The sequence below is a fragment of the Corynebacterium incognita genome (assembly GCF_014217255.1).
Classification (GTDB): domain Bacteria; phylum Actinomycetota; class Actinomycetes; order Mycobacteriales; family Mycobacteriaceae; genus Corynebacterium; species Corynebacterium incognitum.
This window is the reverse complement of sequence record NZ_CP059404.1, coordinates 172,637-287,697: the sequence shown is the minus strand read 5'-3', so window position 1 is coordinate 287,697 and position 115,061 is coordinate 172,637. Positions and strand designations below refer to the sequence as shown.

The 115,061-nt window shown below is 61.3% G+C and carries 105 protein-coding genes and 6 tRNA genes (1 of these 111 cut by a window edge); 71 read left to right on the top strand and 40 right to left on the bottom strand.

Going from position 1 to position 115,061, the window contains the following annotated elements; translation table 11 throughout:
* Positions 1-9 precede the first annotated feature (9 nt).
* From dapA to H0194_RS01355, 5 genes are all read left to right on the top strand, one after another.
* On the top strand, positions 10-918 hold the full coding sequence (gene dapA, locus H0194_RS01375; protein WP_185176109.1) for a 4-hydroxy-tetrahydrodipicolinate synthase: 909 nt from the start codon (positions 10-12) through the stop codon (positions 916-918).
* Between the two features lie 3 nt (positions 919-921).
* Positions 922-3,015, top strand: a complete 2,094-nt coding sequence (locus H0194_RS01370; RefSeq protein ID WP_185176108.1) for a ribonuclease J — start codon at positions 922-924, stop codon at positions 3,013-3,015.
* Between the two features lie 81 nt (positions 3,016-3,096).
* Positions 3,097-3,723, top strand: a complete 627-nt coding sequence (locus H0194_RS01365; protein ID WP_246388989.1) for a TIGR03085 family metal-binding protein — start codon at positions 3,097-3,099, stop codon at positions 3,721-3,723.
* A 66-nt stretch (positions 3,724-3,789) separates the two neighbouring features.
* Entirely contained in the window at positions 3,790-6,978 is a 3,189-nt protein-coding gene (locus tag H0194_RS01360; protein ID WP_185176807.1) for an FtsK/SpoIIIE family DNA translocase, read from the top strand.
* 275 nt (positions 6,979-7,253) lie between these two features.
* On the top strand, positions 7,254-8,303 hold the full coding sequence (locus tag H0194_RS01355) for a TerC family protein (protein WP_185176106.1): 1,050 nt from the start codon (positions 7,254-7,256) through the stop codon (positions 8,301-8,303).
* A gap of 40 nt (positions 8,304-8,343) precedes the next feature.
* Here H0194_RS01355 and H0194_RS01350 read toward each other — a convergent pair whose 3' ends face one another.
* On the bottom strand, positions 8,344-8,640 hold the full coding sequence (locus H0194_RS01350) for a YciI family protein (protein ID WP_246388986.1): 297 nt from the start codon (positions 8,638-8,640) through the stop codon (positions 8,344-8,346).
* Between the two features lie 68 nt (positions 8,641-8,708).
* Here H0194_RS01350 and pgsA (H0194_RS01345) point away from each other — a divergent pair, with 68 nt between their 5' ends.
* From pgsA (H0194_RS01345) to H0194_RS01330, 4 genes are all read left to right on the top strand, one after another.
* Positions 8,709-9,305 carry a CDP-diacylglycerol--glycerol-3-phosphate 3-phosphatidyltransferase gene (gene pgsA / locus H0194_RS01345; protein WP_185176105.1) on the top strand — a complete coding sequence of 199 codons (597 nt, stop codon included), beginning with the start codon at positions 8,709-8,711 and terminating at the stop codon, positions 9,303-9,305.
* A complete protein-coding gene (locus tag H0194_RS01340) occupies positions 9,298-9,801 on the top strand; it encodes a CinA family protein (RefSeq protein ID WP_185176104.1) in 504 nt (167 codons plus the stop codon). The genes pgsA (H0194_RS01345) and H0194_RS01340 overlap by 8 nt, the downstream gene beginning before the upstream one ends.
* A gap of 48 nt (positions 9,802-9,849) precedes the next feature.
* Complete coding sequence (locus tag H0194_RS01335; RefSeq protein WP_185176103.1) at positions 9,850-10,227, top strand: helix-turn-helix domain-containing protein; 378 nt, start codon at positions 9,850-9,852, stop codon at positions 10,225-10,227.
* A 72-nt stretch (positions 10,228-10,299) separates the two neighbouring features.
* Entirely contained in the window at positions 10,300-11,172 is an 873-nt protein-coding gene (locus H0194_RS01330; RefSeq protein ID WP_185176102.1) for a PspA/IM30 family protein, read from the top strand.
* 21 nt (positions 11,173-11,193) lie between these two features.
* Here H0194_RS01330 and H0194_RS01325 read toward each other — a convergent pair whose 3' ends face one another.
* Genes H0194_RS01325 through H0194_RS01315 form a run of 3 tightly spaced genes read right to left on the bottom strand, consistent with a single transcriptional unit; the run spans position 11,194 to position 13,098 of the window.
* Positions 11,194-11,811 carry an energy-coupling factor transporter transmembrane component T family protein gene (locus H0194_RS01325; RefSeq protein ID WP_185176101.1) on the bottom strand — a complete coding sequence of 206 codons (618 nt, stop codon included), beginning with the start codon at positions 11,809-11,811 and terminating at the stop codon, positions 11,194-11,196.
* Between the two features lie 5 nt (positions 11,812-11,816).
* The gene (locus H0194_RS01320; RefSeq protein ID WP_185176100.1) at positions 11,817-12,515 is read right to left on the bottom strand and encodes an energy-coupling factor ABC transporter ATP-binding protein; all 699 of its coding nucleotides are present in this window, start codon (positions 12,513-12,515) and stop codon (positions 11,817-11,819) included.
* A complete protein-coding gene (locus H0194_RS01315) occupies positions 12,508-13,098 on the bottom strand; it encodes a biotin transporter BioY (protein WP_185176099.1) in 591 nt (196 codons plus the stop codon). The genes H0194_RS01320 and H0194_RS01315 overlap by 8 nt, the downstream gene beginning before the upstream one ends.
* A gap of 119 nt (positions 13,099-13,217) precedes the next feature.
* On the opposite strand from H0194_RS01315, the gene H0194_RS01310 reads away from it, so the two are divergent.
* The 5 genes from H0194_RS01310 (at position 13,218) to H0194_RS01290 (ending at position 17,652) form a co-directional block, all read left to right on the top strand.
* Positions 13,218-13,433 (top strand): DUF3046 domain-containing protein, encoded by a 216-nt coding sequence (locus H0194_RS01310; RefSeq protein ID WP_185176098.1) that lies wholly within the window; start codon positions 13,218-13,220, stop codon positions 13,431-13,433.
* Between the two features lie 166 nt (positions 13,434-13,599).
* Positions 13,600-14,742 (top strand): recombinase RecA, encoded by a 1,143-nt coding sequence (gene recA, locus H0194_RS01305; protein WP_185176097.1) that lies wholly within the window; start codon positions 13,600-13,602, stop codon positions 14,740-14,742.
* Positions 14,720-15,346 (top strand): recombination regulator RecX, encoded by a 627-nt coding sequence (gene recX, locus H0194_RS01300; protein WP_425486437.1) that lies wholly within the window; start codon positions 14,720-14,722, stop codon positions 15,344-15,346. Before recA ends, recX begins: the two co-directional genes overlap by 23 nt.
* Before the next feature lie 59 nt (positions 15,347-15,405).
* Positions 15,406-16,953, top strand: coding sequence for a tRNA (N6-isopentenyl adenosine(37)-C2)-methylthiotransferase MiaB (miaB, locus tag H0194_RS01295; protein WP_185176805.1), 1,548 nt, complete (start codon positions 15,406-15,408; stop codon positions 16,951-16,953).
* A gap of 18 nt (positions 16,954-16,971) precedes the next feature.
* A complete protein-coding gene (locus H0194_RS01290) occupies positions 16,972-17,652 on the top strand; it encodes an Rv2732c family membrane protein (protein ID WP_246388983.1) in 681 nt (226 codons plus the stop codon).
* 14 nt (positions 17,653-17,666) lie between these two features.
* On the opposite strand, the gene H0194_RS01285 is transcribed toward H0194_RS01290, so the two are convergent.
* From H0194_RS01285 to H0194_RS01275, 3 genes are read right to left on the bottom strand one after another with little or no spacing between them, the layout of a single operon-like run.
* Entirely contained in the window at positions 17,667-19,130 is a 1,464-nt protein-coding gene (locus tag H0194_RS01285) for an MFS transporter (RefSeq protein WP_246388981.1), read from the bottom strand.
* A gap of 19 nt (positions 19,131-19,149) precedes the next feature.
* On the bottom strand, positions 19,150-20,283 hold the full coding sequence (locus H0194_RS01280; RefSeq protein WP_185176095.1) for a GNAT family N-acetyltransferase: 1,134 nt from the start codon (positions 20,281-20,283) through the stop codon (positions 19,150-19,152).
* Between the two features lie 13 nt (positions 20,284-20,296).
* Positions 20,297-21,640 (bottom strand): DUF349 domain-containing protein, encoded by a 1,344-nt coding sequence (locus H0194_RS01275; RefSeq protein ID WP_185176094.1) that lies wholly within the window; start codon positions 21,638-21,640, stop codon positions 20,297-20,299.
* Positions 21,641-21,783: 143 nt separating this feature from the next.
* Here H0194_RS01275 and H0194_RS01270 point away from each other — a divergent pair, with 143 nt between their 5' ends.
* The 3 genes from H0194_RS01270 to dapF are packed head-to-tail and all read left to right on the top strand — an operon-like array spanning position 21,784 to position 24,361.
* Positions 21,784-22,512 carry a hypothetical protein gene (locus H0194_RS01270; RefSeq protein ID WP_246388978.1) on the top strand — a complete coding sequence of 243 codons (729 nt, stop codon included), beginning with the start codon at positions 21,784-21,786 and terminating at the stop codon, positions 22,510-22,512.
* The gene (gene miaA, locus H0194_RS01265; RefSeq protein ID WP_185176093.1) at positions 22,509-23,435 is read left to right on the top strand and encodes a tRNA (adenosine(37)-N6)-dimethylallyltransferase MiaA; all 927 of its coding nucleotides are present in this window, start codon (positions 22,509-22,511) and stop codon (positions 23,433-23,435) included. Before H0194_RS01270 ends, miaA begins: the two co-directional genes overlap by 4 nt.
* A gap of 29 nt (positions 23,436-23,464) precedes the next feature.
* The gene (dapF, locus tag H0194_RS01260) at positions 23,465-24,361 is read left to right on the top strand and encodes a diaminopimelate epimerase (protein WP_185176092.1); all 897 of its coding nucleotides are present in this window, start codon (positions 23,465-23,467) and stop codon (positions 24,359-24,361) included.
* Here the strand turns inward: dapF and H0194_RS01255 are convergent.
* Positions 24,358-24,915, bottom strand: coding sequence for a hypothetical protein (locus H0194_RS01255; RefSeq protein WP_246388976.1), 558 nt, complete (start codon positions 24,913-24,915; stop codon positions 24,358-24,360). The genes dapF and H0194_RS01255 overlap by 4 nt on opposite strands.
* A 21-nt stretch (positions 24,916-24,936) precedes the next feature.
* Positions 24,937-25,725 (bottom strand): hypothetical protein, encoded by a 789-nt coding sequence (locus tag H0194_RS01250; protein WP_185176091.1) that lies wholly within the window; start codon positions 25,723-25,725, stop codon positions 24,937-24,939.
* A 90-nt stretch (positions 25,726-25,815) separates the two neighbouring features.
* Here H0194_RS01250 and hflX point away from each other — a divergent pair, with 90 nt between their 5' ends.
* A complete protein-coding gene (gene hflX / locus H0194_RS01245; RefSeq protein ID WP_185176090.1) occupies positions 25,816-27,321 on the top strand; it encodes a GTPase HflX in 1,506 nt (501 codons plus the stop codon).
* A gap of 9 nt (positions 27,322-27,330) precedes the next feature.
* Complete coding sequence (locus H0194_RS01240; protein ID WP_185176089.1) at positions 27,331-28,620, top strand: uracil-xanthine permease family protein; 1,290 nt, start codon at positions 27,331-27,333, stop codon at positions 28,618-28,620.
* Positions 28,621-28,738: 118 nt separating this feature from the next.
* Here the strand turns inward: H0194_RS01240 and H0194_RS01235 are convergent, their stop codons facing one another.
* The 3 genes from H0194_RS01235 to H0194_RS01225 form a co-directional block, all read right to left on the bottom strand.
* Positions 28,739-29,008 (bottom strand): HPr family phosphocarrier protein, encoded by a 270-nt coding sequence (locus tag H0194_RS01235; protein WP_185176088.1) that lies wholly within the window; start codon positions 29,006-29,008, stop codon positions 28,739-28,741.
* Between the two features lie 44 nt (positions 29,009-29,052).
* Positions 29,053-31,182, bottom strand: coding sequence for a PTS fructose transporter subunit IIABC (locus H0194_RS01230; RefSeq protein ID WP_185176087.1), 2,130 nt, complete (start codon positions 31,180-31,182; stop codon positions 29,053-29,055).
* Positions 31,183-31,245: 63 nt separating this feature from the next.
* Positions 31,246-32,214, bottom strand: a complete 969-nt coding sequence (locus tag H0194_RS01225) for a 1-phosphofructokinase family hexose kinase (RefSeq protein WP_185176086.1) — start codon at positions 32,212-32,214, stop codon at positions 31,246-31,248.
* Between the two features lie 212 nt (positions 32,215-32,426).
* Between H0194_RS01225 and ptsP the strand changes: the two genes are divergently transcribed.
* A complete protein-coding gene (gene ptsP / locus H0194_RS01220; RefSeq protein WP_185176085.1) occupies positions 32,427-34,112 on the top strand; it encodes a phosphoenolpyruvate--protein phosphotransferase in 1,686 nt (561 codons plus the stop codon).
* An 87-nt stretch (positions 34,113-34,199) separates the two neighbouring features.
* Here the strand turns inward: ptsP and H0194_RS01215 are convergent, their stop codons facing one another.
* Both H0194_RS01215 and lexA read right to left on the bottom strand, forming a co-directional pair.
* A complete protein-coding gene (locus H0194_RS01215) occupies positions 34,200-35,054 on the bottom strand; it encodes a DeoR/GlpR family DNA-binding transcription regulator (RefSeq protein WP_185176084.1) in 855 nt (284 codons plus the stop codon).
* Between the two features lie 242 nt (positions 35,055-35,296).
* Complete coding sequence (gene lexA / locus H0194_RS01210; RefSeq protein WP_185176083.1) at positions 35,297-36,007, bottom strand: transcriptional repressor LexA; 711 nt, start codon at positions 36,005-36,007, stop codon at positions 35,297-35,299.
* Positions 36,008-36,790: 783 nt separating this feature from the next.
* On the opposite strand from lexA, the gene nrdR reads away from it, so the two are divergent.
* Complete coding sequence (gene nrdR / locus H0194_RS01205) at positions 36,791-37,249, top strand: transcriptional regulator NrdR (protein WP_185176082.1); 459 nt, start codon at positions 36,791-36,793, stop codon at positions 37,247-37,249.
* Here nrdR and hrpA read toward each other — a convergent pair.
* The gene (gene hrpA, locus H0194_RS01200; protein ID WP_185176081.1) at positions 37,246-41,184 is read right to left on the bottom strand and encodes an ATP-dependent RNA helicase HrpA; all 3,939 of its coding nucleotides are present in this window, start codon (positions 41,182-41,184) and stop codon (positions 37,246-37,248) included. The genes nrdR and hrpA overlap by 4 nt on opposite strands.
* A 554-nt stretch (positions 41,185-41,738) precedes the next feature.
* Here hrpA and H0194_RS01195 point away from each other — a divergent pair.
* Entirely contained in the window at positions 41,739-42,359 is a 621-nt protein-coding gene (locus H0194_RS01195) for a hypothetical protein (RefSeq protein WP_185176080.1), read from the top strand.
* Positions 42,360-42,420: 61 nt separating this feature from the next.
* On the top strand, positions 42,421-43,620 hold the full coding sequence (locus H0194_RS01190; protein ID WP_185176079.1) for a hypothetical protein: 1,200 nt from the start codon (positions 42,421-42,423) through the stop codon (positions 43,618-43,620).
* Positions 43,621-43,714: 94 nt separating this feature from the next.
* Here the strand turns inward: H0194_RS01190 and H0194_RS01185 are convergent, their stop codons facing one another.
* A complete protein-coding gene (locus H0194_RS01185) occupies positions 43,715-44,677 on the bottom strand; it encodes a hydrogen peroxide-inducible genes activator (protein WP_185176078.1) in 963 nt (320 codons plus the stop codon).
* A 159-nt stretch (positions 44,678-44,836) separates the two neighbouring features.
* Between H0194_RS01185 and H0194_RS01180 the strand changes: the two genes are divergently transcribed.
* Positions 44,837-45,433 (top strand): peroxiredoxin, encoded by a 597-nt coding sequence (locus H0194_RS01180; RefSeq protein ID WP_185176077.1) that lies wholly within the window; start codon positions 44,837-44,839, stop codon positions 45,431-45,433.
* A gap of 104 nt (positions 45,434-45,537) precedes the next feature.
* Positions 45,538-46,062 (top strand): alkylhydroperoxidase, AhpD family, encoded by a 525-nt coding sequence (gene ahpD / locus H0194_RS01175; protein ID WP_185176076.1) that lies wholly within the window; start codon positions 45,538-45,540, stop codon positions 46,060-46,062.
* Positions 46,063-46,138: 76 nt separating this feature from the next.
* Here the strand turns inward: ahpD and H0194_RS01170 are convergent, their stop codons facing one another.
* Genes H0194_RS01170 through H0194_RS01160 form a run of 3 tightly spaced genes read right to left on the bottom strand, consistent with a single transcriptional unit; the run spans position 46,139 to position 50,191 of the window.
* Complete coding sequence (locus H0194_RS01170; protein ID WP_185176075.1) at positions 46,139-46,657, bottom strand: hypothetical protein; 519 nt, start codon at positions 46,655-46,657, stop codon at positions 46,139-46,141.
* On the bottom strand, positions 46,657-49,200 hold the full coding sequence (locus H0194_RS01165) for a DEAD/DEAH box helicase (RefSeq protein WP_185176074.1): 2,544 nt from the start codon (positions 49,198-49,200) through the stop codon (positions 46,657-46,659). The genes H0194_RS01170 and H0194_RS01165 overlap by 1 nt, the downstream gene beginning before the upstream one ends.
* Positions 49,201-49,210: 10 nt before the next feature.
* A complete protein-coding gene (locus H0194_RS01160; protein WP_185176073.1) occupies positions 49,211-50,191 on the bottom strand; it encodes a PAC2 family protein in 981 nt (326 codons plus the stop codon).
* Between the two features lie 269 nt (positions 50,192-50,460).
* Here H0194_RS01160 and H0194_RS01155 point away from each other — a divergent pair, with 269 nt between their 5' ends.
* Complete coding sequence (locus H0194_RS01155) at positions 50,461-51,720, top strand: DUF4192 domain-containing protein (protein ID WP_185176072.1); 1,260 nt, start codon at positions 50,461-50,463, stop codon at positions 51,718-51,720.
* Here H0194_RS01155 and H0194_RS01150 read toward each other — a convergent pair.
* Positions 51,693-53,168, bottom strand: coding sequence for a peptide MFS transporter (locus H0194_RS01150; protein ID WP_281382575.1), 1,476 nt, complete (start codon positions 53,166-53,168; stop codon positions 51,693-51,695). The two genes, H0194_RS01155 and H0194_RS01150, sit on opposite strands and share 28 nt — an antisense overlap.
* A 160-nt stretch (positions 53,169-53,328) precedes the next feature.
* Between H0194_RS01150 and H0194_RS01145 the strand changes: the two genes are divergently transcribed.
* Positions 53,329-54,588 carry an adenosylmethionine--8-amino-7-oxononanoate transaminase gene (locus tag H0194_RS01145; protein WP_185176070.1) on the top strand — a complete coding sequence of 420 codons (1,260 nt, stop codon included), beginning with the start codon at positions 53,329-53,331 and terminating at the stop codon, positions 54,586-54,588.
* 50 nt (positions 54,589-54,638) lie between these two features.
* Positions 54,639-55,361: a dethiobiotin synthase gene (gene bioD, locus H0194_RS01140; protein WP_185176069.1), complete on the top strand. Its 723-nt coding sequence runs from the start codon at positions 54,639-54,641 to the stop codon at positions 55,359-55,361.
* A gap of 9 nt (positions 55,362-55,370) precedes the next feature.
* On the opposite strand, the gene galE is transcribed toward bioD, so the two are convergent.
* From galE to H0194_RS01110, 6 genes are all read right to left on the bottom strand, one after another.
* The gene (galE, locus tag H0194_RS01135; protein ID WP_185176068.1) at positions 55,371-56,354 is read right to left on the bottom strand and encodes a UDP-glucose 4-epimerase GalE; all 984 of its coding nucleotides are present in this window, start codon (positions 56,352-56,354) and stop codon (positions 55,371-55,373) included.
* On the bottom strand, positions 56,351-57,061 hold the full coding sequence (locus tag H0194_RS01130; RefSeq protein ID WP_185176067.1) for an iron-dependent transcriptional repressor DtxR: 711 nt from the start codon (positions 57,059-57,061) through the stop codon (positions 56,351-56,353). The genes galE and H0194_RS01130 overlap by 4 nt, the downstream gene beginning before the upstream one ends.
* A 143-nt stretch (positions 57,062-57,204) precedes the next feature.
* Positions 57,205-58,212 carry a sigma-70 family RNA polymerase sigma factor gene (locus H0194_RS01125; RefSeq protein WP_185176066.1) on the bottom strand — a complete coding sequence of 336 codons (1,008 nt, stop codon included), beginning with the start codon at positions 58,210-58,212 and terminating at the stop codon, positions 57,205-57,207.
* Positions 58,213-58,414: 202 nt separating this feature from the next.
* On the bottom strand, positions 58,415-58,855 hold the full coding sequence (dtd, locus tag H0194_RS01120; protein ID WP_185176065.1) for a D-aminoacyl-tRNA deacylase: 441 nt from the start codon (positions 58,853-58,855) through the stop codon (positions 58,415-58,417).
* The gene (locus tag H0194_RS01115; protein WP_185176064.1) at positions 58,852-60,435 is read right to left on the bottom strand and encodes a DUF7782 domain-containing protein; all 1,584 of its coding nucleotides are present in this window, start codon (positions 60,433-60,435) and stop codon (positions 58,852-58,854) included. The genes dtd and H0194_RS01115 overlap by 4 nt, the downstream gene beginning before the upstream one ends.
* On the bottom strand, positions 60,432-60,923 hold the full coding sequence (locus H0194_RS01110; protein ID WP_185176063.1) for a DUF3099 domain-containing protein: 492 nt from the start codon (positions 60,921-60,923) through the stop codon (positions 60,432-60,434). The genes H0194_RS01115 and H0194_RS01110 overlap by 4 nt, the downstream gene beginning before the upstream one ends.
* Before the next feature lie 203 nt (positions 60,924-61,126).
* On the opposite strand from H0194_RS01110, the gene H0194_RS01105 reads away from it, so the two are divergent.
* From H0194_RS01105 to H0194_RS01095, 3 genes are all read left to right on the top strand, one after another.
* A complete protein-coding gene (locus H0194_RS01105; RefSeq protein ID WP_185176800.1) occupies positions 61,127-61,366 on the top strand; it encodes a DUF3039 domain-containing protein in 240 nt (79 codons plus the stop codon).
* On the top strand, positions 61,363-63,171 hold the full coding sequence (locus H0194_RS01100) for a DEAD/DEAH box helicase (RefSeq protein ID WP_185176062.1): 1,809 nt from the start codon (positions 61,363-61,365) through the stop codon (positions 63,169-63,171). Before H0194_RS01105 ends, H0194_RS01100 begins: the two co-directional genes overlap by 4 nt.
* A 232-nt stretch (positions 63,172-63,403) precedes the next feature.
* On the top strand, positions 63,404-64,120 hold the full coding sequence (locus H0194_RS01095; protein WP_185176061.1) for a DUF4190 domain-containing protein: 717 nt from the start codon (positions 63,404-63,406) through the stop codon (positions 64,118-64,120).
* A gap of 116 nt (positions 64,121-64,236) precedes the next feature.
* Here H0194_RS01095 and H0194_RS01090 read toward each other — a convergent pair whose 3' ends face one another.
* Together H0194_RS01090 and ppgK are read right to left on the bottom strand one after the other, a co-directional pair.
* Positions 64,237-65,691: an RNA polymerase sigma factor gene (locus H0194_RS01090; RefSeq protein WP_185176060.1), complete on the bottom strand. Its 1,455-nt coding sequence runs from the start codon at positions 65,689-65,691 to the stop codon at positions 64,237-64,239.
* A gap of 216 nt (positions 65,692-65,907) precedes the next feature.
* A complete protein-coding gene (ppgK, locus tag H0194_RS01085) occupies positions 65,908-66,672 on the bottom strand; it encodes a polyphosphate--glucose phosphotransferase (protein WP_185176059.1) in 765 nt (254 codons plus the stop codon).
* Positions 66,673-66,962: 290 nt separating this feature from the next.
* Here ppgK and H0194_RS01080 point away from each other — a divergent pair, with 290 nt between their 5' ends.
* Complete coding sequence (locus tag H0194_RS01080) at positions 66,963-67,256, top strand: DUF4193 domain-containing protein (RefSeq protein WP_185176058.1); 294 nt, start codon at positions 66,963-66,965, stop codon at positions 67,254-67,256.
* Positions 67,257-67,390: 134 nt separating this feature from the next.
* On the opposite strand, the gene H0194_RS01075 is transcribed toward H0194_RS01080, so the two are convergent.
* The gene (locus H0194_RS01075; RefSeq protein ID WP_246388973.1) at positions 67,391-67,930 is read right to left on the bottom strand and encodes a DUF3093 domain-containing protein; all 540 of its coding nucleotides are present in this window, start codon (positions 67,928-67,930) and stop codon (positions 67,391-67,393) included.
* A 168-nt stretch (positions 67,931-68,098) separates the two neighbouring features.
* Here H0194_RS01075 and dut point away from each other — a divergent pair, with 168 nt between their 5' ends.
* The 5 genes from dut (at position 68,099) to dxs (ending at position 73,913) form a co-directional block, all read left to right on the top strand.
* A complete protein-coding gene (gene dut / locus H0194_RS01070; RefSeq protein WP_246388971.1) occupies positions 68,099-68,566 on the top strand; it encodes a dUTP diphosphatase in 468 nt (155 codons plus the stop codon).
* Positions 68,567-68,699: 133 nt separating this feature from the next.
* Positions 68,700-69,581, top strand: a complete 882-nt coding sequence (locus H0194_RS01065; RefSeq protein ID WP_185176057.1) for a DUF3710 domain-containing protein — start codon at positions 68,700-68,702, stop codon at positions 69,579-69,581.
* A gap of 224 nt (positions 69,582-69,805) precedes the next feature.
* Positions 69,806-70,453: a DUF3159 domain-containing protein gene (locus tag H0194_RS01060; RefSeq protein WP_185176797.1), complete on the top strand. Its 648-nt coding sequence runs from the start codon at positions 69,806-69,808 to the stop codon at positions 70,451-70,453.
* A 61-nt stretch (positions 70,454-70,514) separates the two neighbouring features.
* Positions 70,515-71,822, top strand: a complete 1,308-nt coding sequence (locus H0194_RS01055; RefSeq protein WP_185176056.1) for a class I SAM-dependent RNA methyltransferase — start codon at positions 70,515-70,517, stop codon at positions 71,820-71,822.
* Positions 71,823-71,969: 147 nt separating this feature from the next.
* Positions 71,970-73,913 carry a 1-deoxy-D-xylulose-5-phosphate synthase gene (gene dxs, locus H0194_RS01050; RefSeq protein ID WP_185176055.1) on the top strand — a complete coding sequence of 648 codons (1,944 nt, stop codon included), beginning with the start codon at positions 71,970-71,972 and terminating at the stop codon, positions 73,911-73,913.
* Here dxs and H0194_RS01045 read toward each other — a convergent pair.
* Positions 73,910-75,172 carry an HRDC domain-containing protein gene (locus H0194_RS01045; RefSeq protein ID WP_185176054.1) on the bottom strand — a complete coding sequence of 421 codons (1,263 nt, stop codon included), beginning with the start codon at positions 75,170-75,172 and terminating at the stop codon, positions 73,910-73,912. The genes dxs and H0194_RS01045 overlap by 4 nt on opposite strands.
* A 5-nt stretch (positions 75,173-75,177) precedes the next feature.
* Positions 75,178-75,900, bottom strand: coding sequence for a DUF3000 domain-containing protein (locus tag H0194_RS01040; protein WP_185176053.1), 723 nt, complete (start codon positions 75,898-75,900; stop codon positions 75,178-75,180).
* Between the two features lie 191 nt (positions 75,901-76,091).
* On the opposite strand from H0194_RS01040, the gene hemQ reads away from it, so the two are divergent.
* Entirely contained in the window at positions 76,092-76,814 is a 723-nt protein-coding gene (gene hemQ / locus H0194_RS01035) for a hydrogen peroxide-dependent heme synthase (protein WP_185176052.1), read from the top strand.
* A gap of 12 nt (positions 76,815-76,826) precedes the next feature.
* Here hemQ and msrB read toward each other — a convergent pair whose 3' ends face one another.
* The 3 genes from msrB to H0194_RS01020 are packed head-to-tail and all read right to left on the bottom strand — an operon-like array spanning position 76,827 to position 79,298.
* A complete protein-coding gene (gene msrB, locus H0194_RS01030) occupies positions 76,827-77,276 on the bottom strand; it encodes a peptide-methionine (R)-S-oxide reductase MsrB (protein ID WP_185176051.1) in 450 nt (149 codons plus the stop codon).
* Positions 77,266-78,540 (bottom strand): glycosyltransferase family 87 protein, encoded by a 1,275-nt coding sequence (locus H0194_RS01025; protein ID WP_246388969.1) that lies wholly within the window; start codon positions 78,538-78,540, stop codon positions 77,266-77,268. The genes msrB and H0194_RS01025 overlap by 11 nt, the downstream gene beginning before the upstream one ends.
* Positions 78,541-78,551: 11 nt before the next feature.
* The gene (locus H0194_RS01020; RefSeq protein ID WP_185176050.1) at positions 78,552-79,298 is read right to left on the bottom strand and encodes a dihydrofolate reductase family protein; all 747 of its coding nucleotides are present in this window, start codon (positions 79,296-79,298) and stop codon (positions 78,552-78,554) included.
* A gap of 87 nt (positions 79,299-79,385) precedes the next feature.
* Here H0194_RS01020 and H0194_RS01015 point away from each other — a divergent pair, with 87 nt between their 5' ends.
* From H0194_RS01015 to H0194_RS00935, 17 genes are all read left to right on the top strand, one after another.
* Positions 79,386-80,618 (top strand): hypothetical protein, encoded by a 1,233-nt coding sequence (locus H0194_RS01015; RefSeq protein ID WP_185176049.1) that lies wholly within the window; start codon positions 79,386-79,388, stop codon positions 80,616-80,618.
* A gap of 19 nt (positions 80,619-80,637) precedes the next feature.
* A complete protein-coding gene (locus tag H0194_RS01010) occupies positions 80,638-81,693 on the top strand; it encodes an asparagine synthase-related protein (RefSeq protein WP_185176048.1) in 1,056 nt (351 codons plus the stop codon).
* Between the two features lie 100 nt (positions 81,694-81,793).
* Positions 81,794-81,869: transfer RNA gene (locus H0194_RS01005), tRNA-Gly, on the top strand.
* Positions 81,870-81,894: 25 nt separating this feature from the next.
* Positions 81,895-81,966: transfer RNA gene (locus tag H0194_RS01000), tRNA-Val, on the top strand.
* Between the two features lie 43 nt (positions 81,967-82,009).
* A tRNA-Gly gene (locus H0194_RS00995) sits at positions 82,010-82,082 on the top strand.
* A 44-nt stretch (positions 82,083-82,126) separates the two neighbouring features.
* Positions 82,127-82,197 (top strand) — tRNA-Cys (locus H0194_RS00990).
* A gap of 25 nt (positions 82,198-82,222) precedes the next feature.
* Positions 82,223-82,294: transfer RNA gene (locus H0194_RS00985), tRNA-Val, on the top strand.
* A gap of 23 nt (positions 82,295-82,317) precedes the next feature.
* Positions 82,318-82,393, top strand: a tRNA-Gly gene (locus tag H0194_RS00980).
* Positions 82,394-82,635: 242 nt separating this feature from the next.
* Positions 82,636-83,259 carry a copper resistance CopC family protein gene (locus H0194_RS00975; protein WP_246388967.1) on the top strand — a complete coding sequence of 208 codons (624 nt, stop codon included), beginning with the start codon at positions 82,636-82,638 and terminating at the stop codon, positions 83,257-83,259.
* A gap of 44 nt (positions 83,260-83,303) precedes the next feature.
* On the top strand, positions 83,304-83,972 hold the full coding sequence (locus H0194_RS00970) for a copper chaperone PCu(A)C (protein WP_185176047.1): 669 nt from the start codon (positions 83,304-83,306) through the stop codon (positions 83,970-83,972).
* Between the two features lie 20 nt (positions 83,973-83,992).
* Complete coding sequence (locus H0194_RS00965) at positions 83,993-85,315, top strand: Dyp-type peroxidase (protein ID WP_185176046.1); 1,323 nt, start codon at positions 83,993-83,995, stop codon at positions 85,313-85,315.
* 79 nt (positions 85,316-85,394) lie between these two features.
* Entirely contained in the window at positions 85,395-87,458 is a 2,064-nt protein-coding gene (gene thrS / locus H0194_RS00960) for a threonine--tRNA ligase (protein ID WP_185176045.1), read from the top strand.
* A 40-nt stretch (positions 87,459-87,498) separates the two neighbouring features.
* The gene (locus tag H0194_RS00955) at positions 87,499-88,017 is read left to right on the top strand and encodes an HIT family protein (protein ID WP_185176794.1); all 519 of its coding nucleotides are present in this window, start codon (positions 87,499-87,501) and stop codon (positions 88,015-88,017) included.
* Positions 88,011-88,709, top strand: a complete 699-nt coding sequence (pgsA, locus tag H0194_RS00950; RefSeq protein WP_185176044.1) for a phosphatidylinositol phosphate synthase — start codon at positions 88,011-88,013, stop codon at positions 88,707-88,709. Before H0194_RS00955 ends, pgsA (H0194_RS00950) begins: the two co-directional genes overlap by 7 nt.
* Positions 88,710-88,761: 52 nt before the next feature.
* The gene (locus tag H0194_RS00945) at positions 88,762-89,712 is read left to right on the top strand and encodes a phosphatidylinositol mannoside acyltransferase (protein WP_185176043.1); all 951 of its coding nucleotides are present in this window, start codon (positions 88,762-88,764) and stop codon (positions 89,710-89,712) included.
* A gap of 1 nt (position 89,713) precedes the next feature.
* On the top strand, positions 89,714-90,847 hold the full coding sequence (locus tag H0194_RS00940; protein ID WP_185176042.1) for a glycosyltransferase family 4 protein: 1,134 nt from the start codon (positions 89,714-89,716) through the stop codon (positions 90,845-90,847).
* Between the two features lie 2 nt (positions 90,848-90,849).
* Positions 90,850-91,311: a hypothetical protein gene (locus tag H0194_RS00935; RefSeq protein WP_185176041.1), complete on the top strand. Its 462-nt coding sequence runs from the start codon at positions 90,850-90,852 to the stop codon at positions 91,309-91,311.
* Here the strand turns inward: H0194_RS00935 and H0194_RS00930 are convergent.
* On the bottom strand, positions 91,252-92,388 hold the full coding sequence (locus tag H0194_RS00930; protein WP_185176040.1) for a glycosyltransferase family 87 protein: 1,137 nt from the start codon (positions 92,386-92,388) through the stop codon (positions 91,252-91,254). The genes H0194_RS00935 and H0194_RS00930 overlap by 60 nt on opposite strands.
* A gap of 130 nt (positions 92,389-92,518) precedes the next feature.
* Positions 92,519-92,998, bottom strand: coding sequence for a DUF3817 domain-containing protein (locus H0194_RS00925; RefSeq protein WP_185176039.1), 480 nt, complete (start codon positions 92,996-92,998; stop codon positions 92,519-92,521).
* Positions 92,999-93,135: 137 nt separating this feature from the next.
* On the opposite strand from H0194_RS00925, the gene H0194_RS00920 reads away from it, so the two are divergent.
* The 13 genes from H0194_RS00920 to H0194_RS00860 all read left to right on the top strand — a co-directional run bounded on the left by H0194_RS00920 (position 93,136) and on the right by H0194_RS00860 (position 108,796).
* Positions 93,136-94,083, top strand: a complete 948-nt coding sequence (locus tag H0194_RS00920) for an acyl-CoA thioesterase (protein WP_185176038.1) — start codon at positions 93,136-93,138, stop codon at positions 94,081-94,083.
* Between the two features lie 98 nt (positions 94,084-94,181).
* Positions 94,182-94,934 (top strand): YebC/PmpR family DNA-binding transcriptional regulator, encoded by a 753-nt coding sequence (locus tag H0194_RS00915; RefSeq protein WP_185176037.1) that lies wholly within the window; start codon positions 94,182-94,184, stop codon positions 94,932-94,934.
* A 102-nt stretch (positions 94,935-95,036) separates the two neighbouring features.
* Complete coding sequence (gene ruvC, locus H0194_RS00910) at positions 95,037-95,672, top strand: crossover junction endodeoxyribonuclease RuvC (protein WP_185176036.1); 636 nt, start codon at positions 95,037-95,039, stop codon at positions 95,670-95,672.
* A gap of 12 nt (positions 95,673-95,684) precedes the next feature.
* Positions 95,685-96,320 carry a Holliday junction branch migration protein RuvA gene (gene ruvA / locus H0194_RS00905; RefSeq protein WP_185176035.1) on the top strand — a complete coding sequence of 212 codons (636 nt, stop codon included), beginning with the start codon at positions 95,685-95,687 and terminating at the stop codon, positions 96,318-96,320.
* A gap of 12 nt (positions 96,321-96,332) precedes the next feature.
* Positions 96,333-97,409: a Holliday junction branch migration DNA helicase RuvB gene (ruvB, locus tag H0194_RS00900; protein ID WP_185176034.1), complete on the top strand. Its 1,077-nt coding sequence runs from the start codon at positions 96,333-96,335 to the stop codon at positions 97,407-97,409.
* A gap of 64 nt (positions 97,410-97,473) precedes the next feature.
* A complete protein-coding gene (yajC, locus tag H0194_RS00895; RefSeq protein WP_185176033.1) occupies positions 97,474-97,740 on the top strand; it encodes a preprotein translocase subunit YajC in 267 nt (88 codons plus the stop codon).
* A gap of 176 nt (positions 97,741-97,916) precedes the next feature.
* Positions 97,917-99,788 carry a protein translocase subunit SecD gene (gene secD / locus H0194_RS00890; RefSeq protein WP_246388963.1) on the top strand — a complete coding sequence of 624 codons (1,872 nt, stop codon included), beginning with the start codon at positions 97,917-97,919 and terminating at the stop codon, positions 99,786-99,788.
* A gap of 2 nt (positions 99,789-99,790) precedes the next feature.
* Entirely contained in the window at positions 99,791-101,047 is a 1,257-nt protein-coding gene (secF, locus tag H0194_RS00885; RefSeq protein WP_185176032.1) for a protein translocase subunit SecF, read from the top strand.
* A gap of 103 nt (positions 101,048-101,150) precedes the next feature.
* Positions 101,151-102,707 (top strand): ABC transporter substrate-binding protein, encoded by a 1,557-nt coding sequence (locus tag H0194_RS00880; RefSeq protein WP_185176031.1) that lies wholly within the window; start codon positions 101,151-101,153, stop codon positions 102,705-102,707.
* Positions 102,708-102,767: 60 nt separating this feature from the next.
* On the top strand, positions 102,768-103,319 hold the full coding sequence (locus tag H0194_RS00875) for an adenine phosphoribosyltransferase (RefSeq protein WP_185176030.1): 552 nt from the start codon (positions 102,768-102,770) through the stop codon (positions 103,317-103,319).
* A 123-nt stretch (positions 103,320-103,442) separates the two neighbouring features.
* Positions 103,443-105,686: a RelA/SpoT family protein gene (locus tag H0194_RS00870; RefSeq protein ID WP_425486436.1), complete on the top strand. Its 2,244-nt coding sequence runs from the start codon at positions 103,443-103,445 to the stop codon at positions 105,684-105,686.
* Positions 105,687-105,964: 278 nt separating this feature from the next.
* Complete coding sequence (locus H0194_RS00865; protein ID WP_343061310.1) at positions 105,965-108,019, top strand: bifunctional metallophosphatase/5'-nucleotidase; 2,055 nt, start codon at positions 105,965-105,967, stop codon at positions 108,017-108,019.
* 168 nt (positions 108,020-108,187) lie between these two features.
* Positions 108,188-108,796, top strand: a complete 609-nt coding sequence (locus H0194_RS00860) for a DUF421 domain-containing protein (RefSeq protein ID WP_246388961.1) — start codon at positions 108,188-108,190, stop codon at positions 108,794-108,796.
* A 95-nt stretch (positions 108,797-108,891) separates the two neighbouring features.
* Here H0194_RS00860 and H0194_RS00855 read toward each other — a convergent pair whose 3' ends face one another.
* Both H0194_RS00855 and H0194_RS00850 read right to left on the bottom strand, forming a co-directional pair.
* Positions 108,892-109,161: a hypothetical protein gene (locus H0194_RS00855; protein ID WP_185176028.1), complete on the bottom strand. Its 270-nt coding sequence runs from the start codon at positions 109,159-109,161 to the stop codon at positions 108,892-108,894.
* Positions 109,162-109,263: 102 nt separating this feature from the next.
* Complete coding sequence (locus tag H0194_RS00850) at positions 109,264-110,148, bottom strand: peptidylprolyl isomerase (RefSeq protein WP_185176027.1); 885 nt, start codon at positions 110,146-110,148, stop codon at positions 109,264-109,266.
* Between the two features lie 122 nt (positions 110,149-110,270).
* Between H0194_RS00850 and tpx the strand changes: the two genes are divergently transcribed.
* The 3 genes from tpx to hisS all read left to right on the top strand — a co-directional run bounded on the left by tpx (position 110,271) and on the right by hisS (position 112,860).
* Positions 110,271-110,768: a thiol peroxidase gene (gene tpx, locus H0194_RS00845; RefSeq protein ID WP_185176026.1), complete on the top strand. Its 498-nt coding sequence runs from the start codon at positions 110,271-110,273 to the stop codon at positions 110,766-110,768.
* A gap of 130 nt (positions 110,769-110,898) precedes the next feature.
* Positions 110,899-111,543 carry an MBL fold metallo-hydrolase gene (locus H0194_RS00840; protein WP_185176025.1) on the top strand — a complete coding sequence of 215 codons (645 nt, stop codon included), beginning with the start codon at positions 110,899-110,901 and terminating at the stop codon, positions 111,541-111,543.
* 27 nt (positions 111,544-111,570) lie between these two features.
* Positions 111,571-112,860, top strand: a complete 1,290-nt coding sequence (gene hisS, locus H0194_RS00835) for a histidine--tRNA ligase (RefSeq protein WP_185176024.1) — start codon at positions 111,571-111,573, stop codon at positions 112,858-112,860.
* Between the two features lie 70 nt (positions 112,861-112,930).
* On the opposite strand, the gene H0194_RS00830 is transcribed toward hisS, so the two are convergent.
* On the bottom strand, positions 112,931-114,340 hold the full coding sequence (locus H0194_RS00830; RefSeq protein WP_185176023.1) for an L-serine ammonia-lyase: 1,410 nt from the start codon (positions 114,338-114,340) through the stop codon (positions 112,931-112,933).
* 112 nt (positions 114,341-114,452) lie between these two features.
* Positions 114,453-115,061, bottom strand: partial view of a CE1759 family FMN reductase gene (locus H0194_RS00825; RefSeq protein ID WP_185176022.1) — the 3' portion only. The gene runs 78 nt beyond the window's last position; the window shows 609 of its 687 coding nt (coding positions 79-687); its start codon lies off the right edge, out of view; the stop codon is at positions 114,453-114,455.

The window sequence follows — 115,061 nt, the reverse complement described above, 5'->3', positions numbered from 1 at the left end:
TTAGGCGTCATGAGCACAGGTCTAGTAGCGAAAACCGGAGTCGAAACTTTTGGCACCGTCGGTGTCGCCATGATCACCCCGTTTGATCGTGACGGCGCAGTAGACATCGCCAAAGGCGTTGAACTAGCGACCCGCCTGGTGGACAACGGTTGCGACAGCCTCGTTCTTGCAGGAACGACTGGCGAATCGCCGACCACGACCACGAGCGAAAAGCTTGACCTGCTCAAAGAAGTGAAAAAAGAGGTTGGTTCTCGCGCCCGCATTATGGCTGGCGCAGGGACTAATAATACGGCGAGCACCATTGAGCTGGCGCGCGCTTCCGCGGAAGCGGGGGCTGACTCCTTGCTCGTGGTGACCCCGTATTACTCGAAGCCGAGCCAAGAGGGGCTCGTGCAGCACTTCACCGCTGTAGCCGGCGCCACCGATCTTCCGGTGTGCCTCTACGACATTCCGGGCCGCTCCGGAATCCCGCTTACCGCAGACACTCTGCGCACCCTTTCTGAACTGCCTACCGTGACCGCGGTGAAGGACGCCAAGGGCGACCTCGCGGAAGCGGGGCAGCTGATCAGTGAAACGGGCATGGCTTGGTTGTCGGGCGAAGATTCGCTCAACCTGGCCTGGCTGGCTTTGGGTGCTACGGGTGTCATTTCCGTCATCGGGCACCTAGCGCCTCGCGCGCTGCGTGAGATGCACGATGCGGTAGACCGCGGGGATTTGGAGCGTGCACGTGAGATTAATTCAACAACTGTTTTGCCTTTGACCCGGGCGCAAGCGCGCCTGGGCGGTGCCACCCTGGCTAAGGCCGGCCTGCATTTGCAGGGCATCGAGGTAGGCGCTCCTCGTCTTCCTGTCACAGCTGCAACTGACGCACAGCTAGAGGAGCTCCGCGACGATATGACACAAGCTGGAGTCCTTTAACACATGACTGAACCCCGTAATCGCGCACGGAAGGTGACCCGCAAGGCGGGCCCTCCGGCGGAGAACCACGCATCCGATAACGCTTCCAACCAGGCGGCAAGCCCGGTATTCCAGGCCCCTGAAACCGCTAAGGAGCCGCAGTCTTCTCAGTCTGCGGAGAAGTCCAACAACAGTTCCGGTGAGGGCAAGCGTTCCTCGAATCGCGACAACAATCGTGACAACAATGGCCGCCGCGGCGACCGCGGCAACCGCGGTGGACGCGGTCGTGGCCGTGGCGGAAACGGCAACAATAACCGTGGCGGTAATAACAACAACCGCGGTCGCCGCAACGTTCCAAAGTCAATGCAGGGCGCTGACCTGACTAAGCGCCTCCCGGAGCCGCCGAAGGCGCCGAAGAACGGCCTGCGCATCTACGCGCTGGGCGGTATCTCCGAAATCGGCCGCAACATGACCGTCTTCGAGTACGACGGTCGGCTGCTCATCATCGACTGTGGCGTGCTGTTCCCGTCCTCCGACGAGCCCGGTGTGGACCTCATCCTTCCGGACTTCGGCCCTATTGAGAAGAAGCTGGACAAGATCGAGGCCCTCGTGGTCACCCACGCTCACGAGGACCACATCGGTGCAATCCCGTGGCTGCTCAAGCTGCGCCCGGACATCCCCATCGTGGCCTCCCGCTTCACCATCGCGCTCATTGCCGCGAAGTGCAAGGAGCACCACCAGCGTCCGAAGTTCGTGGAGGTCAACGAGCAGTCCGACGTCACTTATGGCCCGTTCCGCGCCCGCTTCTGGGCCGTGAACCACTCCATCCCGGACGCGCTGGGCATCATGCTCAACACCCCGGCTGGCTCCGTGGTGCACACCGGCGACATCAAGCTTGACCAGACCCCGCTGGATAACCGACCCACGGACCTGCCGGCGCTGTCGCGCTACGGCGACGAGGGTGTGGACTTGCTGCTGTGCGATTCCACCAACGCCACCGTTCCGGGTGTCTCCGGCTCTGAGGCAGACATCCCGGCGACCTTCAAGCGTCTGGTGCACAACGCCCGTCAGCGCGTGATTATCGCGACCTTCGCTTCCAACGTATACCGCGTCCAGGCGGCTCTGGACGCCGCTCACGCCGCGGGCCGCAAGGTGGCCTTCAATGGTCGGTCAATGATGCGCAACATGGAGATCGCGGAGAAGATGGGCTTCCTCAAGGCTCCGCGTGGACTCATCATCCCGATCGACGAGGCAGCCAAGATGGCCCCGCACAAGGTCGTACTGATCACCACCGGTACCCAGGGCGAGCCGATGGCCGCGCTGTCCCGCATGGCGCGCCGCGAGCACCGCCAGATTACCGTCCGCGACGGCGACACCATCATCTTCTCCTCCTCGCTCATCCCGGGTAACGAGGAAGCTGTCTTCGGTGTCATGAACATGCTGTCCCAGATCGGTGCCGAGGTCATCACTGGCTCCGACGCCAAGGTGCACTCTTCCGGCCACGGCTACGCGGGCGAGCTCCTGTTCGTCTACAACGCCGCCCGCCCGAAGAACGCGATGCCGGTTCACGGCGAGTGGCGCCACCTGCGCGCGAACAAGGAGCTGGCTATTTCCACCGGCGTCAACCGCGACCGCGTGGTGCTGGCCCAGAACGGCGTCGTGGTGGACATGGTCAACGGTCGCGCCGAGGTCGTCGGCCAGCTGGCCGTGGGTAACCTGTACGTCGACGGCACCACCATGGGCGAGGTGGACGCGGATACCCTGAGCGACCGCACGAACCTCGGTTCCGGCGGCGTCATCAGCGTCACCTGCGTCATCGACAACCGTACCTCCCGTTTGCTGGAGAAGCCGAAAGTGGAGACCACGGGATTCAAGGACGATGACCGCGCCATCGTGCCGGAAATCATCACCCTCGTGGACAACACCATGGTGGACCTAGCAGCGGAGGGTGAGAACGACACCTACCGCATGGTGCAGAAGCTGCGCCGCAAGGTATCGCGCTTCGTGGAAAACAAGTACAAGCGCGAGCCCGTTATCCTGCCGACCATCATTCCGATGTCCTCGGACAGTGTTGTCGCACACGACGACGAAGTGCACTCTGCTCGCGAGTCGCTCTAGTTAAGCCGCGCTGCTGCAGCGCCGCATAACGGACTGTGCCCCCCCCCGGCAAGCGTGGATGTACACGCTATGCTGGGGGCTATGTCTTTTTCTGCCAGTGAGCGCCGCCGACTGTCCGAACTCATGCTGCGTCTAGGCCCCGACGCACCCACTCTGTGCGAGGGGTGGCAGGTCCGCGATCTCGCGTCTCACCTGTGGGTGCGGGAAAATCAGCCCCTGGCTGCTGCGGGGATGTTCGTCCCGGCGTTGGCGCAGCGCTTGGATCAGGCGATGGACTCGGCTACCCAGCGCGACTTTCAGGAGCTAGTGGGGGCGTGGGCGCAGGGGCCGTCGCCACGCAGCCCATTTAAGCTTATTGACGCCCAGGCGAACCTTACCGAGCATTTCATCCACCACGAGGACGTGCGGCGCGCCAACGGTCTAGTCCAGTCTCGTGACTTGTCTCTTGTGGTGCAGGGGTCCCTCTATCGCAGCCTCAAGATGCTCGCTCCGCGCTTGTTGGGGAAGTCGAAGCAGCCGGTGGTGTTGCATCCGGGCGGCTTCGATCGCATCGTTTGCGCGGACAAGCGCCAGGTCGCACGCCAGGGCGATGCGGTGGTGACGGTAACGGGCGCCGTGGGTGAGTTGCTCCTGTGGGTCTATGGCCGCGACGTTGTGGAAATAGACTTCAGTGGCGATGTGGGGCAGGTGACCCGCTCCGGGATGTAGAAAAACTCTCCCGCAACCGGTGTGGCAGATGTGAATAGTGGGGGAGGAGCTACTAGTGTGGCTTCTATGTTTGTCAAGAACACCCCGCCGCGTTCCTCACGTCGCCACCGCAGCACCCCGCGCGGTGGCAGTAGTTATGCTGCCAACCGTTCGCGCCCCGGTGGTCGCAACACGGCGACGCGAGACACTATCGCGGTGACGTCATCGCAGCGCGCTGCCGAGTCCTCCCATGAGCGGACCGGTAGCGCTTTTCGCGCTGTCGGTAACGGCCTGGGTGCGATGTTCGGTGCCACCGCAAAGGGTGTGGGAGGCTTGACGCGTAGTCTGACCAGCCTGCACAAGGGTGGGGAGACAGATTATGCAGATTTCGACGGTTACGAAGACGACGACAGCGGTGCGGAACGCAGCGCTCCACGCAATGATGATAGGGAGAGTAAAAACATTTCTGGTCGCAAGCCGCGCAACACACGTGATGCAGAGCGGGAACTAGAGGACCAGGCGCCAAGCGTTGACGCTCGCGTGGGCGATGACTTCAATGCCGACGGCCTCGGATTGGCATTGCTGGGATTGGCCGCAGTGCTGGGTGCCAGCGTCTGGCTGGATATCGCCGGCCCCGTCGGTGCCGCCATCGCGCGCGCTGCGCACCTCGTGGTGGGTGCGGGTGCTCTCGTTGTGCCGGTCGCATTGGTTGCGCTGGCCATCGTATTGATGATGGGCCTGCGTCCGGAGACCCGCGGCGCCATGACTGGTAACACTCGGATGACGGTGGGCATTTCCCTCATTGTCGTTTCCATGCTCGGCCTGATTCACCTGTTCGCCGGCAACCCGGAGGCGTGGACGGACCGTATGTTCGCCGGTGGCGCCGTGGGCGCGTGGACCGGTGGCGTCCTCGCCCTCGGCTTTAGCTCCTATGTGGCTATCCCACTGCTCATCCTGGTCATCGTGTACGGCGCGCTCATGGTCACTGGTATTACCACCCGGGAGGCTATCGACATCGTCGCGGAGTGGATCCGCGGCGTCGGAGCGTCCGCTGCGGGCGACGCCGACTCCGACGAAGACGCCGATGACATGTACGGCAGTGTCACCGACGATATTGACGCTATCGCCGAGGATCGGCCGCGCTCCCGACCGGCGCGCCCGGCCCGTTCCACCCGCGCCAGCGAGCGGAAGCGTTCGCGCGCCGCACGCCGCGACGAAGATCTGTATGGGGACGAGGAATCGACCCCGGCGCCCACGCCGGCGGCAGGGCGGCGTAAGTCCACGCCGATGGAAAATTACCCCGTGGATGAGCCCTCTCCGCAGCCGGAATTGCCCTTCAACCAAGCTGTCAGCGATGACACTGACGAGTTCCCGGCCGTGCCCGAAGCGGACGAGGAATCTCCACGTGGTAGCAAAGCCGATGCCGTGGCCAGCGCGCACCAGTCGATGATCAACCGCACCAAGCGTGGCGTGGCCGCAGGAGCAGCGGGTGCCGCGGCTGGCGCAGCCGCGGCGGCGTCGGCAAGCAAGGTAGCCAAGCCCGCGCCTACCTCGGCCGCGACCAAGGGGAAGGCCGCACACTCGCCAACGCAGCAGCCAGAGGTTGCGGCCGCTCCGGTCAACGCCGGACCGACGCCTGCCGAGCAGCGCGCGGCCGCCTACGAGGTGCCAACCACCGATCTCCTCGTTGCCGGCGCACCCGCCAAGGAACGCACCGAGGTCAACGATCGCATCATTGAGGCCATCACCGATGTCTTTGACGAGTTCAAGGTCGATGCCACCGTGACCGGCTTTAGCCGCGGCCCAACAGTAACCCGTTACGAGGTCGAGCTGGGTCCAGGCGTGAAGGTGTCGAAGATTACTAACCTGCAGTCCAACCTGGCCTACGCCGTGGCTACGGATAACGTGCGCTTGCTCGCTCCGATTCCCGGCAAGTCCGCCGTGGGTATCGAGGTCCCGAACCCGGACCGTGAAATGGTGCGCCTCCGCGAGGTGCTCGAGAGCCCGGAGACCCTCGCCAACGAGGACCCAATGCTCATCGGCCTGGGCAAGGACATCGAGGGCGAATTCGTCTCCCACTCGGTGCAGAAGATGCCGCACCTGCTCGTCGCCGGTGCCACCGGTTCTGGTAAGTCGGCGTTCGTAAACTCCATGCTCGTGTCTTTGCTGACCCGTGCGACGCCGGAGGAGGTCCGCCTCATCCTGGTGGACCCGAAGATGGTGGAGCTCACGCCGTACGAGGGCATCCCGCACCTCATCACTCCAATCATTACCCAGCCGAAGAAGGCCGCCGCGGCCCTGCAGTGGCTGGTGGAGGAGATGGAGCAGCGCTACATGGACATGAAGTCCGCGCGCGTGCGCCACATCAAGGACTTCAACCGCAAGGTCAAGTCCGGTGAGCTGACCGCGCCTCCGGGCTCCGAACGGGAGATGAAGCCCTACCCGTTCATCGTCTGTGTGGTGGACGAGCTGGCGGACCTCATGATGACTGCTCCGAAGGAAATCGAGGATTCGATCGTGCGCATCACTCAGAAGGCGCGTGCGGCGGGCATCCACCTGGTGCTGGCCACCCAGCGCCCGTCTGTCGACGTCGTCACCGGCCTCATCAAGACCAACGTGCCGTCCCGACTGGCGTTTGCCACCTCCTCGCTCACCGACTCCCGCGTCATCCTGGACCAGGCCGGTGCGGAGAAGCTCATCGGTATGGGTGACGCCCTGTTCATTCCGCAGGGCGGCCGCCCGATGCGTATGCAGGGTGCCTTTGTGTCCGACGAAGAGGTCCAGGCTGTGGTGGACTCCGCCAAGGCTCAGGCCGACCCGGATTACACCGAGGGCGTGACCGAGGATAAGCAATCTGAGGCGAAGAAGGAGATCGACGAGGAGATCGGCAAGGACATGGACGACCTGCTCCAGGCTGTGGAGCTCGTGGTCAACTCCCAGCTGGGCTCCACGTCCATGCTGCAGCGTAAGCTGCGCATCGGCTTTGCCAAGGCCGGCCGCCTCATGGATCTCATGGAAACCCGCGGCGTCGTCGGCCCCTCCGAGGGGTCCAAGGCCCGCGAGGTCTTGGTCAAGCCTGAGGAACTAGACACCACTATCTGGATGATCAAGGGCGCCGACCCTGCCGAGGCGCCGAAGGAAGTCCTGGACGAGATGGAGGCCGAAGAAGCTGGCGAGGCTGACGCAGCAGCGTCTGGGGAGCCTTCCGACGCCCCGTCCGACCAACCCGAACCTACCCGGACGGTCACCTACAACCCGACCAACTCGGCGTTCTAACTCTCTGCGCGGTCCAGATGAGGCGCGCGGTGTGGTGGGTGATGTGTACGCCAGCTGCTCGTGTATAGTGTGGGAAGTCTTGGAGGGGAGTACCCCACGCACCCGAGCGCGACACTGATCGTCAACACGGCAGCGGGGGCGTCGGCAGGCATAATTGCTGGTCGGCGCGCTTGCTCCCGGTCGTGTCGGCCGGCGCCGACATTGCTTTTCGGTGCTAGGCGGGGGAGACCTCCGGCGAAGTTCAATCTCAACCATGCTTTGACCGGAGGATTTATATGCATGTCCCTCTATGGATCTGGCTGATTACCGGCGCGGTAATCCTCGGATTCTTCATCTTTGATTTCTATTCTCACGTGCGCACCCCGCACGAGCCGACGCTCAAGGAGTCTGGTTTCTGGACTGCCTTCTACGTCGCCATCGCCTTAATCTTCGGCCTCTTGGTGTGGGGGCTGTGGGACCACGAACACGCGATCCAGTACTACACGGGCTACGTCACCGAAAAGGCGTTGAGCGTGGACAACCTGTTCGTGTTCGCGCTTATTATGGGTAGCTTCAAGATCCCGCGCAAGTACCAGCAGAAGGTTCTGCTCATCGGCATTGTGCTGGCACTGGTGTTCCGCCTCGTATTTATCTTGCTGGGTGCGGCGGTTATTTCCGCGTGGTCGGATATCTTCTACCTCTTCGCCGCGTTTCTGATCTACACCGCAGTGAAGCTCATCTGGGACGAACTGAACGACACCCCGGAGACCGACCCCAACGACATGCTCATCATTAAGTGGTTGCGCAAGGTCATCCACGTGACCCCGCGCTACCACGGCGACAAGCTCACCCACAAGGTCGACGGCAAGAAGGCGCTGACACCGCTCTTCGTGGCGCTGGTGGCTATTGGCTTCATCGACGTTATGTTCGCGTTCGACTCCATCCCGGCCATCTACGGCATCACGCCGGAGGCTTACCTGGTGTTCACCACCAACGCGTTCTCCCTCATGGGTCTGCGGCAGATGTACTTCCTTCTCGATGGCCTGATGGACCGCTTGGTTTTCCTGTCTTACGGACTGGGCATCATCCTGGCCTTCATTGGTGGCAAGCTGCTGCTCCACGCCCTGCACGAGAACAACCTGCCATTTATCAACGGCGGCGAGAATGTAGCGGTGCCGGAAATCCCGACTATCACCTCGCTCATCGTGATCGTTGGCGTGCTCACGTTTACCGTTGTTGCCTCGCTCATTAAGTCCAAGCGCGACCAGAACCTGGGCGCGATCGATACCCGCGCCACCCGTTATGACTGGGATGACGAGGGCAACAAGATCGAAGTAGCCAAGTAGTTTACTCAGCTAGCGCTACGTAAGGGTGCTACGTGAGGGCTTAGAACCCGGTGATGACCGGGTTCCACTCGCGCACCGCACGTTTGGTGACGACGCCGGCCTGCACGAAGGGATCAGCGTCGGTGAGCGCCAAGGCATCGGCGACCGTGGCGGTGTCGTCAAGCGAAAACACAATGAGTGCACCGCCATAGGAATCCGTGAAGGGGCCGGAGCCGTGTATCTTGCCCTCAGCATGGAGTGAAGCGATGTACTCGCGGTGCTGTGGGCGGGTGTCGGCCACCACGGGGTTGCCGGGGCGGTAGTCGTAAATCGCTGCGAAGTATTTCATGGTTCCCATGGTATTCCTTCGTCGTCGGAGGGGCGGGCGGTAGGATGAATCGCGTGAACCACAAGGAGCCCAGGAATATGCAGCAGGAGACGTCCGGATCGCAGGCGGCCGGTACGCCTCCCGCGACGCAGCCTTCCAATTGGAACCTGCCCAACGTCCTGACCACCTTGCGGATCCTGTTTATTCCGCCGTTCGCTTACTTGGTGCTCACCGAGCGCATGTGGTGGGCTTTCGGCCTGTTCGCGCTGTTGATGTTCACCGACAAGCTTGATGGCGACATCGCCCGCTCCCGCGGGCTGGTGACTAACTTCGGCAAGATCGCGGATCCGATCGCGGACAAGGCGCTGATGATTACGGCGTTGATCTGCCTCAACGTGGTCACTTCACTGCCGTGGTGGGTCACGGTGGTCATCGTGGTGCGGGAGCTCGGTATTACTGTGTGGCGCATGGTGTTGCTGCGCGGTGGCAAGGTGGTGCCGGCGTCTAAGGGTGGCAAGCTGAAAACCGTGCTGCAGACCCTGGCGGTGGCGATGTACCTGTGTCCGCTGCCGGGGTGGATGGATACCCCGACGTTTATCGTGATGCTCGTAGCAGTGGCTGTCACCGTGGTGACGGGGCTTCAGTACCTGTGGGACGGCTACAAGGAAAACAAGGCGGAGGCAGGGCGTGTCTAGCGGTGCGCATTCCGCGCCAACGCTAGCGGAGCGGTTGGTGCAGGGCCTTCGTGCGCGCGGGGAGACCGTCGCCACGTGTGAGTCTCTGACCGCCGGGTTGGCGGCGGCATCCATTGCTGAGGTGCCGGGCGCCTCCTTGGTGTTGCGCGGGGGCTTGATCACTTATGCCACGGAGCTCAAGACCGTGCTTGCCGACGTCCCGTCCGAGCTCATCGAGCAGCATTCCGTCATCTCACCGGAGGTCGCCGGAGCGATGGCCGCAGGGGCGCGTCAGGCTTGCGGGGCGGACTGGGGGATTGGCCTCACCGGGGTGGCAGGGCCTAGTGAACAAGACGGCCATCCGGTTGGGGAGGTGTATGTTGCGATCTTTGGGCCTACCGGCGACGCGACGCCGCATGTGTGCCGGGTGGCGGACGCGGGGGACTGCCGGGCCCAGATTCGCGCGGCGGCGGTCGAGACCGCTTTCGCGCAGCTGATCCAGCTGATCGAAAATTAAGGAACTAAGGCGGGAACAAAACGCTCGCCTGTGACGTTAAACAGGGTAATGAACACGACTACTGCTCTATTAGACAAACCACTGGTCCATACGCCAGCACAGCGAGAGGTCCTGGCGCCGCACCGTGCCCCACGCCGTCATCCAGAGCCTTTGCTGCGCGAGGCGCTGGGAATGACGCTGCGTGGCTTCCGCGCTGATAAGGGCGTGACGCTGCGCGAGCTAGCAACGATGGCCCGCGTTTCTCCTGGGTACCTATCGGAGCTTGAGCGCGGTCGCAAAGAAGTGTCCTCTGAGCTTCTGGCCGCCATCTGTCACGGCCTCGGTGCCACCGTCTCCGAGGTTCTGCTTGAGGCGGTGGGCAACATGGCAATGCAGTCGATGGATGAAGAGCTTGCATCTACTACTCCTGCAGCAAGCGAAGCCTAGATTCGCTACCATTTAGGTAGTAATTTATTTCGATTCTCGCGAGAGCTTTAAAGAAAGGCGGCTTGACCCCTTATGGCTAACCCATTCGTCAAGGCATGGAAGTACCTGATGGCATTGTTCGACTCCAAGATTGAGGAGAACGCTGATCCGAAGGTCCAGATCGAGCAGGCCATCGAGGAAGCACAGCGCCAGCACCAGGAGCTTTCTCAGCAGGCGGCGGCGGTCATTGGTAACCAGCGCCAGCTGGAGATGCAGCTGAACCGCCGCCTCTCCGAGATTGAGAAGCTGCAGGCCAACACCAAGCAGGCGCTCAACCTCGCGGATCAGGCACGTAACAACGGCGACGAGTCCAAGGCCGTGGAATACGAAAACGCCGCCGAGGCCTTCGCTGCGCAGCTGGTTACCGCTGAGCAGTCTGTGGAGGACACCAAGGCACTGCACGATCAGGCTTTGCAGCAGGCAGAAAAGGCCAAGAAGGCCGTCGAGCGCAACGCCATGACGCTGCAGCAGAAGGCGGCGGAGCGTACGAAGCTGCTCTCCCAGCTGGAGCAGGCCAAGATGCAGGAGAAGGTGTCCGAGTCCCTGCAGTCCATGAACGAGTCCATCTCCGGCGGCAACACCCCGAGCCTGGACGGCGTGCGCGAGAAGATCGAGCGCCGCTACTCCAAGGCACTGGGCCAGGCGGAGCTTGCAGAAAACTCCGTCCAGGGCCGCATGGCTGAGGTTGAGAGCGCGTCGGTGCAGATGGCCGGCCACTCCCGTTTGGAGCAGATTCGCGCCGAGATGCGCGGTGACCAGCTGGAGTCGGGGCAGTCCCAGAGCAGCCCGGCAATCGATTCCGGCGCGGCTAACGCAGCGCAGGACACCGCCGCGCAAGCACAGCCGAACACTGCTTCCGATGATGCGGTTGCCGAGCGCATGCGCCAGCTGCGCGGCGAGCAGTAGTAGTTCGCAGTAAGTAAGTTCTTAGTCTCCCACGCCGCGCGCCTGTAGGGCTTCGCCCATCGCGCGGGCGCGGCGGAGGGAGCGAATTATCACCCGGGTGCCGAACGCCAACATGGACGTTCCGGCACCCCGGGCTTTTCTTGCGTCCAAGACCTCGTTGATGGTGGTAAACATGAGCGGCAGGAGTCGAATGGTCAGCGACATCGCCAGGCTGACGTTCTGAGCTGGGAAGCCGAAACGCTCCAGGGGAGCCATGGCCTTTTCTAGCGCATCCATCATCTCGGCCACGGGGGTGGTCAGAGTCAATACGACGGCAGCGATGATGCAAGCGTAGACGGTGAGAAAAACGACGGCGGCTTCGTGGAAGCCCTTTTGCCACCACTGGAACGCGGCCAAAGGGATCAAGATCGGCAGGGGAGGCCATAGCTGGTTCCACATGTTTTTGGCGGGCACCCGCGTCGCCGCCAGGACTAGCGCGGCAGTAACCAGGGCCGCGGACGCGGTGGGGATCGTCTTCGCCAGCACCGTGGTGGCGATGATAAAGACCAACAACACGAGGAACTTTGCCCCCGCGGGTAAGCGGTGGACTATTGAGTTCCCCGGCACGTAGTCGCCGAGGGGGACGGCTTCCATGCGCATCGTGCCTAGTCCTCCTTGGCAGCCATCAGGCTCTTGTAGTACTGAATAACCTCGCCGGGGGCGCCGTCGGCAACTACGCGGTGGCTGTCTATGCACAGCACGCGTTCAAAGTCCGTGAGAAAGTCAAGGTCGTGAGTCACGACGATGAGCTGTTGCTCCAGTGCCGCGAATTCCCTGCGGATGCGGTCCCGGTTACGCAGATCCAGCAGGGTGGTGGGCTCATCGGCAATAACCAACACAGGGTCGATCACCAACACTGCTGCCAGTGCAAGCAACTGCTTCTGTCCGCCCGAGAGAGTATGCGGTGAGTTATCGGCGAGGTCCTCTAGGCCGAAACGTCGGAGGGCCGCGTCCACGCGGGCATCGCGCTCAGACTTCGGCAACTTGAACCGGCGCAGCGAGAAGGCGATGTCATCGCGCACGTTAGGCATGACGATCTGGTTCTCCGCGTCTGAGAACACAAAGCCGACCTTTTTGCGGATCTCCTTGCCATTGGAGCCTTCGGAGACGTCGGCGCCGTCGACAAGCACCTGCCCGGAAGTAGGCTCGCCGAGGCCGTTGATGAGGCGAGTGAGCGTAGATTTTCCGCCGCCGTTGGCCCCAATGATGCCGATGCGTGCCTCGGTGAGGGTGAGGTTAATGTCGCTGAGGACCTCGGTGCCATCGAAATCGACGCTGACCCCGCGAAACTCGACCTTAGGCACGGGCGGCCTTCGCGGCAGTGCGTTTCCGGGCGCCCATGAGGTCAGGGAACGCCGCGTGAACAGCGAGCGCGATGACGACGGCGACGGCGATCTTGGCGGCGTCGACAGGCATGAACGTCAACTGAGCCGCGGCGGCCGCGCCGAGTTCCAGGCCGGAACGCACCATCAGGCCGATCGCACCGCAGGTGTACTGGAGCAGAAGACCAACGATGCCCGCGATGGCCAGCACCATTGCCATGCCGGCTTTGTTGCGCGGGCTACGGTAGGCGATGAGGCCAGCAATCCACGGGGAGATGAGGTAGCCCACGATGTAGCCCACCGACGGTCCCGCGAGCGCTGGGAGTACTGGACGTCCGCCCGCCAGGACTGGGAGTCCGACGAGGCCCAATAGCAGGAACAGAGCGCCGGTCATGAGGCCGCGGCGCCCGCCAAGTACGAGGCCGGCGAGTATGAGGACGGCATTCTGCATCACGATGGGCACACCAGCGGTGCCAACGGGGATGGATACGAAAGCCATGACGATGACGAGGGCGGTGAATACGGCGACATACGCGATGTCGGTGGCGACGGAGTTTTTCTTCATGGCCCAGTAGTTTATAGATAGCTAAGAAAATACTGCAATTGGCATGTTTTGAACACTATTCAACCAGTGGATTTAGTGTGGCTGTGGTGCGTGCACGCCGTGGCTGTAGTCTTGAGGGCATGCGATTAACGGAGTTTGACCGGCTCATGGAAGATGAGTTTGGGGCCACCGAGGGGAAGTGGCTCGCGCACTCGCACCACATTGCCGCGCTGGGCGGAACCCCAGACGAACTGCTGGAAGGGGGCCATTCGCCCAAGAAGGTCTGGGAGGCTTTGTGTGACGAGCTGGATATCCCCGAAGAGCGCCGCCTCGGGGTGGATCGCCCCGGGGTTTAGGTAGCACAGCCGTGTTCGAATATAGTATTTTCGAACAGGCGTGCGTGTCGTGTCGGTGAGTGTCTTGGTTCCCGATAGTCTTGGGGGCGATGCGGAACCGTGACTGTGGCGAACGAGTCCAATCACAATGAAACTACTTTGAACCAAGAATTAGAACGGAGTCACAATGGCAGCTAAGAAGAAGTCCACCGGCGCTGCGGCTACGGGGGCGGACCGCCAAAAGGCGCTAGACGCCGCCATGGCGATGATTGAGAAGGATTACGGCAAGGGCGCGGTCATGCGCCTGGGAGACGACAATCGTCCGCCCATTAAGGCCATCTCCTCCGGCAACACGGCTATCGACGTCGCCTTGGGTATCGGCGGTTTCCCGCGCGGTCGCGTCGTGGAGATCTACGGACCGGAATCCTCCGGTAAGACCACCGTCGCACTCCACGCCATCGCCTCCGCGCAGAAAAACGGGGGCATCGCCGCGTTCATTGACGCCGAGCACGCGCTGGATCCGGAGTACGCCCGCCTAGTGGGCGTGGACACGGATAACCTGTTGGTGTCCCAGCCAGACACCGGTGAGCAGGCGTTGGAGATCGCTGACATGCTTGTGCGCTCCGGTGCGATTGACATCATCGTTATCGACTCCGTGGCGGCTCTGACGCCGAAGGCGGAAATCGAGGGCGAGATGGGTGACAGCCACGTCGGTTTGCAGGCTCGTTTGATGTCCCAGGCACTGCGTAAGATGACTGGCGCGTTGTATAACTCTGGTACGACCGCCATCTTCATTAACCAGCTGCGTGAGAAGATCGGCGTTATGTTCGGTTCACCCGAAACCACGACCGGTGGTAAGGCGCTGAAATTCTATGCCTCCGTCCGTTGCGATATCCGCCGTATTCAGACCCTCAAGGACGGCCAGGACGCCATCGGTAACCGCACCAAGCTCAAGGTGGTGAAGAATAAGGTCTCCCCGCCGTTCAAGATCGCGGAGTTTGACATCATCTATGGCGAGGGTATTTCGCGCGAGTCTTCCATCATTGACCTGGGCGTGGAAAACGGTCTGGTGAAGAAGTCTGGCTCCTGGTTCACTTACGACGGCGACCAGCTCGGCCAAGGCAAGGAGAAGGCGCGCCTGTTCCTCAAGGAGAACAAGGACCTCGCCAACGAGATTGAGCAGAAGATCTTTGCCAAGCTCGGCGTGGGCGAATTCGCCGCCACTGAAGAATCCGCAGCTATGGACGTGCCGGGCGCCGAGGACCCACTGACCGACGATCCGGTGGACATGGTACCGAACGTGGATTTTGACGATTCGGATGACGAGTAGCCAACACTCGAACACATCGGACACAGTGGAGCGGCTCCGCCAGGCCATGGTGGAGTACGCCGAGCGTTCCGCCGCGGGGGAGGCGAACGAACTCTTTGACGCCGAGGCGGAAAAGAACAAGGCCCAGGTCCGCAAGCGCGCGTTGGGTCTGCTCGATCAACGCGCTCGCTCGGCGCATGAATTGCGCACCCGGCTTGTCGACGCCGAGTTCCCACCCGCGGTGGTGGACGAAGTCATCGATGACCTGGAGCGCGTCGGACTCATCGATGACGCGGTGTTCGCCCGCGAGTGGGTGCGTCAACGCCACCAGCGCCGGGGGAAGTCGTCCCGAGTACTGGACCGCGAACTGCAAGACAAGGGTGTGGCCAGCTCGATTCGAAGCGACGCCCTAGCCACCATTTCCGACGATGATGAGCGCGCACTCGCGGAGTCGCTCGCGGAGAAGAAGGCACGCTCCATCAAGGCGGTGCCCGCGGACCGTGCGGAGCGCGACAAGGCGCTGCGCCGCATCGTCGGCGTACTCGCACGTCGCGGTTTCCCACAAGGCATGGCCATGTCGGTGTCCATTGCCGCGCTGGAAGGAAGAATTGAAGAACTTAGGTAGTTATGAGTTGTGCCCGCCGAGAACTACAATCACCTTCCGTGGCTGAGCAGACAACGCAGATGAAGCAAACCGGTGTAGACGGCGCCCCGCGGACCTATGAGGTGCGTACTTTTGGGTGTCAGATGAACGTCCATGACTCCGAACGCATTTCGGGTCTGTTGGAGGACGCGGGGTACGTGGCAGCACCACCGGCCGCGGAGCCGGACCTCATCGTGTTTAACACGTGCGCGGTGCGTGAGAACGCGGACAAACGTCTCTATGGCACGCTGGGTTCGCTGCGCAAGACCAAGGACAACCACCCCGGCATGCAGATTGCCGTGGGCGGCTGCCTGGCGCAGAAAGACAAGGACACGGTCTTAGAAAAAGCGCCGTGGGTCGACGCGGTCTTCGGCACGCACAACATGGGTGCGCTGCCCACCTTGCTCGAGCGGGCCCGGCACAACAACGAGGCACAGGTGGAAATCGTCGATGCCCTCGAAGAGTTCCCTTCCGTGCTGCCCGCGAAGCGCGAATCCGCCTATGCCGGCTGGGTGTCCATCTCCGTGGGATGCAATAACACCTGTACGTTCTGCATCGTTCCCTCGCTGCGTGGCAAGGAGGAAGACCGCCGTCCCGGAGACATCCTCGCCGAGGTCCAGGCCCTAGTCGACCAAGGCGTGTCCGAAGTGACGCTGCTGGGACAGAACGTCAACGCCTACGGCGTACACTTCTCGGACCCGGATCTGCCGCGCGACAAGTCCGCCTTTTCTAAGCTGCTCCGTGCCTGCGGCGAGATCGAGGGTCTCGAGCGCCTGCGCTTTACCTCTCCGCACCCGGCGGAATTCACTTCTGACGTCATCGATGCCATGGCCGAGACCTCGAACATTTGCCCGCAGCTGCACATGCCGCTGCAGTCGGGCTCGGGCAAGGTGCTCAAGGATATGCGGCGTTCGTACCGCACCAAAAAGTTTTTGGGGATTCTGGACGAGGTGCGCGCGAAAATCCCCCACGCCGCCATCACCACCGACATTATCGTCGGCTTCCCTGGGGAGACCGAAGAAGACTTCCAAGCCACCATGGACGTCGTGCGCCAGGCGCGGTTTAGCTCGGCATTCACGTTCCAGTATTCCCCGCGCCCCGGGACCCCGGCCGCGGAGATGGACAACCAGGTGCCCAAGCACGTGGTGCAGGAGCGCTTCGAGCGGCTCGTCGCACTGCAGGACGAGATCGCAGCGGAGGAAAACGCCAAGCTCGTCGGTGCCGAGGTGGAGCTGCTCGTGCAGGCTGTAGGCGGGCGTAAGAACGAGGAGACCCAGCGCCTGACCGGTAGGGCTCGCGACGGCCGTTTGGTCCACTTCAATCCGGAACCGGCCGTTGCTGGCGCGGTGGACGGGGAGATCCGCCCGGGCGACGTCGTCACTGCCACAGTGACCTCCTCCGGGTCTTTCTTCCTCATCGCGGATTCCGGGGTGCTCACCCACCGCCGCACCAAGGCGGGCGACATGTTTGCGGCTGGGCAGACGCCGACAACCGCACCGATTGGGGTGGGCCTGGGCCTGCCGTCCATCGGCAAGCCCACGGCCCCGGCACCTGGTGCTGGAGCCTCCGGCGATGCCTGCGGCTGCTAGGCGGGTAGGCTAGCCAGCGTGTCTACCAGGAATGAACAGCAGCAGAACTTCGCAGAAAGTGAGCGCCTTGCCGCGCGCACCATGGACCTAGGCGGGCAGGTGTGGCCCCTGGCTGTGGCCGTCCTACTTTTCGTGGTGTACCTCTTCCTGCCTCATGCGGGTGCCGCAAGCGGCTGGGAGGTCGTGTTCCACCAGCCTGCGGCCGCTGCGGCGGACGTGAAAATCACCGAACGGGTGTTTTCTGACTTGCTCGCGCTGGGTGTTGGCGTGTTCACCGTCTTACTCCTTGCCACCCGCCGCGCGGCGTTCGGCCTCATCGCGTGGATGCTGGTCGCGGTGGCCTTCTTCGGCTCGATTTTCGCGTTCTGGATGCGCGGCGCCGCACAGGTCCCGGCCGGCATCGGCATGTACATCGGTGTGCTCAGTGCCGGCGTTGCCTTCGTGGCGTATTCGCTCGTTGCCCTCCGTAAGTCGCCAGAACAGCTGGCGGCAGAAGCGGCCCGCAAGCGCGCTGCGGGGCAGCTTGATGAGGTAGGCGAGCTGCAGTCTCAGTTGCGTTCGGGGAGCGAGCCGAAGACTCAACTGCGCTCGGACGCCAGGCGCAACCCATTGCTGGTCGACGACCGTCGGAAGCGCGCGGCCGCGCGACACAAGCGCGGCGACACTGGCTCCAGCAACGGCCCCGGAGCCGACGCCTAAGCCTGCAGTGACGCCTAAGCCTGCAGCGAGCCAGAGCGTGGGTTGTTGCGGAAACACCAGGCTGTTATCGCTGCAAACCCGATCAAGACCGCTGCAATACCGCCCAAGACCGTGAGATAGCCGTCGTTGTACGCCGCTGCTGCCGCATCGTGTAACTCAGGTATCCGCAACGCTTCCACACCGAGAGCGTTGATGCTGTCGGGGAGTGCCGCAGACATCAACAGCGGCACCAGGGACCCGGTAATGGCGATAGACAGCAAAGTGCCGAATTCATACGATACCTCTTCGACGCCCGCGGCCATCCCGGCGCGATGTACCGGGGCTGCGCCAATGATGGCGGTGGAGGACACAGACATTGCCAAGCCCGCCCCAGTACCGGCGAAGACCATGCTGGTGACGAACAGCCACAGGGTGTCGTGACGCCCCGCCCACCATGCGAGGCCGATGCCCATCGCCATCACGATGAATCCGCCGCTGATAAGCGGCAGGAAACCGACCCGGTGGAGGACAGCGCCGCCCAGGGATGATGCGGGGATGGCAGCTATTGCCATGGCGGAAATGACGAGACCCGCGTGCAGCGGGCTAAAGCCATCAACGAGCTGGAGTTTTTGAGTGGTCATCATTTCCACGCCGGCCATGCCAAACATCGCACCACCTGCCGTGAGGACGCCACCGTTGAACATCTTGGACTGGAAAATATCGAAGGTAAGCAGAGGATCAGTGAGTCGCCGCTGCTGTACAGTAAACGCCACCGCCGCACCCACGGTGGCGAGTATGGTAGCAACCAGCACCGACCAGGAAGGCTCCGGGCTGGCTGCGGTTTTGATCGCGAGCGTCAGCCCGGACAGCGCGATGAGCGCGAGGAGGGACGACGCGGCGTCCCAGTGCTTGTTTGGGTTCGTGACGTTCGGCGGGGCCAGCGTCTTCGTGGCTATCCATGCCAGTGCCACGATGGGGACGTTGATGAGAAAAACGGAACCCCACCAGAAGTGCTCAAGCAGCACGCCACCCACGGTGGGGCCCAGAGCCGCGCCCACCACGGCTACCGAGCCCCACATGCCGATGGCGGTATTACGTTCGACTTCGTCGTCGAAGGTCAGCCGGATGAGCGCGAGCGTCGCAGGCATCATGGCCGCCGCACCAACGCCCAGCGCGCCGCGTGCCGCCACCAACGCCCACGCGGACGGGGCGAAGGCTGCCGCGAGAGAAGCAATACCGAAAATGACCAAGCCGCTCAGGAACATTCGGCGGTGACCGATGCGATCGCCGAGGGTACCGGCACCTAATAGTAGGCCTGACAAAACCAGAGCATAGGCGTTAATGATCCAGAGCTGCTGGGTGGCGGAAGCTTCCAACTGGGAGCTCAAGGCAGGAAGGGCGGTGTAGAGGATTGAATTGTCCAGCCCAATCATGAGCAGACCGAGTGAAATAACGGCAAAGAAAATCCAGCGTTGGGCCCGCGGCGGCAGGGTGTGCATGAAGCGCGATTATACGTTCTTACAGCGCTTTCTCCCACACGGTGGAGGTGGATAGCTCGATGGGGTGAAAATGGGCATATAACCGGCACATCGCCTCGTCGCTGGTGACACGGTTGGTATAGATCCTCTCCACCTTGGGCCACAGGTGCGGCAGCGCCTCGAGCGCGTGCAGCTTCGCGATGCGCGCCAATCCCTGGCGACGGCGGTCCCGCGCGGTGACCGTCAAACTCCATTCCGCAACGCTCGGATCGGAACCGGCATGGCGAGACAGCTCGGCCAGGGCCACGGGGCGCTGCGTGGCGGTCTCGTGGAGGATCACCAAAATCGTGTGGGCGTTGCGGTCGCGCTGTCGCGCCGCGGCCTCATGCAAGCGGGTGCGATCCCACGACAGTGGTTCGAAGCTCAAACCTTCGCGAGGTGCGTCGGCACTCGCTATCTCCAGCAGCTCCAGCACTCCGTCGACGAGGGCATCCGGGATGGCATAGTCCGTGGCCACAGTGGCCTTGAGGCCCATGACGGAGGGCGGCTGGGGGAGAGCGTCGGGTACAGGGTGCCACAGCTGGGTCTCCGAAAGAACTTGGCGGTAGCCGCGCTCGCTCAGGATCCGGCCTGTAGGGTCGGCGTCGATATCCGTTCCCGCTGCATGCAGCAGGCCGGTCTGCAGGCACGTCCGTCCCTGGTTGCGAGCGAGCCACTCCGCGGCGTCGTACAGCTCCGTGACGGCGGCCGCGCCCGCAGGGCTGAGAGGTTCTCCGGGCAAGGGCAAGTAATCGACGTCGAGTACCAACTCGCACTCCGCGATGTGCTTATCCTCGCGAAGATTGAAACCCACGTGGATAAATCCAAGATAGTCCAAGTCCGGTTCGTGCGCGGAGGCGCTTGACGGCACCAATGCGAGGCCGACGGGGGAGAGTTCCGCGACCGCCGGGGCCTCGGCGACGAGCCCGAGCAACACCGTATCGGATTCGTTAGAGCCCTTCATGCGGTTGAGTACGCGCTCGACGGAGGTAGAGGCCGCGGGATCGCCGGTAGCCTCCTGAGCGGCCAGGTTGGCCATGAAGACGAAGGTGCGCAGGGCGTCGGAAGGCTCCAGCGGAGAGCTTGGCGACGCCGCGCTCGGTCGTTGCGGCCGATCAAACTGGACGCAGGGCATACAGCGGATGAGCCTAATCGTCGATGGCTGCCTGGGCGGCGTCAGCCCACTCTTGCCACTGGGACGCCTGCGCGCGTAGGGTCTCGGCCTTCTTGGCGTTGCCCTTCTTCTCCGCCTCGTCTGCCTGGGCATGGAAGTCGTTTACCTTGGCCTGGAACTGGGCCACGCGGGCCTGCGCCTCTGGGTCTGTGCGGCGCCACTGGGCTTCCTCTGCGTCGGCGACGCGCTTTTCCACTGCAGCAATCTTGTCTTCGTATTCGCGAATTTGGTTGCGGGGGACAAAGCCGATTTCTTCCCACTTTTCCTGCAGCTCGCGCAGCTTGGCCTTGGCGGCGTCAAGGTTGTCCTCAGGCGTGATCTGCGGGTCATATTCCGCGAGCAGTGCGTCCTTCGCCGCGGCGTTGTCCGCAAACTCCTGGTCGCGGGCGGCGTTATCCGCGTCGCGGGCGCCGAAGAAGTGATCCTGAGCCGCCCGGAAACGGGCCCACAACTTGTCGTCGACCTCGCGCGGCGCGCGGCCCGCGGCCTTCCACTCGGTCATCAAATCCTTGTAGGCGCGGCCGGTTTCCTTCCAATCGGTCGAGTCCTGCAGAGCCTCGGCGCGAGCGACGAGGTCCTCCTTCTTTGCCTTGGCGGTTGCGCGCTGCTTATCCAGCTCTGCGAAGTGGGCGCCGCGGCGGCGGTTGAAGGCATCTCGGGCGCGCGAGTAGCGCTTCCACAGCTTGTCATCGGTGGCGCGGTCCACGCCCTTGATGGCGCGCCACTCGTCCAGAATCGCGCGGATGCGGTCGCCGGCCGCCTTCCAGTCGGTGGAGGTCTCCGCAAGCTCCTCGGCCTCGGCGGCAAGCTTTTCCTTGGCAGCGATGCCCTCCTTGCGGCGGCGTGCCTTCTCCTGGGCGACCTCTTCGCCGGTGTTCAGCGCGTTGTCGATGATGGCGCCTAAGCGCTTGTCGAGGCCATCGATGTCACCGAGGACGGTGGCCTCCGGCAGCGTGGTGCGGACCTCCTGTGCGGCGAGGGTAATCTTCGCGGCTTCCTCCGGGTGCGCCTTCAGGCGTGCTTCCAAGACTTCGACCTCGGTGGCCAGGTCGTCGAAACGCTTTCCGAAGTGGCGCAGCCCCTCCTCCTTGGTGCCTGCCTGCCAGTTACCAATGGTGCGTTCGCCAGTGGCTGTCACCAGAATGACGGTACCGTCATCCTCGATACGCCCGTGCTGGGAGGGATCGTTGGCGGGAGGAGCGTTGACAGGGACTGGTGCTGCGGGCCGTGGGGCACTCGCTCCACCGGGGCGGGGTCCCGGCCGGGGACCTGGCTTGGGCATGTTGCCGGGAGTTGGTTTGCCGGTGGCATCAGTCATGGGTGAGTCCTTACTTGTCGATTCTGCCGCGCGTCACGGCTGCCATTGTGCTCAGTTAGTATTACTTTACCGCGTTTGTAAAGGGCGTGAGCGATGTGGAGGTCTCATTTTGACAAAACTCCGGGGCGTTTACAGTAGAAGTCGTGAACGATAGCGGAACTCAGACAACCCCGGCACCCCGCGGCTATGTGGTGGTGATTCCTGGATCGCCGGCACTCATCCCGCAGCTAGCCCCGGCACATGAGCCCTCACGCCAATTGCTGGTGGCGGCACGTCAGGTGATCCAGCGTGCGCTGGCGGTAACAGGCGGTGCAGGGCTCGATCTGCGCATCGTGGGCAGCCGGGCGGCGCGCTGGCATACGGCGCATACGGGTAGCTTTCGGGCCTGGGGCGACGGTCCCGGCCCAGTGGGGATGCCGCGTCTTAAGGGTGGAAACTACCTTCCCGAGCTCATCGCTCGCTTCGTTGCCGAGGACCGCGAGCCGCGCTGGGTGGACGAGCACCTTGGCGTGACGGTGGCTGGTGGGGAGCTCACCATCGTGGTGGCGGAGGGCTCCGCAGGCCTGGACGACAAAGCTCCGTTGGCACTGCTTCCCGACGCCGGAGCGGCCGACGCTTCACTGCGCGCCCTGCTGGGCGGAGACGCGGCTAGCTGGTCGCAGCACTGGAACGCTGACGCGCTGGCACACGCCGGCGTCGTTGAGCCCTACCTGTGGCCGGAGCTGGCGGCGTGGTTGGCCGCGCAGGAAGCCGCCGGCCACGTGGTCCACCGCGAGCTCGTGGCCGCGGACACTTCGCTGGGAGTGGGACGCTACGTGGCGCTGTGGGAGTGGACACCAAAGGATAGAACACCGAGGGAGGCAGCATCATGAGTGGCATAACCTTGGGCGCAGAATCCATCCGCCCCATCGCGGTGGTCGGTCCCACCGCCAGCGGCAAGTCGGCGCTTGGCGTCGCCTTAGCCCACGAGCTCGATGGCGAGGTAGTCAACGTTGATTCCATGCAGCTCTATCGCGGCATGGACATCGGGACAGCGAAACTGACAGTGGAGGAGCGGGAGGGCATCCCGCACCACCAGTTGGACGTGTGGGACGTGACTGAGACGGCCTCCGTGGCGCGTTATCAAAGCGCCGCGGTGCGCGACGTGGAGGCCATCATGCAGCGGGGCAACGTTCCCATCCTGGTCGGCGGCTCAATGCTGTACGTCCAATCGCTCATCGACGATTGGCAATTTCCGCCCACTGATCCCGTCGTCCGCGCCAAGTGGGAGGGGGAGCTTCGCGAGCGCGGCGTCGACGTGCTGCACGCCCTGCTGGCTGAAAAGGACCCGGCAGCCGCCGCGATTATTGAGGACAAGGACCCCCGTCGAACCGTTCGCGCACTCGAGGTGATCGAGCTGACCGGTAAGCCCTTCCAGGCCAGCCAGCCGCCCAAGAACGCGCCGCCGCGCTGGGGGACGCGCATTCTTGGGTTGCGCACCCAGGCGGAGTGGCTCAACCCCCGCATCGCCACCCGCACCAAGCTTATGTTTGAGCGTGGCTTCGTGGCGGAGGTCGAAGACTTGGTTGGACACGGGTTGGTGGCAGATTCCACTGCCGGCCGGGCCATCGGCTACGCCCAGGTGTTGCAGTATTTATCCGGGGAGCTAACCCTCGAGGAAGCACAGGAGAAGACGACCACCGGGACCCGCCGTTACGTGCGCCGCCAACGCTCCTGGTTCCACCGAGATCCCCGCATCACCTGGCTGGATGCCGCAGGGGATACCGTCTCTCAGGCGTGGGCGGCGTTGACATAGGTGCGACACGGCTGAGCTAGACTAGCCCCATGATTGCGACGCAGGAGAACTTCGCGCTCGAATTCGGCCGCGGCCACGGCACGGAAAATGATTTCGTCATCGTGCCCGACGAGTACGCCCAATTGGGCATCTCCCCGGACCGGGTACGCGCGCTGTGTGATCGTCGCACGGGTATCGGCGGTGACGGCCTATTGCGCGTCGCGCGCGCCGGTGCACTTGTGGAGGCCGGAGAAGTGAGCGTGCTCGCACCTGGGATCGCAGACCACGACTGGTTCATGGACTATCGCAACGCCGATGGCTCGGTGGCGCAGATGTGTGGCAATGGCATGCGAGTCTTCGCCCACTGGCTCGTCGCGCAGAAACTCATCGACGTCCCGGCTGGGCAGCCCTGGACGGTCGGTACCCGTGCCGGTGCCAAGCAGGTGGTGGTCCACGAGGCCACGTCTGACGCCGCCACTGTTTCGGTGCACATGGGCTTGCCGCGCGTCACGGGCCTATCGACGGTGCGGATGGCAGGGCGTCGCTACGCCGGCCTGGGCGTGGACATGGGTAACCCGCACCTTGCAGCCGTGGTGCCTGGGCTGGACGCAGCGGGTCTGCATGAGCTGGAGCTGGCACCGCCAGCCTACGACCCGGAGTTCTTCCCCGAAGGCGTCAACGTAGAGATTGTGACCCCACTGCGCAGCGATGACGATGGGCGCAACGCGGTGTCCATGCGCGTGTACGAGCGCGGGGTCGGGGAGACCAAATCCTGCGGTACCGGTACCGTCGCCGCGGCGTGCGCCGCGCTTGCCGACGCCGGGGCCGGCGAAGGTGAGGTCATCGTTCACGTTCCCGGCGGTCGTGTACAAGTCGCCATCACCGCGGGGGACGCGGTGCTCACCGGGCCATCGGCGATCGTGGCTACGGGAAAAACAGTGCTTTAAGTGGCGTTTCCTGCCGAGCCGTTGTGCCCCGAGGGGCCGATGCGCTGTGCGGCCTGGCGGGCGCGCAGCCAAGCGGCACGCAGCGCGGCGGCGCGCTTATCGGTGACACTCAGTAGGGTTTCCAGTTGCTGGGTTTCCAGTGCGGGATCCGCCAGACGGGCATTGAGCCGACGAAGGAAGCGCCGTGAGCTTGTGCGCTGGTAATGAAAATCGGAAATATCGGCGTCGGTGCAGTCTTGGTCCATGAGGGCGGGCCGGTGAATGGTCCGGTCTGCCAAGCAATCTGTGTCTGGACTGCAGCTAAAACGCTCGTATTCGGCGAGGACGTCCTCGACGTCTTCTGCCGACAGCGCGATGGAGGTGCGCAAAGCCTTGTGCTCGAAAGCGTCGGGGCGCTGGCGCAGGAGCAAAAAGGTAAGAACTAAGAGGACGAGAGATAGCAAAGCCCCCGGCACGAGCAGCCGCCACACCAGGCCGATGCAGCACAGCGCCACGATGGCCAGTGTGAGCCACCGCTGCCAGAGATTGGAAAAGGGGCTCGCTGGAATGATCATCGTCTCACAGTTTAGGACATCCTAGTGACCACCGCAGCCACCGGATCCGCAGCTACACCCGCCGGATCCACAGCCGCCGGTGGGGGCCGCGACGGCGGCGGTCAGCAAACCGCTGCCGGAAAGCACGGTATCCTTCGCGGGAAGCTCGCCGATAGACGTCGGCAGGCACAGATCGAAGGGGAAGGCCCCGTCCATGACAACGTGGTAAAACTCCTGGCCGGTGAGCTCATTGGTCTTCAGCGTGGATTCCATGACACGGCCGGAGAATGTACAACCAGCGTCCGGGATACCGGCGCCGTTGCCGGATTCGATCAGCTCCGCGCCAGGGGAATGGAAGGTAGCCGGGTACTCGTCGCGGGCGGCCTCGTAAGCCTCCGCGGACTTGAAGGATTCCACGTTCAGCCCCAGGATGACCAGCCCGATTTCCTGCCACTGCTGCTCCGGCTCGTCCACGAGCAACGGTCCTTGAGCCAGGTTGGCCGTGGCCTTGGTCATCGTGTTGCCGAAGGGATCGATGATGTCTAGGTGCGCCACTACGTCGTTGACCATGGCCACGTTGGCGAAGCCCTTGGTCACCGAATCGAAGCCGACGAAGGTGGCGAACGGTTCCACAGCCAGGATGTTGAGCTGGGCGCCCGAGGCGTCCGTGTACTGGATGAGCTGGCCGCCGCGCACCTCGCCGGTGACAACGAGGCGGTCGGTGGCAATCGCGGCCTCGACCGCGTCCTGCCACTTGTCAAAGCGCATGCCCAGCGATGCGAGTTCCTGCAGTGGCTGGCCCGTGGAAGTTGGAGTAGTCATGGTGATCATCTTAAACCCGAAAGCAGGTGGAGAAAAACCCTTTTGCAGGCGCGGAGAATTTCGTTGGTTTCTGCCCTGGTATGGAACAATGGAGTGTTAATGAATTCAAACTCCGCTGACCGTAACGATGACCTTCTCGCCCGCGCCTTCAAAGACAACGCCCCGCAGGGCGCGGCCCCGGACGAGGGCGGTCCATTGACACCCACTGTGGGAGAGCTCGACCTTGCGGAGCGTAACGCGTTTCGGCGGGTGAGCAAAGAGACGTCGATACGCTCAGAGGACACCCAAGACGGCTACGAGGTTGAGTACCGAAAGCTGCGCCTGGAGCGCGTCATCCTTGTCGGCGTGTGGACGGAAGGCACCGTCGCCGAGGTCGAAGCCACCATGGACGAGCTCGCCGCGCTGGCCGAGACTGCGGGCGCCGAGGTCGTCGAGATGCTCTACCAAAAGCGCGACAAGCCGGATTCCGGCACCTATATCGGCTCCGGCAAAGTCAAAGAACTCAAGGACATCGTGGCCGCGACGGGCGCGGATACGGTGGTCTGCGACGGCGAGCTCAACCCCGGCCAGCTCGTGGCGTTAGAACGCGCGCTGGATACCAAGGTGATTGACCGCACCATGCTCATTTTGGATATTTTCGCCCAACACGCGAAGTCCAAAGAGGGCAAAGCCCAGGTCTCGCTGGCGCAGATGGAATACCTCTACACCCGCGTACGTGGCTGGGGCGGCAACCTCTCGCGCCAGGCCGGTGGTCGCGCGGGTTCTAACGGCGGCGTGGGCCTTCGTGGTCCGGGTGAGACGAAGATTGAGGCCGATCGTCGCCGCCTGCGTACGGACATGGCCAAACTGCGCAAGGAACTCGCCGGGATGAAGACCGCGCGTGAGATCAAGCGCTCGCGCCGTCAGAACTCCGCGATTCCCAAGATTGCTATCGCTGGGTACACCAATGCGGGCAAGTCCTCGCTCATTAACGCCATGACCGGTGCGGGCGTGCTGGTGGAAGACGCGCTGTTTGCCACCTTGGACCCCACGACTCGCCGCGCGGAGCTGGCTGACGGCCGCCAGGTGGTATTCACCGACACCGTCGGTTTCGTTCGCCACCTGCCCACGCAGCTCGTGGAGGCGTTCAAGTCCACCCTCGAGGAAGTGCTCGGAGCGGACCTCATGTTGCACGTGGTCGACGGTTCGGATCCGTTCCCGATCAAACAGATTGAGGCAGTGAACAAGGTCATCTACGACATCGTTAAGGAGACCGGTGAGGAAGCACCCCCAGAAATCTTGGTGATCAACAAGATAGACAAGGCTGATCCGCTGGTGTTGGCAGAGGTGCGCCACGTGCTCGATCGCGACAACGTGGTGTTTGTTTCGGCACACACGGGGGAGGGAATCCCTGAGCTCACCTCACGCGTGGAGCTGTTCCTCAACTCCCTTGATGCGCACGTCACCATGGATATTCCATACGGTCGCGGGGACGTCGTCGCGCGCCTCCATGAGGAGGGCACCGTGCGCAGTGAGGAATACACGGACACAGGGACGCTTATCGACGTCCGCCTGCCGCAAGCAGTGGCCGATGAGTTACGCGAATTCGTGGTCGGTGCGCAATAATGTGCATTTGTGACTAATTCATTTGGCTGGACCGTCCACGGAGACGGTAAGAAAATCGCCCCAGGCGCGGTGGTCGCACCAGAAGAGCGACTGAGCTGGGGACGCACCATCGGCATTGGTATGCAGCACGTGGTGGCCATGTTCGGTGCCACGCTGTTGGTTCCCACACTGACCGGCTTCCCGGTGAACACCACGTTGTTGTTCTCGGGCGTGGGCACGATGATTTTCCTCCTGCTCACCCGCAACCGGCTGCCGTCCTACCTCGGCTCCTCTTTCGCCTTCATCGCGCCGCTCACTGCGAGCCAATCGCAGGGCATTGGTGTGCAGGCGGGGTCTGTATTGGTGACCGGCCTGGCCTTAGTTCTCATTGGCTTCGCGGTGCAGGCCGCGGGGCGCAAGGTCATCGACGCTGTGATGCCGCCAGCGGTGACCGGCGCGATCGTGGCACTCATCGGTCTGAACCTGGCGCCGACTGCCGCGACGAGCTACCAGTCGCAGCCGCTGGTGGCCACGGTGACGCTGCTGACCATCATTCTGGCAACCGTTGCTGGTCGCGGCATGGTTTCGCGCCTGTCCATCCTCATCGGTGTGGTCGTGGGTTGGGTCTTCGCCGCTGTTACGGGCAACCTTGCAGAGGGCACCAAGGAAGCTATCGACGCCGCGCCGTGGATCGGCCTGCCGCAGTTCCACACCCCGGAGTTCGAGCTGTCTGCGATTGCCATCGCGCTGCCGGTGCTGGTCGTGCTCATCGCGGAAAACGTCGGCCATGTGAAGGCGGTCTCGGAAATGACCGGCCGCGACCTGGACGATGTGGCGGGCACCGCTCTCATTGCTGACGGTGTGGCGACCTCGTTGGCCGGTGGGTTCGGCGGCTCCGGTACTACCACCTACGCGGAGAACATCGGTGTCATGGCCGCCACGCGCGTGTATTCGACCGCCGCCTACTGGGTGGCGGCATTGACGGCGGTGGCTCTGGCGTTCGTCCCGAAGTTTGGAGCGCTCATCTTCACGATTCCCACCGGCGTGCTCGGTGGCGCAACGCTCGTGCTCTACGGCCTCATTGGCATGCTGGGCGTGCGCATCTGGCAGGACAACAAGGTGAACTTCAACAACCCGGTCAACCTGACGGCTGCCGCCATCGCGCTCGTAGCGGGCATCGGCAACCTGACGCTCTCGGTCTTCGGCGTGTCCCTCGAAGGCATCGCCTGGGGTTCTGTGGGCATCATCGTGGCCTACCCGGTGATGAAGTACCTGTACGACACGTTTGGCGAGGGCAAGGGTGCGAAGTACTACCACTGACGCACACCTCTGAGACAAGACCACGTCACATAAAAGACCACCTGATTCGCCGCAGCGAATGGCAGGTGGTCTTGGTGTTTTCTCGCAGGCTAAGCCGAGGAAGCCCAGGGGATAAGGCTTAGGCTTCGTCGAGATTCTTTTCGATGAGTGCAGCGATGGCCTCGACGGCCTCGGCGTTCTCGGAGGTGACCGTAACCTCGTCGCCGTGCTCGGCGCCCAGAGCCATGATCATTAGGGACGACGACGCATCGGTCTCTTCGTCCTCGTCCTCGCCTACGAGGTTCAGGAAGATGTCTTCGTCATACTCAGCCGCGGCGTCAGAAATGATAGAGGCGGGGCGAGCGTGCAGGCCAACGGTGGAACCCACCTTGACAGTTTTGGAAGCCATAGTGTTCACACGGTCCTTTCTTTCGGAATTTCTTGCGCGCCAGTTTACGCGACTTCAGCCGGTTCGGTGACGGGGGCTACCGCGGGTTGTGGCCAGAACTTCTTCAGTGCCAGCACGCACAGCAAAGACACCGCGGTACCAGCGAGCAATGCAAGGATGAAGCCCCACAGGGGGTCGATGGCGAAGAGCACGAAGATGCCGCCATGTGGTGCACGCGAACCAACTCCAAGGCCCATCGACACCGCGCCGGTAACGGCGCCGCCAGCCATCATTGACGGGATCACGCGGAGTGGGTCGGCCGCGGCGAATGGGATGGCGCCCTCAGAAACGAAGGAGAGACCGAGCAGCCACGCGGACTTGCCGTTCTCCCGTTCAGCCGGGGTAAACAGGTTCGCGCGAACCATGGTGGCCAGTGACAATGCAATAGGCGGGACCATACCGGCGGCCATGACGGCGGCCATGATCATCATGGAAGCTTCGTCGCCAGTGGACAGCCCTGCGGTGGCAAACAGGTACGCTGCCTTGTTCACGGGACCGCCAAGGTCGAAGCACATCATGAGGCCCAAGATGATTCCAAGCAGCACAGCGGAGGAACCGCTCATGGAGCTCAGCCAGTTTTGCAGCCCTTCCATGATCCCGGCGAGCGGGCGGCCCAGCAGGAAGAACATCAGCAGACCCACCACGAGCGAGGTGAGCAGTGGGATCACCACCACCGGCATGAGGGAGCGCAGCCAGTTGGGGACCTTCCAGCTACCAATCCAGGCAGCGATGAGGCCCGCGAGAAGGCCGGTAATGAGGCCGCCGATAAAGCCCGCGCCCAGCAGAACGGAGATAGCGCCACCAACGAAGCCCGGTGCGATGCCCGGGCGGTCAGCCAGAGCGTAGGCGATATAGCCAGACAGTGCGGCCACGATAAAGCTCATCGCCTGCTGGCCGATGGCGAACAACACTGCGCCTACGTATAAGAGCAAGCCCGAGCGTTTGAAGGTCATCTCCGCTCCGTCGACCACGATGGTGTTGCCCGGGAGGTTGTTGAGTGAGTACTCAGTGGCGATGGCCTGCCAGCCGTCGGCCATGTCGTAGCCGCCGAACAAGAATCCCAGGGCCAGCAACAGACCGCCGGCTGCGACAAACGGCACCATGTAAGAGACACCGGTCATGATGGCCTGTTGAATCTTCTTGCCCCAGCTCAGCCCGCCCTTGGCGCTGGTGCCACCTGCAGCGGCCGCGGAGGCGGAGGGCTCGTCACCGCTAGCCGCGGCGACCTTGCGAGCGTTGGGATTTGATGCGGCGGCGATGGCCTCGTCGATCATGACGCCGGGTTCGTTGATAGCGCGCTTGACTCCGGACTCGATGACTGGCTTGCCAGCAAAACGGTGCCGGTCGCGGACTCCGACGTCGGTGGCAAAGATGACGGCGTCGGCAGCAGCAATGTCACGAGCCTCAAGGGGAGTGTTCGACGACGACCCTTGGGTTTCGACCAGCAGTTGGACGTCGGAACGGCCCTCGGCGGTCTGGGTCAGGGCGTCGGCGGCCATATAGGTATGCGCGATGCCTGTGGGGCAAGCAGTGATGGCCACGATGCGGACGGGGCCTCCTCCCGAACTCTCCGGGGCGCCGCCTTCCGCGTTCGCGCCCTCGTGGCTGTTTGCAGCCGTTGTAGCCGTTGCGGCTGTTGCGGCGGCAGCGCCAGTGGGGGTGGTGGCGGACTTCTTCTTGGTGGTGGTGAGTACCTCGTTGATGGCGGACACTGCATCCTCGGGTGTGTCAGCGGTACGCAGTTGCTCGAGGAAGTCCTTGCGCACCAAAGCGCGCGCGAGTTTCGACAAAATCTTGAGGTGTTCCTTGCCGCCACCTTCCGGGGCAGCGATGAGGAATACGAGCTTCGCATCACCGTCGGGCCCAGAGAAATCGACGCCGCGAGACAATCGGGCGAACGCGAGGGTAGGAGCCTCTACCGCTGCAGTACGAGCGTGCGGGATGGCTACGCCGCTTGGCACTCCTGTGCCGGCCTTCTCTTCGCGGTCAATTGCGGCTTGAGCGAGCGCGGCGGGATCGTCGGTGCGACCAGCTGTCGCGACTGTGTGGGCCAGATTATTGATGACGTCGGGGATGGTTGCGCCAAAGTCGACGTCAAGGGCTACCAATTCTGGGGTGATGACTGGATGAGTCATGGTAGGTCCCTCCTTCGTGTGTTACGTGGGTTTCCCTGGTGGCCAGGGGTGTTATGAAAAATGCTACATATCGAGTTGTTGGAGAGTGATGCCGTCGTAGACAACTTCGTGTGCTGCGGGGAACGTCGTGCCCGGGAGGGAGGCGGCGGCGGAGCCGTAGCCCACCGCTTGTTGCAGCGCTTCTTGGTGGGGCTCTTCAAAACGTCGCGCCATGATGTATCCCGCTAGCGAAGCATCGCCAGCGCCTACGGTGGATTGCACGGTCACGTCCGGGGTGGAGGCCCACCACGCTGCGTCCGCTGTCACCAACAGCGCGCCGTCTCCTCCTAAAGTGATGAGCAGTTCCTCCACGCCGCGGGCAATGACTTTCCGTGCGGCTTCAGCGAGAGGGGCAAAATCCTTTCGTGACGCCGCTGCCTCCAGCTCTTCTCGGTGTAGTCCGGTCAGCTGCGCGAGTTCTTCGGTATTTGGTTTCATGACGTTGGGGGCTACGTCGTCCAAGTGCTGAGCCACCGCCTGCAACGGGGCGTCGGAAGTATCGAGCGCAATCTTGACTCCCGGTAGTTCTTCCCGCAGCGCCTTCATGATGGTGACGTACCAGTCAGTTGGGACATCGGCAGGAAGGGAACCCGCCAACACCACCCAGGACGCGTCGTGGGCCAACACGCACAGTGTTGCCTCAAGACGAAGCAGTAGCGAATCCTTGAGCGGTGAACCTGGGCCATTGACCTTGGTCGTTTCCCCGGAAGGATCGGTGATGGTGGTGTTGATCCGAATGATGTTGTCCATCGGCACAATTTCGTAAGGAATGCGTGCCTGGTTCATCAAAGCCACAAAGGAATCATCCTGGCGTGCGGGTACAAGCGCGAGTGACGCATTGCCCGCCTTATGGATGGCATGGGTGACATTCACTCCCTTGCCACCTGCGACGCGCTGTACCTCGACGGCGCGATTGACCTCACCCGGCAACAACGGGGAGGGCAGACGCAGTGTGACGTCAACGCTGGGGTTCGGGGTAAAGGTTAAGATCATAGACGTTGCTCACCAAGTCTGTTGTTGGGATTTTTAGCGGGTAAAGTGGTACGAAACCAACGGGCTAGTATGCACCGCGTGCGCCCTACTAGGGTCGGTTTAGTTCACTGAGTTTTAGTCTACGCTGCCGTCGAAGAGATTCTATAAGCGCAGATAACCTCGAGTGTTGTCATATTTGTCACCCAAGTTTTGCAAGGTCAGGACATACAACAATGAGCATTACAGGCACCCAAGAAATCCTCGGAACCGGCGTAGTGGCGGGTTATGCGTTTGCCGACGCCGTGTGGGTACGACCACGCCCTGAACTCCCGCAGGCTGGCGGTGTCATCGCAGAGGAACTCCGTGAGGCGGAGTACGAACGCTTTACTGCCGCGGCCCAGGAGGTCGCGGATCGGCTGAAACGGCGGGCCGCGGGTGCTGAAGGCGATGCCGCTCAGGTGCTGGAGGCGACTGCAAAGATGGCTACAGACCGCGGCTGGCTCAAGCAGGCGAAGAAGAATATCAATTCCGGACACCCTGCGGACTTTGCTGCGGTACGGGCGACGGAAAAGTTTGTCGCCATGTTCGAGGCCGCGGGCGGTCTGATGGCAGAACGCACCACCGACCTCAAGGACGTTCGCGACCGCGTCATTGCTGAGCTCAATGGCACCCCAGAACCCGGCCTGCCACAGGTGGACGGCACCGCGGTGTTGTTGGCGGATGACCTGGCGCCTGCCGATACGGCGACGTTGGACAAGGACCATATCGTGGCCTTGGTCACCGTTTTGGGTGGGCCTACCAGCCATACCGCTATCATCGCCCGCCAGCTAGACATTCCGTGCGTTGTAGCCGCCGGGTTGGAGCTTGAGGAACTGCAGGCAGGCACGCCCCTTTTCGTTGATGGTGCCACGGGGCAGATCGTGGTCGGGGCGGATGAGGCCGCCGCAGAAGCAAAGGTCGCCGAATACCGCGAGACGTCGGCACGCATCGCTCAGTGGCGTGGCCCTGCGCAGACAAAGGATGGGCACCGCGTCCAGTTGCTCGCAAACGTCGCCGATGGCAAGGCCGCGCGTACCGCCGCAGAATCACAGGCTGAGGGCATCGGCCTTTACCGCACAGAAATGTCCTTCCTGTCGGCATCGCAAGAGCCCACAGTGGAGGAGCAGGCCGCGGTATACTCCGAGGTATTTGATGCTTTCCCGGAATCCAAGGTGGTCATTCGCACGCTCGACGCGGGGTCTGACAAGCCGATTAGCTACGCGACCCTGGAGGAAGAAGATAACCCGGCACTCGGCGTGCGCGGACTTCGCATTGCTCGCGACAACGAGGAGCTGCTTGCTCGCCAGCTCGACGCGATCGCGGCCGCTGCACAGAAGCGGGGCGCAGACGCTCAGACATGGGTCATGGCTCCTATGGTGGCTACAGCCCATGAGGCACAGTGGTTCGCGGGCTTGTGTCGCGAGCGCGGACTAACTGCTGGTGCGATGGTGGAAGTGCCCGCCGTGGCGCTGATGGCGGAGAAGATCTTGCCACACCTTGACTTCGTATCTATCGGCACTAATGACCTCACGCAGTACACCATGGCTGCGGACCGGTTGTCCCCGCACCTGGCTTACCTCACTGACCCGTGGCAGCCCGCGGTCCTTCGACTCATCCAGCGGACCTGTGAGGTAGCCCGTGAACACAATGTGCCTGTGGGCGTGTGCGGTGAGGCCGCGGCCGATCCGCAGCTCGCGGCTGTGCTCACCGGACTGGGGGTAAACTCTTTGTCCGCTGCCTCGTCCGCCGTAGCGGCGGCGGGTGCGCAGCTTTCTGAGCTTACACTTGAGCAGTGCCAAGAAGCCGCACGCGTCGCCTGCGACGCTGCTGGCGCCGTGGAAGGCCGAACTGCTGTTCGCGAACTGCTCGCGAACGCTTAATAGCAGCGCGAGAAGCACATCATTTACGGTAAGTGCGGGACAGAATAGGGCCGGGGACCACGTCCCCGGCCTCGTGTCTTTCCCGGGCTAGCGGGGGAGCCGTCGGGCCTCGATGGTGTGAACAGATATTGGATCCGACAAAATCGTGTAGCTGGCCGCTCGGGGATCAGCTACGACGACCTCGATGCCCTTATCGCGCAGCTCCTGCACGAAGGACGTAGGTGCGGTGGAGTCGGTGATGATGACGTCAACATCATCAAGGGACGCGAAATTGACTAGGAAATCATTGCCTAGTTTGGTGGCGTCACATAGCACCACGACTTTGCGGGCGTTGGTCACCATCGTCGTCTTGATAGCTGCCTCTTGGGGATCGGCCGTGGACAGCCCGTTGTCCAAAGTGATGGCGTTGGTACCCAAGAAAGCAACATCTGCCCGCAGTAGTGCCATCGTCCGCAGTGCGATGTCGCCCACAACAGCCTGGGTCAACGCTCGCACGGTACCGCCGAGCAGCTGCACGGTGGTGTCCGGCACGTTGGCCAGGCTCAGGGCGATCGGTAGGGAATTAGAGACCACCGACAAACCAGAGGCCGCGTTGTTGAGCCGGATTAGGCTGGCAAAAGAGTGGACTGTGGAGCCCGCGTCGAGGAAGATGCTGCCGCCAGCCTCCGGAAGGAATGATAGCGCGGCTTCCGCGATGGCGGCCTTGGCCTGCGGTGCGGAGCGGAGGCGGGCGTCCAGGGCTTCCTCGGCTGTGTGGAAATTTTGTGCCGCCACGGCGCCGCCGTGCACGCGGTGCAGCATGCCGGAGTCATCCAACGCAGCGAGGTCGCGACGGATCGTCTCCGGAGTGACGTCGAAGTGCCGGGCCAATTCGGAGACATTGACGCGCCCCTCAACTGCAGTCAACGAAGCAATCTGGCGCCTCCGCTCATCGGCGTACATCAGCAACTCCTTAGGTAATGGGAAACTTCAATATTTATAGTTTCTCAGAAACTTTGCCTGGCGGCACTGGTAACTTCCTTCGGCTACAAAGTTCACACGCGCCGTGTGATGTTCACACGGCGGAAGTGGCCTGCTTCGGCAACATTGTCGCAGCTCACAAGGCGCCCGCTTCCATGAAGTGGGAAGTCGGGCGCCTCACTGGTGGGACGAGTGCTAGCCACACTCGGGGGTGTAGGCCGAAGCTAAAGCTTGCGCATTACCGAAACAACCTTGCCCATGATTTCGGCTTCGTCGCCCTTGATGGGGGCAAAGGCCTCGTTGTGTGGAAGCAGCCATACCCCGGAGGAGTCCTTGTGGAATTCCTTTACGGTAGCTTCGGAGCCCTCCAGCAGGGCGGCCACGAACTCGCCTTCTTCGGCCACCGGTTGGGAGCGCACGATAACCCAGTCGCCGTCAAGGATGCCGGCATCTCGCATCGATTCGCCGACGACCTGCAGCATGAACAGCTCCCCGTCGCCCACAATTTCCGCGGGGAGCGGGTAGTAAGAGTCGACGTTTTCCTCGGCCGTGATGGGGGAGCCCGCGGCAATGCGGCCCACCACCGGAATGAGCGTTGCCGAGCTTGCTTCCTCAGGCATCGCAGCTTCTATTTCTCGCTTGCTCTGCGGTCCGGGCTTGCGGCGTGCGCCCTCGTCTGGATTGAAATCGCGCACATCCACGGCGCGGGGCTTATTGGGATCTCGGCGCAGGAAGCCCTTTTCCTCCAGCTGCTTGAGCTGGTACGCCACTGATGAGGTGGACTGCAGGCCGGCGGCGTCGCCGATCTCGCGGATGCTCGGCGGATAGCCGCGTAACACCACGGCGTCTCGGATGACTTCAAGGATTCGGCGCTGGCGCGCGGACAGTGACTTGACGTCAGGCTTGCCTTCGCGCGGTTGAGTAGGTGGGGTCATTGCATTCTCCAAAGCTTCAGTATTTCAACAATGTTGGTTGCTGGTGTGGCTGGTTGTCGCGTAGGTGAGGTTCGACCAAGCGGATTCGAACACTTAACTACTTTTTAGCATAGTGCGCCTGTTTGTTCGAGTGGGCGCGCGGAAAACTGGACAAATGTTCGAGGGGTTGCTATAAATCGAACGTAGAAACGAAATCGAACATGTGCTCTACAGATTCGAACGATGTGGAATTCTTTGTCTTACACCGACGTTATTATGAGCACACATTCAATGAAAGGACTAACAATGACCATCGCCATCAATCCAGTTCGTAACCGCAACTATGCAGCTTCCAACGCTGCCAACGTAGTGCCAGCTGCAGCAGTCTGGGACTACGAGGAGCCTAGTGTTCCACGCGTGCGGCGTAGCTATCTGGCCGCTTCCATTCGGACGGTCCCGCTGGAACGAGCCACGCCTTTCGAACGGTCGGACGGTGCTGTGAGGGGCCTGCGGCCCACAGATCGGGCGAACGAAGTCGAATCCCGAGGCTCTCGTCGCCAGGACATCGCACTAGGTGCTGTGTTCGGTTTCGCTGTGTTCGTAGGTACGCTCATCGCCGGACAGAGCGTCTCGGATTCACCTGCTCCGCAGTCTCAGGTGAGCCGCGATACTGCCGCCGTAGTTGAGTACTCGTCTTCAGTGCGTTAAACCGTTCGACTAGCCTGGTGGGTCGTTAATGCCCTTCCAGGGCGCGGGCTAGAATAAAGGTCATAATGGACTCCACGAGTTGAGGAAGGCCCTGGATTGTATTGCCCGTTTTGTCACCACCAGCAGTCGCGAGTAATTGACTCCCGCATGGCGGACGGCGGTGCGGCCATTCGGCGCCGACGCGAATGCTCGTCGTGCAAAGGCCGGTTTACCACCGTGGAGAAGGCCGTCTTGTTGGTTGTGAAGCGTAACGGGCTTGCTGAGCCATTTAGCCGGGACAAACTGATCCGAGGCGTACGTCGCGCGTGCCAAGGGCGCGAGGTCAGTGATGACGCGTTGAAGCGTCTTGCCCAAGAGGTCGAGGAGACAGTGCGAAGCCACGGCAGCTCCCAGGTCAATGCGAATGAGATCGGGTTAGCCATTTTGGAGCCGCTGCGCGAGCTCGACGAGGTGGCTTATCTGCGCTTCGCGTCGGTGTACAAGTCCTTCGACAGCGCGGAGGATTTCGAGTCAGAGATTCGTCTCATGCGTCGCCGCGCCCGCGAAGGGGCCTAACGGCCCAGCTTCGCTACGGCCTTGTCGATGCGTCGCAGGGACACCGGGTGTGCTGTGCCCAGCCGTTGTGCGAAGAGGCTGACGCGCAATTCCTCTATCATCCATCTAATGTCTTTGACCTCACGTGACTGCTCCGCCCCGGCGGGCAGTTGGCGCAGGCGGTTGTTGAGGAGCGCGTAGGCTTCGCCCACCATGTCCTGGCGGTCCGCGTCCTTATCCGGGTCGTGGTTCATCTCCTGAAGGCGGATCTCCATCGCCTGCAGATAGCGCGGAAGATGCTTGAGGTGTCGTACACCGTGGACAGTGACAGCGTTCTTAGGCAGCAGGAACTCTAGTTGGCGCTGCATGTCCTCAATGGCTGGCCCTTCCCATGAGGCCAGCTCTTTGTGCAAGTTGGCGTAGGTGACGAGGGCAGGTGCCAAAGTCACCACCGTGTTGCGTACCTGGGTTGGGACTGTGGGCTTGACCTTCGCTTTGAGGAGTTCGAAGTCCTCCGGGCTGCGGGCCGGCCCGCCTGCGCCGACCATCTCATCGCGGATGGCGGCCACCTTGGCATCAGTGACTAACCCGGCAGCCCCGCCGTGCGGATAATGGTCCACCGCGACGCGCTGCTGCAGGGGCAAGCCATTGGTCATCTGTTTTGCGGAGACAGATGTGTCCTTGAGCAGCAAGGTGAGGTTAGCGCTAAACAAAGAGGCGTCAGCGGCCGCCTTGGTCGGGAAGATCCGTTTTGCGATTCCTTGCGGCGTCACTTCGAGGCCGGGATAGGCGGTGATGGCGTGGCCATCCACCTTGGTTGTGACAGTCTCCTCGACGGAGCCAAGCGTGTCCTGCGTCCATTCGGTGGCAGTCGCAGTGGTGGTGGCGCCGCTGGAGCGGCGCACGGCTTTGGACACCGAGGACGAGATCGACCCGGCCTGGCGCGCTCGTAGCTGAGCGATGTCGCGGTCGGCGTCGACGATCTTGCCCTTTTTATTGATAGCCGCGAAATTCATGCGGAGATGGGGAGGCAGTTTTGCCAGATCAAAATCTGAGGCATTGACGCCGCTGCCGCCGAGCGAACGCAGGACGTCAGCAAGCTGCTGCGTGATGGAACCAGAATAGGGAATCAGCTTGGGCAAAGCCGCCTGCGCAAACTGTGGCGCCGGTACCAGGGAACGGCGCAAGTGTTTGGGCAAAGTGCGGATCAGTTCAGTGACCAGTTCTTCGCGCAGACCCGGTACGAGCCAATCCCAGCCTTCCTCATCAAAGCCAGCCAACATCGGCAGTGGGATGAGGACCGTAACACCGTCGTGTGGGTCGCCAGGGGAAAACGCATACTGCAGCTCGTAGCGCATTGAACCGCGAGTCACCGCGTCGGGGAAGGCCTCGCCGGCTTCGGTGGCAGAGGAATCCTCCACCAGGGCGGCGGGGTCGAAGTCGAGGAAGTCTGGTGCGTCGCGGTGTTTTTTCTTCCACCACCGGTCGAAGTTGCGCGAGGTCGTGACGCTGTCAGGCAGTCGCTGGTCGTAGAAGTCAAACAGGGCGTCCTCATCCACGATGACGCCACGGCGCCGGATTTTGTCCTCAATCTCCGCGGCTTCCTCTAGCTTGCGCACGTTGTTGTGGAAGAACTTGTGGTGGGTCGTCCACTCGCCGCCAATCAGGGCGTGGCGGATGAACATGTCACGAGCCAACACGGGATCCACGCGGTGGTAGGGGACCTGGCGGTCTGCCACCACGGTCACCCCGTACAGCGTGGAGCGCTGCGTGGCCATCGCGGCGCCGCGCTTTGTGGACCATACTGGGTCCGAGTAGTTGTGCTTGAGCAGCCCGGCCGCGAGCTTTTCCACCCACGCCGGATCGATCGCGGCAACGTCGCGCGCCCACAGCCGGGAGGTTTCCACGAGCTCCGCGGCCATGACAAATTCCGGCGGCTTCTTCGCCAGCGCGGATCCGGGAAAAATCAGGAACTTGGTGCCGCGCGCTCCGTAGAACTCCTTGGAATTGCCGTCGCGAGCGCCAATGTTGGACAGCAAGCCAGCGAGCAGTGACTGATGGATCGCGTCCGGGGCGCGTGCGGTGACCTCGTCCTTGGCAGTCACCCAACCCAGCTGCTTGGATACGTCTTGCAATTGGCGCACGAGATCAAACCATTCCCGGATGCGCATGTAGTGTAGGAATTCCTTCTTCATGCGCTTGCGGAAGGCGTTGCCGGACAGCTCGTTGCGCGAATCCTGGATGTAGTCCCAGAGGTTGAGGAGGGCGACAAAGTCACTGGCCTTGTCCTTGAAGCGTGCGTGTGCCTGGTCGGCCTGGGCCTGCATGTCCTGGGGGCGCTCGCGCACGTCTTGGATGGTCATGGCCGCCACGATCACCATGACGTCGCCCAGACAGCCGTTACGCGCGCCTTCCACCAGCATGCGCGCCATTCGAGGATCCACGGGGATGCGGGCTAGTTGCTTGCCGACGTCCGTGAGACGCGGCGTCGCAGGTTCCTTGGCGGCGGGCGTGGGGGAGTCCAAGGCACCCAGCTCGCTGAGTAGGGCGAGGCCGTCGCGGATGGACTTGTGGTCCGGGGACTGGATGAAGGGGAACTCTTCAATGGCCCCTAAGCGCAGCGAGATCATTTGCAGGATGACGCTAGCGAGGTTGGTGCGCAGGATTTCCGGGTCGGTGAACTCGGGGCGGGAGGCGAAGTCTTCTTCCGAGTACAAACGAATCGCAATGCCGTCTGCCACACGGCCACAGCGGCCAGAGCGCTGATTCGCGCTGGCCTGAGAGATGGGCTCGATGGGCAGGCGCTGGACCTTTGTGCGCGTGGAATAGCGGGAAATGCGGGCAGTGCCGGTGTCCACCACGTACCGAATACCGGGCACGGTCAGTGATGTCTCGGCGATATTGGTGGCCAACACGATGCGGCGCCCGGAGTGCGGGGAAAACACGCGGTGCTGTTCTTGGTTGGACAGCCGGCCGTACAGTGGGGTGACCTCGACGCCTTTCCACCTGCGGCCCTCGATGGCTTCCTGCGCATCGCGGATATCCCTTTCGCCGGCAAAGAAACACAGGATGTCGCCGGGACCTTCGTTCATGAGTTCCGCGATGGCGTCGCACAGCCCGTCCAACGGGTCCTGATCGACGATCTTTCCCTCGCGTTCGAATTCCAGTGGCCGGTAGCGGATCTCCACGGGGTAGGTGCGCCCAGAGACCTCAATGATGGGCGCGGGTTCGCCAGTTGCTGTGGCGAAGTGTTCTGCGAAGCGTTCCGGGTCAATGGTCGCAGAGGTGATGATGACTTTAAGATCCGGGCGTTGCGGCAGCAGCCGCTTGAGGTAACCCAGCAGGAAGTCAATGTTGAGGGAGCGCTCGTGTGCCTCATCGATGATGATGGTGTCGTAGTTGTTGAGGAAACGGTCGCGCTGCATCTCTGCGAGCAAAATACCGTCGGTCATTAGCTTGACCGCGGTGGTGTCGCTGACCCGGTCGTCGAAGCGGATGGCGTAGCCGACGGTCTCGCCGATTTTCTGGTCGAGTTCATCGGCGATGCGTTCGGCGACGGTGCGCGCCGCGATACGCCGGGGCTGGGTGTGCCCGATGAGTCCGCGCCGTCCTCGGCCCAGCTCCAGACAAATCTTCGGAATCTGGGTGGTTTTACCGGATCCGGTCTCGCCAGCGATGATGACCACTTGGTTTTCCGCGATGGCTGCAGCGATGTCGTCCTTCCGGGCGCTGACTGGGAGCTGTTCCGGGTACTCGATGGTGGGCACCGCGGCGTCGACAAGCGCTACTCGACGCCGCGCCTTGGCGATGTCCCCAGCAATCGCCTGCAATGCCTGCGGCGAGCGCGCCTTCTTGAGTCGTCGCCGGAACAGGCGGGCGTCGACAAGGCTGACGTGCTCAAGTTCCGCGAAGAGTGTGTCGCGGGTCGGGGCGGTGGCGGGGTTGTCAGAAGTCATAGTCAACGTCTGATCCTACTCATCCCTGGCGGGGGAGAGGTGTCTGCCCCGTCCGGGGAAGCAGATGGTGTTGAGATAGTCGCCGCGGGTATTTCCAATGCGCCCAAGGATTTTTGCATCCCGGGAACAAAACACCGGCAGCTGGCATCTTATGTGTGACATTCACATATACAAGAAAGGTAAGTTGACCGCGATGCCCACCCCGCTTCCTCCCCACAATTCGCCCTATGGTTCGCCCTTCCATTCCTCGGATGGCGCGACCCCTGAAGCGATGCCACTGTCCGGCCCGATGTATGGACCCGGGCCGATGAACAACGGGCAGCAGCAGTACCCAGCCGCGGCGTCGGCAGGCGCCCCGCAAGCCGGTGGGCCGGTCAGGGCTGACGGCAACTTCGAATTCGGACGAGCATTCATGTGGGCGCTGCGCACAGTGCTGCGTTCCTGGCAGGTTTTTATCCTGCCCAGTATCGCGTTGTGGTTGCTGCAAATGCTGGTCTTCTTCGGTGCTACAGCTGCGAACTTCAATAGTGCGGCGACAGGGACGTCGGAGGGGGGTGGAGACCTTCGCTGCGGTGAGGTTGCTGCTTCAGATGGTCATCATGGTTGTGGTGTTTCCGCTCATCATCCACTTGTGCGTTCAGCAATTGAATAAGGAACGAGTCACCTGGACGGATGTAAAGGGAATACACTACGGCCCGCTGCTCGTGGGTGCATTGATGGTGCAGCTGCCTTCCCTCATCGTGCAGTTGGCGGCTCACACCAGCGTGGTTCTGGCGATGTTCCTCAACCTCATTCATCTGTTGATTGCTATTGGTATTCTTCCGCGCCTCATGTTTGGCCTATTCCTCATTGCGGAGCGCAGAGTGCCTCCGGTCGATGCGATGAAGCAAGCCTGGACCCTGACCGGCCGCAACCTTGGCGGAGTCTATGGCTATGTCATCCCCGCAGCCTTGAGTGTTGTGGGCATCGGAATTGTAACTCTATCTCTGGGGTTCATCGTCGCGATGCCAGCGATGTACCTGGGTATGTCATTCATCTACCGCCAGCTGATTGGTGGGGAAGCCAACGGCGGCGTGTTAGCCGATAACGGCGGTGTCGCTGGCGGTGCCAACAACTTTGCACCTGGGCCGTACGGCGGCACGTCATACCCCGACTTTGGTAGCACCGGTAAATAAAACCTGCCATAGTAAGAAAGTCGGCTTAGCCGAGACCACCACTTGAAGAAGAAGGTTGACAATGACTTACCCCAATGACCCTTACGGATCGCCTTTTGACGGCAACGGCCGCGACCCACGCAGCGAGCAAGGCGGAGGGCACAACCCATTCGGAACAAATGGTGCCTCGGACGGGCAACAGCCCTATGGCTCCGGCGCAGACAAAGCGGAACAGGGTTTCCCGTACCCCGGTGCCCAGAACCCTCAGCCGCAGCAGCACTCTGGGGATGTTGGAGGCAGTTCCTATGGATCCTATGGTGCGCAGGACCCCGGGTATGGCAATCAGTCCGCTTATGGAGGCGGGCAGCCAGGTTACGGCGCTCCGCAGGGAAGTTACGGGGGTCCGCAACAGCCTTACGGCACCTATGATCCCCACGGCATCGCCGGCGTTGGCCCTGGAGAGCAGTTCGGCGACGTCGTGGCGCCCATGCGCGACTTCGACATCATGAACGCCTTCAAGTGGGGCATCAAGCGCACCCTGAACAACTGGATGTTATGGATTCTGGTTCCTCTACTCTTGGGCATCAGTTTCTTCGCGGTGTTCTTTGGTGTGATGGTGACTTCGCCAGCCATGCAAGCAAGTAGTACCGAGACGTACCAATCGTTTGATGAAGCGATGGCGGAACTCGGGACGCTACTTATCGTCTATGGATTGTTCTTCGTCGCAATGCTATTTCTTGGTCCCATCGCTTATAACGCCATGGTCAAACAGCTCAATCAGGCGAAGATGGGCGTAGGTGACGCAGTACGTGGGGTCCGTTGGCTGAGCATCTTTGGAACGATGATTGGCGTCGTGCTCATCGTTGTCCTCGTGGAGCTTCTCGTTGTCCTTCCCGCGGCTTTTGCCATCGGCTTTGGTGCGGCCGAGGAAAATGCTGCGCTCACGGTGTTGGGAATTGTTCTTTTCATCGCTGTTTATGTGGCGATAGTGTTTGTATCCACCAAGCTGTCCCTCGCGATTTACTTCGCCGCTGAGGGCGGGGCGGGTAACCCAATCTCGGCGTCGTGGAAGGCTACAAAGGGGCACTTCTGGCACCTGTTTGGTTATATGTTGCTGGCTGGCCTGTTGCTCTTCGTCGGAATAATGGTCACTTTGGGACTTGGCGCGGTGGTGTTGTACCCGGCGTACTACCTTGGCCTTGCCTATCTGTATCGCCAGATTCGCGGCGACTACGAAGGACGCAGCATGGGCGCGCCCGCACCGCAGGTGGTGGGCTACTAGCCCGATAAGCCTTGTCTTTATGGCTTAAATCTCCACAGCGAAAGCCGCTGACAACCTCTTAGGGCGTCAGCGGCTCTCGCGTGTGAAGAAGGCGCTACTCAGCGACGACGTCGTGTGCCTTGTTCGCTGCGATGGCGGTGTTGAAGGCCTGGGTGACGAGGTCACCGAGCTTTTCAAAAGCCTCGGAGCGCGAGGCCGAGGAACGGAATACGATACCGATTTCGCGTTCGGCGGTCACGCTCTTGGCGAAGTGGGACACCGCAAGGTTCGGGCGGCCGCAGCCGAGACTGATCGCGGACTCGGGCACGAGCGTGGAGCCGAGCCCGGCGGCCACTAATTGCACGATTGTGGTGAGAGAAGCGGCGCGCGTCACGGAGTTTGTGGACTTCGAAGGATTAACTTGTGCCGCTCGGCACAGGTCGATGATTTGGTCGCGGAGGCAGTGGCCGTCGTCGAGCAACAGCAGGTCCAGATCCTCGAGGTCCTTGAGCTTCACATTGTTGCGATTGGCCAAAGGGTGGTCGGAATGCACCACGACGGAGAAACGCTCCTTGTACAGTGGCCTTTCCACGAGCCCAGGCGCTTCGGAGGGCAAAGCGATGATGGCAAGGTCCAAGCGGCCGTCCCGAAGCTGCTGGATAAGGTGGTGCGTTTGCTCCTCCACGATCAGTGGCTCGAGGTCGGGGTAGGTCTCGTTCACCAAAGTGAGGAACTCAGGGAGGATGTACGGGGCGACCGTGGGGATAATGCCGATGGCCAGCTGGCCGCTGAGTGGGCCGCTGGCGCCGCGGGACTGATTGAGGAAAGAATCCGCGGCGTCGAGTGTCGCTTTGGCGTAGGGGAGGAGCTGCTCACCCGCAGCTGTCACAATGACGCGACGGGTGGAGCGCTCGATGAGTTGAATATTAAGACCTTGTTCTAAGGCGACGAGAGCCTGCGACAGTGATGGCTGGGATATCTGCAGCTTGTTGGCTGCGGTGCCAAAATGTTTGTGCTCCGCAATCGTGACGAAGGTGCGCAGCTGGGCGAGAGTTGGCCGGTAGTCTTTATTGCTCATGCCTATCACTATAGCTTAAATAGATAAGTTTAACTATTGACACCGGCCACGAATGTGGGCATAATGGTCTGTGACGAACGGTTATGCCGTTCTGCCGGTGTGGATATAAATCACATTGGAACGATTGCACTTTCAGTGTACCGAGATTGGGGAGATAATATGCCTATTTTGACCGTTGGTGAGCAGTTTCCAGAGTTCGAACTGACCGCACTCAAGGGTGGCGACCTCCACGAGGTGAACGCCAACCAGCCAGAGGACTACTTTGAGCAGGTTTCCCTGGACAAGTACCAGGGTAAGTGGAAGGTCGTCTTCTTCTACCCGAAGGACTTCACCTTCGTCTGCCCGACCGAGATCGCTGCATTCGGCAAGCTGGATGAGGAATTCCAGGATCGCGACACCCAGATCCTGGGCGGCTCCACCGACAACGAGTTTGCACACTTCAACTGGCGTGCTACTCACCCGGAGCTCAAGGGTGTTCCGTTCCCGATGTTTGCTGATGTTAAGCACGAGCTGATTCGTGCTCTGGGTGTCGAGAACAACGACGGCGTTGCTGACCGTGCCACCTTCATCGTTGACCCAGATGGCGTCATTCAGTTCGTGTCTGTGACCCCGGATGCTGTGGGCCGCAACGTGGATGAGGTGCTGCGTGTCCTGGATGCTCTGCAGTCCGAAGAGGTTTGCGCTTGCAACTGGGAGAAGAACGACCCCACCAAGAACATCAACAAAATGGACGTCGTTCAGGAGTCCCTGAAGTAAACCGCGACAAGGTTTGACTCGATGTGCCCCGTCCGCGCCGCGAACGGGGCATTTCACGAACACTTTCTGAAATTTACCTATCTAAATCTGGAGGAAGGAAGATTATGTCTATTGATAACTTGAAGAGTGCCCTGCCGGAGTACGCCAAGGATCAGAAGCTGAACCTGGGCACCCTGACCCGTTCCACCGAGCTCAACGAAGAGCAGCTGTGGGGCACCCTGCTGGCTTCCGCCGCGGCGACCCGCAATGACAAGGTCCTGGCTGAAATCGCTGAAGAAGCCAAGGAGCACCTGTCCGAGGAGGCCATCGAGGCAGCTTACGGCGCCGCCACCGTCATGGCCATGAACAACGTTGCCTACCGTGCCAAGGGGTGGCTGGGCGATGACTACGCGCAGGTCAAGTTCGGCCTTCGCATGAACATCATCTCCAAGCCGGGCGTGGAGAAGGTCAACTTCGAGCTGTGGTCTGCTGCCGTCTCCGCAATCAACGGCTGCGAGCACTGCCTGGTGGCTCACGCTAAGACTGTCCAGGAAGAAGGCATCACCAAGGAGCAGGTCTGGGAGGTCGTCAAGATTGCCGGCGTCGTCCAGGCCGTCGCGCAGGCCGTACAGGTGGAGGCTGCCCGCTAAAGCCACTGCGCTAACGCTGGCGGAGTAACGCCACAATTCATTCAAGGACCGTTCCTACCGGAAGGTGGGACGGTCCTTAGTCGTCGGCTAGTTCGGCCTCCAGCAGCCGCGTGTCTTTGGCGCGGTTGCGCCGCGAGCGTTCGAAAGCGATGACACCTCCTATGACGGCCCCGATGATCATTCCGATGAGGCCCCCGTTGAGCGAGTCCGCGAAGACCGCGAGTGAGTTGTTGCCAGCGCCAGGGCCAACGACGTTGTACAACAGCCCGGCGAGCATCACCACCGACGGAATCATGGTGACGATCATCAGTGGGAGCGGGAAAGAGGCCTCCGGCCGTGGGGCGTAATTGCGCATCCAGGTCTCGCCGACGGCGACAAAGATCAATGACGGTATGAAAGTGACCAGGCTCCACAAGGCAAGAGTGCCGGGGAGGACCCACGACAACAGCGCCCCGGTAGCCAGTAGTATTGGCTTGAGCGCAGCCACAATGACGCTGTTCGCGCGGTGCGCGATGTCTGCCTGGTACTCGTCATCTGCGGCCTCGTCGGTCAGCCGCACGGCGTAGTCGCCGAAGCGCTTGATATAGCCCTGCACTATGCCCCCTCGATCGTGAGGACTTTCAGGCGCACCTCACCGACCTCATCCGAAGCGTCGAGGTCGACGGTTCCTACGACTTGGTAGGCGTTATCGCCGTCGGGATCCTTGATGATTTGGCGGACCTGCCACGTACGCCCGGTGGTGTCCAGCAGCCGGAAATACTCGGGGCCGCGGGCATCGGGGCCGGCGTCGATGTCGTCGTAGTCCTCGAAATAATCGTCAAGGTGTGCGCCCCAATCGGGCTGTTCGTCGAGGTAAGAGAACATCTCCTCCAGGGTGTCTTCCTTCTCGAGGGCGAAGAGATCCACGATGCGGAAGAAGAGGTTGCGCACCATGATTGTGAACGCACGGCGGTTGGCGGTGAGCGCGTTCGGGTCCTCCACGCCAAAGGCAAGTTCGCGCTTGACGACGTCTTCGGACACCGGGGAGTCTTCGCCCGCCATCTGAGCCCACTCGTCGACCAGAGAGGAGTCCACCTGGCGCACCATCTCACCGAGCCAGGCGACGACGTCGGAAAGCTCCTCCGTCAGGTACTCCGTGGGTACCGAATGTGCAAGGGTGCGCCACGCATCGGTGAGGTAACGCAGAACGACGCCCTCGGAGCGCGCGAGGCCGTAGGTGGCGATGAGATCGCTAAACGTCATCGCGTGTTCGATCATGTCGCGTACGACGGACTTCGGCGAGATGTCGAATTCCTTGACCCACGGGCTGCCCTGAGCGAAGGTCTCGTAGGCGTCCTCCAGCAGCTCCTGCAGCGGCATCGGCCACGTGACATCCTCGACGATCGCCATGCGCTCGGTATAGTCCACGCCGTCGGCCTTGAGAGCGGCGATTTCTTCGCCCCGGGCCTGTTTCTGCTGAGCGATGAGCACCTGCCGCGGATCGTCGAGGATGGCTTCGAAGACGCTGATGACGTCCAAGGTATAGGTCGGCGATTCCTTGTCCAAGAGTTCGAGGCACGCGAGCGCGAAGGGTGATAGCGGCTGGTTGAGCGCAAAGTCACGCTGCAACTCGCGCACGAGGTGATAGGGGCGACCGTAGATGTCCAAGCCCTTGGTAGATTTCTGCACGATGCCGGCGTTGACGAGGCCGCGGAACAGATCAAGCGCGGTGAGGATGTGCTGGTTTTGTTGTGCGCGCGAATCGTGGTTGGTGCGCAGCAGGTGCTTCATGTGCTCATAGGTGTCGCCGTGGCGAGATAGCACGTTGATGAGCATGGAATTGGACACCCGGAACTGGCTCGTGAGCTGCTCCGGCTCGGCGTCAGTCAGCCGATTAAAGGTATTTTCGGACCACGACACCTGGCCATCGCGTGGGGCCTTCTTGCGGATTTTCTTTAGCTTTTTCGGATCGTCGCCGGCCTTGCGGCGGAGCTTGACGTTTTCGATCTCGTGCTCCGGCGCTTGAACCACGACGGTGCCCTCCGTGTCGTAACCAGCACGCCCCGCGCGTCCGGCAATCTGGTGGAACTCACGTGATTTAACGATGCGTTGTTTCGTGCCGTCAAACTTGGCCAAACCCGTCATCAATACGGTGCGGATGGGAACGTTGATGCCCACGCCCAGGGTATCGGTGCCGCAGATGACCTTGAGCAATCCGGTTTGGGAGAGCTTTTCGACGAGGCGGCGGTACTTCGGCAGCATACCCGCGTGGTGGATGCCGATGCCCTGGCGCAGGAGTGTGGAGAGAACTTTGCCGAAGGTGGTGGTGAAGCGGAAGGAACCGATTTCCTCGGCGATGCGGGCCTTGTCCTCCTTGCTCAGGAAGTTCAATGAAGTCAGCGCCTGGGCGCGTTCGGTGGCCTCACGTTGGGAGAAATGCACCACGTAGATGGGAGCCTTGCCATCCGAGAGTAGCTCCTCGATGGTTTCGTGCACCGGGGTAAAAACGTAGGAAAAACTTAGCGGCACTGGGCGGGTGCTGCCAGCCACTAAGTTCGTGTCGCGGCCGGTGCGGGCGGAGAGGTCTTCTTCCAGCCACTGCGTATCACCCAAGGTGGCGGACATGAGCAGGAACTGCGCTTTAGGAAGCTCCAGAAGGGGTACCTGCCACGCCCAGCCACGGTCGGGCTCGGAGTAGTAGTGGAACTCGTCCATGACGACCTGGTCGATGTTGGCCTCCGCGCCGTCGCGTAGCGCGATATTGGCCACGATCTCCGCGGTGGCGGCGATGATTGGCGCGCCGCCGTTGACGGTCGCATCGCCCGTCATCATGCCGACGTTTTCTGGGCCAAAGATGTCGCAGAGCGCGAAGAACTTCTCCGAGACCAGCGCCTTGATAGGCGCGGTATAGAAACTGCGCTGGCCGCGGGCCAACGCGATGAAATGCGCCGCGTTGGCCACCATGGACTTACCAGAACCGGTTGGGGTAGCGAGGATGACGTTGTCGCCCGCGAGGATGCCTAGGCTGGCCTCCTCCTGCGCGGGGTACAACGAGATGCCACGATGGGTGGTCCAGGAAATAAACGAGTCCCAGATCGCTTCATCAACGAGCGCTTCTGGAACTTCGTTCAGGTCGGGGATCAGCTCGGAAAGTTTCACGCCCTAAAGCTTAGGCGATATCCGGTCCGTTACCGCCCGTTTCTGTCCCCGGAGTGCCGGGGTTTTCCTCGAGAGAGGCGAGGAATTTCTCAAACTCCGCGCTGAGCTCATCGCCAGTCGGGGCATGCTCCTCGCCGGGCATGATCGCCTGCGGGTGCTCAAGACGGTAGCGATCCCATGCGTCATCGAACTGGCGCTCTAGGCCGTGCACAACAGTGGCGACCTCGTCCGAGTCGGACAGTTGCTGCTCCAGCTGTGCATCCACGTTAGCCACGTCGTACTCCAGCGCCTGCAGCGGAAGTTGCAGATCTGCCGACTGCGCGACCGCATCCAGCAAGTTTAACGTAGCTTTCGGGTACGCGGAGGCGGCAAGGTAGTGCGGGACGTGGGCAGTATATCCCGCCACGTTGCGCCCGCGCTTCGTCAGCTCCTTTTCGATAAACATCGTGGCGCTTCCGGGCACCATCATTTTAGCGTCCATCTTGATCATTCGGCTTACCAGCTCGTGGGAAATACCGTGCGCTGTCACAATCAACGGGCGAGTGTGCGGCACGGGCATGGGCGCGGCGTAAAGGAAGATAACGTTGTCTACGTCGTACTTGTCCACCAAGTCCGCGACGGCAGTGGTAAACGCCTCCCAGCGCAGGTCAGGCTCAGGGCCCGACAAGAGGAGAAAAGGTTTACCGCGAAGATCGCGTAAGACCTTAATCGAGAGCTCTAATTCTTCAATCTCCACCGGGGCAGCCCCATCTAGAGTGACGGCCGGGCGCCGCGAGCGGTAATCGATCAGCTCATCGTTGTTGAAGGAGGCTAAAGGGTGGTTTTCCAAGGCCGCCTGTAGGTGGTCGGCGCTCGACTCGACGGCTAGGCCAGCATCAGCGTAACCCTTGAGTGCAACCACCATGGTGGTGTCTTGTTCCTTGGCGTAGTCATCCCGAATGGCAGGGGATGGGTACTCCAACTCGTACATGCGGCGCTGCGCGTCGTTCATCGTTGATACCTCCTATGTTTCACCCTGGCACAACCACACCGGGTTGCTAAGTATTCCGGTTTACTTTCACTAGCTGTTAAACCTCACATTCTAGCGCAGTTTCCCGCAGCCTTTTTGCATTCCTTTAGACGTGAATTCGCTCTCTTGGGTTCCGGCACAACCAAGATTGCTTGGCCTGTGGAAAAAATCGCGGCCTTGCGACGGCGTTATCCACAGCCACCAGCGATGCCGTCTAGTTAACCTTTGCGCGGTTGCCCATACTCAGCGTCATGACACACTTACACACTGACCACTGGAACGACGACCACCCAAAATCCCTCAACCACCAATCCGTGCCCCTCTCTGACAATGCGATGCACACGCTGACCACGCCCGGGCAACTCATCGCCAACATCCCGGGCACGCTTGGCTTCTTCCCCACAGAATCCCTGGTTCTCATCGGGGCATCTGCAGAGCATTGCGATGATTGCGACGGTGACGACGCCGTCGTTCTCGCTGAGCATGGCCCTATCCTGCGCGTCGACATAGGCGACTTGCGCGGTTACACTGAGGCGCAGCGCATCTTGTCCACGCTTCACTGCACTGTAGTTTTTGCAGTCATCATTTCTAAGGCGCCACAGCGTGTTATTGATGAACTCGCGGAGGTTCTCTACCAGTCTGGCGCTCCGGGAAGTGTCTGCGGCGCTCACTCGTTGGTTATCGATGCGTGCTGGCACGTTCCCGACATTGCGGAGGGGGAACTCTACGAGCAGTGGTTCGGGCCCCGGGTGGCTAATCACGGACAGCTACATGATGGGTGGTGGTCCGCGGTGGGACGCGTGCCCGCGCTGGAAACGACCCCGAGTTTCGAGGCGCTTAAGGAAGCGGGCTCTATTCCTGCGAGCTCCCGCGAGGCATACATCAATCAATTCCGGGACAGCAATCGTTTCCTCGGCGAAGAGGAATGCGCCCGCCTTCACGAACAGGCGATGCGAATTGGCGCTGACCTGGGCAACGAGGGCTTCCTGGCGATCGTCAGCCCGGAGGGGACTGAGAAGTATGATTTGCACGACATCGTCTGTGACTCTGCGCTGGTGTGCGCGGAGATTGCGCAAGAGCATGCTGCTGCCCTCGCCGGCGACTTCATGGACCGTGCCAGTGTAGTGGACGCACTGCTGGCTGACGAGGAGCTGTTGTTCACGATCGGCATGTGGCTTGCGCACGTACGCTCACGCGACGTCGCCCTTGCCCAGTTCCTCGCCGCGCCGGATGCCGCTGCGCTTATTATGGAAGCAGTCGTGGCGACTTTCAAGGGCGACATCCGCGCCAACGCGCTGGTGATTTTGGGTGTGTGCAGCACCCTCGCTGGACACCCCAATCGCTTCAACGCGGCGCTCAATCTCGCCACGAACGCGTACCCTCACCACACTTTGTCGCGTTGGGTTATGGAGTACTACCAGATTGCCGGCTTTGATTCAGTGGCGAGACTACTCAAACGGGGAAGCGAGGATTCCCTCACCACTTACATGGAGGAGCTGGGGTGGACGTAGCCGCGCCTGCCGAGGGCCCACAACGTCATGCCGACCACTATCGGCACGGCAGCGACTACGCCTAGGTACCAACTCTCCGCGGTGGCAGACTCCGGGTTGTACAACGGAGACACTGCTCCGGCAAGGGACGAGCCGACGGCGATGGACAAGAAAAATAGCGCTGAGAATCGAGTGCGGAAGGCAGCTGGGGCGTACTCCCCGGTCGAAGCCATGCCAGTTGGGCCAATGAGCATCTCTCCAGTGGTCAGCAGCAAGATAGCCAAGGCAAAGATGACGAAAGGGGTGCTCGCCTCGGCCTGTCCGACGTAAAACAACAGTGGAAGGGGAGTGAGCCCGGCGATGATAAGACCAAGAGGCATCAGCGTCGTCACCCGCGGGGCTTTGTCGCCCAGCCTATTGAGTAACGCTGCGAATGGGCCGACGAGGATCAAAACCCAAAAAGAATTCAAAGACTGTGTCCATGAAGGTGGGATCTCAAAACCGCCCACAATACGATCCAGTCGGAGGTCGGAATAAACCGCAAGCACGCCCGAGACCTGACCAAACAGGAACCAATACAGCGTGGAAGCGATAAACAACGGGACGAACAAGACCACGCGGCGACGTTCAGCTGCGCTTACGTGTGTCGACGTCAGCATGGTGGCGAATAGGCCGATGGTCGTCAAGACCGTTGCGGTGAGCATGCCGTTCGCTAGCGCGCCGGGCGACAGAATCCGGGTATACAGCAAGAGGCCCACAGCGATGACGCCGATGGTCATAAGACACACCGCCATGATTTTGGGCAAGGTAACTTGTGGCGGCTGATCCCCGTAGAGCCGCGGATTAAGCTCGGCCAGGACGGTGTTGGGGAGAGCAGACAACATGCGGCTGCGCAAAGCAAGGTAGCCGCACAGCCCCAGCCCCATCAGGACAGCAGCAGCCACGAATCCGGCGTGGAAGCCATAGCGAGCAGCTAACCACCCGCAGAGCAATGGGCCGAGTACTCCGCCTATATTGATGCCGGAATAAAACACCTGGAATACGCCGGTGACTTTCCCCTCCGGTGTGCCGGTGCCGCGGAGTACCGCATTGAGCATTGTGATGGCCGCGGTTTTTAGAAAGCCGGACCCGACCGCAATGGGTATGAGGCCGAGTATGGCTCCACCCAGCCCTGTGCTGGTGGACAACGCAAGGTGCCCTGCCATCAATGCGCCCGCGCCGGTGAGCAAGGTCCGCTCCGGGCCTAGGACGTGGTCGCCTATCCAGCCGCCGACGAAGGTGCATAAGTAGAGGAACGCGCCGTAGCTGCCGACCAGGGCCGTGGCCTCGCCACGCTCAAGGCCAATGCCACCATCGGCCAGCTGTCCATAGAGGTAGTAGGCCAGGATTGACTGCATTCCGTAGAAGCTAAAGCGTTCCCACATTTCGACGGAGACAACTGCGGGAACCGCTAACGGAAGCCGTGTCACGCCGGGGCTCAATGGGGGCTTAGTGTCCGGAGCTTTCTTCGCGGAGTTTGATGAACAGTGTTCAAGATGCGTCATGAAAAGCAATTATGGCAAATCGACTTGCGGTAGGGTGGCCTTTTGGAAGAAAAATTAAACACCGTTCAGTAAGGAGCATGGTCCTGTGGACCCACAGCGCATCGCTGAGATCGATTCCCAACACATCTGGCATCCCTACGCCCCCATCGGCGAGACAAACCGAGTGGTCTTGTCTGCGTGCGGCACAACACTGACCCTCGGCGACGGCAGCACCGTCCTCGATGCCATGAGCTCCTGGTGGGCAGCGGCTCACGGACATAACCACCCGCGTCTCGTCGCCGCCGCGACGCGTCAGCTTGAGTCCATGAGCCACGTCATGTTTGGGGGCCTTACTCACGAGCCAGCAGCTCGACTAACGGAGAATCTTTTGGAGCTGACGGACTGGCAGCTCCCGCGCGTCTTCTACGCGGATTCTGGATCCGTATCCGTCGAGGTCGCTATCAAGATGGCACTTCAATTCGCTCGCGGCCAAGGTCATCCTGAGCGCACGCGGTTGCTGACTTGGCGCCACGGTTACCACGGTGACACCTTCGCAGCGATGAGCGCCTGTGATCCGGACACAGGGATGCACAGCCTATGGGATGGCGTCGTCGCGAAACAACAATTCGCCCCGGCCCCGCCACCACGCGGAGCAACGCCCGCAGAACGAGAGACCTACCTGGCGGAGTTTGCTTCGCACATCACCGCGGAGACGGCAGCCGTCATTATCGAACCGGTGGTGCAGGGAGCAGGGGGAATGCGCTTCCATGACCACGAATTGGTCACCGGTATTCGCGCATTATGTGACGAGTACGGGCTCGTCATGATCGCAGACGAGATCGCCACCGGATTCGGGCGCACGGGAGATCTCTTCACGTCCTTCGCTGCCGATGCCGTACCGGACATCATGTGCGTGGGTAAGGCACTGACTGGAGGAATGATGACGCTCGCGGCGACCCTGGCCAAAGAACACATTGCACAGGGGCTTGAACCCGCGGCCGTCATGCACGGACCCACTTTCATGGCCAATCCTCTTGCAACCGCGGCGGCGGCAGAGGCGACGCAACTCATTAGGGAAGGCGCGTGGAAGGAGCAGGTACCGCGCGTCGAGGACGAACTGAAAACAGGGTTGCGTTCGTTGGCGGAGCACCAGAAAGTCGCGGACGTTAGGGTTCTTGGTGCAATTGGCGTCGTGGAGTTGCACGAACCCGCGCATATGGCCGCAGCGACAACGGCAGCCTTACGCGAAGGAGTGTGGATTCGCCCGTTCGGAAAGCTGCTCTACATCATGCCGCCGTTTATCAGCACTAAGGCAGAAGTGGCCACAATGTGCCGAGGCTTGAGAGCAGCAGTGGATGCGGCATAAAACGAAAGCTCACCACGGATAAAGAAGAGGCGCAGAAAGGAAGCTAAAACATGTTTATTGTCATGACTGGAACGGGCACCGATGTCGGCAAAACTATCGCTACCGCAGTCCTCGCACGGTCTATCAAGGAGGCCGGCCACGTGGTGGGCGTGGCCAAGCCGGTGCAAACTGGAGAGCCGGTGGGGCATGGGGATATCGCCACGGTACAACGGCTCACTGGCATCGCAGGAGTCGAGATGGTGCGCTATCCGGAGCCTCTGGCGCCGAATCTGGCAGCGCGCCGCGCAGGGCTGCCGGGGATTAGCCTCCACGACGTCGTGCAGTGGCTCCGTGATGTGGAACGCCGCGCCCCGGCGGAATGCGCCCAAGGCGAAGAGCCGGTAATCCTTGTAGAAGGCGCGGGCGGTATCACGGTACGCCTTGCAGACGACGTGACGATCCTCGACATCGCCTGCGCACTGGGGGCTCCCTTGGTAGTCGTCACGGCTATGGGACTGGGTAGCCTCAACCTAGCCGAACTCACCGTCACTCACGCCCGACGAAAAGGCGCACACGTAGCTGCACTGGTGGGCGGATCGATGCCCGCGGCGCCGGACTTGGCAACGCGTCTCAACGCCCAAGAACTACCCCGCGTAACGGAAGCTCCACTGATTGGACTCATTCCAGAACAGGTCGGGCAGCTCAGCGCAAAGGAATTCGAGGCATTGTACGTGCCGATCGACCTCGAACCGCTGGGCCTGGGTGCTTCGGGCCAAGCAGACCATAGAATCTAACGCCGGGGGCTAGCGCCGCGCGGAATGCGCGCGGTCACCGAGCTCGCGGGTGAACGCCCAGGCGTCGGAGACGATCGTTTCCAGGTCCGTGCGTTCGGGGTTCCATCCGAGTTCGGCCTTAATCTTGTCCGAGGACGCGATGAGGGTCGGCGGATCACCGGCGCGTCGCGGAGCCACCTCGGCGGGAATTGGGTGCCCGGTGACCTTGCGGCACATCTCCACGACTTCCCTCACCGAGTAGCCGTCGCCTGAGCCTAGGTTGTAGATGCGGTGAACGCCCGGCTCGTTGGTGTCCAATGCCAGCGCATGGGCCTCGGCCAGATCGCGGATATGAATGTAGTCCCGGACTGGGGTTCCGTCAGGGGTGTCCCAGTCGTCGCCGAACATGTAGATCTTGTCGCGGTGACCGAGGGCGACCTGTAAAATGATGGGAATGAGGTGGGTTTCCACCTCGCGATTCTCGCCGATTGCGCCATACGCACCGGCCACGTTGAAGTAGCGCAGCGACGTCGCAGCGATGTCGTAAGCCTTGGCGTACGACGTAATCGCGTGGTCGATGGCTAGTTTGGTGGCGCCGTACGGGTTGGTCGGTGCCGCGGGCATGTCCTCCGTAATGGGGACGGTCTCCGGTTCTCCGTACGTCGCGGCCGTGGAGGAGAAAACCAAGTTATTGACCTTGTGGGCGCGCATTGCATCGAGCAGCGCTAGGGTAGTCACGACGTTTGCTTGCCAGTACTCATCGGGCTTGTCGACTGATTCGCCAACCAGCGAGCGGGCCGCACAGTGAACGACTGCATCGAAACCGCCCTGGCTCAACACCGCGTCAATGCGTTCGCGGAGCTCGCCTTCCACCAGTGTTGCCTTCGCAGGCACGGCGTCGCGATTGCCGGTGGAGAAGTTGTCGAGGATGGTAACGTCATGCCCCTTCTCCAACAAGACGGCGGCACAGACGCTACCGACATATCCGGCGCCCCCGGTGACAAGCAGTTTCATGATGAGAAAGATCCTTTCGCTTGGTTGTCGAGCAGAGTGACGCGGACCGCATGTGCGAGGTCGTCGGAAAGCTCGACGCTCGCGCCGTCAGAGGTTGTGACCGTTGCGGTAGCGCCATCGTTGCGGACGGTGACGGTCTCACCCAAACGGATACCGGCGTCGTACAATTTGTGGAAAGTATCAACGTCCACCTGGAGGATCTCGTTGACCTGAACGATGGAAGCGGAGATTTCCTCGCCGCGCGGAAGGTCCACCAACCGGGTGGCGGTCGCCGGCTTAGGCGCCTTGACCCCCAGCTCGTCAAGGGCGGGAATGGGGTTACCGAAGGGGGAGTGAGTGGGGTCTTCAAGGACCTTGACCATGCGCTTTTCTACATCCACGCTCATAACGTGCTCCCAGCGGCACGCCTCATCATGTACCTGGTGAATATCGAGACCGAGGATGTCCACCAATAGGCGCTCGGCGAGGCGGTGTTTACGCATCACGGCGGTGGCTGTCTTACGACCGCTGTCCGTCAGCTCCAGGCTGCGGTCCGGGCGCACGTAAAGCAGTCCGTCGCGCTCCATGCGGGCAACCGTCTGGGAGACCGTGGGCCCCGATTGGTCAAGGCGCTCCGCGATGCGGGCGCGGAGGGGGACGATTCCTTCTTCCTCAAGCTCGTAAATCGTGCGGAGATACATTTCGGTGGTGTCAACCAGATCCCTCAACGTCCCACTAACCTTTCTTGTGCCCTACACGTGCGAAGTGTTTTAGTACCTAACACAATAGCGCACCGCAGGGGCGTGCTGCCCGCGCGGTGCGCCGATGTTGGCCACGCCAACACTTTGAGAAACTGCAGGTATTGCAGTAATTAGAGGGAATAATCGCGGAGGCGGTCCGCGCGTTCACCCTCGCGGAGCTTGGCCATGACCTCACGCTCAATCTGGCGGACCCGCTCGCGAGACAGGCCGAACCGGCGACCAATCTGATCGAGGGTGCGGGGTACGCCGTCGTCAAGCCCGTAGCGCATGCGGATGACGTCCTGCTCGCGTTGCTCTAGGCCACCAATGACGCTTTGGATGTCATAGTGGCGCATAGATGCCACGACCGCGGTCTCCGCATCGGTCGCCTCTGCGTCCTCGATGAAGTCACCCAGAGGTGCCTCCTCATCGGCGCCAACTGGCATATCCAGCGACACCGGGTCGCGGGACTGGCGCAGCAGCATCTCGATCTTGGATTCTTCGATGCCCGACTCTTCAGCCAATTCCTCGTTGGTAGCCTCGCGTCCTAAGGACTGGTACATCTCGCGCTTGATGCGGGAGAGCTTGTTCACCTGCTCCACGAGATGGACCGGAAGGCGGATGGTGCGAGACTGATCAGCCATGCCGCGGGTAATCGCCTGGCGAATCCACCACGTGGCGTAGGTGGAGAACTTAAAGCCCTTGGAGTAATCGAACTTCTCCATCGCGCGAATAAGGCCGAGGTTGCCTTCTTGGATGAGATCTAGCAGTGGCATGCCACGGCCGGTGTAACGCTTAGCCAGCGAGACGACCAAGCGGAGGTTAGCCTCCAGCAAGTGGGAGCGCGCCTTCTTGCCTTCCTTCACTAAGATCTTCAAATCGCGCTTCTCGGCGCGGGTGAGCTTCTCGGCGTTGTTGAGCTTGTATTCAGCGTAAAGTCCAACCTCGATAGCCTGCGCAAGCTCTACTTCGTCCTCGGCGGAGAGGAGAGCCGTTTTGCCGATTCCGTTGAGGTAAACGCGAACAAGGTCGGCAGAGGGGTTATCGTTCGTGTGCCCACGACGCGAACCGCGGTCAACTTCCTCTGTTCCGTCGACGTCCTGGTTGGAAATCTTCTGGGCAGATGCACTAGCCGTCATAATCTCAAGGCCTCCTTGTTGTTGCCTGGTTCATAATGCACAACGGACATGGGCCGGTAAAAGTTCCGCGACCTTCGAACTGCGCGGGAATCGCTACTCTTCATTGTCTCCGCGGGGGTGGATTGTGGGATAAATCGCACGTCGCAGGTGGGGGCGGGGGTAGTGTGGGGAAGCAGTGCTGGAGCCCTGCGCTGCCGGGGGATTAGGTCTCGACGAGGACAGTAAACGGGCCGTCGTTGACCGAGGAGACGTGCATGTGGGCACCGAACCGACCAGTTTCTACAGTGATACCCAGCTCGCGGAGCCGTGCCCCAATGTCTTCGATGATTGGCTCCGCAACCGGCCCTGGGGCCGCGTCAGACCAGGATGGTCGCCGCCCTTTCGCGGTACGTCCGAGGAGCGTGAATTGACTGACCAATAGCACTGGCGCCTCCGCATCGAGTACGGACTGTTCGCCATCGAGAATGCGAAGCTCAGCGATCTTGCGAACCATTTTCTCCGTAGCCTCAGGCCTGTCGACGTCCCCAGTGCCTACTCCCACGAGGGCTAGGATGCCGCCGGTCGTGGGGCAGTCAATCGTGCCGACTACTTCACCATCTACGCTGACGGTGGCCTTGGTAACGCGCGTGAGGACGGCCTTCATGACACCAGCTCCTGCGGAATAACGATGCCGTGGCGCATCAGATCCACGATCAACGGAATGAGTTCATCGAGAAAGGCCTCGTCGTCTAGACCGTGTGCTACAGCATAGAGCGCGGCCACTTCCCCTAGCGGTAGGCCTTCAGGGTGGAGGCCGGCGACCACAGCAGCCACGTGCTCGTCGACGTCATGGCTAAAGCGAGGGCCGTCCGTGCGAGTGAGCCGCAGCGCCGCGGGCCCAAAGCCCATCCCGCTGTGGGTGTCGGCTACCTGAACCTCTTCACGTGCGACACCCGGGCGTAGGACGAAGCGGGAATTCGCGACGTCATCGGCTGTGCTGTTGCGTAGCCACTCGGCACGAGCAAAGTGTTCTGCGACTTCGGGGCCTAGTGGGTCGGTAAACGGCTGGGAGAGGTCCTCGGCTATGACCTCAGACGGGGCGTCGTCAGCGATGCGTTGTACTGCGACGAATCCGAAGCCAATTCCGGTGACCTCGTGGCGACGGAAGTGCTCGAGCCACAGGCGAGTACGCTCAACGCCTTCCACGCTGCGGGGATCAATCGACTCATCGCGTAGCCAGGTGGAAACGTAAAGCGCAGGATCGGCGACGTCACGCTGCATGACCCAGGCAGTTACACCGTGGTTCGGGAGCCAGCGGGCCACACGCTGCTCCCATGCCTCGTCAGCCCTGTGCACCCACGCCGCGAGCAAGTGGGCGGTGCCGCCGGGCTCGAGATAGTCCGCGGCCTGGGAGACCACAAGTTCGCTGGCGCCATCGAGGTTGAGTCCGGAATCGCGGTAAACATGGCCGACTTCTGGCACACCGACGACGAAGGGAGGGTTGGCGACGATTCGCGAGAATCGCCGCCCCGCGACCGGTTCGAACCATGGCCCCTGCAATAGTTCAGCGTTAGCTCCGCTGGCGGTGAGGCTGGCAGCAGCGAAGTCGAGAGCTCGGGCGTGAAGATCCGTGCCCACCAGGGTGGTAGCGCTGTCGGCCTGTCCCAACAACTGAATGCCGGATCCCGTGCCGATATCGAGCACACTATCCACGGGGTCAGTAGGCACCGACCCCAACAGCGACAAGCTGGCGGCACCGACACCCAAGACGTGCTCCGGGCCCGGGACGTGATCCACGAGGCTCGCGTCTACATCTGCCCAGACCCATACCTGGCGTCCTGAGACTACGTGAGCACGGATATCTACGACGCAACGCAACTGCGAGTCTGCACCGTCCTTGCCAGGTACCGCAACGAATGCGCGGGCGTCGCAAAGCTTACTGACTAGCGTCGGCTCGCCAAGTGCCTCGGCGAGCCGATCGGCAGCGATCGGTTCGTGCAGGAAGAAAACACGCAGCAGAGTAATCCCGTGGGATTCCGTGGCAGGTGGGATAGCTCCCGGTTCGCCACGGTAGAGCGCCTCAACTCCGTGTGGACCAAGCAACCCCAACAAACCCTGTGGGGTGAGTCCCGCCTTCTCTAGCGCGCGGCACAGTTCGGGCGCGACCTCTGATAGTGGGTGCGCGGGGTCGAAGGGCTGAGTAAACGGGGTGCCGACGGGGCGGGCGTTGTGTGGGGTAGTCACTGATTGTCCTTGTGGGGGTTTTCTTCTTCGTTTCCTGAGTCAGCCGCGCTGCTGGGCGAGTCATCGGAAACGTCGTGTTCGATGACAACGTCCGGGGCCGAGGCATCCAGCGTGCGGGAGGCACTGCTAGCAGCGAGTGCTTCGGCCTCAGCTTGCTGGCGGATCTGGCGGGCAATGGCCGGCTTGTACACGTTCTTTTCCCGTTTGTCCTTGGGTTGGCCTTGGCCGTTGGCGATAACCACCGCTATCCAAGGTAGGGGAACCGTTACTCCCACCAAGAGCGCGGGAAGCATCCACATGTCGTGCCACCAATACAGATAAAAGGCCAAGATAAGCGATGGCACGCGAATGAACTGCAGAATGGAATAGGTGATTTCACGCCGGTGGCGGTCATCACGCGGCGAGACTCGGGCATCAGTGATGAGCACCGGTTCTTCGCGGTGAGAGCGCGAGGTGGAGCGCCGGGAGCGGCGTGAATTGTGACCCATAGCCTTCCAGGTTAGCCCTAATGCCGGGCAGATCAAGCACCACGGGCATCCCGGACAGGAAACGGGTCTGTACTGCATTCTTGCACCGACGGGGAAACCGACTAATCTAGTGGCTCTAGGGGTAAAGAGTCGATAAAGGAGCACGCTGGAAAATCACCATGAACGCTATTTTTGAAGCAACACACAACGTGAACACCGTGCGCATGGGAACGTCGACGCAGACCATTGAGAAGCCCGACGTGCGGGACAAGACGACCAATGATGACGACACCCCGAAGTTTTTCCATTACGTCAAAAAAGACCAGATCATCGATTCCGCAGTCAGCGGCAAGATGGTCGTCGCGCTGTGCGGGGAAACTTTCCCCGTTCGAAAGCAGGCGAAGCCGGGCTCGCCCGTCTGCCCGGATTGCGAGCGCGAGTACAGGAGCCTGCGCCGGAAGTGAGTTCCCAGCACAATCCGTCGCGTTTCGATAACTCCGGTACGCTCCGCGCCTGGCAGCAGGCCGCGCTGGATAAGTTCCTGGCGCGCAAGCCTAAAGATTTTATGGCGGTGGCAACTCCTGGTGCAGGTAAAACAACCTTTGCGCTTCGCGTGGCCACCGAGCTCATGGCCGACCGCACCGTTGAGCGTGTCATCGTGGTCGTCCCCACGGAACACCTCAAGGTGCAGTGGGCCGGCTCAGCTGCTCGGGTGGGGTTGTCACTCGATCCAAAATTCACCAACTCTTCTGCAGTCAACCCCGCCTACGACGGCATCGTGGTGACCTACGCCCAGGTGGGCATGCATCCCTTCAAACATCGCGCGGTGGCATCCGCTCGCCGAACCTTAGTGATTCTCGATGAGATCCACCATGCCGGCGACGCCAAAAGCTGGGGTGACGGTGTGCGTGAAGCCTATGACGACGTGCAGCACCGTCTGGCGCTGACGGGTACGCCTTTCCGCTCCGACGATTCACCCATCCCGTTCGTGCGTTATGTGGAAGACGGGGAAGGCCACCAGATCTCCCAGTCGGACCACGAATACAACTACGGCCACGCGCTTGCCGACGGCGTGGTGCGTCCCGTCGTTTTCCTGGCCTATTCCGGCGAGGCGCGGTGGCGGGACAGCGCCGGTGAGGAATACGCAGCGCGCCTAGGTGAGCCCCTCAATGCAGAACAGACGGCCCGGGCGTGGAAGACGGCGCTCGACCCCAAGGGTGAGTGGATACCGGCGGTGTTGCAAGCGGCACACACCCGGTTGCAACAAGTGCGCCAGAATATGCCGGACGCGGGTGGCTTGGTGATCGCTACCGACACCACCACCGCGCGCGCCTATGCGCGCATGTTGAAGAAGCTGTCGAGTACCCCGGTGTCTGTCATCCTGTCGGACGAGCCGGGGTCGTCGGCACGCATTGAGGAATTCTCGCAGAACACCGATGAGTGGATGGTCGCGGTCCGCATGGTGTCCGAAGGTGTGGACGTCCCGCGCCTTGCAGTGGGCGTCTACGCTACGTCGGCGTCGACGCCGTTGTTCTTCGCTCAGGCGATCGGCCGTTTTGTGCGGTCGCGACGCCCAGGGGAGACCGCCAGCGTGTTCCTACCGTCCGTGCCCACGCTGCTCAGCCTGGCGGAGAAGATGGAGGTCAGCCGCAACCACGTGCTGGGCAAGCCACATCGTGAGTCGGATGGCCTAGACGATCAGTTGCTCGCTGACGCTAACAAAGAAAAGAACGAACCAGACGAACTCAAGAGCTACGAATCCTTGGGTGCCGAGGCGGAGCTTGCGTCACTCATTTACGATGGTTCCCATTTTGGCACAGGTGCGTTTAGCGGATCTGAAGAAGAAGCGGACTTCCTGGGCCTCCCTGGGTTGCTTGATGCCGATCAAGTGAAAGCGCTGCTGCGCAAGCGGCAAGAAGAGCAGCTTGATCAACGCGAGGCGCAGATTAAAGCGCAGAAGCAGCGCGAGGCCGAGCTCGCGCACAAGGCGGAGATTTTGGGGCAGACGCCGCAGACCATTGCGCCTGGTTCCGGGGAGAACCCCGGCGACCAGCCTGCTATTGACCAGCACGGCGATGCCGTAGCAAGTGACGAGATCCCGCGGCTGCGCAAGGAGCTGAATAAGATTGTGTCCATCACTGCGGGCCGGACTGGACGTCCGCACGGCGCCATCCACACTGAAGCGCGTAAAGCCTGCGGTGGACCGCCGACTGCTTTGTGTAATGCGGAGCAACTCCGCGACCGCATCGCCTACCTCCGGCGGTGGTAGGGGCACCAGACTTGCCACCGTCAGTGCTAGCACCATGACGCCTGGAGCTGTGCTCGGTGCCCCCGTGCTGTAACAATTGCATCACGCGCCACTTAGTGAAGCTGAGTTTCGGTACTGTTGGGCAGTGTGCTGAACATCGCCTGTGCGATGTTTTGCCACGCTGGTTAAATCTATAACCCGCGCCCCTGTACAGCGCACAGTGCAATGAGACACGGAAAGGCTTAGCGAAACTATGACTAACCCATACGATCCGAACTCTTCGTCTTCTGACAATAGTTTTGATTCCACCAACCCTTACGGATCCTCCGGAAATGATGGCGTGAATCAGGGCGGAAGCCACCGCGCGGGCGGAGAGGACACCGCGTACGGTGCATCCGGTTCCGCTAACTCTGCTGTACCTTCTGGGGAGAACGGCTACGGCAGCGATGCCTTCGACTCGACCAACAACTATGGATCCGGCGGATACGATGGAACGGACGCAACGTCCGGTATCGCTCCCTACCCGGGCACTGGCGCCGACCCGCAAGCGGGAACTGGCTACGGCGATGCCGCTTACGCGGGTGGCTACGAGAACTCGCCCATGAACGAGACCAAGAACGGCGTAGCGCCATGGGCTCTGGGCGTGGGCATCCTCTCTGCCGTTGTGGGTATCTCGATCATCTTTTCTGTCCTTGCCTTCATCCCGGGCATCATCGGCCTTATCTTGGGCTTTATTGCCCTGAGTGCAGCGAAGAAGCGCCAGCACAAGGAAAACAAGCGCAAAGGAATGGCCATTACCGGTTTGATTCTGTCCATCCTCGGTATCCTTGCCAGCGTGCTCTTCGCAGTCTTTACCATGTGGATCATGAAGGATTTGAACTTGGAGGAGTGCGCCAACATTGAGGACTCTGTGAAGCAGCAAGAGTGCGTCACTGAAAGCGTCGACAAGAAGTTCGGGCAGGGTGCCTAGCGCCTTATAAAGGTGAGAAGCTAAAAGGTCCCGTTCCTTCCTCCACTGCGGAGGAAGGAACGGGACCTCTTCTTGTCTGTTGAGCGCCGCAACGCAGGCGGCGCACAGCAGGGGAGCTAGTCCAAGTAGTCGCGCAACACCTGGGAGCGCGACGGGTGGCGCAGCTTGGACATGGTCTTGGACTCGATCTGGCGGATACGCTCGCGGGTCACGCCGTAGACCTGGCCGATTTCGTCCAGGGTGCGCGGCATGCCGTCGGTGAGCCCAAAGCGCAGGCGGACGACGCCCGCCTCGCGCTCGGATAGCGTGGTAAGCACATCCTGGAGCTGGTCCTGGAGGAGGGTGAAGGACACAGCGTCCACGGCCACGACGGCCTCGGAATCCTCGATGAAGTCGCCCAACTGCGAATCGCCTTCGTCGCCGATGGTCTGGTCCAAAGAAATGGGCTCGCGAGCGTACTGCTGGATCTCCAGCACCTTCTCCTCGGTGATGTCCATTTCCTTAGCCAGCTCTTGCGGCGTGGGTTCACGGCCCAGGTCCTGCAGAAGCTCGCGCTGGATGCGGCCAAGCTTGTTGATGACTTCGACCATGTGCACCGGAATGCGGATGGTGCGAGCCTGATCAGCCATCGCGCGGGTAATGGCCTGACGGATCCACCAGGTGGCGTACGTCGAGAACTTGTAGCCCTTGGTGTAGTCAAACTTCTCTACCGCGCGAATGAGACCGAGGTTGCCCTCCTGGATGAGGTCCAGGAATGCCATGCCGCGGCCGGTGTAGCGCTTTGCCAACGACACCACCAAGCGAAGGTTGGCTTCCAGCAGGTGATTCTTAGCCTTGCGCCCATCGCGGGCGATAGCGCGAAGATCGCGCTTGACGGACGGGGAGAGCTTGGCGTCCTTGTCCTCGGCCATCTCGTCCATGCGGTACTGCGCGTACAGGCCCGCCTCAATGCGCTTGGCGAGGGAGACCTCCTGCTCGGCATTCAGCAGGGCGACCTTGCCGATCTGCTTAAGGTAGGCGCGCACGGAGTCGGCAGAGGCGGTCAGCTCCGCGTCCTTGCGGGCTTGACGCAATGCTGCGGACTCGTCCTCGTCCCAGACCGCCGCGCGGGCAGCCTCTGCGGCCTCCTCCTCGGTGTCGCCTTCTTCTAATCCGTCGTCCTCTAGGCCGGGTTCGCCATCGCCGAACTCGTCCTCATCATCGTCTTCCAACGTCGGATCGAAGTCCTGATCCTCTTCCAAGGCATCCGTACCGAACTCATCTTCGTTCTGGTTGACGTCAGTAGCGTCTTCTTGTGCCTCGGTTGGGGTCAGATCTTCGTCCTGAGCTGCCACCTTGGTGGTCTTCTTGGCAGACTTGCGAGTAGTCTTCTTCGCCGACTTCTTGGTCGTCTTCTTGGCAGACTTCCGAGTCGTCTTTTTGGCGGTCTTTTTAGCCGTCTTCTTGGCAGTCTTCTTTACTGCCTTCTTAGCGGCCTTCTTGGCCGTCTTTTTGGCAGGGGGCTTCGCTGCCGAAGCGTCATCCTGTGCACCCTCGTCGAATGCTTTGTCTGAAGATTCAGTGGCTGCCACGTACGCCCTTTCGCCTTACTTGCTAACTGTTGCGGTCTCCGCGCTGGGAGTGAGTCTAGGTCAAACCGAGAAAGGTTCTGGTTAGTACTCGCTGAAACCCCGAATAAACCACAGTTCATTGGGGTGCGCGGTCCCATAAGTTATGAACAACCGCCCAGTATAGAGGATCTTCGTTTGGTGCTGTGGCACGAGGTGCGCTAAAACGATGCTTATCGATTACGGGCGCATGCCCTGGTCCATGGCTAGCGCCGCGCCGACGATTCCGGCTCGGTTGCGCAGTTGCGCCGGGAACACTGGGGTCTTAAGGTCAAGACTTGGGCCCCACTTATCGAATTTCCGGGAGATGCCGCCGCCCACGATGAAGGTCGTCGGGTTGAAGAGCTTTTCGTATTCGCCCATCACGACGTTGACTCGGCTGGCCCATTGCTTGAAGTTGAGCTCAAGGTTGTCCTTGACCGCCGACGAGGCCTGGTGTTCGGCCTCCTGCTTGCCGACGATCATGTGTCCGAGCTCGGTGTTGGGGAACAGGCGGCCGTCGACAAGCATGGCCGAACCGATGCCGGTGCCAAAGGTAAGGAAGAGGACCGCACCCTCGCGGGCTCGAGGGTCCCCGTAGGCCACCTCAGCCAATCCTGCGGCATCGGCGTCGTTGAGCACGGTGAAGTCGCGGTCGCCAAGGAAACGGCGGAACAGTTCCGTAGTGTTGACCCCAATCCACTCCGGATCGATGTTCGCTGCGGACTGCGCAATGCTGTTGTGAACCACACTGGGAAGAGTAATGCCCACAGGGCCGATCCACTCGGCGCGCTGCAGCAACTCGACGATGACGTGAGCGATCGCCTCCGGCGTCGCTGGGCGGGGAGTAGCAATTTTGATGCGCTCACCGATGAATTCGCCGGTGGTTAAATCTACAAGTGCGCCTTTGACGGCGGAGCCTCCGACATCGATGCCGAAGCCGTGGCGGGGTGCTGTAGTAGTCATGGCCAATATTCTAGGTCAATCGTTCCGAAGCGGGCTGGGATGCTGCATAGCAGGGCAGCAACACGCAGGCTAGGGTTCTACTTGGGCTGCCTGCTGGGAACGAGCGACGAAGAGGCGCTGTTTACCTGCCGGTTTCCGATGTCGGGGGTAGTCGTGGCCAACCCCGTTGAGCAGCGAGTATGACATATGCTGCGTTGTCATTTAATATGCGCGATCGACCAATACGGAAATTCCAGGGCATTGCGTGGAAGCACCTTCGCAGGCCCTCTCGCAACCACAGGACTAGCACTATGGCTACTGATTACGATGCACCGCGCCGCCGGGTAGAAGACGAGCTGGAGACCGACTCCCTCGAGGGCCTCAAAGCTGCCGAGACGGAGAACAACGGCATGGACGACGACGGCGAGATTGTCGAGGCGTTTGAACCGCCGACAGTTGACTTGTCGGGCGAAGAGCTCAATGTGACCGTCGTGCCGCGCCAGGAGGACGAATTCACCTGCTCGGTGTGCTTCCTAGTTCAGCGCAACAAGCGCCTGGCCTTCACTGAGGATGACGGCTCCCCGGTGTGTCAGGACTGCGCCTAAAGGCCAAGCCTCCCGCCGCTTAGTTTCCACACACAACGCCCGCGCCCAACCTACAAGTCGTAGGGGGCGCAGGCGTTGTGGCGTTCTCGAGGGCCTTAATGTGGCGAATCATTCAGGTTAACGCAGGTGCGCGGTTAACGCAGGTGCGCGGTGGCGGCCTCGTACTGGTCAGGAACGAAGTGCTGGATGAGCTCCTCTGGGCGCCGCGTAGTCACCAGCCAGTAAGGGGTGGGGTCGTCTTCATCATCGAGCACCAGCATGACCATTTCGTGCAGCCAGGCGTGGTTGATCACGAATGCGGCCGGGTCTAGCTGTGGCCCCATCGCGTTGCGTGAAGCCGTGGCCGGCACCACGAGAGAGCGGGACACAATGTCCGCAGGAAGCTGTGCGTCGCCAACGTTGAGCCAGCGGGTGCCGTCGGCGTCTTGGGTTACGGTGATGACTCGCCCGGACCAGCTCACCAGGATCCAGGCTGCAAAAATGGACAAAACGATGAAGGGGATGATGGTCCACAGCAGGGGGCGGTTAAGGCCGACCGTGGCCGCGGTGAGAGCAACTACACCGAGCGCCATAGGCCAAAAGTGCCACGGGACCCACTGGCGTTCCCGAAACAGCACAGCGTCGCCGCTGGCATTCGTATCATTGCTCGGGGTAGGCGTACTTGAGGAAGTCACAGTCCGTCATTCTAGCCCACCGCCTAGCGACGACCTTCAATCCGGTGTGGAGCCCTCACTTCGCCACCGTTGCCTGCGCGGCACGTTGCTGGGCCCGTATAGCCGGTGCTGCGCGGCGCGTGGCGGCGCCACCACCAGTGCTCTTGGACAACGCGCTAAGCTGTTGCCGTGACTGAATTCAACGCACATTCCACCGAGCCGATCGAATCTATCGCCGTGAAACGGCTGGATCCAGACGTACCGCTTCCACACCGCGCGCACGCCTTAGATGCCGGCGCCGATCTTCACGCCGCTGAAGACGCTGTCATCGAGCCAGGGGAGCGCGCCCTGGTGGGGACCGGGATCGCCATTGCACTGCCTCCGGGAACGGTGGGCCTCATTCACCCGCGTTCCGGGCTCGCTGCCAAGCAAGGCTTATCCGTCGTCAATACCCCCGGCACTATCGATGCGGAGTACCGCGGCGAGCTTAAGGTGTGCTTGATTAACCTGGATCCGCGGGAACCGGTGACCATCACTCGGGGCATGCGCATCGCCCAGCTGCTCATCCAAAAGGTAGAGTTGTGCGGCTTCCACGAGGTGGAATCACTCGACGACACCGCGCGTGGCGCCGGCGGATACGGATCCACAGGAGTCTAATGGTGGCGTCGCCCGCAGTTACAACGCTGCAGGGGGCAAGACAACCGGTACAGTGGATCACCACACTGGGAATGCCTTCCGGGAGTCATCACCAGCTACCCGGAGGCGACCATCAACAGAAAGGTGCTGAACGATGGGCATGTGGCCGTTTTCTAAGAAGAAGCAAGAAGAACCTACTCCCGCCGCGGCAGAAACCAATCCAGTAGCGCCCAACTCGGCGGCGGCCAGTGCGCAGGAGCCCAGCGCGTCAGACGCGCCTTCCGGCAAAAACCGCGACGCAACGAGCGGTGCAGCGCCCACTGTGGAAGGAGTAGGCGTTTCCCCGGCGGAAGTGTCAGACACCGCTGCTGATGCGACCGTGAGCGGTGGTGCGGCTGTGTCTGCGGGGCCGGCCTCGATTCCGCACGACGCCGTCAATGGTGAGCGCGGGCCCTACGACGGCGACGCCGTCAATTTTGAAGACTTCGACTTTTCTGATTTCTCCGTGGGACTGCTCGACCTTGGCTCCATGAAAATTCCCCTCCCCAAAGAGTCCCAAGTTCAGGTTGAGATGGGCGAAGCGGGACCAAAGATGCTGCACATCGTCACTAAGTTTGGGCGTTTGACGCCCGTCGCTTTCGCGGCGCCACGTACCGCCGGGCAGTGGGAGGAGGCTTCCGCTGAGCTGATCCAGGGCGTTGCGGGTGATGGCCTCGATGCCTCCTTCGAGCAGGGCCCGTGGGGCCGTGAGGTCGTGGGCAAGCATGACAATGGCATCGTGCGCATCATCGGCGTGGAGGGTCCGCGTTGGATGCTGCGCCTGACCGCCACCGGCCCAGAGGAGATGGCAGAGGACCTCGCCGCTTTGGCGCGCGAGATGATCGCGCGGATGTTCATCTACCGCGGAAGTGATCCTATCCTTGCGGGCAACTCGCTGCCGGTCATCATGCCGAAGCAGCTGGTGGAGCAGATGCAGCAGGCCATGAAGGCGCGCGCAGAACAGCGTGAGGACGGAACTCAGGACACAACGGCCTAGCCAGACACCGGTGACTGTTCTCGATGACTCCAACCCGGTTTTGTTAGGCCGGCGGAAGGACGTCGCGGATGCGCCCGAGGCGGTGAAGAGTGCAGCCTTGACAATGATTCATAGACACCAAGTACAGAGGACATGAACGAATGACGTGGAGCCCCGACGCAGCAGCAAACGGCCCGGCCGATAATGGCGCGGTGGATGATGTGACGCGGACTGATAACGCCGCCATGGCGGCGCACGACGCTGTGGCGGAAGGCGACACAAACACCGATGCGGTGGAGCCGACATTGCTGGAGCAGATGGGCGGTTTGTCAGGACTGGTGTCGTCCACCCTTCCTATCTTGGTGCTCATTCCCGTCAATAACTTCTACGGGCTGGTGCCCGCACTCGCTGCCGCGCTAGGCGTGGCGCTGCTTATCCTCGTGTGGCGGATCGCGCGCAAGGAGACTCTGCAGCCAGCCGTGTCCGCCTTCATCGGCGTGGCCATTTGTGCCGCGATTGCCTATTTCACCGGGGATGCTAAAGGGTATTTCCTGTACGGGATTTGGATGTCGTTGGTGCTGGCCATCGTGGCTTTTGGTTCCATCGTGGCGCGCTGGCCCATAGTCGGGGTGATTTGGAAAGGCATTAACGGCGAGGACATGGTGTGGCGCCAGGTACCCGCCGCGCGCCAGGCCTACGCAGTGGCGACCGCAGGCTGGGGAACGATTTTCCTCGCCCGATTCCTGGTACAAAACGCCTTGTACGGCGGCGACTCCGCCACCGAACTGGGTATCGTCAAATTGCTCATGGGCTGGCCGTTAACCGGCCTTGTCACCGTGCTCACCATCTGGATGGTGCGCCGCGCCAACGCAGCCGTAGAAGCGGCGTCTTGAGAGCAACCTCAATAAACAGTGGTCACACAACAGAACGAGCATAAAGAGTAAAGGTGCAGACATGGACGCAGCAAACAAACTCGCGGTAGGAACGTCCGTGCAGGCGGAGATAACCGCGATGGCACACGGCGGAGAAGGCATCGCGCGCTTAGAGGATGGCCGAGTCGCGTTCATCCGGGGCGGATTCCCGGGTGATTCGGTCACGGTTCGGGTTACGGAGCTGAAGAAGAAATTCGCGCGCGGCGAGGTCGCGGAGGTTCACGCCCCCGGTCGTTACCGCGGAACCAGCAGATGCCCCGCGGCGCAGCGCGGTGCGGGCTGCTGTGACTTCGCGAGTGTTGCGCCGGAGCGCGAGGCTGAGCTCAAAGCGAGCGTTGTTGACGACCAGCTCTCCCGTCTGGCCCGCGGCGTTGTGCTCCCAGCGCTGGAAATTGTGGACCTCGCACCGGCCACAGGGTGGCGCACCCGCGCCCGCTTTGGCGTGGACAGCGCGGGACGTGCCGGTACTCGCAAGGCGCAGAGCAACGCTTTGGTGACCGACGTGGCCTGTAGCCAGCTCGCGCCCGGGGTGGCTGAGGGCATCGTGGGCGACGGGGCGCGACGGTTTACACCGGGTGCCGAGGTGATCGTGGTGATCGACAGCGAAGGTAACCGCCACGTCGTGGAATCTCGCCGTGCGCCCCGCGGGCACCGCGTAGAAAAAGTGACTGAAGTGCTTGAAGGCACAGGCAACGTGGTGGAAAACGTAGGCGGCGTGCGATTCGAGTTCCCCGTGACGGCATTCTGGCAGGCCCACGTGGCGGCGCCGCAGGCATACTCAGAGGCAGTCAGCGGCTGGTTGAGTGAGGCTGCGGACGCACTGACGCCGCGTCATCGAAGTGCGGTGGGCTGGGATCTCTACGGCGGTGTGGGCGTATTCGTCCCCGCCATCGAGCGTAGCCTCGCCGTGCTTGCCGACATCCCGGCAGGCGCCACCGTCCCTGCGGACACTGCCCCTGCGCCAGCGGCGCCGACGATCGTGTCGGTGGACTATTCCGCGGCCGCCACCGCCGCCACCCAGCCAGGCTTGCAGGGCGCCCAGGTGGAGGTCATGCAGTCCACCGTGGAGTCGGCTATCCCGCAGCTTCCCGCGCCGGATGTGGTGGTGTTGGATCCGCCACGCGTGGGTGCTGGGGCGGAAGTGGTCCGCGGAATCGCGGCGGCGAAGCCACAGCTCGTCGTGCACGTAGGGTGCGATCCTGCCACTTTTGCGCGCGACGTGGCCACGTGGGCCGAAGCCGGTTACAGCGTGGATGAGCTCACCCTGTTTAACGCTTTCCCGGCCACACACCACTGCGAGGTCATCGCGCTGCTGCGGCCCCAGACATAGTGCTGGTATCGACGGGCACTGGCGGTCGACGAGTTGATTGGTCGGCAGCACGAGCTAACAGGTAACCTAGATCGAAAGTTGTGCCTTGTGCAGGATTGCGGGGCACCGAGTACGGCAGACGATGCAAAGGAGTTGGGTGAGCGCTTCATGGGATTTTTAGACAAGCTCAATTCGCCCCAAGACCTCAAGGCGCTTTCCCCGCAGCAGGCTGAAGAACTAGCGGACGAGATTCGCCAGTTCCTGATCGAGAAGGTGTCGGCTACCGGCGGGCACTTGGGGCCGAACTTGGGTGTGGTTGAGCTGACCCTGGCGCTGCATCGCGTGTTTAACTCCCCGGAAGAACCCATCGTTTTTGATACCTCGCACCAGTCCTACGTGCACAAGATCGTGACGGGCCGCGCGGACAAGTTTGACACCCTGCGCCAAAAGGATGGGATTTCCGGCTATACCGCCCGCAACGAGTCTGAGCATGACTGGACTGAGTCTTCCCATGCCTCCGCGGCGCTGTCCGTGGCGGATGGTCTGTCCAAGGCCAAGCTGCTCAGCGGGCGCGGCGATGACAACGTTGTCGCCGTGGTTGGCGATGGCGCGCTGACCGGCGGCATGTGCTGGGAGGCTCTCAATAATATCGCCGAAGGCAAGGGCCGCAACGTGGTCATTGTGGTCAATGACAACGGCCGCTCCTATAGCCCAACTATCGGTGGGTTTGCGGAAAACCTTTCCCGTCTGCGCACCGAGCCGGTCTACGACGAAATCATGGACCACGGCAAGAAGACCCTCAAGTCCATGGGCTGGGTGGGCAACCGCACCTTTGATGCGCTGCATGCGTTTAAGGAGGGCGTGAAATCCTCTGTTATCCCCACGGAGATGTTCCCTGAGCTGGGCATGAAGTACATTGGCCCGGTCAAAGGCCACGATATTCGCTCCCTGGAGCGCGCTTTCCGCTACGCCAAGGAATATGAGGGGCCGGTCCTAGTGCACGCCGTAACGGAGAAGGGCCACGGCTATTCCCCGGCAGTGAACGAGCCTAATGATCAGATGCACTCCACGGGCGTTATCGACCCCGCAACCGGATCGCCGGTGAGCGCCTCGAAGCCGGGGTGGACAAGCATCTTCACCGAAGAGGTGCTTGCTGCTGCGCGCAAGCGAGACGATATCGTGGCGATCACCGCGGCGATGGCGGGCCCCACGGGTTTGGCGCCCTTCGCGGAAGAGTTCCCGGACCGCTTCTTCGACGTCGGCATCGCGGAGCAGCACGCCATGACGTCGGCGTCGGGTCTCGCGCTAGGCGGTATGCACCCGGTGGTGGCGCTGTACTCCACGTTCCTCAATCGTGCTTTTGACCAGCTCCTGATGGACGTGGCTCTCCTCGGCCTTCCGGTCACCATCGTGTTGGATCGCGCCGGAGTCACGGGATCGGACGGTGCGAGCCACAACGGTGTGTGGGACATGGCGATTACATCCATCATCCCGGGTATGCGCATCGCTGTGCCGCGAGACGGGGAACGGTTGCGTGAACTTTTTGCGGAGTCCCTGGATATTACCGACGGCCCGTCGATCGTGCGCTTCCCGAAGGGCAGCCTGCCGCAGCCGCTGGAAGCAGTGGCTACGCTGAGCGATGGCGTGGATGTCTTGGCCTATGCTGATACCCAGGTATTGGACGCCGGGGTGGCGCAAGACGCTGGGGCTGAGCAGGGGCCTGAGAGCGAGGCACCCGACGTTTTGCTCGTGGCACTCGGCGCATTCACCGGCAATGCGCTGGAGGTGGCACGGCAGCTTGGCGACGAAGGTGTGAACGTCACCGTGGTCGATCCCCGCTGGGTAGCGCCTGTTCCGCAGTCGCTTGTCGCCTTGGCCGATGACCACGACATGGTGGTGGTATACGAAGACGGCGTCATGCGCGGCGGCGTGGGCTCTCTGATTGCGGAAGCTTTGTCAGCGGCCGAGGTAGATACACCGGTTCGCCGATTGGCTTTCCCTCATAGCTTCCCGTTGCACGCCTCGCGCAACGAGCTCCTTGCTGAGGTTGGGCTCGACGTTGATGGCGCTACGGAGTCCATCTTGGGCTGGCTGGAGCGAGAGGAATCCTAACTGGCAATGCCCAGCTCTGCGGCGATAATCGGCCCGGCGATATCACGCTGCCACGGACGGACGCCGTTGTCCGCTAGTAATTGCTGCAGCTGATCCGCACTCGTCACCGTGGCGGCGAGCGGGTAACGCTCGCGGTCTGCCTCCGGTCCCTCCGTCGCCCATACCGCAGCGCGCAGGGCCGGGGAGCGCAGGAGGTCGTCGGTTTTGATCTGCAGGTTTTCTGCGGCTTCATCTAGCGCCGCACGGACGTTTTTGTACACCGCATACTGCTCGGGGTAGTCATGGCTAAAGGAGCGGCGCGAGGGGACGAGCGATGCAGCGCTATCGTTCAGCGTCGCCAGAGCGGCGTCGTCTGGCCACGTGTCCTCGGGCGCTAGGCGGGCGCGCGCGATGACGTCAAGCCAGTGGTGGACCTCGCGAGGATTCCGCGGCCTAAAGTTGCGCAGCTGCTTGATTTCCCTCGAGGTGTTCGGCAATTCCGCAGCCATAGCCGTCACTGCACGATCCGGCAGAATACGGGAGGGCGCAATGTCCCTCTTGTGCGCCTCGGCGTCACGGGTCCGGTAAATTTCTCGTGCCACCTGGAACTGCTCGCGTGAGCGTAAGTGCGATAAGCCCTTGAGGCGTAGCCAACCTTCACGCGGCGCGGCGGATTGGTGACGAAGATGCTCATCTACGACGTAGGCGAATTCTTGCTGCGCCCACTCAAGCTTGCCCTGGTCCTCAAGGTCGGCAATAAGCTCCGCGCGGAGTTCGAGTAGGAGCTCCACGTCCAATGCCGCATATTCCAGCCAGGCATGAGGCAGTGGTCGTGAGGACCAATCGGCGTCGCCGAATTTCTTGTCTAAGTGGAGACCGAACACCTCGCCAATGACTGCCGCGAGGTTAGAACGCTCGAAGCCCGCCAAGCGGGCGGCGAGTTCAGTGTCGAAGAGGGTAGTGGTATGTAGCCCGAGGTCGGCGAGACAGGGCAGGTCGGTGCTGGCAGCGTGGAGAACCCACAATTCTTCGTTGAGCACCGGTGCGAGGGTGTCGCGAACAAGAGCCCGATGTCCTTCAGGGTCTATGAGGAGGGACGTTTCCTCGCGGCGGATTTGTAGCAAGAACGCGCGGTCGTCATAGCGGAACGCTGAGGCGCGTTCGGTGTCAATGGCGATGGGACCTGACAGTTTGGACAGTATCTGCGCCGCCGCAGCAATACTGTCCGCAGTGTCACGCAGATCCGGCACGCCGCCGCGCGGGGTGGCTAGGTAGTCCATGCCGCTTAGCGGCCGAGCTCGGTGACGCCTTCTGGCGGCAGGCCGGCGACGTTGGCCAGGACGTTAGCAAACGCTTCGACGTGGGGGCGCAGATCCTCCGACTCGGCAGTCCAGGACGCGCGCATCTCCATTTGGTGCGCCCGCGGTGGGCCACCGATTTCGCCGAAGCGCACGGAGGCGGTGGAGGTGACGGTGCCTCCCAAGTTCGTGTGATGGGCGTCGTGGTCCGCAAGTCCCTCGGTGAGCCACTGCCACGCGACGTCGGGAAGCAGGGGATCGCCGGCCACGTCAGAATCCATGTCAGCCTGGATGTAGGCCACCAAGCGCATGGCGCCGTCCCAAGCCTCTTCGGCGCCAGGGTCATGAAGCAGAATGAGGCGGCCGAAGGCGTCGCCCTCCGTATCGGTGGGAATGATGTCCGCGTCTTCCGAAATGGAGGAAATCTCGAGACCTACCGCGTGGCTGTACGGCGCCAGGCGCTGTGGGGGACGGATGGTGCCCAGTGAGACCTCGGGGCGGAGCTGGGCTGCGTGCATGGATTCGACGGCAGTGGTAAACGCTTCGGGGGTGTCGGCGTTTTCCGGCGCGTGGGAGGCCCGGTTGTTCTCGCGCGCAGCGACGCGCGCGGAGAGGTTGGTGGGTTCCGCCGTAGCCGTGGGGGTGCCAGCGGCGTTGGGTACGGAGGTGGGGCCTGAGGTATTGCGGTGAGTTCCGTCGCTGTTATTCACAAGGCCTAAAGCTAGTGGTTTGGGTTTCGGCGACGGTGAAGGCGCGCCGATGCCTATACAAAACTTTAAAGGTGGGGTTGAGGCTTCAGTGGTGCCGGCGTCTCATGACCTGGGGTAGGTTTCGCCAGCGCTCCAACTAAAGTTTGATAAAGTGAAAGCCTGTATCGAGTACGAGAAGAAAGAGTGGGCACATGAGCAAGCTTGACTTTGACAAGCTCAACAAAATCCAGCAATACAGCCAGTGGGCGGTATTCAAGGTCCTCCCCGGCATGATCGATGATCGTGAGGCCGCAGCCAAGGAAGCGCAGGAATTCTTTGATGCGCTGGGCGCCTACGGCCTGCCCGCAGACCTGGCAGAGCCGGGCGTCACCGTGCGCGGCATCTACGATCTGTCGGGCATGCGCGATTCCGCAGACTTCATGATTTGGTGGCACGCCAGCGACTTCGCGGACCTGCAGAAGGCTTTCGCTGCCTTCCGTAAGGACACCGTGCTCGGCCAGAACTCGGAGCCGACGTGGATTGGCAATGCACTGCACCGCCCTGCCGAATTCAACAAGTCCCACCTGCCGAGCTTCATCATGGGTGAGGAACCCGCCAACTGGGTATCCGTGTACCCGTTCGTCCGTTCCTACGACTGGTACATCATGGACGATCAGGACCGCCGCCGCATCCTCATGGAGCACGGCATGGCCGCCCGCGACTACGCGGATGTGCGCGCCAACACCGTCCCGGCTTTCGCGCTCGGCGACTATGAATGGGTGTTGGCGTTCGAGGCGCCGGAGCTGCACCGCATCGTCGATCTGATGTACAAGATGCGCTACACCGAGGCCCGCCTGCACGTGCGCGAAGAAATCCCGTTCCACACGGGCCGTCGAGTAGCGAACCTCGCCGAGCTTATCGACGTCCTGCCTTAAGCCCCTGCTTGATCAGCGGCCTTCTCTGGAGTCTGCCTCTGCGGCGTCCGTCTCGACAGGGCGGGCGTCGAGGGTCAGGCTGATGGAGTTGATGCAGTAACGCAGATCAGTGGGGGTATCGTAGCCTTCACCGGCGAAAACGTGCCCGAGGTGGGACTCACAATTCGCGCAGACGACCTCGGTGCGCACCATTCCATGGGAGCGATCCTCTCGCTCAATGATCGCGTCGCCGGCCAAAGGGGAGAAGAACGACGGCCAACCGCAATGCGAGTCGAACTTCTCGGTGGATCGGAACAGCTCGGCGCCGCAGGCCTTGCAGGAGTACACGCCTTCGGTCGTGGTGTTCGTGTATTCGCCCACGTGCGGCGGTTCAGTGCCTGCTTGGCGGAGTACGTAAAATTCTTCTGCGGTGAGCCGCTTCTTCCATTCATCATCGGCCATGAGCTTAAAATTAGTGTTCATGTCGGCCGATGATACGCCGACTCGTTAACAAGCGGAACCACACCGCGGCGGTACACGCAATCACGACGATGAACAGGCCCCACCCTAACGTATTGGCGAAGAAGCTTAGCCATTTTCCAGTTGTAGGCCAGATGTCGCTTGACCAGCTCAGCGGTGCAAAAGTGAGCACGGTAGCCAGCCACGCGGGCCAGGAATGCATCACCGACCGGGGGAGCATGACGGTGAATATAAGCGGGAACAGCCACATCGAGTAGTACTGCTGGCCCAACGAGGACAGGAAAAATACACCCACCAAGATGGTTCCGGACGTGGTCAGCGCCCACATCACCCGGTCAGTGTCCTTCCAGCGCAGCAGTAGGAGCAGGGCCGCGGCCACCGCGGCGGCGGCGCCAAGCCAGATCGCCCAATACAAGGGTCGTGGCATGGCGAAGTATTCCGCGAAGCCAGGCAGCGACGAATTCGCATAGTCGCGCACCTTTCCCAGGTAAGGCACTAGCTTGTCCAGGTAGTCGGATGCTCCTGGGGTTAATGGCCAGGCGATCGCATTCAATGCCACGGGGACCACCATGCCGCCGACCAGGGCCTGCCACTGCCGAGTTACTACTGGTATCGCTAGTAGTGGAGCGAATTGGGGCTTGATAAGGATGGCGACGCCGATGAGTACCCCGGCCCACCATGTGCCACGGCCGTGGCGTTTGCGATGAACTTGGCCCTGCTCCGGGGTGAGGTAATGCCGTTGTGGGAGGTTGAGTAACGCGAGGAACCCCACCAGTAGCAACAGCAAGATGCCATTGATGTTGGAGAAAATCAGGGTATTCTGCACCGCCTCCGTCACGAACGCGAGGGCGATGCTGAGTGGGAAAAGCGGGTTCGTCAGGCGACGGTCCACGAGCTTGGTCAGAATGCCCAGCGCGACGATGATGGCCGCGGCGTTTGTCACAATAAAAGCCGCGCGGGCGTACTCCGGATTACTCACCCAGCCGAGCGGGCTCAGTAGGAGGGTCGCACCCGGATTGTAGAGGTAGAGCGGATCGACGTGGTTGTAGGCCTGCTCATAGACAGGTTCCCCGTGTGCGAACCGGGCCACCGCGGAGTACACCGTTGTGAAATCATCGGTGCGCGCACCATTGAACGCCAGGATGAACACCCGGTGGACAACCAAAATGACCGCCACTGGCCAGAGCGCAAAGTTGGCAAGGCGCGCGGCGTTTGGGGCAGGGCGCACAAACGCCGCGGCAGTCGGGGCAGTCCGGGAATCAGTCACAGGGACCCAGTCTATGGTGTGCGGGTGCGCCCGTAGCGGAGAAACACCGTGCTGTCTGGGCTTTGGTTGGCTCCTTCGAGGGCGAGTGCAAGCGGTGGCAACTCCTCTGAGCTGAGGGACTCATTGGTGAAGTTGGTCAGCGGTGATTCCACGGCCGGAGTCAACCACGGTGAAATTGTGAGATAAAACTGATCAACCAGATTCTTGCTGATGAGTCTGCCAAGGAGCGTAGGGCCTCCTTCACACAAGATGCGTTGAAAGCCATGCTTGGCCAAGGTCTCAATAATTGTTCGGGGGTCGTTGTTACTTAACTTCACAAAAGTTCCATGCTGCGCAAGGAAATCTTTGCGTTCTGAATGGCCTAGCGCAGGAGAATCATGGGGGACGAGGTAGATGTGCGGCGTCGTGTAGTTCCAAAACAATTGCTTGTCTAGGTCAAACTTCAGGCTTTTGCTCACCATCGCCAGCGGAGCTGGGCTTTGACCGTCTGGCCCCGGCTTGATGCCGTAGTAGTTTTCTTTGATTGCGGTCGATGCTCCAACCAGTACGACGTCAGCCCATTCTCGAAGCGCTACGAGTAGTTCTTCGTCGAGTTTGTTGCCGATGAGTTTTGAGCGGCCGTGAATCGTAGCTGAGCCATTAATTGTTCCTGCCATCACCGCCCTTAACCAGGGCTTTCCGCGCGAAGGCGCAGAGTTTTCATGGCCTAGCAAATCGGACAAGCTGGGTTCACTGACACGATGCGATGCAATCGACATGCACATTACTGTGCCACATTTTCGACAGTCGTCTGCGGTGAAACACCTTTCAGTCCATCACGCGCCTGGACCTTTAGAATGGACTCCATGAATTCCCACGATAAGTCAGCGCAGTTCAAAATCCCGGCGGGCCGCGACGATGTAAGACATTATGTGGAACGTGAGGGGGAGCGTTGGCCGTGGGCACTAGCTGAGACGGTGGCGGCGCACAAAGTAGACGACAGTGAGCTCTTCACCTTTCTTTCTGATGTCGCGTGGGATGCTCGTCAGGCGGGGCTGTCTGCCATTCAATTTATTGAGTTGGAATCCGTTGTGAATGTTGCCGAGGGAGCGGATCGATTTACTCTCGCTTTCCTTTACCTACAGTCGCATCGCTACGAATTTCATCATTCGGCAATTAGGCAGGCAGTTGCGCGCTTGCGGCGCTCCGATGAATGGGAAGAATTGAATAGGCGGGGTTTTCTCGAGGGGATGTCGCTGTTTGCAGAGGCAGCTTCGGGTAGCCAGCCCAGCGGTGAAAGCATGATTGAACTATCAGAACGAAGCAATGATTGGAAAGTCTCCCATCTATTGCTCCATGGAATGTGGCTGGATCCGCATGGACAGTATTCGGACGAGATGCTCTCACTCGCCGATCGTCTCCTCGAACTCAATTCGGATGACCAGATCGCATGGATGCGTAAGGCTGAAGCGTACAGGCGAAAGTTGATGGGGGTCACCGCTCACGGCCTTGATTCTGGTCAGAAAAACAGTGGCGAATCCAGGAATTCGGCGACCAGGCGGTCCGGGCGGTACTACGCCGAAAAGGCCGTAGAAGCGATCGACAGAGCTATCGAGCTCAACGATCCTAGCGATACTGCGCTTCACGATGGCCTGGTGCAACAGAGGCTTTCTATCACTCAACACAGCCAGCTGAATCAATACTTTGAACAGAAGCTTGCGGAGATCCGAAACGAGATCGATGGCAAAACAGAACTTTCGATAGCGGAGGTGGAAAAGATCGTTCGGAACTATAGCGATGAGCTTCAGGAGGGGTCGCAAGCCATGCTTTTCCGGATCATGGAGATTATCGCGCTGTTTGTGGCGCTCATTGGCCTTTTAGCAACCACCGTGGGGGTTTCGGTCGCGGGTGAACTCTCCGTGCTGGAACGTTTAGCAATTCTCGCCGGGTCATCGGCTTTCCTCATTTTCTTCTTCGTTATGGTCCATGTACTCGCGCGGCCGAAGTATGGTCAGGTACTTGCTAGGCGGCGAGAGCAAGAACGTGAACTCAAGACGTTAAAGGAGACGATATCGAGGCAGAACGCAGAAGTGGATTAGACGAGGCCGAATGACATCGATGGCAGCAAAGACGGGACTGGATATGAGTGCAGAAAAGCTTGGGAAATTGCCCCATCCATCGGGCAGCCCAGAGGAATATCTTGAAGATCTCACAGAGTTTGAGTCTTGGCGTGAGACAGCAGCAGGGATTACTTCGATGCCCGATGCAACGGCGGCAATCAACGAGTATGTCCGCTTACGTTTAGAGGCGATAGAAAATCAGCGATCCGTGGGAGCCCGCCCGATTCTTTTGCTCTCAGGCGGCCTTGACTCGATACATACGTTAGCCGTGGCGAAAGACGTATCTCCGGATCTCCTCGCTGTCACCTGGCACTATTCCGGGTCGAAAGAATCACAGTATGAAGTTGACATGGCGTCGCGAGTAGCGCGGATACTCGGTGTTGAGCACGGCATCTGTGAAGTCGATGTTTCGCACATGGAACAATCCGCGCGAAACACGATTCACCTGTTGGGCACTTGTGAACCGTGGGAGGTGCTGGCGGGTTTAATCCTTCGAGATATCGCTGAATGGGTGAAGAGTCATTGTAAGGACAACAAAGCGGAGGAGTACTACTTCATCTCGGCCGCTGGCGCCGATGTCTTATTCATGGGCGGGAAGCCTTTTACGGCGGTGGAGTCTGTAGGGGAAACGAGGCGGCGTTGGGTTCTAGGGATCCTTGCGGAGGCAGGACGGGCATTCACGAAAGAGCGTTTCATTCCTGATTTCTATGAGCGACTCCTCGGAGATCAGGTAGAGCACTGTAAGGTCTGGCAAACGCAGGCTGCGCTGCTGTTGGCATTAAATATTGACGAAAAGCTTGTGCGAGGCCCCGAATTCCTGGAGGACAAGTTGGTGCTTCGCCACGCTGCGCAAGCGATGGGGGTGCCCCCGGAACTTACTCAGCAACGAAAGAGCCCAATGCAAAAATCCAGTGGGGGGTTTGAGGCGCTTGTCGATGTCGCCCGAACTAGGTTGGCGCGAGAGTTTTCTGGTCGAACCTATTCCAATCCCGAAGAGGAAGATTTGGAGCTTTTGGTCTCTCGATTGGTGTTGAAAAACCTTCAAAACGAGTAACTTTCAATGGTGTAATTCAGGTGCCATAAGCAGGGGATTTGGAAAGATCCCCAAACCGCGATAATGTTTCTACTCGCACCAAGCAGTCATGCGGTGCGATGCGGATGTAGCGCAGTTGGTAGCGCATCACCTTGCCAAGGTGAGGGTCGCGAGTTCGAGTCTCGTCATCCGCTCCAGGCTTCCTTTCGGAGGCTTGTGTTCGCGCGATTAGCTCAGCGGGAGAGCGCTTCCCTGACACGGAAGAGGTCACTGGTTCAATCCCAGTATCGCGCACAAGGACGTTTAGTCCTAGAAAACCGGGCCTGGTTTTCGCTTTGCGGATGTAGCGCAGTTGGTAGCGCATCACCTTGCCAAGGTGAGGGTCGCGAGTTCGAGTCTCGTCATCCGCTCTGGTACTTAAGTTTGCTAGAGTGCCTGAGGCGGTTACCGCCACGGTGGAATGGCCGAGTGGTGAGGCAACGGTCTGCAAAACCGTGCACACGGGTTCGATTCCCGTTTCCACCTCAAGCTAGTGTTCTTAAGCACGCTTGCGCGATTAGCTCAGTGGGAGAGCACTTCCTTCACACGGAAGGGGTCACTGGTTCAATCCCAGTATCGCGCACAGAGGAATATTGTTTCCTTCGCGCGGATGTAGCGCAGTTGGTAGCGCATCACCTTGCCAAGGTGAGGGTCGCGAGTTCGAGTCTCGTCATCCGCTCCATGTCTTAGCCTCCCGGGGATTCTCGGGAGGCTTTCGCGTTTTCGCAACCTTGATGCCTCGGGGTCAGCGTCCAGAAGATGTGCTGAACGTGGTGGTGGGGTTGAGCCCTTTCGGGGGTATCAATAAAAAGGTTGAGGGGCGCGTGGAACTTAAGTCAGGTGTGGCGCGACTACTGCACTAGAGTCGAGCGAAGGTTCGATTCGCGTCGCGTTCGTCGCGACTATCTACACAAGGAGTTGTTCATGCGGAAAATGCTACGCCCCACCACCGCGCGCTCGTCGGCTTTCACAGCCGTGGGAGCACTCAGCGCGAGCGTTCTGTTGGGCCTGGGGGCTCCAACGGCGTGGGCGCACGACTCGGTCATCGGCGGCAATATCACCGACGGTCAGGTTGTGGAGGAAGTGCCCGAGAGCATCATTTTGGAATTTTCCGGCAAGCCAGGCGAGGGCTACAACACGCTCGCCATCACCGACAAGGACAGCGGCGAGGTCATCGTCTCCGGCGAGCCCACCCTGGACGACCGCGAGTTGAAGCTCGATATCCCGGCCGATAAGGAGTTTGCGCCGGGCGAGTACCAGATTGGTTTTTCCATCGTTTCGTCTGACGGGCACGCCACCCGTGGTGGTTTTAGCTTTGAGGTCGCAGGCGACGCGACAGCGGCCACCGACGACACAAGTGGCGCCTCAGGTGACAGCGCGGAAGAGTCTGCTGACCTCGCCGCTGAAGACGGCGCCGGCCCGTGGCCATGGCTGCTCGGCGGAGCAGGCCTCCTCGTCATCATTGGCGTCGGCGCCGTCGTTTTAGGAAAGCGCTCCATGGCCGATGACATCGTCGACAAAGAGGGTCTCAACCCACCGCGTGAATAGCTCCTTGGCCCAATAATCATTTCCGAACATTTTGTGGAGGAACCATGATCCAGCCCGCACTCACCAAGTCTCGCGCCGTCACCACTGCCGCTACCGCTTTGATCGCCAGCGCCGCCTTGGTCCTTGCATCGTGCTCTACCGACGGCGCCAACGAGGCCGGCGGCACTAGTGAAGCGAACAACGCCAGCGAGGTAGCTACCGCGGGTGAGTCCGCGGCAGCTGACTCGTCTTCTGAGTCCACCGCGGAGGCGGTAACTCTCAAGGACGGAGTGGTTCGTGCCAAGGGCAAGGACAAGGACATGACCGCCATCTTCGGCACCCTGGAAAACCACACCGATGCCGACATCGAGCTCAAGGGCTTCGAGACGGATCTCGATGCCAAGATGAACCAGGTGCACGAGGTCGTCGACGGCCAAATGCGCGAGGTCAAGGAACCACTGGTTATCCCCGCTCAGGGCAGCGTAGAACTCAAGCCTGGTGGGCACCACCTCATGCTGATGGGCATCAAGGACGAGATCAAGGCCGGTGACAAGGTACAGCTCACCTTGGAGCTTGGCGACGGCTCGAAGGTCGAGGTCGCGGACGTCGCTGTGCGTTCCATGGGAGCTGGTGATGAGAGCTACGGGGACATTGAGGGCGAGCATGCAGGCCACGGCGGGCACAGCGATCACGGCGGCGCTGACGCCAGCCACAGCGAACACACCAAGCACTAGCAGAGACGAGGTCGATTGACATGCGTACCGAACCGCGTCAGCACGCCACCTGGAATCGGCGGCGTTTCCTGGGCGCCGCTGGCTTTGGCGTAGGTGTGAGCGTCGGCGCCGCGACACTATCCTCCTGCGACCTGGCAGGACGCCCTGCGAACAACGCGGGATCAGTCGGGGCATTGACGGAAGATTCTTTGCCGGCGCCCTTAGCTGGCGAGATCGTGCCGTTTGATGACGTCTATCAGGCCGGCGTGGCCACCGATTCCCAGGCGCAACTGTGCCTCGTGGGCTTCGATCTCAAGAAGGGCACGAGCCGGGACGACCTCGTCAATCTCATGAGCTTGTGGACGGACGATGCCCGGCACCTTTGTACAGGCGAGGCTCCGCTGGGCAGCCTCGAGCCGGAGCTCGCCGCGATCCCGGCCAACCTGACCATCACCTGCGGGTGGGGAGAAGGGGCGTTCCGGGTTCTCGGGGCGTCGGAAAGCAAACCACAGTGGCTGCGCCCGGTGGCGAAGTTCGACCGCGACGAGCTGAGTGATGACTGGGGGCAGACGGACCTGGTCCTGCAGATCTGTGCCGATGACGCCGGCACCGCAACGCACGCCATGCGCCACATGGTTCGTGCCGGGGCCGACTACGCGACCGTCGCTTGGCTCCAGCAAGGATTTTCCAACGCACATGGAGCCAAGAGGCCAGGAGATACTCCCCGCAACCTCTTCGGCCAAAAGGACGGCACCGTCAATCCCCGCCAGCCCGAGGAATACGACGCGCAGGTGTGGATCGGCGCAGACGGCCTGGGCAACGAGGAAAAGAGGCCCTGGCTCGAAGGCTCAACGGCGATGGTGGTGCGGCGCATCCGCATGAATGTGGACACCTGGGAGCAGCTGGACCGGGCCTCCCGCGAAAATGCCATTGGGCGGACTTTGGGAAGCGGTGCGCCACTGAGCAACCCGGAAGGCGACGAATTCGAGTCAGTCAACCCCAAGGCCGTGGACAAATACGGCCTGCCGATGGTGGACCCCAATTCGCATGTGGCACGCGCGCTGCCGCCGCGAGGTAAGCCGGAGCAGATGCTGCGTCGCCGACCCTACAGCTATAACCTGCCGCCCACACCCGCGGACGCCAAAGAGGGGCAGCTGTCCAACGTCGGATTGATTTTCATTTGCTTCCAGAAGGATCCCACCCGGCAGTTTGAACCCATCCAGAAGCGCTTGGACGAATCCGACCTCCTCAACACCTGGATCACACACATCGGATCGAGTGTCTACTGGGTGCCGCCTGGAACCGGGGGAGACGGAGGTAGCGGCACCTATTGGGGACAGGGCTTGGTAGAAGCGGTATCATAGCGGGTCGTACAATTTAACCCGTTTTGAACCAGGGCGGCGTCCAGGTATGCCGTCGCCCGCAAGCGCAAAGGAGCGCACCATGGCTGAACTCATCGCACCTCACAACGTTGGCTACGAGGCCTTCGAAGTGCCCGCCGGAACCCCGGTGGGGGTGGCAATGAAGGAACTGGAACTGCCCAACAAGGGGCCGGAGGCTGTGGTGGTAGTCCGCGACTCCGAGGGCCAGCTCAAGGACCTGTCCCACGTACCGGAGACCACCGGTATGTTCACGCCAGTGGCAGCCAGTGAGGAAGACGGCCGCGCGGTCATTCGCCACTCCTGCGCGCACGTGCTTGCACAGGCCGTGCAGGCGGAGTTCCCGGGCACCAAGCTCGGCATCGGTCCAGCCATCGAGAACGGCTTCTACTACGACTTCCAGACCGAGGAGCCCTTCACCCCGGAGGCTCTTAAGTCCATTGAGAAGCGGATGAAGAAGATCATCAAGACCGGCCAGCGATTCGAGCGCGGGGTCTTCGTTGACGCCGATGCAGCCGCAGAGGCGTTGGCGGATGAGCCGTTCAAACTCGAGCTCATTCAAGACAAAGGCAACGTGGATCCGGACTCTGATGAGGCCACCGAGGTAGGCGCGGGTGAGCTGACCTACTACGACAACGTGAACCCGCGCTCCGGGGACGTAGAGTGGTCCGATCTGTGCCGAGGCCCGCACCTGCCGACCACGAAGTACATCCCGGCGTTCTCCTTGACCCGCTCCTCGGCAGCCTACTGGCGAGGCGACCAATCTAAGGCTGGCCTGCAGCGCATTTACGGAACTGCCTGGGAGTCCAAGGAGGTACTTGAGGAGTACCAGACGCTCATGGAAGAAGCGGAAAAGCGTGATCACCGTCGCCTCGGCGCGGAGTTGGATCTGTTTTCTTTCCCGGACGAGATCGGCTCCGGTTTCCCGGTATTCCACCCGAAGGGCGGCGCCATTCGCTTAGAAATGGAGGAGCATTCGCGCCGCCGCCACATCGCGGACGGCTACTCCTTCGTCAATACCCCGCACATCACCAAGGGTGATCTGTTCAAGAAGTCCGGCCACCTCGACTTCTACGCCGACGGTATGTTCCCGCCCATGCAGCTGGATGGCGAAACCGATGCCGAGGGCAACGTGACCAAGCAGGCGCAGGATTACTACGCCAAGCCCATGAACTGCCCGATGCACAATCTTATCTTCGCCTCCCGTGGACGCTCTTACCGCGAGCTGCCGCTGCGCCTATTCGAGTTCGGTACGGTATACCGCTACGAAAAGTCGGGCGTGGTGCATGGTCTCACCCGCGCTCGCGGTTTCACGCAGGACGACGCCCACATCTACTGCACCGAGGACCAGCTCGAGGACGAGCTCACCAAGGTGTTGAAGTTCATCATCTCCCTGCTGCAGGATTATGGCCTGGATGACTTTTACTTGGAGCTGTCCACCAAGGATCCGAACAAGTACGTTGGCTCGGACGACATCTGGGAAAAGTCCACCGCCATCCTTGAACGTGTGGCCACCAACTCTGGCTTGGAGTTGGTTCCCGACCCGGCCGGCGCAGCGTTCTACGGTCCGAAGATCTCCGTGCAGGCGCGTGACGCTATCGGCCGCACCTGGCAGATGTCCACCGTGCAGCTGGACTTTAACCTTCCGGAACGCTTTGAGCTGGAGTACACCGCCTCCGATGGATCTAAGCAGCGCCCGATCATGATTCACCGCGCGCTGTTTGGTTCCATTGAGCGCTTCTTCGGCGTGCTTCTGGAGCACTACGCGGGCGCCTTCCCGGCGTGGCTGGCACCGCAGCAGGTCATCGGCATTCCGGTGGCGGATGACTTCATCCCGCACCTGGAGGCAATCACTGAGAAGCTGCGCGCCAAGGGCATCCGTGCGGACGTGGATACCTCTGACGACCGCATGCAGAAGAAGATCCGTAACCACACTACGGGCAAGGTGCCTTTCATGCTCCTCGCTGGTGGACGGGACGTGGAGGCAGGCGCGGTATCCTTCCGCTTCCTGGACGGCACCCAGGTCAACGGTGTGCCCGTTGACGAGGCGGTGAACCTCATCTCCACCTGGATTAGCGAACGCAACAACGCCCAGCCGAGCGAGGACACCGTTGCAGCCCTCCGCTAACGGTAACGACCGGCTCCAGCGCCTGTGGGCTCCCTACCGGATGAGCTATATCGGTGGGGAGCGTAGTAAGGAACCTTTCGTGGAGGCGCCGCAGCGCAGTGACGAGGACGCCCTCATCATTGCTCGCGGTGACACCGTATACGCGTTGTTGAACCTTTTTCCTTACAATGCGGGCCACCTGATGGTGGTTCCGTTTCGCAAGGTGGCAAACCTCGAGGACCTCACTGCTCAGGAAACCGCTGAGCTCATGGTGTTTGTCAAGCGCGCCGTGCGGACGTTGAAGCACGTCTCGCGCCCCGAAGCCATCAACGTTGGTCTCAATCTCGGGCGCGCCTCAGGGGGTTCGGTGGGCGATCACCTGCACATGCACGTGGTGCCCCGGTGGCCTGGAGACTCCAATTTCATGACGGTGCTGGATTCCACCAAAGTGTTGCCGCAACTGTTATCCGACACTCGGGCCTTGTTAGCACAAGGGTGGCAAGATGTAGGGGAGAATCCTGAACCTAAGGCCAACTGTGCCGCCGACGATTGCGACAAAAACAAGGAGTCTTCATGCTGAGTGTCCATGGCCGCAAGCCCGCCGCCGTGGTGGTGGAGCCTGTGGCTAAGGCCTTCCTGAAGGCGGGCCTCAGCCCTAACGTGGTGACGGTCGTAGGCACCCTCATTACCATTGCAATCTCCGTCGTGCTTATACCCACGGACCACTTGTTCTGGGCGGCGGTAGCCTCGGGATTGTTTGCAGCCTTCGACATGATTGACGGCACGATGGCGCGGCTGAGTCGTGGCGGTACCGCTTTCGGTGCAACTCTGGATGCCTCGTGTGACCGCATCACCGATGGTGCGCTGTTCGCCGCCATCATCTTCTGGTTGGTGTACGTCGATCATGCCCACCCCTCAACCGTGGCGGCAGGCTTGGTCGTCTTGGTCTCCTCGCAGGTGATTTCCTACGTCAAAGCCAGGGGAGAGGCCTCGGGCTTCACGATGGTGGGCGGTCTGGTGGAGCGCCCCGAGCGTCTGATCATCGGCTTGGTCGGCATTGGATTGGAAGGCCTGGGCGTGCCCTACGCCGTCGAGCTGTCGCTGTGGATTTTGGCTGCCGGTTCGGTGTTCACCATCGGACAGCGCTTGGCGCAGGCCGCTGCTCAGGATAAGGGGCAACGCCCGGCCCACGAGGTGGCCCACGAGGCCGCTCACGGTACGGTCGCCGACTCGCAGACTGGCGCGCCGCCTAGTTCTGGCGTGACTGATTAGAATCTGACCTACTACACCCATTCCGGGAGCCAAGTTTAAGGAGCCAAGCACCATGGCAACTCTGCGCGAATCCCTCGCTGCTGCGGGGTACCTGGCGGGATGGAAAATCGTCTCCCGGCTGCCGGAGGCATGGAGCGCCGCGGTGTTTCGCTGGGGCGCGGACAAAGCGAGTGACAACGGCGTCGGCATGGAGCAGCTGCGCCGTAACTTGGCCCGCGTCGTTGGTCCAGAAAACGTCACCCGCGCGTTAGTCCGTGATGCAATGCGTTCCTACGCGCGCTACTGGCTGGAAGCTTTTCGCCTCCCGCGCCTACAGGAAGACCCCGAGTTGCTGCAGCGACTGCGCGATTCTGTGCAGGGCCGCGAGTATCTTGACGCTAACCGTGCGGAGGGACGAGGCCTCATCCTGGCCCTGCCACACACGGGTAACTGGGACATGGCGGGCGTGTTCCTCGTGGACTATTGCGGGCAATTCACCACCGTGGCAGAAAGGCTTAAGCCCGAGGTGCTTTTCGACGCCTTTGTGGACTACCGTGAGTCGTTGGGCTTCGAGGTCGTGGCATTGACGGGGGATAAGCAGCCACCGTACCAGCGCCTGCGGGAGGTCTTGGAGCGCGGCGGCATTGTGTGCCTCCTCGCCGAGCGCGATCTGACCCGCAGCGGTGTTCCCGTCGAATTCTTTGGCGAGACCGCTAACTTCGCCGCTGGGCCTGCGAAACTGGCCCAGGATACCGGCGCAGCCCTGCACGCCGTGCACTGCTGGTTTACCGATCCGGAACACGACGCATCCGCGACGAGGAAAGGTTGGGGCATGAGCGTTTCCCCGGAAATCCCCGTGACTGATACCCCGGAGACCACCCAGCGGCTCGCGGACATCTTCGCCGACAATATTGCCGCCCACCCCGCGGATTGGCACATGCTGCAGCCACAGTGGAACGCCGATATTGCGGAACGCGATCGGCGGCGAGCCGCCGCCCGTGCTGCAGCTGAGGGGGAACGCTAGCATGCGTATCGGAATCGTATGCCCGTATTCTTTTGATGAGCCGGGCGGGGTCCAGGCACATATCTTGGACCTGGCCACGGTGTTCATTGAGCAGGGGCACCACGTTGAGGTTCTCGGCCCGGCTGCCGATGAGACCGAATTGCCCAACTACGTGTTCAAGGGTGGTCCGTCCATTCCCATCCAGTACAACGGTAGTGTCGCACGGCTGTCCGTTGGACCGCACGTGCGCCGCAACGTGCGCGAATTTATTCGGCGTGGACGTTTCGACGTCCTGCATATCCACGAGCCGAATTCGCCGAGCTATTCCATGGTGGCGCTGCGGGAGGCCACTGGGCCGATTGTGGCTACCTACCACGCCTCGGCGTCGTCAAGCTTTGTGTTGAAGCTTGCCAAGCCCTTCTTAACCCCGATGCTGGAGAAGGTCCGTGGTGGAATAGCCGTGTCCGAAATGGCGCGGCGCTGGCAGGTGGAGCAACTTGGCGGTGATCCCGTGCTCATTCCCAACGGCGTGGACACGTCGGTGTACGCCGCGGCCCGGAAGATGTCACGCGACGACGACGACACTGCCCACTCTGAATTCGCCAAGCAACAAGCGAGCCCCACACCTGAGATTGTGTTTCTCGGCCGCCTGGATGAACCACGCAAGGGGCTTGACATTCTACTTGAGGCGCTGACCATGGTGGAAGCTGACGTGAAAGTGACCGTGATGGGCGGCGGTCGGCCACGTAACGTGCCCGGAGTGACGTTCGCCGGGCGGGTGTCTGACGCGGAGAAGGCGGAGATTTTGGGACGTGCTGATATTTACGTGGCGCCGAACACAGGCGGTGAATCCTTCGGCATCGTGCTGGTGGAAGCCATGGCGGCGGGTTGCGCGGTGGTCGCTAGTGACCTGGAGGCCTTCCAGGCCGTGTGCGATATCGCGGGCGACAATCCTGCTGGGGTGGTTTTCCGCAACGGAGACTCGAAAGACCTGGCAGCGCGCCTCAACGAGCTTATCGTCCACCCGGAGCAACGTCGCGCCCTCGTGGAAGCAGGCACGGCGCGCGCCGCCATGTACGACTGGGATAACGTAGCGCGCGAGGTGCTGGCTGTCTACGAAACGGTCAGTGATGGAACGACGGTGGGGTGTAAGTAGTCATGACGTTAACAGCAGGCATTCTCGTCGCTGTACTCTTCGTCCTCACGGTATTGGCACTGTGGGCGTATTTTACGGCGCAGCGCCTGAATACCCTTCATGTGCGCACTGACTCCGCCCTGCAGCAGCTGGAGGCGGCGTTGAATCGCCGTGCCGCGGTGGCTGCGGCCCTCATCGACGATGTCGTTGACGCTGCACAAACGTCTGAGGCAATCGCGTTGACCCACTTTAACCTGGAAGAACGGGCAGCAGCGGAGCGTGCACTCAGTTCCGCCATTGCGAGCTCCGGGAGCGCGGATGTGGCTCCCGTCGTCGACGCGGAGGCGCGCGTGCAGCTAGCGCACCGGTTCTACAACGAAGCGGTCGCCGATACGCGGGCCTTGCGCTTGCGCCCGGCGGTCAAGTTATGCCGCCTCGGCGGCACCGCGCCGTTGCCGGACTTCTTTTCGTACGTCATTCGCTAGCCACACCACAGACAACACGAACATGACGAGGATGAGCACGTTGCGCACGACAAGAGCGTTGACCCCGGCCGGCAACTGCTCGTACACCAAGTCCCAGTAGTGGAACGGGAAGATGAACGTTCCTAACGCTGCCGCAAGCACCGTCAGGGTCGCGGTGGCGTAGCCCAGCTTGCTGGGCGCGCTGCGCAACGCAACGGCGAGCACCGGCCCGAGCCACACGATGTACTGCGGTGAAAATACCTTGTTGACCACGATGAGCCCGAGGATAACCGCGACGAAGAAGACCGCGGTGAGGTGAGGGTCCCAGTCGCCACGTATGAAGTGCCATACAGCCCAAGCCAGTACGACGCCGATGAGCAAGATCATCGCCTGGGAGGAGAGTGCGATAGCAGTGTCCACACCCGGACCGGTGATTTCAAAGCTTTTCGACGGCGCGTAAAAGACCTCGTAGGCGGAGTCATTCAACGCAGCATGGATAAACGGGGTGGCGGCGATGGACTCGACCTGTAGGCCCCGCTCACTTTGATAACTCAGCGGGCTGGTGAGACGTTCCCACCCGGCCGTGGCCACTGTCACGGTGCATAACGCGATTCCCGTACCGACGAAGCTCAGGAGACGTGCCCAGGATCGGGAGTCGTTGTAGCGACCGACCAATCCTGCCGCGAGGACGCCAGGCCACAGCTTAATGGTGGTTGCGAACGCTAGAAGCCCTGCACCCCAGGTGGGGTGAGATACCAGCAGAGCTGCGGCGATGCCGACGGCCAGGCCGGGAACAAGGTCGAGGCGGAGGATAAAGATATGACCCGCGGCAGTTCCGAAAAAGATCCAGAACCAGGCGGCGACGTAGGCGTGTCGCCCCGCAAGGTGGTGGCGTCGCAGGAGGAACGCCAGGAACGCGGCGTCGAGAAGCAAACAGAAGATGATGAAGGTGACGTAGAACGCGTCGCGGGACTCCCCGCCGGTGATCCATGCCAGCAGCTCCACCGGCCAGGTACCCGCGTGGGGATACTCCGTCATGGCGCTCGGGTCGTTGCCAAATTGCGCATGGAAATAGTAGGCGACGTCGCCCACCGGCATGCGGTCACGCTTAAATAGGTAGAGCGAGAACAAACGAGCTACGGCCCAGGCCGTCCATATCCCCGCCAAGGGTGAAAGCCCCCAGCGCTCCGAGAACCCGTTTGATTCTGTATCTCTATTCACCGCGTGTCTACTCACCGCGGATGGTTCCTTCAACGTCTACGGGAGGACCGAGAGTGAGCAAGACGGAGAACACGATCGTGATCAGCACCAAGATGATGAGGATGCTACGGACGGGATGCCGGGTAACCTGTGCCAACAAGGTGTCCACGGGGCCGCGGGGAGTCGCGTCAGCGTCGACGTCGCGGAAGCGCCAGCCGCCCTCGAGTAGCCCCTTTTTGTCCGCCCATAAGGCGAAGGGGAGTGCGGCATAGGGGATGACGGACACTAACAAACCTGCGAGCCCAACGCCTGCGGGCCAGCGATTGTTGACCCAAAGCAGGATAGTCATCGCGGCGAAGCTTAAGAATCCAAAGCCGTGGATGCCGCCGGCGAACGGCATGACGGCCTCGGTGGTGTTGGAATACTTCAATGCCATTCCGACAAGGAGCAGGGTCCAAGTGCCCATTTCCAACCAGGCGGCAGTGCGATGCAAGGAACGTGGAGTCATGGTGGTCAAGTGTAGTCGCGGAATGACCGCGGGTTGTAACGTGGTAAGGCAACCTGTCGGCCCCGCGCGCCGTGCGCACATGCTGGGCCACGCTAGGAAACCAACAACTCGGAGAACAATAAGGACGGGCACCCACTGTGACTAACATCGCGGACATCGTCAACATGGAGCCGATTTCGGCTCCGCCGACCGGCGCGGCCAACTCGTCCGGATCGGCCAGTGCGACCGACGGCGGCGGCACCGACCGCGGCCACGGCGTGTTTCCCCATAGTTGGTTCGAGGGCCGGACTATTCCCTCGGAGTTGCGGCGTACCTTCGGCGGTCAGGTGGCGGCACAGTCTTTCGCGGCGGCGATGCATACTGTGGAGGGGAAGATTCCCCACTCGTTGCATGGCTATTTTGTGGCAGCCGCCAAATCCGCGCTCCCGTTGCATTTTGATGTAGAGAACCTGCGGGATGGACGCAGTTTCTCTCACCGCCGGGTGACCGCGATGCAGGAAGGCAAGCCGGTGTTCATGGCGATGGTGGGGTTTCAAACTCCAGGCGGCGAAGGGCCTGAACACCAAGACCTCATGCCGGAGGTTCCTAGTCCGGTGGAGATCCGGCACATGGATGAGGCCGTGCCGCCCAGTGCGCGAGCGCTGCTCCAGGAATGGGAAAACTGGGAAATTCGGGTGGTGCCCTCCGATTCCTACGAGCACGATCCTCGCACGCCGAGCCAGCAGATGGTGTGGATGCGCTCGAAAGAACCCGTGGTGGGAGACGAGCTCGTGCACTATCCAGCGCTGGTCTATATCTCGGATATGACGCTGCTATATTCCGCGCTGGTTAATCATCAGGGGCACGAAGTGCAGATGGCCAGCCTAGACCACAGCGTCTGGTTTTACCGGGAGCCCAAGGTTGATGAGTGGCTGCTGTATGACCAATCCTCCCCGGCCGCAGGGGACGGCCGCTCGCTGACTACGGGGCGCTTCTTTGACGTCGCCGGAAACCTGGTGGCTGTAGTCAGTCAGGAAGGTTTGACGCGGTCTTTGCGTCCAGGCGCGACTACATTGCCCATGGATTCGCTCAAGCCCAAAAAATAGGAGAAAAACCTGGGCGAGCGCAGGGCTGGAGAGCTCGGCACGTATAATCGACACCATTCATCAAGAGCAAAGAATTTGCCAACCGTGAGGGAGTTGACATGGCAGGCCACTCAAAGTGGGCTACAACCAAGCACAAAAAGGCTGCTAACGATGCGAAGCGTGGCAAGGAATTTGCCAAGCTCATCAAGAATATTGAGGTAGCGGCACGCACCGGGGGCGGCGACCCGTCAGCCAACCCGACGCTCGATGACATGATCAAAAAGGCCAAGAAGGCCTCCGTTCCCAACGACAACATTGAGCGTGCCCGCAAGCGCGGCTCCGGCGAGGAAGCCGGTGGCGCGGACTGGGAAAATATCACCTACGAGGGCTATGCCCCCAACGGCGTAGCCATGCTCATCGAGTGTTTGACTGACAACCGCAACCGTGCCGCCACCGAGGTCCGTACCGCAATGAACAAAAACGGCGGCAACCTCGGCGAATCCGGCTCGGTGGCGTACATGTTCTCCCGTGTGGGCCAGGTTTTCGTCGAGAAGGGCGAGCTCACCGAGGACGACGTGCTCATGGCTGTTCTCGAAGCCGGTGCCGAGGAAGTCAATGATGCCGGCGAACGCTTTGAGATCATCTGCGATCCGAGTGCGGTTCAGGACGTTAAGGTTGCGTTAGCAGATGCGGACATTGAGGTCGATGACTCGGATATTGACTTCCGCGCATCCGTCGAGGTTCCCGCTGACGCTGAGTTGGCGAAGAAGGTCTTCCGCCTTATCGATGCCCTTGAAGATTCCGACGACGTCCAGAACGTCTACACCAACATGGATGTTTCCGACGAGGTTCTCGCGGAGCTGGAGGACTAGTTCCGGAACTTTTACGCAGGGGAAGGCACCACGCGAGTGGGTGTCCTTCCCCTTTTGTCTGCGCCGTGTGGTAGAACAAGTGTGTGAAGTGTGGAGGCGAGTATGCAATTAGAAGGACTGCGGGTCATGGGAATCGACCCCGGCCTGACGCGCTGCGGATTGTCCGTCGTGCAAGCCGGTAGGGGGCGAGTCATCCTGCCTGTCTCCGTCGGTGTTGTGCGCACCCCGAGTGAGTCGGAGCTGACGGAACGTCTCTTGCGCCTGTCGAGGGCGGTAGGCGAGTGGATGGATGACTATTCCCCCGACGTCGTGGCCATCGAGCGTATCTTCGAGCGCGGCAACGTCGCCACCGTCATGCACACCGCACACGCTGTGGGGGTCCTCGTCCTGGCCGCCGCGGAACGAAACCTGCCGGTGTATATGTACACCCCGTCGGAAGTGAAAAAAGCTATCTCCGGCAATGGCCGTGCTGATAAAAAGCAGATGACCATGATGGTGACCCGTATTCTTGGGTTGAGCGAGGCGCCCAAGCCTGCCGACGCCGCGGATGCTCTCGCTCTTGCTATTTGTCACTGTTGGCGGGCCCCGGCGCTCGCCCGCACCCGGGGGCACACGACCGCAGCAGGTCATGCACGCCGTGTCGACGGGGGAGTACGAGGCCCTGTCCGCTCCTTAGATCGCACCTCAAACGACCGGACCTCTACGGGCCGGACCGCTACAGCACAAACAGAAAGTTAAGGTTTTAGGCTCATGATTTCTTCCCTTCGCGGCACGGTGTTGGACATTGGTCTCGATTACGCGGTGATTGAGTGCGCAGGCGTCGGCTACTTGGTCAATGCCGCGCCGTCGGCTTTGAATACGTTGGTTCGAGGCGAAGAATCGACGCTGCTGACCTCGTTGGCGGTCAAAGAAGATTCGATGACCTTGTACGGCTTCGCTTCGTCTGAACACCGGGATATGTTCCACATCCTCCAAGGGGTCTCCGGCATGGGACCCAAGCTGGCGATGGGCGTGCTTTCGACGCTGGAGCCCGGCGACATCGCCCGTGCTCTGCGTACGGAAGACCAAAAGACCTTGCTGCAGGTCAGCGGCGTCGGCAAGCGCATGGCGCAGCGCCTCATTGTGGAATTGAAGGACAAGGTGGATGGCCTTGGCATCGCTGACGTAGAAGGCTCCGCAGGCGATGCGGGCGGCGCCGCCGGGGGCGCAGGCGAACACCAGGACGTGGCAGACCGCGCTGTGGAGGCACTGGAAGGCCTGGGCCTTCCAGAAAAGGAGACACGTTCCGTGGTCAACGAGGTCATTACGCGGACCGAGAGCGAGGGCAAGACGCTTGAGCTTTCCCAGGTACTGTCCGCCACGTTGTCGCAGTTGGGTACACGCTAAGATCGGGGACTAATGAGCGATATCGAGCGGACAGAGTTTAGCCTGCCGGAACCCGCCGGCGATCCGGGAATTGAACCCAATGAGATTGTGCGGCCGGACCAGCAGGTCGGGGACAGCGACGTAGAAACTTCGCTGCGCCCCAAGAGCCTTGATGAATTTATCGGCCAGCCCAAGGTGCGTGAACAACTCTCATTAGTTCTCTCCGGCGCGCGAAACCGGGGCGTGACCCCTGACCATGTCCTCATGTCGGGGCCACCCGGGTTGGGCAAGACCACCATGGCTATGATTATCGCCCAGGAACTGGGGACCAGCCTGCGTATGACGTCAGGTCCCGCGCTGGAACGCGCGGGAGATTTGGCGGCGATGCTGTCCAACCTCATGGAAGGTGATGTGCTCTTTATTGACGAGATTCACCGCATCGCCCGGCCCGCCGAGGAAATGCTGTACATGGCTATGGAGGACTTCCGTATCGATGTGATCGTGGGCAAGGGGCCGGGAGCGACGTCCATCCCGCTGGAGATTCCGCCGTTCACGCTCGTAGGTGCCACCACCAGGGCCGGTATGCTGACTGGCCCGCTGCGCGATCGTTTTGGTTTCACCGCGCAGATGGAGTACTACTCGGCGGCGGACCTGACGCGAGTGATTACGAGGGCCGCAAAGATTCTGGGGGTATCTATTGACGCGGACGCTGCGTTAGAGATCGGATCCCGTTCGCGTGGCACCCCGCGTATCGCGAACCGCTTGCTGCGCCGCGTCCGAGACTTTGCGGACGTCCACAGCGATGGCCATATCGACCTCGCTGCGGCGCAGGGAGCCCTCAAGGTCTTTGACGTGGACGACAAGGGTCTCGACCGCCTGGATCGGGCAGTACTCGAAGCGCTGATTAAGAACCATGGTGGGGGCCCAGTGGGCGTGAACACTCTGGCCATTGCAGTGGGCGAGGAGCCATCCACGGTGGAAGAAGTATGTGAGCCGTACCTCGTGCGCGCGGGAATGATTTCGAGGAGTCCCCGCGGTCGCATCGCGACGGCGTCGGCCTGGCGGCACATCGGGCTGGAGCCACCGGAAGGGGCTCTGGGCTTGTTCTGACCTTCACGTGTCGATGCCTTCAGATATTGGAGCTCGGCTGGCAAATCTGGAACACTGAGCACTTATGAGCACAAGCACAATTATTCTTATCGGCGCCCTCGTTCTCTTTATGTTGCCCTCCATCCTGGTGATGAGCCGGGAACGGAAGCGACAGCAACAGCTCAAGGAGTTCCAGGCCAGCTTAACTCCGGGGAAGCGAGTTATCTCCGGCTCGGGGATCTACGGCACCGTTGTCGAGGTCTCTGAGGAAACGGACACCGTGGAACTAGAAATTGCGCCTGGCGTCCAGGTCACCATGGCGCGCGCTGGAATCCTCCGCAGCCAGGGCTAAACCTGGCCAGTAACTGTACTGCTAGGTACAGAGTGCTGGAGCCCAGGGGTGTCGTCCAAGCACCTGCTTGCTATCACGTACCATTGTCAGATGTGTTTGGTGCGGGCACCGGGTCCGCACCGTAAACGATCTCGTCGTTTTGCACCGTCTACCGTATCGTGCACAGGAGATGTTCCTTGTCTGCAAAGTCAGCGAAACCTGCTAAAAAGAGGCAAACGCAGCCCCGCGCGTCATGGCCGAAGCAGGCCTTGGCGTGGTTCGCGCTCATCATTGTTGTGATCTATGCCCTCATTTTCCTCACCGGGAACCACAAACCGAACCCGAAAATGGGTATCGATTTGCAGGGTGGCACACGAGTAACCCTAGTTCCGCAGAGCGAGGATCCCACGCAGGACCAGCTCAAGCAGGCGCGCACCATTTTGGAGCAGCGCGTGAACGGCATGGGTGTGTCCGGTTCCGAGGTGGTCATCAACGGCAACACCTTGGTGATCACCGTCCCCGGTGAGGATACCGCCCAAGCGCAGGCGGTCGGCCAGACCTCCCAGCTGCTGTTCCGCCCGGTGGCTCAGCCACCGCAGCCGGACATGGCCAAGCTCATCAACGAGGTCGAAGAGATGGCCAACCGCTGGGTCGAGTGGGGAGTGGTCCCGCCAGAAAAGGCGAATGAGTCGCTGGATCAGATCTACAAGGCACTGGATCAAGCCAATACTCAAGATGACGCAAAGAAGAAGAAGGATGACGTCAAGGCACCGACGGTGACGGCCAAGCCTAAGCCGGAGCCTGCGAACTCGCTCGAGGCCGCGGAGCGTCGCGACAAAGTCACTGAGATGCTCCTCAAGGACCGTCAGTCGGAGGATCCCACCACGCTGTCCGCCGCCTCCGCGCTTTTGCGCTGTGAACCAGGGGAGACCGACCCGCTCGCCGGATCGGATGACCCCGCGAAGCCTTTTGCTGCCTGCGACTACAGCACAGGACAGCCGTACATCCTCGAGCCGGCACCAGTGCTGGAGGGCATTGACGATCCCAACGGCAAGCGTCTGACGGGCAACGAAATTGATACTCAAAAGCCGATTAACGGTGGCATGAACCCGCAGAGCGGACAGATGGAGATTAGCTTCGCCTTTAAGACAGGCGACGGACCGAATGGTTCCGGGACGTGGGCGAAGCTCACCGAGGAGCGACTGCAGCAGCAGGTGGCCATCACCCTGGACTCCGCGGTGATTTCTGCGCCGGTTATTCAGGGGGCGACGCCGTACGGCTCGTCCACCTCCATCACGGGTGATTTCAGTCAGGAAGAGGCCACTTCTTTGGCCAACAACCTGCGGTACGGTGCGCTGCCGTTGTCCTTCGTTGGTGAGAACGGCGAGCCGGGCGGCACCGCGGAGACCGTACCTCCGTCACTGGGACAGGCCGCACTTAAGGCAGGTCTGATTGCAGGACTGGTCGGTTTGATCGCGGTGGCGATATACGCCTTCATTAACTACCGCGCCCTTGCGCTCATTTCCATGCTCACCCTCGTGGGCGCTGGCGCTTTGACCTATGGCGCGTTGGTCTTGCTGGGGCGCTGGGTCGGCTACTCCTTGGACCTGTCCGGCATTGCCGGTTTGGTCATCGGTGTGGGCGCCACCGCTGACTCTTTCGTGGTCTACTACGAGAGAATAAAGGACGAGATGTTGGAAGGTCGCACGTTCCGCTCCGCTGCAACCAAGGCTTGGGATCGCGCTAAGTCGACCATCGTCACCGGTAACGCGGTGACACTCATCGGCGCAGTTGTGGTGTACTTCCTCGCCATCGGCGAGGTCAAGGGCTTCGCCTTCACCATGGGCCTGACCACCTTGTTCGACCTCGTGGTCTCTTTCCTCATCACTGCCCCATTGATGATTCTTGCCGCCCGTAATCCAAAGTTTGCCAAGCCCTCCATGAACGGCCTGGGCGGCATCATGAAGCTTGCCGACGAGCGCGAGCGTGTACGCCGCGAGGAATCCTCGGCCGCCGCTCCCGCCGTCGCCGCAACCCCCGCTGCGGAACCTACTCCTGAGGAGAAATAGCAATGGAATCTAATACTGTGGAGACCCCAGCATCCCGCCCGGCAACGGCGGCGACCCCTTCAGGATTTGATCGCCTGTACACGGAGTCCGGCGGCATCGACTTCATCGGTCGCAGTAAACTGTGGTACTGGATCACCGTGGGCCTGCTGGTCTTGTCCCTCGGCGCCATTGTGCTGCGGGGATTCAGCCTTTCACTCGATTTTGAGGGCGGCACCAAGCTGAACATGCCTGCGGGCGACCTCGTGGCCGAGCAGGTTGAAGATACCTTCATCGACGCCACAGGCGTGGAACCGGAAATCACCCAAATCGTGGGATCCGGTGATTCTGAGACCCTCGAGATTACCTCCGAACGCCTGAGCCAAGAGCAGGTGGACAAGGCTCGGGCTGCCATCTTTGAGAAGTACCAGCCGCAGGATGCACAGGGTAAGGCCACCCCGGATGCCATCGGCTCCTCGACGGTCTCTGAGTCGTGGGGTTCGTCCATCACTAACCGCATGCTGCTGGCCATGGGCGTCTTCCTTCTCACCGCCTCGCTGTACGTCGCCGTGCGCCTGCAGCGAGATATGGCCCTGGCAGCGATGATCGCGCTCGTTGTTGACGGCATTGTCATCGCCGGTATTTATGCCCTGTTTGGCCTGGAGGTTTCTCCGGCCGTCATCATCGGCCTCCTCACCGTCCTGACCTTCTCTATCTACGACTCCGTCATTGTTTTTGACAAGGTCAATGAGAACACCAGCGGGTTGCAGGGCCAGCGCAAGCGTACCTACGCCGAAGAAGCAAACCTTGCCGTCAACCAGACCGTGATGCGTTCCATTTCCACGACGGTTATCTCGGCGTTGCCGATTGTGGCGTTGTTCGTCATCGCAGTCTGGCTCATGGGTATTGGTACCCTCCGCGACCTCGCGCTCATTCAGCTGATTGGCGTTGTCGAGGGCATCTTCTCCTCCATTTTCTTGGCTACGCCGTTGCTCGTGTCCATTGCTACCCGCCGGAAGTCCATTAAAGAGCACACCGCTTCTGTCATGGAGTACCGAGCCAAAGGCGGACCGGCCGCGGCTATGACGGACGCGGAGGACGCGGTGCCTCGTGCCGCCTCCGGCAAGCGAACCGTACGCAGCTTCGGTGACCCCAGCGCAACCGGCGTCGTCACGCCTGCTTCGGCTAACGCCGGAGACCAGGTCGGCGATACAGCCGATACGGACGATACCGCCGGCAATAACCGTGGTATTGAGCGCGGGGGAGCCACCTGGCGCCCCTAGCCGTTGAAGTCCATTTGTCCAGCGAAAGGGTTCTAACACCGTGACCTTTGGTGTCAACCGCAAAAAGATGTCCCGTGTAGCGACCGTAATCACGGTCACTGCCATGTCGCTCGCAGCGTGTGGTGATGGTGGGGGCGGCAACATCGCGGGTCCTGAGGAATCGAAATCCACCGATTTCTTTGGGTACCAGGTCAACGCGGAGTTGGAAACGACTAACGCTGCAACCGCTTTTGGTGCGGCAAACCAGGCACAGCTGCTTGCGGGCCGTCTTTATCCTTCGGCCTATGTACCGGGCCCCTCGGGGCAGATGATCCCGAATACTGACCTGGTGGAGGCGGTCGAGCACACCGGGGATTCGCGGAAGGTGGTGTACACCATCAATCCGGAGGCGGCATACTCCGATGGGGAGAAAATCACGTGCGACGACTTTTACCTCTCTTACAAGGCAGGTAGTGATGCAGCGCGCTTTGGTTCGCACGTCCCGCTCATGGAGCAAGTAGAAACTTTCCGCTGCGCCCCGGGCGCCAAGAAGTTTAGCGTGTCGTTTAAGAAGGACATGGGTCAGCGCTGGCGTCACCTTTTCGGCCCCGGCACCGTGATGCCTGCGCACGCTATTGCGGACAAGGCGGGGGTGGAAAAACGAGAACTCACCGAAGCACTAAAAAACGACAATGCTGCAGTGGTAGATAAGGCAGCCAAGGCGTGGCGTTACGGTTTTCACCTCGACGACTTCGACCCCGCGATCCAAGTGTCCAGTGGTCCTTTCAAGATTGACAAGGTAGGTGAGCAAGGCGAAGTTGTACTTGTGACCAATGACTCCTACTACGGCGACAAACCCACACTCAAGACTTTGGTGGTCTGGCCGAAGTCTGCGGACTCTGCCGCGATCCAACAGGAGCAGGGCCTGCAGATCCTGGATGCCGACAAGAAGGAGCCGGAATGGTGGGATCGGAACGCTCCTGACAACCCGTTTACCAGCGAGTCCCTGGTGGGTGAGCTCACCGACACTCTGGTGCTGTCCGACGCCGGGACGCTCGGTCAGCAATGGGCCCGCCAGGCCTTCAACGCTTGCGTTGACCAAAAGGGACTCGCCGCGGCTAGCTCGAAGTACTCTGGCGTGAAGGTACCTCCTGTGTACTACCACGTCATTAGGCACGCGGATCCCATGCACCACCAGTTGGACTCCACGGTGAAGGAGTTCAAGGGCGTCGACAAGGCGGCGGCCGCAGGTCTGAGCGGGAATGAGATCAAGGTCGGCTACGTTGGCCCTGATGACCGCAAGAAGGCGATGGTCGAGTCTCTCCAGCGCAGTTGTGAACCCGCCGGAATCACCATTAAGGACGTGTCCAGCGAGTCCACTACTCAACTGGACCTCCAGCCGGGCGCGGATGGAAACCCGGCCATAGACGTGTTCCTTGGCGAGGTGGATCCTCTCACTGAACACAGCGACCTGACTGCCGAGGAGTTCAACGCCAAGGACTTGGCCGCCGCTGAAAAGCAGATGTGGGAAGATCTCAAGTCCATTCCGGTGGCTGCTGAACCACGTGTATTCCTCATGGATCGCAACGTGCGAAACGTCGTACCGTACACTGGTCTCTCGGGAATCGGTTGGAATATGGACCGCTGGGAATACCCCGAGGACGACTCTGGCAACGACTAAGCCCTCCATTCTGACCGTTCGCGACCACTCTCACACCATTGCACTTCATGAAGGACGAGCATGCTGACTCATAAGTACGCAACTGCGCGCGAGGCTTTGCTGGACAAAATTCGCTATGTCCAGGACTTTCCCGAGGAGGGGGTGCTGTTCGAGGATCTGACGCCCGTTCTCGCGGACCCGGACGCCTTCCATATTGTGGTAGACGAGCTCGCGGCCGCCTGCCAGGAGCTGGGCGCGGATATGATCGGTGGCCTTGACGCCCGTGGATTCCTCTTAGGTTCCGCGGTTGCCTACAAGTTGGGCCTGGGTGTGCTGGCCATCCGCAAGAAGGGCAAGCTGCCACCGCCTGTCTACACCGAGGAATACAGCCTCGAATACGGTTCGGCGGCGCTGGAAATCCCGAAGAACGGTGCGGATCTGCGTGGAAAGAAGATTGTGCTTGTCGATGACGTGTTGGCTACCGGGGGTACTTTGGTGGGCGCGCGCAAGCTCATCGAGTCCGCAGGCGGCGAGGTCGCGGGCAACGTTGTCGTCATTGAGGTTGATGGGTTGGGCGGCCGTGACAAGCTCGATGATCGTCCTCTGGTCGTTATTGGTGCAGAAAAGGAGTAGAAAGGATTAAACTTCTTTCTACGTTCCATAAGCCTTTAACGAGGGGTGACCATGACAGATTCGCAGACACCTCAATCTAAGGCCGCGCGCCCACCACGCCGTAGTCAGGGCACGGTGCGCAGTATGTCGGCGCGTCTCGCACGTTCACTGACGGGCTCCAAGATTAAGGCCAACCCGGTTTTAGATCCGCTGTTGAGCATTCACCGGGAGTTCCACCCGAAGGCAGACGTTGAGCTGCTTAATCGCGCCTACGCTAAGGCCGAGGAGCTTCACGAGGGAGTTTTCCGCAAGTCGGGTGACCCGTACATTACGCACCCGCTCGCAGTCGCGACCATCGCGGCGGAGATTGGCATGGACACCACCACGGTGGTGGCGGCGCTCTTGCACGACACGGTGGAAGACACCGATTACTCCCTGGAAGACCTCAACAAGGAGTTCGGCCCCGAGGTAGCCCGGCTTGTCGACGGCGTAACTAAGCTCGACAAGGTTGCCCTCGGCGCCGCCGCGGAGGCGGAGACGATCCGCAAGATGATCGTCGCCATGTCCCAGGACCCACGCGTCCTAGTGATTAAGGTGTGCGACCGGTTGCACAACATGCGCACCATGCGCTTCCTGCCGCCGGAAAAGCAGGCGAAGAAGGCCAGGCAGACCCTGGACGTCATCGCGCCGCTGGCGCACCGCCTCGGCATGGCGTCGGTGAAGTGGGAGCTTGAAGACCTCTCCTTTGCAATCTTGTACCCCAAGAAGTACGACGAGGTCGTGCGCATGGTGGCCCAGCGCGCGCCCTCCCGGGACCGGGCTCTCAAAGAGATCTCCGCTCAGGTGTCCAAGGCGTTGAAAGACAACGGCATCCAAGCAGAGGTCATGGGACGACCAAAGCACTACTGGTCGATTTATCAGAAGATGATGGTCCGCGGCCGCGACTTTAATGAGATCTTCGATCTCGTCGGCATCCGCATTTTGGTCGACGACATCAACAACTGCTACGCCGCCATCGGCGTCGTGCACTCGCTGTATTCCGCTCTGCCGGGGCGGTTCAAGGACTATATTTCTTCTCCGCGCTTCGGCGTGTACCAGTCCCTGCACACTACTGTGGTGACCGGCGGCGGCACGACGTTGGAGGTGCAGGTGCGGACGCACGAGATGCACTACAACGCGGAGTTCGGCGTGGCCGCGCACTGGCGTTACAAGGAGACCAAGGGCAAGAACGGCTCTGGTAACGAAGAAGTAGCGCAGATGTCCTGGATGCGGCAGCTGCTGGACTGGCAGAAGGAAGCGGCGGATCCCAACGAGTTCTTGGATTCATTGCGCTATGACTTAACGGCCAAGCAGATCTTCGCCTTCACTCCTAAGGGCGACGTGGTGAACCTGCCGGCCGGTTCGACGCCCGTCGACTTCGCCTATGCCGTGCACACCGAGGTGGGACACCGTTGCATTGGCGCCAAGGTGAACGGCAAGCTCGTTGCTCTGGAGTCCAAGCTGAAGTCCGGTGACAAGGTCGAGGTCTTTACCTCCAAGGATCCCAATGCCGGGCCCTCGCGGGACTGGCAGGACTTCATCGTGTCCCCACGCGCCAAAGCGAAGGTGCGGCAGTGGTTCGCTAAGGAGATGCGTAATGAGAACTTGGAGGCCGGGCGCGACGCCTTGGCCGCCGAGGTTCAGCGCGGCGGGCTGCCACTACACAGGCTGTTTACCGCGTCGTCGATGAAGCAGGTGGCCAACCAGCTGCACTTCGATGATGTGGACGCGCTATACACCGCCATTGGTGCCGGAACCATCTCAGCACATCACGTGTCCAACCAGTTGATGGCCATGTTTGGGGATCAAGACGATGCGGTTGACGCCTTGGCCGCTCGCACGCCGTTCTCTGAGCTAATCGGCTCCAAGGCGCAGGAGTCCGCGGATTCCAAGTCTGGCACGGGCATCCTCGTGGATGGCAGCCCCGATGTCATGGCCAAAATGGCCAAGTGCTGCCAGCCTGTACCGGGAGACCAGATCTTTGGTTTCGTGACCCGTGGCGGTGGAGTTTCGGTGCACCGAGTGGACTGCAGTAATGCAGAGAAGCTGAAGCAAGAGCCGGAGCGACTTATGAACGTCGAGTGGGCGTCGTCCACGCCTTCCGACGGCGCGTTTGCAGCCACGCTGCAGCTGGAGGCGCTGGATCGCCAGGGCTTGTTGTTTGAGCTCACCCGGGTGATGAGCGAGTCCAAGCTATCGGTGTTGTCGATGAACTCCCAAGCGACTGACGACCATATTGCTACGGTGCGGTTTACCTTTACGGTGTCGGACACCAAACAGTTGGGCGCGTTAATCACTACGTTGCGCAATACGGAGGGCGTGTTCGACGTCTACCGCGTGACGGCCTAGCAATAAGCCTGGGGGTGCCGGGTGTAGTCACATCTGCCACTCCAATCACAGTAGCGATCACACTTTTGGGGCTAGTACGCGTGGCGGGGGAGTGAACTGTATGGCCACCGCCCCAACCCAGGGTAAATCTCAAGTGAATTTGTTATCTATTCGTGGTAAACCTGCAGATTGGCCGTGATGTTGCCGGTTGTGGGAGTGCTCGGGCGAACTTAATTAAAGCTATAAATTTCACTGTAGGAATACGTACACGCCCACAACATCTTTCAGGAGCATTACCCGTGAGCACGAACCGCCGCTTTGGCCGTATGCTAGCTGCCTCGACTGCAGCTGCTACCGCCTTCACCCTCGCACCCGTCGCCATGGCCCAGGAGACCGTCGAGTTCTCCCTGTCCAACTTCACTGACTTCCACGGTCACCTCGAAGAGAGCGTCGGCGGTGACCTGACCACCAGCGAGATGGGCGCAGCCCGCCTCTCCGCGCTGGCTAAGCACGTCAATGAGGGCCAGGAGTACGCCCTGCTGTCGTCTGGCGACAACGTCGGCGGCTCCGCGTTCGTCTCCGCTATCTCTGAGGACGAGTACACCATCCAGGCGCTCAACGCTATGGGCGTTGACTACTCTGCCGTGGGCAACCACGAGTTCGACAAGGGCTACTCCGATCTCACCAGCCGTATCCAGCCGAAGTCCGAGTTCCCCATCCTCGGTGCGAACGTGTACAAGGGCACCGAGCGCGCTCTCGAGCCGTACAAGATTGAAGAGCTCAACGGCGTGAAGGTAGCCATCGTCGGCACCGTCACCGAGGCCACCGCTCAGAAGGTCTCCCCAGCCGCGCTTGAAGGCATCAGCTTCACCGACCCGGCAGAGGAGACCAACAAGGTCGCCAAGGAACTCAAGGCCTCCGGCAAGGCTGACGTCGTTGTCGCTCTCATGCACGAAGACGCTGAGGGCATGAAGGACAAGTTCAGCGCCGACGTGGACGTCGTCTTCGGTGGCGACACCCACCAGAAGACCATGGGCACCACCCCGATGCCTTACGCGCAGTCCCTCGAGTACGGCAAGGTCCTCACCGACCTCGACATTACCTACGACAAGACCGCTAAGAAGATCGTCGATGTCAAGCAGAAGCAGTACACCTACGAAGATGCTGCAGCGCTCACTCCGGACGCGGCCGTCGCATCCATCGTTTCTGAGGCGAAGGCTAAGGCCGAGGAGCTCGGCGAGAACGTTGTTGCGAGCGTCGACAAGCCGATGTTCCGTGGCTCCGACGAGGGCAAGGAATCCGGCTCCAACCGCGGCGTTGAGTCCACCCTCAACAACATCCTGGCCCAGGCCAGCCTCGTTGCCCTCGAGCAGGAGACCGGCCAGGACATCGACTTCGGCGTCATGAATGCCGGCGGCGTTCGCGCTGACCTCGCCGCTGGCGACGTCACCTACTCCGAGGCTTTCGCCGTGCAGCCTTTCGGCAACGGCATCGCCTACGCAGAATTCTCCGGCGAAGAGATCCTCAAGGCCCTGGAAAACCAGTGGAAGGCTGAGGACGAAAAGCGCCCACGCCTGTCCATGGGTCTGTCCCAGAACGTGACCTACACCTACAACCCGGAGGCACCGCGCGGTGAGAAGATCATCAACGTCATGATTGACGGTGAGAAGCTGGACCCGGCTGCCACCTACACCGTGGCTGGCTCCACCTTCCTCCTGCGCGATGGCGGGGACGGCTACTTCTCCGAGGGCGACGCCGAGAACCTGGTCGACGTTGGCCTGATGGACGTCGACGGTTTCATCAAGTACCTCAAGGCCGACGAGGCTGCGGTGCCGGAAGGCCAGCAGGCTGTGGGCGTGAAGGCTCCGGAGACCGCTGAGGCAGGCGAGACCATCACAGTTGACCTGAGCTCCCTGAACTACACCACCGAGGGCGAGCCAATGGCGACCACCGCCACCGTTGCCCTGGGCGACGAGACCGTTGAAGCAGCCATCGATAACGCGGCCCAGGAGGGCGACGCACAGTTCGGTGAGCGCGGCCGCGCTTCCGTCCAGCTGACCGTTCCTGAGGACGTCTGTGGCGAGCAGAACTTGCTCATCACCACCGACTCCAAGACCACCGTTATGCACCCCATCACCATCGGTGACCCGGCCGAGTGCCCAGAGCCAAACGGCGGCTCCACCGGATCCGCTGACGGTTCCTCCACCGGTTTCGGCATCGCGGCTATCGCGGGCCTCATCGCTGCTGTCTTGGGCGTGCTGAACTTCGGCACCGACATGAACTGGAACATCATCCCGGCACCGGTTCGCAAGGCTGTCAAGGACTTCCGCGCTTCGATGGGTTCCTCCCGTTAAAGCGTTTACGTCTCAGACTTAACCCACACTAGGCGGCAACCACCTCGGTTGCCGCCTTGTGCGATCTCATGGGTAAGAAACACCGTCATAAGTATTGGGCGCGCAGGTAGTCGTGTGCCTATTGAACGCCATAGAGAAGCCATAGCTCACCGAGTAGGGTGGAGGCTTGTGAGTTTCTGGGAATTGATTGGGCAAGAACTGCGATTCCAGTTGGGAATCGCTCCGCAACGCATCCTCGCGGTTGTGCTGGCCTCGGTAGGCATCTACCTGGCCTTCATGATTTTGGTGAAGCTCTTTGGCTCGCGGGTGTTGGTGTCCATGACAGCATCGGATGCGGTGATCATCATTATGTTCGGTGCCGTCGCCGGCCGCGTTATCGTGGGCAATCCGCCCACGTTGGCCTCCGGCGTTATTGGCTTGACTGTCTTGATGATTCTCGAGGCTGCGTTTGGCACCGTGAGGCGCTACGTTGCCTGGTCGAAGTTCATCGACCGCAGTCCCGTGCTCTTGGTCTATAACGGCCGCATGATTGCGGAGAACCAGACTTACAGCCACGTGACCGACAGCGATATCTACTCGGCCGTACGCAAGGCGGGGTACGGCCGACTAGCAGACGTCCAGGTGATGATCTTGGAGCCCGCCGGGCACCTAAGCGTCATTGGCATGGACAAGCAGCTTAACGCAAAGGTATTCAAAGGAGTCCGTGGCGCCGAGAAATACATTTTGACCGACTCGGGACCCGATCACCGTAAGCGGCCGCCCCACAAGGACAGTTAGGTGGAACCTAACTCTGCTTCGTCACGTTGAAATTAAAAAGGCCACGCCCGTGAGGGCGTGGCCTAATTGTTAGCGGCGGGAAACCGCTGTGCGGTTTACTTCAGGAAGTACTTGGAAACGAAACCGAAGATAGTGCCCAGGACGCCGATAACAGCGGTAACGACGCCAATCCACTCCTTGATCTCCTTCGGGTCAGCGGAGGAGCCGCCCTCGTCCGGCTTGGTGGTCTCCTTCGGAGCCTCGGAGGTGGTGGTAGCGGTGGTGGTCTCAGCAGCGAAAGCAGCCGGAGCAGCAACGGCGCCGGTGGTGGAGACGGTCAGAGCGGTAGCAGCGGCAACGATTGCCTTGCGGGAAAAGAGCTTCATGGTATTAAATCCTTCGAAAATCGTGGTCGACCAAAGTCTTCACTCATGGTAGTGCCCCTGCCAGGCTTTGGCAAGGACATCAAGTAGAAATCTTTAAGAATTCTAAGCAACCTTCGCGGACTTGATCTTGACCTCTTGAGCAGGCTCACCATCGCCCATTGCGGTGGAGTCACCCTTCACACCGGCCTCGGCAACCTTGTCGATTGTCTTCAGACCTTCTTCGCTGATCTGGCCGAAGTAGGTGTAGTCAGGTGCGAGCGGGGAATCCTTGTAGTTGAGGAAGAACTGGGAGCCGTTGGTATCGCGGCCCTTCTTGTCCTTGCCAGCATTGGCCATCGCGATGGAACCGCGAGGATAGATCACCGGATCGGTGGAACCATTGGCCTCGTCCGTCGGGTACTCGTTCGCGAAGGTAAAACCAGGGCCGCCGGAGCCCTTGCCCGTGGGATCGCCACACTGCAGCACGAAGATACCGGACGTGGTCATGCGGTGGCACACTGTGTCGTCGTAGTAGCCTTCATCAGCCAGGTGCTCAATGGCGTTGACGGTACACGGCGACGCAGCGCGGTCAAGCTCCATGCCAATCTTGCCCTGGTTGGTGTTCAAGGTGACGTTCACAGTTCCCTTGGCAGAGACATCCTTAGTCTTAGGCTTGGAAACCTTCTTCGCGGCCTTCTCCTTGCTGTCGACGTAGTCGCACTTCACGGTAGCCGGAAGAGCCTTTGCACGCTTCATCGCCAGGGGCTCGCCCTGCGGAGTCTGCTCCTCGCTTTGCTTCTCTGACTCTGTGGCGCTGTCAGCCTGGATCTGCTCCGGCGAAGGCTCGCGTGTGGCCAAGTAAGTGATGCCGCCGGCAATGGCGAGGATGGCGAGCAGCGACCACAGGACAACGCCGAAGGGGCGCGCCTTTTCTTTGCGCTCGCGGGATTTTAGTTCACGCTGCAGCGAGCCGAGGGCTTCTTCGCTGCGTTTGCGGTTGTCCGACACAGGTAGTCCTACCTTCTGGTGCGTTTGAAATTGCTAAGAGATTGCAGTCGTCAATTGATTCTAGCGGCACTAACCATCGGAGCTGTAGCGAGGTACCCGTGGGCGTGGCTATTGTGGGGCACATGGCCAACGTAACTTTCAAGAACGAACCGACGACCACCGTAGGAAACCTCCCCGTCGAGGGCGACCAGCTGCCGAACTTGACCCTGGTGGGCACCGACCTGTCCGAGATTAATACCTCCGAGTTCCAGGGTAAGCGCCTGGTGATCTCCACCTTCCCGTCCGTGGACACCGGCACCTGCGCCCAGACGCTGCGCACCTTCAACGAGAAGGCCGCTTCCCTGGACAACACCGTGGTGCTCAATGCCTCCAAGGACCTCCCGTTCGCTCAGGCGCGCTTCTGCGCCGCCGAGGGTATCGAGAACGTTGAGGTGGGTTCCGCGTTCCGTACCAGCTTCGGCGAAGAGCTCGGGGTGACTCTCGAGGGCAGCCCACTGAAGGGCCTGTTGACCCGCGCCGTCATCGTGACCGATACCGACCACAAGGTCACCTACGTTCAGCTCGTGGAGGAAATTTCTGAGGAGCCGGACTACGACGCCGTCATCGCCGCGTTGAACTAAAGCTCCTGACGGAGAAGCCCACACCGGCAGCACAGCGGCCAACGCCGCGCCGTTTCGGAGTAAGTTGTTGGAAGGCAGCACCCGTGGGTGCTGCCTTTTTCGTGCGCGGAACGCGCTAGAGTAGGAGCCTATGGACATCACAGGTTTTGTGGCGGGACCGTATAAGACGAATACGTACCTGCTCTCGGCGAATGGCCGCGGCGTCGTCATCGATCCGGGCATGCATGCCGCGTCCCGGGTAGATTCCTGGCTTGCGGAGAACCAGCTGGAGCTAGACGCCGTCGTGTTGACTCACGGCCATCTGGATCACACCCGCGAGGCCGGCGACGTGGCGAAAAAGTATTCGGTTCCGGTCTATATTCACGGCGAGGATGCCTTCATGCTTGATGACGGCGCCGGGGTGTCCACCGAATCCCAGATTCTTTTCGATGCCAAGAACATGGTGCCCATCGACGATCTTCGCCTCCTGGATGACGGCGCTGATTTCCAGATAGTCGGCCAGAAGTTCCGCCTAGTCCATGCGCCAGGGCACTCCCCAGGCAGCGTGGTGTTCGTCGGCGACGAGTTTGCCATCACCGGCGATGTGTTGTTCCGCGGCTCGATTGGTCGTACCGACCTGCAGCACTCTGACCCTGCCGCGATGGACAAGTCCCTGGCCACGTTGTGCGATGCCCTCGACGATCAGCTGGCTCTGCTGCCAGGCCACGGGCCCACCACAACGATGCGCAATGAGCGCATGACTAATCCGTTCCTGTTAAACCTTCGCACGCCTTAAGCGTTCAGTGAAAGAAGAGAGATTCCCGTGAGCGACAAAAAGAAGTTTCAAGCCCTGTCTGCCCCCAAGGGCGTTCCGGACTACGTGCCGCCGCAGTCCGAGGTGTTTTACCACGTGCGCGATGAAATGGTCCGGCAAGCGCACATCTCTGGCTTTCAGCACATTGAACTGCCGATTTTCGAGGACACCACGCTGTTTGCCCGCGGCGTGGGCGAGTCCACCGATGTGGTGAGCAAAGAGATGTACACCTTCGCTGACCGCGGTGAGCGTTCCGTAACCCTTCGCCCGGAGGGCACCGCCGGCGTGATGCGTGCGGTGATTCAGCACGGGTTGGACCGTGGCCAGCTTCCGGTCAAGCTCAACTACTTTGGGCCGTTCTTTCGCTACGAGCGCCCACAAGCGGGCCGCTACCGTCAGCTGCAGCAGGTGGGCGTGGAGGCGATCGGTGTCGACGACCCGGCTCTCGACGCCGAGGTCATCGCGTTGGCCGATCGCTCCTACCGCGCCTTGGGCCTGTCCGGTTTTCGACTGGAATTGACGAGCCTTGGAGACGCCAATTGTCGTCCGGCGTACCGGGAGAAGCTACAGGAATTCCTGTTTAAGCTGCCCTTGGACGAGGAGACCCGCAAGCGTGCGGAACTCAACCCCCTGCGCGTGCTCGATGATAAGCGTGAGGAGGTCCGCGAGATGACGGCTGACGCGCCGCTCATGCTGGATCACCTCGACGGCCCGTGCCGCGAGCACTTTGAGACCGTTACTGGGCTCCTTGACGACATGGGAGTGCCGTACGAGATTAACCCGCGCATGGTCCGTGGCTTGGACTACTACACCAAGACCACCTTCGAGTTCGTGCACGATGGTCTCGGCGCACAGTCCGGCATTGGCGGTGGCGGGCGTTACGACGGCCTGATGGCCCAGCTCGGCGGGCAGAACCTCTCGGGCATTGGTTACGGCCTAGGCGTAGATCGCACCGTGCTCGCGATGGAAGCGGAAGGTATCACCGTCGACTCTTCGATCCACCGCGTGGACGTCTACGGCGTCGCGTTGGGCGCTGAGGCCAAGAAGAAAATGACCGTGCTGGTCAACGATCTGCGCCTCAAGGGCTTCACCTGCGACATGTCCTTCGGTGACCGTGGCCTGAAGGGCGCAATGAAGGGCGCGAACCGTGCCGGTGCGCGCTACACCTTGGTGCTCGGTGAGCAGGAGCTTGCCGACGGCAACGTAGCGGTCAAGGACATGGAGGCTGGGGAGCAGGAGTCCGTTGCGCTCGGCGACGTCGTCAGCTTCCTCGGGCAGCGCCTCGGCGCCCTTAAATAGGCGCTTGAGCACCGTTCGCTCAGCGCCGTAAGGCGTCTGGTGGCACCGTTCGCTCAGCGCCGTAAGGCGCTTAGCAGTTGACCTGGCTGACGGGCAGGCCCAGTGTTTTGGCCAGGCCGCCCATGGAGGTCTCTTTGTACTTGGAGAGCATGTCGCGGCCAGTCTCCGCCATGGTTTGAACGGCGTCGTCCAAGCTCACGTGGTGGGTGCCTTCACCCATGAGCGCGAGGCGCGCGGCGTTGATGGCTTTGACCGCGCCGATGGCGTTGCGCTCGATGCAGGGGATCTGCACCAGACCGCCCACCGGATCGCAGGTCAGCCCAAGGTTGTGCTCGAGGGCAATTTCAGCGGCGTTTTCCACCTGAGCCGGGGTGCCGCCGAGAATCTCGGCGAGACCGGCGGCCGCCATGGAGCAGGCCGAGCCGACCTCGCCCTGGCAGCCGACCTCGGCGCCGGAGATCGAGGCGTTCTGCTTGATGATCATGCCCACGGCGCCGGCGGTGAGCATGTATTTACGCGCTTCGGTGCGGGTGAAGTCCGGGCGGAAATCGCGAGCATAATGCAGCACGGCCGGGATGATGCCGGAGGCGCCGTTGGTTGGGGCGGTGATGACACGACCACCGGCGGCGTTCTGCTCATTGACAGCCAGTGCATAAAGGTTGACCCACTCCATGGCGGAAAATCCGCAAGAGCGGTCTTCGGCGCGCTCGAGGAGCTGGCGGTAGACCTGCGGCGCGCGACGGGGGACCCGCAGTCCGCCGGGTAGCTCGCCGGTGTGGCTAATCCCCGCGGTGACACACTCGCGCATGACATCCCACACCTTGTCGAGGTGGGCATACACGGCATCAAGGCCGCCGTCGTCCTTGTGCAGGACGGCCTCGTTGGCGGCAACGACCTCCCAGATGGAGAGTCCGGAATCCTGGCAGTGCTGAAGCAGTTCGTTGCCGGAGGTGAATTCGTAAGGCACGCGGTATTCCACGTGGGCCGCGGCCACACCGGCGGGAACCTCGTCCCTGGAGGCCACCTCCGCGTCCAGCTCCGCACGGGACAGGATGAAGCCACCGCCCACGGAAAAGTATTCGGCGCCCTCAGCCAGGACGTTGCCGGCGGCGTCCCAGGCGCTCAAGATGAGGCAGTTGGGATGCTCCGGAACCGGTGTGTTGTTGAACTCAATCGAATAGTCCATCTCACCGGCAGGGCCCGTGATGTGTCCCTCCGCGGGGATGACATCATTGGGGCCCGGCTTGACGTCCTCCGGCACGTTCATCGGCGTCCAGCCAACAAGGCCCAAGATGGAGGCGCGGTCCGTGGCGTGGCCCTTGCCTGTTGCGGAGAGGGAACCGCGCAGCTCGATGTGTACCTTCGCTGGATCCTGGGGCAGGGATTCGACAAACGCTTTAGCAGCGCGCATAGGGCCCACAGTGTGTGAAGAGGAGGGACCAATGCCAATGCTGAAGATGTCAGTGACGCTAATCGTCATAGTGTGGGATTCTCCTTCGTTGAGTATCGCCAGGTGTGTTGCCAGTCATATTACCGATCGAAGTGCGGGTGTGGTTACTATGGCAGGGCTTGCGGGTGGTGCAGGGGTGGGATCAGGGCTGTTCGTTACCGCCGAAATTCTTCAGCATCTCGCTCATCGGCGTAAATGCCTGGTCTGGGGCAGTAGCTCCCCGCCGCTGCGGCTCATTTTCATTCAGGGTTGTGGTCTGCGTACCAGCGAGACCGGCGACCGCGGTCGTGGTGTCCACCATATGCTGGGACAGTTCCTGCGCCGCCCGCCGGACGCGGCCGTCGTGTCCCAAGCCCTCTTCGGAGCCGAAGTCCTCAGTGGCGAAGAATACAGCCGTGGGCATGACGAGGGCGCCGAGGTAACTCATGAGCGGTCGAACGGCATGTTCCAGCATGAGAGAGTGCCTGGCGGTGCCTGCGGTGGCGCCGATGATGGTGGGCAGGTTCGCCAGCGCCTTCTTGTCCAGCACGTCGAAGAACATCTTGAACAGACCGGAATAGCTCGCCTGGAACACCGGGGTGACCGCAATGAGGCCGTCGGCGTCGGTAAGCGCTTTCTTCGCGGCGTCGAGAAGCGGCGTTGGTGCGCCAAAGTTGGAATAGGCCGCCGTCAGATCTGCGAGAAGCTCCTTGAGCTCCACGTGGGTGATGGTGAGGTCCTCGCCTCGGGCCGTGACCTGGGCGCGGACGGC

What these genes read in the sequence shown, in the direction of transcription:
- dapA (WP_185176109.1), top strand. Translation starts at nt 10, where the DNA reads ATGAGCACAGGTCTAGTAGCGAAAACCGGAGTCGAAACTTTTGGCACC.
- H0194_RS01370 (WP_185176108.1), top strand. Translation starts at nt 922, where the DNA reads ATGACTGAACCCCGTAATCGCGCACGGAAGGTGACCCGCAAGGCGGGC.
- H0194_RS01365 (WP_246388989.1), top strand. Translation starts at nt 3,097, where the DNA reads ATGTCTTTTTCTGCCAGTGAGCGCCGCCGACTGTCCGAACTCATGCTG.
- H0194_RS01360 (WP_185176807.1), top strand. Translation starts at nt 3,790, where the DNA reads ATGTTTGTCAAGAACACCCCGCCGCGTTCCTCACGTCGCCACCGCAGC.
- H0194_RS01355 (WP_185176106.1), top strand. Translation starts at nt 7,254, where the DNA reads ATGCATGTCCCTCTATGGATCTGGCTGATTACCGGCGCGGTAATCCTC.
- H0194_RS01350 (WP_246388986.1), bottom strand. Translation starts at nt 8,640, where the DNA reads ATGGGAACCATGAAATACTTCGCAGCGATTTACGACTACCGCCCCGGC.
- pgsA (WP_185176105.1), top strand. Translation starts at nt 8,709, where the DNA reads ATGCAGCAGGAGACGTCCGGATCGCAGGCGGCCGGTACGCCTCCCGCG.
- H0194_RS01335 (WP_185176103.1), top strand. Translation starts at nt 9,850, where the DNA reads ATGAACACGACTACTGCTCTATTAGACAAACCACTGGTCCATACGCCA.
- H0194_RS01330 (WP_185176102.1), top strand. Translation starts at nt 10,300, where the DNA reads ATGGCTAACCCATTCGTCAAGGCATGGAAGTACCTGATGGCATTGTTC.
- H0194_RS01325 (WP_185176101.1), bottom strand. Translation starts at nt 11,811, where the DNA reads ATGCGCATGGAAGCCGTCCCCCTCGGCGACTACGTGCCGGGGAACTCA.
- H0194_RS01315 (WP_185176099.1), bottom strand. Translation starts at nt 13,098, where the DNA reads ATGAAGAAAAACTCCGTCGCCACCGACATCGCGTATGTCGCCGTATTC.
- H0194_RS01310 (WP_185176098.1), top strand. Translation starts at nt 13,218, where the DNA reads ATGCGATTAACGGAGTTTGACCGGCTCATGGAAGATGAGTTTGGGGCC.
- recA (WP_185176097.1), top strand. Translation starts at nt 13,600, where the DNA reads ATGGCAGCTAAGAAGAAGTCCACCGGCGCTGCGGCTACGGGGGCGGAC.
- miaB (WP_185176805.1), top strand. Translation starts at nt 15,406, where the DNA reads ATGAAGCAAACCGGTGTAGACGGCGCCCCGCGGACCTATGAGGTGCGT.
- H0194_RS01285 (WP_246388981.1), bottom strand. Translation starts at nt 19,130, where the DNA reads ATGCACACCCTGCCGCCGCGGGCCCAACGCTGGATTTTCTTTGCCGTT.
- H0194_RS01280 (WP_185176095.1), bottom strand. Translation starts at nt 20,283, where the DNA reads ATGCCCTGCGTCCAGTTTGATCGGCCGCAACGACCGAGCGCGGCGTCG.
- H0194_RS01275 (WP_185176094.1), bottom strand. Translation starts at nt 21,640, where the DNA reads ATGACTGATGCCACCGGCAAACCAACTCCCGGCAACATGCCCAAGCCA.
- miaA (WP_185176093.1), top strand. Translation starts at nt 22,509, where the DNA reads ATGAGTGGCATAACCTTGGGCGCAGAATCCATCCGCCCCATCGCGGTG.
- dapF (WP_185176092.1), top strand. Translation starts at nt 23,465, where the DNA reads ATGATTGCGACGCAGGAGAACTTCGCGCTCGAATTCGGCCGCGGCCAC.
- H0194_RS01255 (WP_246388976.1), bottom strand. Translation starts at nt 24,915, where the DNA reads ATGATCATTCCAGCGAGCCCCTTTTCCAATCTCTGGCAGCGGTGGCTC.
- H0194_RS01250 (WP_185176091.1), bottom strand. Translation starts at nt 25,725, where the DNA reads ATGATCACCATGACTACTCCAACTTCCACGGGCCAGCCACTGCAGGAA.
- hflX (WP_185176090.1), top strand. Translation starts at nt 25,816, where the DNA reads ATGAATTCAAACTCCGCTGACCGTAACGATGACCTTCTCGCCCGCGCC.
- H0194_RS01235 (WP_185176088.1), bottom strand. Translation starts at nt 29,008, where the DNA reads ATGGCTTCCAAAACTGTCAAGGTGGGTTCCACCGTTGGCCTGCACGCT.
- H0194_RS01230 (WP_185176087.1), bottom strand. Translation starts at nt 31,182, where the DNA reads ATGACTCATCCAGTCATCACCCCAGAATTGGTAGCCCTTGACGTCGAC.
- H0194_RS01225 (WP_185176086.1), bottom strand. Translation starts at nt 32,214, where the DNA reads ATGATCTTAACCTTTACCCCGAACCCCAGCGTTGACGTCACACTGCGT.
- ptsP (WP_185176085.1), top strand. Translation starts at nt 32,427, where the DNA reads ATGAGCATTACAGGCACCCAAGAAATCCTCGGAACCGGCGTAGTGGCG.
- H0194_RS01215 (WP_185176084.1), bottom strand. Translation starts at nt 35,054, where the DNA reads ATGTACGCCGATGAGCGGAGGCGCCAGATTGCTTCGTTGACTGCAGTT.
- lexA (WP_185176083.1), bottom strand. Translation starts at nt 36,007, where the DNA reads ATGACCCCACCTACTCAACCGCGCGAAGGCAAGCCTGACGTCAAGTCA.
- hrpA (WP_185176081.1), bottom strand. Translation starts at nt 41,184, where the DNA reads ATGACTTCTGACAACCCCGCCACCGCCCCGACCCGCGACACACTCTTC.
- H0194_RS01190 (WP_185176079.1), top strand. Translation starts at nt 42,421, where the DNA reads ATGACTTACCCCAATGACCCTTACGGATCGCCTTTTGACGGCAACGGC.
- H0194_RS01185 (WP_185176078.1), bottom strand. Translation starts at nt 44,677, where the DNA reads ATGAGCAATAAAGACTACCGGCCAACTCTCGCCCAGCTGCGCACCTTC.
- H0194_RS01180 (WP_185176077.1), top strand. Translation starts at nt 44,837, where the DNA reads ATGCCTATTTTGACCGTTGGTGAGCAGTTTCCAGAGTTCGAACTGACC.
- ahpD (WP_185176076.1), top strand. Translation starts at nt 45,538, where the DNA reads ATGTCTATTGATAACTTGAAGAGTGCCCTGCCGGAGTACGCCAAGGAT.
- H0194_RS01160 (WP_185176073.1), bottom strand. Translation starts at nt 50,191, where the DNA reads ATGAACGACGCGCAGCGCCGCATGTACGAGTTGGAGTACCCATCCCCT.
- H0194_RS01155 (WP_185176072.1), top strand. Translation starts at nt 50,461, where the DNA reads ATGACACACTTACACACTGACCACTGGAACGACGACCACCCAAAATCC.
- bioD (WP_185176069.1), top strand. Translation starts at nt 54,639, where the DNA reads ATGTTTATTGTCATGACTGGAACGGGCACCGATGTCGGCAAAACTATC.
- galE (WP_185176068.1), bottom strand. Translation starts at nt 56,354, where the DNA reads ATGAAACTGCTTGTCACCGGGGGCGCCGGATATGTCGGTAGCGTCTGT.
- H0194_RS01125 (WP_185176066.1), bottom strand. Translation starts at nt 58,212, where the DNA reads ATGACGGCTAGTGCATCTGCCCAGAAGATTTCCAACCAGGACGTCGAC.
- dtd (WP_185176065.1), bottom strand. Translation starts at nt 58,855, where the DNA reads ATGAAGGCCGTCCTCACGCGCGTTACCAAGGCCACCGTCAGCGTAGAT.
- H0194_RS01110 (WP_185176063.1), bottom strand. Translation starts at nt 60,923, where the DNA reads ATGGGTCACAATTCACGCCGCTCCCGGCGCTCCACCTCGCGCTCTCAC.
- H0194_RS01105 (WP_185176800.1), top strand. Translation starts at nt 61,127, where the DNA reads ATGGGAACGTCGACGCAGACCATTGAGAAGCCCGACGTGCGGGACAAG.
- H0194_RS01095 (WP_185176061.1), top strand. Translation starts at nt 63,404, where the DNA reads ATGACTAACCCATACGATCCGAACTCTTCGTCTTCTGACAATAGTTTT.
- ppgK (WP_185176059.1), bottom strand. Translation starts at nt 66,672, where the DNA reads ATGACTACTACAGCACCCCGCCACGGCTTCGGCATCGATGTCGGAGGC.
- H0194_RS01080 (WP_185176058.1), top strand. Translation starts at nt 66,963, where the DNA reads ATGGCTACTGATTACGATGCACCGCGCCGCCGGGTAGAAGACGAGCTG.
- H0194_RS01065 (WP_185176057.1), top strand. Translation starts at nt 68,700, where the DNA reads ATGGGCATGTGGCCGTTTTCTAAGAAGAAGCAAGAAGAACCTACTCCC.
- H0194_RS01060 (WP_185176797.1), top strand. Translation starts at nt 69,806, where the DNA reads ATGGCGGCGCACGACGCTGTGGCGGAAGGCGACACAAACACCGATGCG.
- H0194_RS01055 (WP_185176056.1), top strand. Translation starts at nt 70,515, where the DNA reads ATGGACGCAGCAAACAAACTCGCGGTAGGAACGTCCGTGCAGGCGGAG.
- dxs (WP_185176055.1), top strand. Translation starts at nt 71,970, where the DNA reads ATGGGATTTTTAGACAAGCTCAATTCGCCCCAAGACCTCAAGGCGCTT.
- H0194_RS01045 (WP_185176054.1), bottom strand. Translation starts at nt 75,172, where the DNA reads ATGGACTACCTAGCCACCCCGCGCGGCGGCGTGCCGGATCTGCGTGAC.
- hemQ (WP_185176052.1), top strand. Translation starts at nt 76,092, where the DNA reads ATGAGCAAGCTTGACTTTGACAAGCTCAACAAAATCCAGCAATACAGC.
- msrB (WP_185176051.1), bottom strand. Translation starts at nt 77,276, where the DNA reads ATGAACACTAATTTTAAGCTCATGGCCGATGATGAATGGAAGAAGCGG.
- H0194_RS01020 (WP_185176050.1), bottom strand. Translation starts at nt 79,298, where the DNA reads ATGTCGATTGCATCGCATCGTGTCAGTGAACCCAGCTTGTCCGATTTG.
- H0194_RS01015 (WP_185176049.1), top strand. Translation starts at nt 79,386, where the DNA reads ATGAATTCCCACGATAAGTCAGCGCAGTTCAAAATCCCGGCGGGCCGC.
- H0194_RS01010 (WP_185176048.1), top strand. Translation starts at nt 80,638, where the DNA reads ATGGCAGCAAAGACGGGACTGGATATGAGTGCAGAAAAGCTTGGGAAA.
- H0194_RS00975 (WP_246388967.1), top strand. Translation starts at nt 82,636, where the DNA reads ATGCGGAAAATGCTACGCCCCACCACCGCGCGCTCGTCGGCTTTCACA.
- H0194_RS00970 (WP_185176047.1), top strand. Translation starts at nt 83,304, where the DNA reads ATGATCCAGCCCGCACTCACCAAGTCTCGCGCCGTCACCACTGCCGCT.
- H0194_RS00965 (WP_185176046.1), top strand. Translation starts at nt 83,993, where the DNA reads ATGCGTACCGAACCGCGTCAGCACGCCACCTGGAATCGGCGGCGTTTC.
- thrS (WP_185176045.1), top strand. Translation starts at nt 85,395, where the DNA reads ATGGCTGAACTCATCGCACCTCACAACGTTGGCTACGAGGCCTTCGAA.
- H0194_RS00955 (WP_185176794.1), top strand. Translation starts at nt 87,499, where the DNA reads ATGAGCTATATCGGTGGGGAGCGTAGTAAGGAACCTTTCGTGGAGGCG.
- pgsA (WP_185176044.1), top strand. Translation starts at nt 88,011, where the DNA reads ATGCTGAGTGTCCATGGCCGCAAGCCCGCCGCCGTGGTGGTGGAGCCT.
- H0194_RS00945 (WP_185176043.1), top strand. Translation starts at nt 88,762, where the DNA reads ATGGCAACTCTGCGCGAATCCCTCGCTGCTGCGGGGTACCTGGCGGGA.
- H0194_RS00940 (WP_185176042.1), top strand. Translation starts at nt 89,714, where the DNA reads ATGCGTATCGGAATCGTATGCCCGTATTCTTTTGATGAGCCGGGCGGG.
- H0194_RS00935 (WP_185176041.1), top strand. Translation starts at nt 90,850, where the DNA reads ATGACGTTAACAGCAGGCATTCTCGTCGCTGTACTCTTCGTCCTCACG.
- H0194_RS00930 (WP_185176040.1), bottom strand. Translation starts at nt 92,388, where the DNA reads ATGCCGGTGGGCGACGTCGCCTACTATTTCCATGCGCAATTTGGCAAC.
- H0194_RS00925 (WP_185176039.1), bottom strand. Translation starts at nt 92,998, where the DNA reads ATGACTCCACGTTCCTTGCATCGCACTGCCGCCTGGTTGGAAATGGGC.
- H0194_RS00915 (WP_185176037.1), top strand. Translation starts at nt 94,182, where the DNA reads ATGGCAGGCCACTCAAAGTGGGCTACAACCAAGCACAAAAAGGCTGCT.
- ruvC (WP_185176036.1), top strand. Translation starts at nt 95,037, where the DNA reads ATGCAATTAGAAGGACTGCGGGTCATGGGAATCGACCCCGGCCTGACG.
- ruvA (WP_185176035.1), top strand. Translation starts at nt 95,685, where the DNA reads ATGATTTCTTCCCTTCGCGGCACGGTGTTGGACATTGGTCTCGATTAC.
- ruvB (WP_185176034.1), top strand. Translation starts at nt 96,333, where the DNA reads ATGAGCGATATCGAGCGGACAGAGTTTAGCCTGCCGGAACCCGCCGGC.
- yajC (WP_185176033.1), top strand. Translation starts at nt 97,474, where the DNA reads ATGAGCACAAGCACAATTATTCTTATCGGCGCCCTCGTTCTCTTTATG.
- secF (WP_185176032.1), top strand. Translation starts at nt 99,791, where the DNA reads ATGGAATCTAATACTGTGGAGACCCCAGCATCCCGCCCGGCAACGGCG.
- H0194_RS00880 (WP_185176031.1), top strand. Translation starts at nt 101,151, where the DNA reads ATGTCGCTCGCAGCGTGTGGTGATGGTGGGGGCGGCAACATCGCGGGT.
- H0194_RS00875 (WP_185176030.1), top strand. Translation starts at nt 102,768, where the DNA reads ATGCTGACTCATAAGTACGCAACTGCGCGCGAGGCTTTGCTGGACAAA.
- H0194_RS00870 (WP_425486436.1), top strand. Translation starts at nt 103,443, where the DNA reads ATGTCGGCGCGTCTCGCACGTTCACTGACGGGCTCCAAGATTAAGGCC.
- H0194_RS00855 (WP_185176028.1), bottom strand. Translation starts at nt 109,161, where the DNA reads ATGAAGCTCTTTTCCCGCAAGGCAATCGTTGCCGCTGCTACCGCTCTG.
- tpx (WP_185176026.1), top strand. Translation starts at nt 110,271, where the DNA reads ATGGCCAACGTAACTTTCAAGAACGAACCGACGACCACCGTAGGAAAC.
- H0194_RS00840 (WP_185176025.1), top strand. Translation starts at nt 110,899, where the DNA reads ATGGACATCACAGGTTTTGTGGCGGGACCGTATAAGACGAATACGTAC.
- H0194_RS00830 (WP_185176023.1), bottom strand. Translation starts at nt 114,340, where the DNA reads ATGACGATTAGCGTCACTGACATCTTCAGCATTGGCATTGGTCCCTCC.